The organism is Roseburia sp. AF20-18LB, from assembly GCF_003461185.1.
In the GTDB taxonomy this organism is placed as follows: domain Bacteria; phylum Bacillota; class Clostridia; order Lachnospirales; family Lachnospiraceae; genus Roseburia_C; species Roseburia_C amylophila.
This window is the reverse complement of sequence record NZ_QTWP01000001.1, coordinates 805085-920427: the sequence shown is the minus strand read 5'-3', so window position 1 is coordinate 920427 and position 115343 is coordinate 805085. Positions and strand designations below refer to the sequence as shown.

Genomic DNA, 115343 nt, shown 5'->3' with positions numbered 1-115343 from the left:
AATACACTGCGTTCCCAGAAATGTAATTTTCTGGATATTCCAACGGATTGTCCGCAGCGTGATGAACGAATGGGCTGGACAGGTGATGCGGGAATTTTTGCATCCACAGCATGTTTTCATATGGATAGCGGAAGTTTCTTTCATCACTATATGAAAAATATGCAGGCTGAGCAGGAAAAATGTAATGGAGCTATTCCGTTCTTTGTTCCAAGACCAAAGGTAAAAAAAGAAGAACATACGAATCCTTTCTATCTGGATTCCGGAGCGGCAGTATGGGGAGATGCAGCAACGCTGATTCCATGGAGACTCTATCAGTTTTATGGAGATAAGGCAATGTTAGAGGAACAGTATCCTGTTATGAAAGCCTGGGTGGATTACGAATATGAGAGAACAAAAGAGAATGAGATTCCGTATCTGTGGCAGAATGACAGGCAGCTGGGAGACTGGCTGGCATTAGACAATGGAAATATCAATAATCCGATTGGAAAGACAGACAGTGGCTTTATCGCATCCGTTTACCATTATTGGTCAACCAAAATGGTGAAAGAAGCGGCAGAAAGTCTAGGATTAGAGGAAAGTAAAGTATATGCAGAGAGAGAAAAAGAGATTCGGAATGCAATTTTAAATTATTACTTTCCAGATAAAAAGTTTTGCTTGGAATACACACAAACCGCTTGTGCACTTTTGCTTTATTTAAAACTTTATCCAGAGGGAGAAAGAGAAGTTATAACGGCAAAACTGGCAGAGTTACTTAAGAAAAATAATGGACATTTAAATACAGGTTTTGTTGGAACACCAATTCTGTGCATGGCTTTGTCAGAGAATGGACAAAATCAGCTTGCTTATGACCTGCTTTTAAACGAGGACTATCCAGGATGGCTGCATGAGGTGAACCTTGGTGCAACAACGGTATGGGAACGATGGAATTCATTGGAAGAGGATGGAAGTATCAGCGGAACCGGTATGAACAGCTTAAACCATTATGCATATGGAAGCATTGCAGAATGGATATACAGATACATGTGTGGTCTGAATCCGTCTATAGGAGAGGCGGTAAAGATGACCATATATCCGATGCCAGATCAAAGATTAAAAAAAGCAGAGGGAAGCTGGAGAAGTGTATTTGGTAAATATGTCTGTGCATGGAACTGGAAGAGTGAGCAGGAAGTAGTCTGTAACATAGAAGTTCCATTTAATGCAAATGCGAGATTTATTTTGCCGGATGGAACGGAAGAGATATTAGACTGCGGAAAATATGAAAAAATTTTAAACATACGTCCTTAGAGAAGGTGTAAATATGAAGAAAACAATAAAAAAAGAATTTCTATTTATGGCAATTGGTTTATTTCTGGTAATGGTAATTGGAATTACGGTAATTATCGGAGAGGTAACAAAAATTGAACAGGCAGAGCAGCTTGTTACGGATGGCTATATTTCCATGGAGAAATATTATGGAAGAGTGGAAAAGAAAATTGAAACCTGTCAGAAATATGCCAATATTTTAACCGCACTCAGTGATGAAGACATGCTGATTGCCGGGGATATCAGTGGAAATATGGAAACAGAGGAAGAAGCCATTGCCCAGTATCTCACGGAAATGGAAAAGCTGACCAAAGATATTTCAGAGCAGAGTTTAACCGACAGTTTTATGACTTACAGCAGTGTAAATAAAGAACTGATGGAGCAATTGAAAGAATGCAGACAGGCAAGAGATGATGGAGATATTGCAAAAGCAAAATCCATCATTGGAGGCAGTGCATTAGAAAAAATACAGGCGCGGGAGTCGGCATGCAATGATTTTCAGGAAAAGTTAGATGAGAATGTAAAACGCAGTTCACAGAATATGAAAGCCCGGACCCAAAAAACTTATCTTATCAGTGTAACAATCGGCATATGTTTTCTGATTATCTGCTTAGTTACATACATACTGGTGAATAAGGCGATTATTCAGCCACTCAAAAAAGCAAGTTTACAGTTAAACCAGATGGTAGAGGATATCCAGAATGGAAATGGAGATTTAAGCATCCGGATTCCGGTAAAAAGGATGGATGAGATAGGACAACTGGTTACAGGAGTAAATCTTTTTGTAGAAAAATTACAAAATATCATGAAGCAGTTAAAAGATGGTTCATCCGATATGGACGAAGTTGCAGATAAAATGAACAGGCAGGCTGGAAATATCGGAGAAGAGACCATGAATATGTCAGCTGTAATTGAAGAGTTATCTGCAGGAATCATGGAAATTAATGACCGTTCCGGACAGGTTAGTGAACGGGTTGGAAAAATAGTAGAAAATGTCAGAGATATATCAGAGGAAACCGGAAATGGAGTTCAATTCGTAGATGAAATGCGTGAACGGGCAGATTATATCGAGAAAAAAACAGCAGAAAGCAAAAAAGAAACCAATGATATGATTGGCAGTTTAGGACATAGCATTGCGGACAGCTTAAAAGGAAGCAAAAAAATCTATGAAATAGGAAATCTGACAGAACAGATTCTTGGAATTGCAGAACAGACTAATCTTTTGGCTTTGAATGCTGCAATAGAGGCTGCAAGAGTAGGAGAGGCGGGAAAAGGATTTGCAGTAGTAGCATCTGAAATCAGGGAACTGGCAGATAATAGCCGGGAGACGATGGGTGAGATACAGACAATTAATATGTCTGTGACCACAGCAGTCAGCACACTGATTGAACAGGTGGAAAAAATGATGGAGTTCTTAAATCAGAACATATTGCAGGATTATAACGGTTTTGAAATGATGGCTTCCCGCTACCGCCAGGATGCAGACTATATGGGAGATTTTTGCGGAACAATCAATCATAATGTGCAGGATATGTATCAGGCAATGGATGAAATGAAAGAAAACATGGATACCATAGCAACGTCTATCGATGAAAGCTCGGAAGGGTTACAGGTCTTCGCAGGAAGTGTCGAGGATTTGGCAAAAGCAGTAGAAGATATCAAAGAGCAGTCATATGTAAATCAGACCGTATCAAATGGACTTAAAGGAGAGACAGAAAGGTTTATTAATATATAGTGTTTATTAAAGAAGATATTTAATGGAGAGGGAAAATGCTTTTTTGTGGGAGAAAAAGGAAACATAAATTTCATATAGTACAGGCATTATTAGCGGTAACACTATTACTTCTGCTGTCTTTTGCACAGAATGCGAATGCAAAAGAGCAGGAAAATGGTGAAGAAATTTATGAAACAGAGATAGGTGAGTTAGAGCAGAGTACAGAAGAAACAGAGGACACAGAAGATGTAGATAATACAGAAGAAAACAAGATAGCCTTTTTTTCACAGACTTATGGAAGTGGCACGATTTCACTGGGCAGTTATAACGGTGGAGGAACAATTTCTTTGACAGAGGATGTGACAGCTTCAGGCATTTGTCAGTTAAATGGTGTTTTGAATATTGATTTGAATGGCCATAAGATGACGATGCAGAATAACGCAAGTTTTATGTTATGCAGCGATAATGCAGTACTCAATATCCGGGATTCTGCCGGTGGAGGTGTCATTTACGCATCCTGTCAGTTAATCTGGATCTATAGTGGCGGAACAGTAAATTTATATGGTGGAACATTGGAGGGGGAGAATATGACAAAGCTTCCACAGAGTGGTGGCTGCGTGAACTTATCCAGAAACAATATGGGAACACCGGTATTCCACATGTATGGTGGAGTTATACGTAATTTCCAGGCATCACAGTATGGCGGTGCAGTATATGTGGCAAGCACTTTCTCCGGGAAGAAACCGTCTTTTTATATGTATGGAGGTACAATTGAAAATTGTAATGCATCAGAAGGAGCTGCTGTTTATGTAGATGATTCCGGAGATGGACCAGGCTATTTCTATATGAAAGGTGGAACGAAGACAGAAGAGGGCGGTGAAAGCAAGGCTGTGATACATTGCGCAGCTTATAATGGAAATAAGACTAAGAATGCCATATATAATTATGGATATTTTGGAATAGAGGGTGTTATAGATATAGAAGGAATTGTATATCTGCACCAGAATAACTGGGCAAGCACGACGAAGCATTTTATTAAGGTTACAGACAGGCTTGTTGTAGTGGGAGATGGATATATAGATATTGATTCAGCATATCCCAACAGTAATGCAGTCTGTACCGGACATACAGTTATTGAAAATGCGACACAGACCGAAGGAATTTCGCAAAATCCAATCTCACAGGAAGAATTTTATACTTATTCCAGTTATTTTATTAATTCTACAAAAGGATTGATGATTTCGGCGGGATTTGACCCGGCGAAGAATGAAATGGCTGGAAAGGAATATCCGTCCAACTGGCCGTCTTATCAGGCAGATTTGTACAGCAGGAAGTATACCTATAAAGATGTAAAGGGACAGACCATGCTGATTCAGGCTTCTGATTCACCAGGAGACAAAAGACAGATGCAGAATTATAATTATCTGATTTATACAGAACGGGATAAATTAGAGGAAGATTATGCTGTGTACTATAGTATCAAAATATCAAAACGGGATATTGGAACGGATGACAGATTAAATGGGGCTGTATTTTCACTTAAGAAAAAGAATATAGCGGAAGACGGAACAGTGCGTTATGAAGATATCGGAATAAGTGGAACAACCGGTATGGAAGAAGATGGCGTGGCGGCCGGTGAAACTTATATTTATCTGGATGCTGAGAAAATGGGAAAGTTAATGGTAGATGATGGAACTTATGTTTTGACAGAGGATACTGCGCCGGATGGGTATGTGGCAAGAGGTGAATTAGCTGTTATTGAAATTAAACATAAGCTGGATGAAAGTACCGGAAAGACAGTATCAGTTGTAGAAGTGGTTGCCAATAACAAAGTGCTTGGAACGTCAGAACAGGTAGTGAATTCTACATATGGCGACAAAGGAATGCTGGTGAATAAAGAAATTGTGTTTACTTTGAAGAATTCTACGGAACTGTTAGAAGAAAATATAGATTATACCATTCAGGTGGATAAGTACCGTGACACAGAATACCAGCAGAGACTCTCAGGAGCGCATTTTGAATTATATACAGCAGAAGAACCGGTTACACTGGTGGCAAACGGAACAACAGATACAAATGGTACGGTAAAACTGCTGGATTTAAATGGCTCAGAATTTACCTGTTCAAAAGGAGCCCATTATAAATTAAAAGAAGCAGAAGCACCGGAAAACTTTTATCTGATGTCAGATGAGATAGATATCAGGATAAAAGAAGAAAATCAGGTATTTATCAATGACGTTTTATTGGAAGATGGAAATACACTTTCCGGGGCAGATGCAGGTGGCACAACAGAATATGGGGACTGGCGTGTGACAAGGCAGGAAGATGCCATAGTATTTTCTGTTTATGATGAGGAAAAACCACCGACATGGACTTTACAGGCAAGAAAATATGGAACAAAAGTAATTGATGCATTGGCTCTGTCTGGTGCAGAATTTACGTTATATCAGGTGGAATCATCCGGCGAAACGGAAATTATATCGCTTACAAGTTCGGATGGAACAGATGGACATGAAATCGGAGAATTAGAATTTACAGATACAAATGGAGAACCACTGCAGCTTGCATGTAATACAACCTATATTCTGCGGGAAACACATGCACCTGTGGGATATGAAATAATGGAAGATATTATCTTAAGTATAAATGAGGATGCTTCACAAATAGAAGTAACGCAGGGTGGGGCAGGTTATGGAGAGGCATCATATGATGCGGTAAATAAGGTATTAACACTTTCAATTATAGATAAAGCAGTATATCGTATGCCAGAAACAAAAAGTGGAGGGCTCTATCCGCTTGCGGTTATCGGTACACTTTTCATGAGTTTTTTTGCCGTACTAATGCTGGTGATTTCCCAACGCCAGCAAAAAGTATAGGTTCTTCACCAATCAGTAGTATAACTTAGTTTTTTTTAAATTCCCTAAAAATGTAAGAATGATTGACAGTGTTGATATAAACTGGACGATTGCAAGGCGGCCTGGAGCACCGCTTTGATAATTGTCTGAACAAGTAAAGGAGAGAGAATATGAAACAGAGAGTAAGAAGATGGAAGGCAATGATGATGGCAGTAATGCTGGTACTTAGTATAATTCTGCCGGCGAAAACGGTTAGGGCGGCAGATCTTGCCACTACGATTCAGGTAACCGGAATCGAGGAAGGATGTAATGTTTATGCATATGCAGTTGCAATTGATGCAGTAGATGCAAATGGAAATCATTACTGGAAATACAATCCGGAGGGAAATGTTGAGTCGAGAGTAAAAGATGGCAAAGTGGATACAGATGATCTGGTTTATTTTTATATGAATCTGAATTCAACAATGGGAGCTGATGACTGGGATTTACATGATGGAGAAGGAGATGCTGTTGTAGATAAGACTGTATTACACATGCAGTATAATGCTGCAGATGCTTCCTATAGTGTATCAAATGTAAAACCTGGTTTATATGTAATCGCTGCAAATAAACAGGTCAAAGAATATTCTTATAGTGGTAATGTGGTTGCGGTAAATTATCAGTACAGTGGTACTGGAATAGCATCTATTGCAGATGAAAACGGAGTGATTCATGTAGCAGCGAAGAAATCCAGCGATCCAACCATGAAGAAGGAAGTAATTGAAAATGGAAATGCATATAAATATGGGGATGCGAATATTGGAGACACAGTAGAATTTAAGATTACGATGACAATTCCGGATTATCAGGGATCCTGGTTATCTGATAAGTTACATTATAATATTAAGGATTCACTCACAGATGGACTGACTCTGGATGTAAGTTCTATTAAATTAGAAGGAACATCCATCAATGATTTATTTGTAACAAACAAGAAATGTACTTCAACCAATATTACAACCTCCACAAGTGGTTTTACATTAGATTTATATGGTGAGGATGTTTATCAGTATGCAGGAAATACGATTGCAATTACTTATCAGGCAAAAGTAAATGAGAAAGCAAAAGTAAACTTTGATTCAGATGAGAATAAAGCAACTTTAAAGTATTCTACGGTAGCATCCGGTACTGATATGAGTGATCCGATGCAGGATATCACACATCATTATACATTTGGATTTGATACTCTGGTAAATGGAACTGGTTCTGAGAAAACTACAGAGATTACCAAATATGGTGTAAAGACAACGACAGAACTTGATAATAAAGTAGCACTGGACGGTGCACAGTTCCAGTTATTTGATGCAAATGGAAAGCAGTTATATTTTACCAGTGATGGTGAATATACTACCGAGACAAGTGGAACATATGATTATATTGTATCAAAAAACAATGGTCAGCTGACAGCAACCGGTCTGGATGCAGGTACATATACTTTAAAAGAGTCCAAGGCACCATTGGGATATGCATTGGATAAGACTACTTATACGATTGTAATCACACCGACTTATAATGAACTGACAGGAGAATTAAAGAATTATACGGTAAGAGTAAATGGCGCAACTGGAAATTCTATTACTTTTACACATGAAAAGCTGGATAATGGAACAATAAATACAACAGACAATGCTGCAAATGCAGATACGTTTGGAATTAATAATACACCACTTATTACCTTACCGGAGACAGGTGGAGCAGGAATGATTGCACTGACTGTTGCAGCAGTTGTCTTAATGGCAGGATTTGGAACAATGTTTGTTTCATTGAGAAAAAGAAAACAGGTAAAATAATTAAGAGAGGGCAAAGTAGAATGAAAGAATCTGTACGTAAAACATTAATGTTTCTCATGGCAGTTGGCTTTTTGACAGGCTTTGCCCTGCTGCTTTATCCAATGTTTTCTAATATGTGGAACGAGTATAATAGCAAATTAAAGTTTGAAGAATATCAGTATGAAAATGCAGAAAAAGCGGAGGATACCAGTTTAGAAGAGGAGTGGGAGAAAGCAGCGGCATATAACGAGCGGTTGCAGCCAATTGTAATTCCTGATAGTTTCATTCAGGCAGAACAGGAGGAAGTAACACAGCAGGATAGTGAATATATGTCCTGCCTGAATCAGAATGGGGATGGTATGATGGGTTATCTGTCTATTCCGAAGATTGGCGAAATTATACCTGTATATCATACTTCCAGAGAAGAGGTATTACAAAAAGGAGCAGGACATATCCAGGGTTCATCGCTGCCAATCGGTGGAACTTCAACACATGCATCCATAGCAGCGCATCGGGGAATTCCAGGAATGTCCCTGTTTACAGACCTTGATTTACTGGAAGAAGGAGACCAGTTCTACTTATATATATTAGATGATATTCTGGCATACGAAGTAGATCAGATAGAAACTGTGATGCCGGAAGATACAGAGATTTTAAATGTAGAAGAAGGGAAGGATTATGTAACGCTGGTTACCTGTACGCCATATGGTGTAAATACGCAGCGTTTATTGGTGCGTGGACACAGAGTGCCTTATGTAGAGGAACAGGAGAAGGAGCAGGAAAGACAGGCAAAGAAAAGCATTCATACGAATTATCTGGCATGGATTTTTATTGGAATAATAGCTGCTATAGGCTCCATTGTAATATGCAGAAGTATCATCTGGATGATAAAGAAAAAAAGCAGCCATGGAACAAAAGGGAGAAAGCACAGGAATAAAATAGTTTGTAAAATACTATTCATAATGATATGTTTTGCTGGTCTGCAGCCAGAGAGTGTACGGGCAGAGGAGGATATTCCGGTATCGGAACCATGTTCTATTACTTTTGAAATTCCCAATGCATACCGTGCAACTTTAAAAGAGCAGAAGCTGGAGCTTAGGCTATATCGCATTGCAGATATTACAGAGACAGGGGAATACCGTGATTTAGAAAAATATTCCGGGTTAAATATACAGGAGTTATCCGTGGAATCATCCGCCCGTGAATATAAGAAAAAAGCAGAAGATGTGGCGGCATCTCTTGGGGTTACCGAATGGGATGAGAGTGCAAAGACAGAACCGGATGCAGAGATTGAACTGACAGATAATACAGGAAGCAAGGATGGAATGGAAGCCGGAGTATATTTAGTTTGCATGAAACCGCTTTATTTATCCGATGAAGTCTATCAGGCAGATCCGTATCTGATTACACTGCCTGGTTTTATGGAGAATATCGAAAAAACAGGTGATGAAAAGTATGTCTGGATGAAGGATGCGGTAGTGGATTTAAAGCTGGCAAGGAAGGCAGTTTCAAGACCTCAGGAACCGCAGGAAGAAAGGGAGGAACCTGTGACTCCACTGGAAACAGAGGAGATTAAGACAGGCGATGAGACGGAATGGCAGCAGACTTTCGTATTACTGGCAGCTTCTGGAAGCATATTGGCTGTATTGTTGTTTTTAGGAAAAGTTTCATTGAGGAGAAAACGGGATGAGAAAAGAACTTCTGGACGAATTGATGATAATATCGGAGGAAGAAAAGAAGTATAAATCAGGACAAAGTACGGTGGAACAAAGTCTGTATGCAAAAGATAACCTGACAGAGATTGACAGAAAAAGATTACTGCAGCGAGGAAAGCTGATTACGGTACGTCCACACAGCCGGTTTGTGGATTTCCCGGAGCATAGGCACAATTATGTGGAAATGATGTATGTGGTACAGGGCAGTATTACACATTATATAGAAGGAAAAGAACTGGTATTGCGTAAAGGAGATGTGCTGATGCTGAACCAGCATGTGTCACATGCAATAAAAAGGGCTGAGTATGAAGATATTGGAATTAATTTTATTGCATTACCGGAATTTTTTGAAGTTCCACTTACGATGCTGCATGAGAAAAATGTACTGGCTGATTTTGTAATTGGTGCAATGCGGCAGAAGAATCCAGTTTCCCATTATCTGCTATTTCGTTTAAAAGAAGATTTACAGGTGGAGAATCTGATGGAAAATATGATAGAATCCATGCTGCATACACATTGTAATGAAGATATTGCCAATCAGTATACCATGGGGCTTGTATTTTTATATCTGTTGAATCATCTGGAAAATTTGAGCCATAACTCATCCCTTGATTATAAGGAAACTGTTGTACAGGCGGTGATGGAATATATTAACAGTGATTGCCAGAATGCAAATCTGACTAAGATTGCGGAAGATACCCATCAGTCGATGACAGTATTGAGTAAATTGATGAAGCAGAAAACAGGATATACATTTCAGGAACTATTGCAGAGAAAACGGTTTCAAAAGGCAGTATATCTGTTAGTAGAGACTGAACTTACGGTGGAGGACATTGCACTGGAAGTTGGTTATGAAAACCAGAGTTATTTCTATCGGCAGTTTCAGAAACGCTATGGAATGACACCAAAAAAATATCGTGATTTACATAAGAAAGACGTGCATATAAGAATTTAAAACAAGGAAAATAAGGACAGTTTTTTGGTCTAATGAGAGGCTAACAAACTGTCCTTATTTTTGTTAGATTTAGATTAACGAACAGGAAGAAGGAGTGTGAAAATGAATACAAAATATTATCTTGCAGTGGACATTGGCGCATCCAGTGGCAGACACATGCTGGCACACTTAGAGGATGGAAAAATAGTTTTAGAAGAAATCTACCGCTTTTCCAATGAAATGATTGATCGGAAAGGTTATAAAGCGTGGAATGTCAGAAGACTGTTTCAGGAAATTCTTTCAGGAATGAAAAAGTGTGCGGAACTTGGAAAAATTCCATATAGCATGGGAATTGATACCTGGGCAGTGGATTATGTGCTTTTAGATGAAAATGACAGAAGAATTGGTGAAACAGTTGCTTACCGGGATAAGCGGACCTATGGAATGGATGAAGAGGTATACAAATTAATAACGGAAGAACAGTTATATTTGAGAACAGGAATCCAAAAACAGATTTTTAATACAATTTACCAGCTGATGGCATTAAAAAAGACAGAACCAGGCCAGTTAGAACGTGCAGAAACTTTTTTGATGGTTCCGGATTATTTTAATTTCCTGTTAACAGGCAGGAAAGTGCAGGAGTATACGAATGCAACTACAACACAGCTGGTAAATCCGGCAACAAAAGACTGGGATGATGAACTGCTTGAAAAGCTTGGAATAAAGCGGAATATCTTTCAAGAGATAAAAATGGCAGGCTGTGAAGTCGGAGAACTTGAACAGGAGATTCAAAAACAGGTGGGATTTAACTGCAAGGTGATTCTGCCACCGACACATGATACAGCATCAGCAGTTGTAGCAGTGCCGTCCCGGAAAGAAGAGACCTTATATATCAGTTCTGGTACATGGTCTTTGATGGGAACAGAACGGCTGCAGGCAGATTGCAGCAAAGAAAGTATGCTTCACAATTTTACCAACGAAGGCGGTTATGGATATCGTTATCGTTTCTTAAAAAATATCATGGGATTGTGGATGATACAGTCGGTTCGAAAAGAACTTGTTCCGGATATGAGTTTTGCGGAAATCTGTGAACTGGCAGAGAAAGAAAAAATAACCTCGCTGGTAGATGTAAATGATGAAAGATTTTTAGCACCGGAAAGTATGGTAGAGGAAGTAAGAAGTGCTTGCTGGGAGACGCTGCAGCAGGTTCCAAAGACAATCGGAGAAATAGCGGCTGTTATTTATAACAGTCTGGCAAACTGTTATGCCATGGCAGCAAAAGAGATAGAAATAATTACTGAACAGAAATATCAGGAACTCCATATTGTTGGAGGTGGTGCAAATGCAGATTTTCTGAACAAACTGACAGCAAAATATACCGGAAAAACAGTTCTGGCTGGACCGACAGAGGCAACGGCATTGGGAAATATTTCCGTACAGATGATTACAGCAGGAGAATTCGCTGATTTGAAAGAAGCGAGGGAGTGTATTTATCATTCCTTTGAAATTAAAATATATAAAGCATAGAGAAGGAGATTAGAAAGTATGACAAGTTACGAAATGGCAAAAGATAAATATGCCGCATGGGGAGTAGATACGGAAAAGGCAATGGAGCAGTTAAAAAAGGTTCCGGTTTCCCTCCACTGCTGGCAGCTCGATGATGTAATGGGATTTGATAATGATGGTGCATTGACCGGTGGAATCCAGACAACAGGGAATTATCTGGGAAGAGCGAAGACACCAGAACAGCTTATGGCAGATATGGAAGAAGCAATGAAACTTATGCCGGGTACAGCAAAATTAAATATTCATGCGTCTTATGCTATTTTTGAAGAAGGCGAATTTGCAGACAGAGATGCTTTAGAGCCGAAGCATTTTGCAAAATGGGTTGCTTTTGCAAAAAAACATCATATGGGAATTGACTTTAATCCTACATTTTTCTCACATGAAAAAGTAAAGAATGGATTGACACTTTCCAGTCCCGATGAGGAAATCAGAAAATTCTGGATTGAACATGGAAAGGCATGTATCCGCATTTCGGAGTATTTCGCAAGAGAAACGGGAATGCCTTGCGTTATGAATATATGGACCGGAGATGGTTTTAAGGATGTGCCGGCAGACCGAATGGGACCACGCATGAGATATAAGGATTCCATAGAGCAGATATTATCAGAACCATATGACAAAAATCTCGTAAAACCATGCGTGGAATCGAAAGTCTTTGGCATCGGAGTAGAATCTTATACGGTAGGTTCTGCAGAATTTACGTTAAGCTTTGCTGCAATGCATGAGGGCTGTATGCCGCTTATGGATAATGGACATTATCATCCACAGGAATATGTTTCAGATAAAATACCTGCAATGTTGTGCTTTTATCCAGAATTTGCATTACATATTACAAGAGGAGTGCGCTGGGATTCCGACCATGTTCTTTTGCTGGATGATGAAACAAAGGAAATGGCAAAAGAGATTGTAAGAAATCAGGCGCTGGACAGGGTGTATATGGCATTGGATTATTTTGATGCAAGCATTAATCGTGTTTCTGCACTTGCAACAGGATTCCGAAGCTGGCAGAAGGCTCTGCTTATGGCTTTATGTACTCCGAATGAACAGTTGAAGGAATTACAGGATACCAATCAGCTGGGCAGATTAATGGTAATGCAGGAGACAGTAAAGATGCTTCCAATTGGAGAAGTCTGGGAAGAATATTGCAGACGGGAAGGTGTTACAGATGATGCACATTTCTATGATGCAATCGAAAAATATGAAAAAGAAGTATTGGTAAACCGTAACTAGAGAACATACAAACAATAATAGTTGAGAAAGAAAAATATCAGAAAGATATAATAAGAGGAAAAGAGAGAATGAAGTTTTTAGATGCAGAATTTGTACAGGGATTCATCCGTATGGCAAATGATGGCTGGGAACAGGGATGGCATGAAAGAAATGGCGGTAATTTATCGTATCGTGTAAAACCGGAAGAAGTAGAAATGGTAAAAGAAAATTTTAATAGTAAAGAATGGCAGCCAATCGGAACATCTGTGCCATATCTTGCAGGAGAATATTTTCTGGTAACTGGAAGCGGCAAGTATTTTCGAAATGTGATTTTGAAACCGGAAGATTCCATCTGCATGATAGAACTGGATGAAAAAGGAGAAAATTACCGTATTGTCTGGGGACTGGTAAATGGTGGAAGACCAACTTCTGAATTACCGAGTCATTTGATGAATCTGGAAGTAAAAAAGAAGAAAAATCCAAATTACAGAGTTGTATATCATGCACATACCACCAATATTATTGCCCTGACCTTTGTTCTTCCACTGGATGATAAAGTATTTACAAGGGAACTTTGGGAAATGGCAACAGAATGTCCGGTTGTATTCCCGGATGGAATTGGTGTTGTTCCGTGGATGGTGCCAGGCGGCAGAGAAATAGCTGTTGCTACCAGCAAATTGATGGAAAAATATGACTTGGCAATCTGGGCGCATCATGGTACGTTTGCGGCAGGAGAAGATTTTGATCTGACATTTGGACTTATGCACACAGCTGAAAAATCAGCAGAGATACTGGTGAAGATGTTATCTATGCAGAGTAAGAAACGTCAGACCATCCAGCCGGATGAATTCCGGCAGCTGGCAAAAGATTTTAACGTAACATTGCCGGAAGAGTTTTTATATGAAAAATAAATAGTAATCGTTTTCGCTGGAAAAGTATTTAAAAGACAACTCCGTTATGGCTTGCACATCAGAACCTGAGATGATAAAATAAGTAAGACATTAGAGAAGTAGTGTTGGGGCGATAAAGAGTAGATAGGGGAAAGAATGGAAAACAAATTCTGTTACCTGAAAGGGCTTGTGGACTGCAGTTCGGGACAGATTCAGGACTGCAATGTAAAGCATGTGTCCAGGTGTCCGCGGGAAGAAGACACGGCTAAGAAGGAGAGCCGGCAGGCGTTCTGCTACTTAAAAGGACTGGTAGACTGTGCTCCGTGTGATGTGCAGGACTGCAATATTAAGAGAGTACGTAGATGCCCGAGGGAAAACTAAGAATTGCTGCTGAAAACGGAAAATCTGTTTTCAGCAGTTTTTTACGAAAGAAGAGAACCTATTTGTATGCGAAAACAGGGGGCTATCATGAAACAGACCGAAAGACCAATTGCAGTATTTGATTCGGGTGTAGGTGGAATAAGCGTATTGCGTGAGCTGGTACACCTGATGCCAGGTGAAAATTATATATTTTTTGGAGATTCTAAAAATGCACCTTATGGTGGAAAAAGCTTAGAAGAGGTGCGGGAACTTACGGAATGCCATGTAAGACATCTTCTGTCGGAAGGAGCAAAAGCAGTAGTGATTGCCTGTAATACAGCAACCAGTGCAGATGTCTCGATTTTGAGAAAAGAATATCCTGATGTACCGGTGGTTGGAATTGAACCTGCATTAAAGCCTGCAGTACAGTTTATGGAGCATCCGCGGGTACTTGTTATGGCAACGCCAATGACAATCCGGGAAGAAAAATTTCAACGGCTTATGGCGCGGTATGAAAAGGAAGCGGAGATTTATCCGCTGGCATGTCCCGGAATTGTGGAATTTGTTGAGCGTGGAGAATTAAATAGTGCAGACTTGAAGGCATTTTTATACAGACTGTTGAAACCATATTGTGAGGGAACAGTGGATGCAATCGTTTTGGGATGTACCCATTATCCTTTTGTAAAGGATGCAATAGCAGAAGTGATGGGGAATACAGTGGAATTTTTTGATGGAGGAGCTGGCGTGGCACGGGAGACCAGACGGCGGCTTATGGAAAAGGAATTATTGTATACCGGAGACAGAAAAGGCAGGGTAATATTTGAAAACAGCGCGGCAACACTGGAAAAGCTGCGATTGTGCGAAACATTACTTAATTCTAAATAAAATATAAATTAAATGGGAATATTTTTTTAGATTTTTTTAGAATCCTTTTCGAAAACTGACACACTTTAGACACATTTCATGGATATAATGAATCTATCAAATGAAGGAACGCAAAAATAAAAAAACAGATTTCCTTTCGTTTGAGAAAAAAGTGGCAATAATTTCCTTTTAATAGATGAAACATTTTCATAACTAAACTCCTCGAAAAAACAGTCCGGAAGGGCTGTTTTTTCATGCTAAAAAGAAGGACTGATTTCTAATTGTGAAAAAGTAACAAAAAAATCTGGAAAATATATAAATATTAAGTAACAAAAAAAGAAAAAATATATTGCTATTACCAACAAAAAGAGTTAACATAGTTCCGGGTTTAGGAGAATGTAAAAAGAAAAAACAAGAGAAGAAAGGAAAGAGGTCATATTATGGAATCTTATGAATTTCTGCTTTTTTTAGCAATTATTTTAATTTCAACAAAAGTATTAGGACTTTTCTCACGAAAAGTGCATATGCCGGCAGTAGTAGGAGCACTGGCAGCCGGTATTATTTTAGGACCATCTGTATTAAAACTTATCACACTGGATGGAACCAACGGAGTATACCTTGAAATTACAGCTGAAATCGGAGTTATTTTCCTGATGTTCTCCGCAGGACTGGAGACTGATCTGAAAGAAATCAAGGCAAATGCATTGGCATCCTTTATCGTTGCTTTAATCGGAGTTATTGTTCCTCTGATTGGTGGATTTTTAGGGTATGCATTGTATTTCCATACAGATTTTGCAGATTATCAGGAGGTATTGAAATCTGTCTTTATCGGAGTTGTGCTGACAGCAACATCTGTGAGTATTACAGTAGAAACATTGCGTGAACTGGGACGTTTAAAGGGAAGAGTCGGAACAACCATTCTTGGCGCAGCTGTTATTGACGATATTCTTGGAATTATTGTACTTACCATTGTAACAAGCTTAAAGGATACCAGCGTAAATCCGGTTACTGTTATGGTTAAGATAGTCCTTTACTTTATTGTAATCGGAATTTTATTCTTCCTGGTATCAAAATGCAAACCATTAATTGAAAGCGAAGGTCAGAAAAGACGTGTTACTGTATTTGCACTGGCATTCTGCTTCCTGTTATCCTATGTATCGGAAAAATTCTTCGGCATTGCAGATATTACAGGGGCATATTTTGCAGGACTGATGCTTTGCAGCATGAAGAATGGTGAATATGTAAAAGACAGAATCAACTTCCCGTCTTACTTATTCTTCTCACCGGTATTCTTCGCAAGTATCGGTATTAAGACATCCTTAGACGGAATGACAGGTTCTATGATAGGATTTACCATTATCCTTTTAGTTATTGCTTTACTGACCAAGGTGGTTGGATGCGGACTGGGCGCAAAGTTCTGCCGCTATACAAATAAAGAAGCATTACAGATTGGTGTCGGAATGATTTCCCGTGGTGAGGTTGCGTTAATTGTTGCCCAGAAGGGATATCAGTGCGGCATGTTAGATGATAGATTCTTCGCACCAATCGTACTGGTAGTAATCGTGACAACATTGATTACCCCGATTCTGCTGAAGCTGGTAATGAATGATAAACAGTCTGAACAGCCGGTAGCATAAAAGTCAGATAGCGCAGTAAAATAAAATCCTGCAGACCAAAAATAAATGTAAGTTTGTTACATTTGCGTCCGCAGGATTTTCTTGTAATTGCGCATAGCTATTGATTTTATTATTATTTGCAGCTTGCTATTTAGATAAACGTTTGTGTAGTCTGCCAAAGCAGGGATGCTTATCGGGGCTGTTAGTAGTATCTGGAATTTGTTCTTTATCTGGCAACGCTGGTACAGGGATGTACCAGCGAGGTGCATAGGAACAGGGATGTGACTTTGCACCGGTTGCCGGAACAGAGACAACGAAAAAACAAATTCCAGATACTACTTACACCCTGATACCGCATCCCGTCTTGGCAGACTACACAGACGCCATTCAAAAAGATAAATTATAAAATGTAAAGAACTATCGAAAGAAAAGAAAGAGGACAAAACGTGGAACAAAAGAAAACTCTTGGACAATTGTTTGTACCAATCTGCCTGGAAACATTATGTTATATGCTTTCCGGCATGGTGGATACACTGATGCTTTCATCTGTGGGAGATGCAGCAGTCGGTGCTGTTGGAACAGCCAATACCTATATAGGTATTTTTATCATTATGTTTTCTGTTATTTCAGCCGGAATGATTGCGGTTATGACGCAGTATATCGGTGCCGGAAGAGAGGGGATTGCATATCAGGCAAGACAGCTTGGCATGTTATTTAACGCCATTGTAGGAGCAATTCTTGCGGTATTTTTGTTCTTCCAGTCAGGAATGATATTATCAGCGGTTGGTGTGGCAGATTCTCTGATGGAGTATGCAAAAACATATCTTAGGATTGTGGGAGGCGGATGCATTTTAAACGCACTGATTCCGATTTTCTCCAGCTACTTAAGAGCGTTTGGATATACCAGACAGCCTCTTGTGGCAACGGTATCTGCCAACATTTTAAATCTTATCTTAAATGCAGTATTCCTTTTTGGGTTCCACTATGGAGTAGCAGGAGTTGCTGCAGCAACAGTAATTTCAAGGGTATTGAATCTTGGCCTGGTAATCTGCTTCGGACATTATTATATTCATGCGAAGGAGAAGAAGGAGAGGCTTAAGAACCGTGTGGTATTCGGACAGATTGTCAAGGTCGGACTGCCTTCTGCCTTGGAAACAGCACTATATAATGTGGCAATGACTTTGATTATCCGTTTCTTAAATCAGATGGATGCCAATGGAATGAACGTAACAGCCCGTTCCTATGCCATGCAGATTACAAATTTTTCTTACTGCGTAGGTGCAGCGTTAGCCCAGGCAAATGCAATTATGGTCGGCTGGCGGATAGGTGCACAGGATTATGAAGCCTGTGATAAAGGAACCAGAAAAGCAGCAGTTGTAGGCGTAATTGTTGCGACGATACTGGAGAGCATTTTTGCTTTATCGTCCCATTGGCTGATACGGATGTTTACGGATGATCCACAGATGGTATCTCTGGTTGGAAAGCTTCTGACAATTGATATTGTCCTTGAAATTGGACGGGTGACTAATCTGGTATACGGAAATGCTTTAAAGACCAGCGGTGATGCGGTATTTACTACAGTGATTGCTGCGATATTCATGTACCTGTGTGCGGTGGGGGGAACTTATTTCTTCGGAATTCATCTAGGATTGCTGGTTTGTGGAGCATATATCGGTATGGCAATGGATGAATGTGTCCGGGCAGTGGGAATGATTTTACGGTGGCGGAGCGGAAAATGGAAACAGAAGGTATTGATAAAAGAAAACGCCTAGTATAAAATAAGAGAAAAATTGAAAGTAAGGAGCGGAAGCATGGCAGATACTGAGATTAATCTGGCACAATTAAAAGAATATAAGACTGGGGAATACCAGTTAATCGATATCAGAAATGAGGATGCCTTCCGCTATGGAAGTATCAGGGGAGCAGTCAATCTGCCGGAGCAGGAGATTCTTTTGAGAAAAGAGGAACTATCGGCAGACAAGCGTCTGATACTATTTTGTGCCAAAGGAATCAACAGTATCGGAGTAGCGGAAAGACTAAGGGAAGAAGGTTTTGATGCAGTCAGCTTAGAGGGCGGCTATGGCGCATATCTGCTGGACAGTTTCCAGAAGAAAACATCAGAGAAAGAGGAACGCTGTCAGGAAATTGAGAAGAGCATCCGCAAGAAATTTCATAAAGCAATCTTTAGTAAATTCGCAAAAGCAATCAATGAATACGAACTGTTGCAGCCGGGAGACAAAGTGGCAGTATGTATTTCCGGTGGTAAAGACTCCATGCTGATGGCAAAGCTCTTTCAGGAATTGCAGCGGCATAATAAATTCCAATTTGAACTGGTATTCTTAGTGATGGATCCGGGATACAGTGAGATGAACCGTAAAGTGATTGAACGGAATGCAGAGCTGATGCAGATTCCGATTACGGTATTTGAAACACAGATTTTTGATGCGGTATATGAGATTGAAAATTCTCCGTGCTATCTGTGTGCGAGAATGCGCCGCGGTTATTTATATAGTAAGGCAAAGGAATTAGGCTGTAATAAGATTGCACTGGGACATCATTATGATGATGTCATTGAGACTATTTTAATGGGAATGCTCTATGGTGCACAGGTACAGACCATGATGCCGAAGCTTCACAGCACGAATTTTGAAGGAATGGAACTGATTCGTCCAATGTATTTGATCAGGGAGGATGACATTAAGCACTGGAGAGATTATAACGATTTGCATTTTATCCAGTGTGCCTGCCATTTTACCGATACCTGTACCACCTGTGACCCGGATGGACGTACCGTATCAAAACGGATGGAAATCAAACAGCTGATTGCCAGATTAAAAGAAGTGAATCCATATGTGGAAAATAATATCTTCCGCAGTGTGGAAAATGTAAATTTAAGTACCATTATCGCTTATAAGAAAGATGGGGTAAAACATTCTTTTTTAGAAACCTATGTGAATGGAGCGGATGAGTAACATGCAAAAAGTTTCCGATACGGAAGCTGTAGTTGTTAAAACAGAGACTTTCAAAAAGGTAAAGAACCCAAAAGGAGCATAAAACCATGGGGAAAGAAGTAAAGACTAATGCCATGCGGATTTTAGACCGGCATAAAGTGGCATATGAAATCTTAAATTATGAATGTGATGAATTTATTGACGGACTGCATACGGCAGAGCTTACCGGAGCACCGGTGGAGCAGACTTATAAGACACTGGTCATGCAGGGAAAAAGCAAGGCATATTATGTCTTTGTGGTACAGATTGCAGAAGAGGTGGATTTAAAGGCGGCAGCAAGGGCGGCCGGTGAGAAATCCGTAGAAATGATTCATGTAAAAGATATTACAAAGATTACCGGTTATGTAAGAGGCGGCTGCAGCCCCCTTGGAATGAAGAAACAGTTCCCGACCATTTTGGATAAAAGCATGGAACAGTTTGATAAAATCTATATCAGTGGCGGAAGAATCGGCACATCCATGGCATTATCTCCGGCAGACTTAGCAGCAGTAACCGGAGCAGCCTATGCAGATATTACTGCAAAATAAATGAAAGAAATGAAATAAAAAAAGTAAGTGGAAGGAGCGTATTTATTATGAGGGAAACATTAAAGAGAATCAAAGCAGATGTTATATTATCCGCCATTCTTTGTGTGGCACTGGGAGTTATTCTTATGATATGGCCTGCACAGGTAACAAAGGTACTTTGCTATATTTTAGCAGCTATTTTATGCGTGATGGGAATCGGACATATTATTTCTTATATGAGAAATAAACTCGAAAGCAGGCTGGGACTGGCAACCGGAATTGCACTGGTTATTTTGGGGGTATGGATTCTGGTACAGCCATTGAACTTTGCAAAGATATTCCCGGTAGTAATCGGAGTCGTATTGCTGATGCATGGTCTGGAAGACTTACGGATGACCATTGAAGCAAAGCAGAATGGTGACACAGCATGGGGAATCCTGCTTCTGATTACAATTCTTAATTTTGCATTCGGCGTATTGTTAATCTGGAAAGCCATCGAGATGGTACAGATTGCTATGGTAATTGTGGGAATTGCACTGATTTATGACGGACTGAGTGATTTGTTTGTAGTATATCGTGTGGCGGGTGCTGTCAAAGCGGCAAAACAGGCGGCAGAAGCCATTGATGTAGAAGCAGTAGAAGAAGATTCAGAAGAAAATGAATAATTTAGAAGCATAATCAGGAGGCGTATTATCAATGCGGCAGATGGAGTTTAAAATGGAGAGAACCGGGTTACTGGAAGTAGGAGACGTGTTACCGGTGACAGAGAGTAAGCTGCCGACTTCCTATTACTATACACTTGGAAATGCATTTGCAATGTCAGCAAATTATACCTTCCGGGAACGCCTGAAGTCTACCGAAGGGACGGTGGTGGATGTAAAGGAAACACCGAAGGGCTTTTTCGTGACGGTAGAATTTGATGAGTAAAAAAGTTGTAATCGCAGATAAAATGTTATAGAATAGGCGTGTGGGGTAACAAAAGACAAAGAGGAGCAATTTAGATGCGTTATCTACCAATAAAAAGGGTGGAAGCCGGAATGGCACTGGCTCAGGACATATTAGACGGTCAGGGAGTCATGCTTTTAGGCAGACATCAGATTTTGAATCAGGAACAGATAGAGAATCTGGATAAGATGGGTTATCCGGGTCTTTATATTGATGATAAGTTTTCCGAAGAAATAGAGATTGCCGAAGTAATTAAGCCGTCTATTCACTCAAAGAGCCTGGAAATAGTACATCATCTGTTTGTTGACCGCATGGAAGAGGAAGATGTCAGTGAACAGGAATGGCAGATCCGGGAAGCTGTCATGCAGGTGGTGGACAGTCTTCTGGAAAATGAAGAAGTAATGTATAACATGATGAGCCTTAAGAATTATGATGATTATACTTATTTTCATTCTGTAAATGTGGGAATTTTATCCGCAGTAATCGGAGCACATTATGGAATGGATGAGTATGAGCTCCGCATTCTTACTACCGCTGCGTTACTTCATGATATTGGAAAGAAATTCTTAGAGATAGATATATTAAATGCACGTCGTGCACTGACCGAGGAAGAAAGAAGAATCGTATTACAGCATCCGAAGTTAGGATATGAGTTCCTGAGGGATAATTTTGATTTTGCACCGGAAGTATATCTTGGCGTATTAGAACATCATGAATGCTATAATGGCGAAGGTTATCCGATGCGAAAATCCGGTGATGAAATTAGTATTTATGGAAGAATTATCAAACTGGCAGATGTGTATGATGCCATGATTTCAAAACGGCCATACCGTGATCCGATGCCGCCGGCAGATGTCATTGAATATATAATGGCAATGAACGGTTCGGAGTTTGATCCGAAGCTGGTGGAAGTATTTTTACGCTGGGTGGCTGTCTATCCGGCAGGCTGTGAAGTGGAACTTTCTGATGGCAGAATGGCAGTAGTAAAGCATAATTATCAGGGATTTGTGCTTCGCCCCATTGTAAAAGTCTGTGATACAGGAGAAATCATAGACCTTAAGAATGATAAGGAAGCAAGAAGTATCACCATAGTGCGACTGGTCGTTTAGACGGCTGTTTGATAGGAAGATGAGAGGAAGTTATGACGAATCAGGGAAGGAACGCAATCGATACACTGCTTGCGGAGAGCCTAAAAGAGCTGACAATCAAGCAACCTATAGAAAAGATTACAATCAAGGAGATAACTGATAAAGCGGGAGTTATCCGTCCGACTTTTTATAATCATTTTCAGGATAAGTATGAACTGTTAGAGTGGATTATCCGGACTGAATTATTAGAGCCGGTAAAGCCGTTGATTCAGAATGGAATGATTGATCAGGCGTTAATTATTATATTTGCTGGTATTGAAAAAGAAAAAGATTTCTATACCAAAGCAAGCCGCTTAGAGGGACAGAATTCTTTTGAAGATATTGTAAAGGAATGTATTACGGGAACATTGATAGAAGTATTGGAAGAGAAGAATCTGGATAAGAAGATTCCGTCGCCATGGCTTACAAAAGAGCGGATTGCCCGGTATCATGCCCAGTCCTTATGTTTTCTGGTAATTACCTGGATAAAAAGTGGAATGTCTATGCCTGCAAAAGAGATGTCGGATATTTATAATTATATGATTCGCAATTCTATCGCAGATATTATAGGCGATAATTAATATACAAATTGGCAGATATGTATAGCAACTGTTACAGATTCTACAATTTGTATATTGGATTGATACAGCCAAAAAAGATTGCATATGTTCGGATGCAGTCTTTTTTTTTATACTCTTACCTAGAAAAACATGAAAAAGAAAGAGATGGTAAAGAGATGATTAAATTTGGAAAGGGCGTCGTAAAGCACAGAGTCCTGATACTCATTATCAGTTTTGCTTTACTGATTCCAGCAGCATTTGGTTACTTTAACACAAGGGTTAACTATGATATCCTTTCCTATCTGCCAGATGAATTAGAGTCCATGAAAGGACAGGATATTCTGGTAGATGAGTTCGGTACAGGAGCATTTTCCCTATGTGTCATTGAAGGTATGGAAGATAAAGATATCTCCACCCTTCGGGAACAGATTGCAGATGTAGACCATGTAAAATCTGTTATCTGGTATGATTCACTGGCAGACTTATCCGTACCAATGGATGTTTTGCCGGATGAGATTTATGACATATTCAACAATGATGAATCGGACAGTACGCTGATGGCGGTTTTGTTTGATACTTCCATGTCAGCAGATGAGACAATGGATGCCATTGAAGAGATTCGTGGAATCACAACAAAACAGTGTTACTTAAGTGGTATGTCAGCAGTTGTAACAGACATTAAGGATCTGACCAACAAAGAGGTTCCGTTTTATGTATTGATTGCAGTATTGTTATCTGTTCTGGTACTTTCCCTGACAATGGATTCCGCAATCATTCCGTTGTTCTTCTTATTAAGTATCGGAATGGCAATCGTATATAATCTGGGAAGTAACGTAATAAAAGGAGAAATTTCCTATGTAACGCAGGCATTGGCGGCAGTCTTACAGCTTGGTGTTACCATGGACTACTCCATTTTCCTGTGGCACAGTTATCAGGAGAATCAGGAACGATTCCCGGGAGATAAGAATCGTGCCATGGCACATGCAATTTCAAATACCATTACTTCTGTAGTCGGAAGTTCCATTACTACAGTAGCCGGATTTATTGCATTATGCTTCATGAGCTTTACCCTGGGACTTGACCTTGGTGTGGTAATGGCTAAGGGTGTTATCTTTGGTGTAATTGCCTGCGTAACCATCCTTCCATCCCTGATTCTGGTATTTGATAAGGCAATTGAGAAAACCAAACACCGTGTTATTCTGCCGGACCTTGGAAATATTGCAAACTGGATTACCAGCCATTATTACATATTCATTATTTTATTCCTGGTAATCTTAGGGCCTGCAATCTGGGGTTATAACAATACGAACGTATATTATGATCTGGCTGGTACATTGCCGGATTCACTGGAAAGTATTGCAGCAAATAACAAGCTGGAAGAAAATTTTGATATGGGTGCTACCCACATTGTTTTAGTAGACAGCAGCTTAGAGCCAAAGACCATATCGAAGATGATTGATGAAATCGATGATGTGGATGGTGTAAAGGCAACACTTGGTCTGGATGCAATCGTCGGACCGGCAATTCCAAGAGATGTCATCCCGGATTCTATCCGTGGCGAGCTGGAAAATGAAAATTATGAACTGCTGCTGATTACTTCCGAGTATAAAGTAGCATCAGATGAAGTAAATGCACAGTGTGATGCCATCAGCGGCATTATTAAGAACTATGATGAAAATGGCATGTTAATTGGTGAAGCACCATGTACGCAGGATCTGATTACCACGACAGACCATGACTTCAAAGTCGTAAGTGCAGTATCTATCGGAGCAATTTTCGTAATCATCGCAGTTGTATTTAAATCTATATCACTGCCGATTATCCTGGTAGCTGCAATTTACTTTGCAATCTTTATCAACATGGGTATTCCGGCATACACCGGTACACAGCTTCCGTTTATCGCATCCATCGTAATCGGAACCATTCAGCTGGGTGCAACGGTTGACTATGCAATCCTGATGACCAATAAATATAAAAAAGCAAGATATAAGGGAGCCGGGAAGAAGGAAGCAATTACAAGTGCCTTGCAGAGCTCCATCCAGTCCATTATCGTATCCGCATTAAGTTTCTTCGCAGCAACCTTTGGTGTAGGACTTTATTCTGATATCGATATGATTAGTTCCTTATGTACATTGATGGCAAGAGGTGCACTGATTAGTATGTTGGTTGTAATCTTTGTACTACCTTCATTGTTTATGATATTTGATAAAGTAATCTGCGTAACCAGTGCTGGTTTCCGCAACAAGAACAAAACGGTATAGATTAAGAAGGAGGACATAACAATGAAATTTTCAGAATTAAAGAATAAATTCAAAAATAAATATGCGATTCGTGTAATCGCAGGTGTGCTGATGGTGGCAATGCTTGGAACCAGTTATGGCGTATGGCAGGTAAATGCAGCAAAGCCATCTACCGAAAGCGTATCAGAGGAGACTACTGAGAAAGAAGCTTCTACGGAGGATACAGATGCAGAAAATGCAGACGCAGAAGAAACCAAATCGGAATTAAAAGACCAGCTGGGAAATCTTCTGAATTCCGATAAGGAAACAGAAGAAACCGGAAAAGATGAAACAGTATATATGATTGCAGATGCAGATGGTACCGTAAATAAAACCATCGTAAGCGACTGGTTAAAGAATAAAGAGAATGCAGATACTTTGGAGGACGCATCTGATTTAAAGGATATCAAGAATGTAAAAGGCGATGAGACCTTCAAACAGGATGGAGATAAAGTAACCTGGGATGCACAGGGAAATGATATCTTCTATCAGGGTACTACGGATAAAGAAGCTCCGATTACCCAGAAAATTACTTACTATCTGGATGGAAAAGAAATTGCTCCAAAGGATTTAGCCGGAAAGAGCGGAAAAGTTACCATGCGTTTTGAATTTACCAATAATGAGAAGACAACAAAGACTATCGATGGCAAATCCACAGATGTCTATGTTCCGTTCTCTGTTGTAACCGGAATGGTATTAAATGATAACTTCACGAATGTAGAAGTTACCAATGGAAAAGTAATTTCTGATGGAAAAAACAATATTGTGGTAGGAATCACAATGCCAGGTTTAAAAGAAAGCCTTGGTATTGATGATGCTGACCTTGGTGATGATGTCCAGTTCCCGGATTATGTAGAAGTAACTGCAGATGTAGAAGATTTCTCACTGGACATGACAGTATCCATGGCATCCAGCAACCTTCTTTCTGAAATGAATGTAAATGGAGATATTGACTTATCTGTATTATCCGATACAATAGATGAGATGACTGATGCATCTGACCAGTTGGTAGATGGCAGCAGCGAGTTATCCGACGGACTGAAAACATTACAGAGCAGTCTTGGAGAATTTAAAGCTGGTGTTGGAACAGCACAGTCTGGTGTGAAAGATTATACTTCTGGTGCATCTGCAGTAGCAGATGGTGCAAATACCTTAAACTCCGGCATTGCAAAGCTTGCAGAAAGTGCTCCGGCACTGACAAGTGGTGTATCTGCATTAAAGACTGGTGTGCAGCAGGCAGGAGCCGGTGCAACACAGATTAATGGTGGAGTTGCCCAGCTGGTAGATGGAATCGGAACCTTGAAATCTACTGTAAATGGCAGTCTTGCAGGAATGGATGCTTATGCATCTTCAGCAGATGCACAGGCAGCATTTACTTCCGCATTGACTGATTATACCAGTGCAGCAGTAAATTATCTTGCAGTATTACAGCAGTTACAGACCCCGGGAAGTACATTAAACGGTGCCTATTCACAGGTAGTAGCAGCAACCGGTGGCGGATTACAGGCGGTTAATGCAGATGCTAATATTTATATGCTGGATGATACAACCAATGCAACACTTTTAGCAGTAACTACCCAGGCAGGCAGTGCGGTTGATTTCAATAGCTTAAGCACAGCTTATGCAGCCCAGTTACAGAATATTTCAGCAGTTGCAACCAAGCTTGGAACTACAGGTGGTGCACAGGCACTGGCTCAGGTACAGGCAGGACTTGCACAGTTTGATGATACACAGCTTGCAACCTTAAAGACTGGAGCAGCATCCTTAGATGCAGGCCTGAATGGTGACGATGGAATTGTAGCAGGTGTTAATACATTAGACAGCTCTGTAAATGGCGCACTTTCACAGGGAATTACAGATTTGACCAATGGTGCAAAACAGCTGGCAGACGGAGCAAATACCTTAGTTGCAAATAATGACAAACTGAATGCAGGAATGACTTCTTTGAAGAGTGCAACAGACCTTCTGATAAATGGTGTAGACCAGTTAGAGGATGGCTCTGAGACACTGGCAGATGGAATGGCACAGTTTGATGAGCAGGCAATTGAGAAACTTGCGGATGCTTACAACGGAGATTTGAAAGAGCTCTTGGATAAAGTAGATGCAGTGCTGGATGCCGGAAATGAATATAACACATTTACCAGAACAGCAGATGGTGTCAAAGGAAATGTAAAATTTATTTGGGAAACTGCTTCCATTAAGGCAGAGGATTAAGTATAATAATTTTAAGAGAAAGGAGGACGGAAGATGAACTGGATAGAAACATTAATAATTGTATGCGGACTTTCCATGGATGTATTTGCTTCAGTAGAATGTCAGGGAGCAATGTTAGCTAAGATTCGTACCAAACAGCTTGTGCTGGTGACATTACTGGTATCCGTATGGCAGGTAATTGTTTTATATCTTGGAAATCTTGGAGCCGACCTCCTGTGTAAATATGATATTAAAGAATCACAGGTTATATTAGGTGAAGTGATTTCAGTGGCAGTATTCCTGTGTCTGGGAATCCGGCTTTTGATTAAAGCCTGGAAGAATGACCGGATTGATGAACGCCGGGAAGAGAACCTTGGCGTACATAAATTCGTACGGATTTGTGCTGTAACATCATTTTATACATTCCTGACCGGAGCAGCATTTGGCTTTCTGGGAACAAGCCTACTGTCATTAATACTGGTTGGAATCATACTTACTGTTGTCTGTGTAGTCGGTGGTGCTTATGTTGGATATCATTTCGGCTATGAACAGAAGACAAAGGTATATCTGATTGGAGGAATTCTTCTTCTGGTTGGCGGAGTAGATGTAATAATAAGGTTTATATTATAAATATAAGGGCGTGAAAATACCGCCGGCAGCTGCGTTGGGAGCACAGCTGCCGGCGGTATTTGTATTTTCCCCTTGTTAAGTAGCAAGGGCGGGGGGTATAATAGCCACAAGGAAAGGAGGCAGTGACCACAATGCTGAAACTTCGAATTGGACAACTACATCAGGACATTATTATGCAGCCGAGAGAAAGCATCGCACAGGCACTGCTTCGGAAAGATTATAAGGTTCCTATGGCATGTGGTGGAAACGGCACCTGTGGGAAATGTAAAGTAGAGATAGACGGTGCATGGGTGAATTCCTGTAAACTCTATCCGAAACCGGAAGAAGATATTATAATTTCCGCCTTTGGCTGGGGAGAGGGAAGAGAAGAATTAACCCAGATTGCAGGAGTAGAAAAAATAAATATAACAGAAGGCAGAGCACGGGAGGCAAAAGGACAAACGAGAAAAACTTTCCTTGCAGTAGATATCGGGACTACCACCATAGCTGCAGCGCTGGTAGAGAAGGAAACAGGAGCAGTGCTTGCTACAGCAGGCTGCGGCAACAGCCAGCGTATATTTGGACAGGATGTATTAAGCAGAATTAAGGCATCTGTAGCGGGAACGGGTGAAAAATTAAAGACATTAATCCGGCAGGATATTTTAAACCTGTCAGAAGAGATACAGAAGAAACAGAAAGACATTGTAATTGAGCATATTTATATTGCAGGAAATACCACCATGGAACATCTTTATATGGGAGATTCCTGTGAGGGACTTGGTAAGGCACCATTTACTCCGGTCAGTCTTGCAGAACGAAAGGACAGCCTTTCGAACATACCGGTGACGTTACTGCCTGGAATTTCAGCATTTGTGGGCGCAGATATTGCAGCTGGCATGCTGGCGTGCGGGATGGATGAAGAAGAAAGACCTTCCCTGCTTCTGGATTTGGGAACCAATGGAGAAATGGTGCTGGCATTAGGGGATAAGATGATTGCCACTTCTGCACCGGCAGGACCGGCATTAGAAGGTGGAAATATTTCATGCGGTGTTGCCAGTGTGACTGGAGCAATCAGCAAGGTGCGTGTCATTGGAGAGCGGACAATTATTGGAACGATTGGAAACACACCAGCAACGGGAATCTGTGGAACCGGCGTGTTAGAGCTGGTAGCAGGACTTTATGAAAATCATATCATAGATGCATCCGGCCAGATGAAGGAAAAATACAGGGAAGAAGGCTTTCCTCTGGCACGGATGAAGGATGGAAAACAGATTACTTTTACCCAGCAGGATATCAGAGAGGTGCAGCTTGCTAAAGCGGCAATTCACAGCGGAATCGAATTACTGTTAGAGCATGCCGGCATTTCCATGGGAGAGATAAAAAAAGTATATTTGGCAGGAGGCTTTGGAGTATATTTGGATGTGCATATAGCAGCAGGCATTGGACTGCTTCCGGCGGAATTAGAGAAGTGTACAAAAGCAGTCGGAAATACATCTCTGCAGGGCTGTATCGCCTATGGAAGCTCGGAAGAAAACAGGAGCCGCACGGAAGAAATGATAAAAAAATGTGAATCAATCAATCTTGCAGAACAGGCGGACTTTGAGGAACGATATGTTGCCAATATGAATTTCCCAGAATAGAAATAAAAGAGGAAGAAATCATGAAGAAAATATTACTCACGGCAGTAAATGCAAAGTATATTCATTCGAATCTTGCGGTTTACAGCCTGCGGGCATATGCCAGAGAATTAAAAGAAAATATAGTACTGGCAGAATACACCATTAATAACCGGACAGAATATATTTTAAGGGAGATTTATCTGAAAAAGCCAGATGTAATCTGCTTTTCCTGCTATATCTGGAACATTTCCATTATTTTAGAAGTGGCAGAGGAATTTCATAAACTTTGTCCCAAGGTTCCAATCTGGGTAGGAGGCCCGGAGGTTTCCTATGAAGTGGAGGCGTTCTTAAAAGAGCATCCGTTTATTACCGGTGTCATAATCGGCGAAGGGGAGAAAACTTTCTCGGAGCTTTGCAGGTATTATGTGAAGGGAGAAGGCAGTTTGGAGGAGATGAAGGGCATAGCCCTTTTTGATGGAGCTGGAAATGTGCAGATTCATGAGTCGCAGGAAATTCTTGATATGAATACGATTCCCTTCTGCTATGATTTGTCGGAGAATTTTTCCCACCGGATTATCTATTATGAATCCAGCAGGGGCTGTCCGTTCCGTTGCAGCTATTGCCTGTCCTCGGTAGAGAAGATACTCCGGTTCCGGGATGTGGAAATCGTAAAAAGAGAGTTACAGTTTTTCTTAGACCAGAAGGTAAAACAGGTTAAATTTGTTGACCGTACTTTTAATTGTGACAAAAAGCATGCCATGGCAATCTGGCAGTATATTTTAGAACATGATAATGGAATCACGAATTTTCATTTTGAAATTGCAGCGGATTTGCTGACGGATGAGGAAGCAGACTTAATTGCAAAGATGCGTCCGGGCCTGATACAGTTGGAAATCGGGGTACAGTCCACCCATGATGAAACAATCCGGGAAATCCACCGCCATATGGATTTAAAAGATGTGCACCAGATGATGAAAAAAGTCCAGAAGGCAGGAAACATTCATCAGCATCTGGATTTAATCGCAGGACTGCCTTTTGAAGATTATGAAACATTTACCCATTCCTTTGATGATATTTATGAATGGAAACCGGAGCAGCTGCAGCTTGGTTTCTTAAAGGTTTTAAAAGGCTCTTATATGTATGAACATGCAAAAGAGTATGAGGCAGTATACCGGGCAAAACCACCTTATGAGGTGCTTCGGACGAAGTGGCTTTCCTATGAAGATATCTGTAACATAAAGCTGGCGGAAGAAATGCTTGAGGTATATTATAACAGCACACAGTTTCCGGTGAGCATCCGGCTGCTAGAGACGATACACGAAAGTGCTTATCATATGTTTGAAAATCTGGGACATTTCTATGAGGAACATGGCTACCTTGCCATGAGCCATACCAGAATGCGGCGAAGCGAGATTCTCTTAGAATATGTAGAAAGCCTTGGGGTGGCTGATATGGAAGTGTTCTATCAGGCGGCAACTTATGATATTTACAGCAGGGAAAATGCCAAGAGCCGTCCAAAATGGGCAAAGGATTATGCGCAGTGGAAAGATGTGACAAGGGCATATTGCCCGAAGGGAAGCCTTGCACATATCGAGTGCTTTGACTATAGCTTCGAAGAAGATGCATTTGGCAGAAAATGCGAACCATACTATCTGAAATTTGATTATGAAAACAGAAATCCTCTGACGAATCAGGCGGAAGTTACGATAATTCAGTGGGAGGGAGAGACAAAGTGACAAAAAGGACGGCAGAAATATTAAAAAGATTAGATGAAACCTATGGTACCGAATACATCTGTTATCTGAATCACGAGACACCTTGGCAGCTTCTGATAGCAGTAATCTTAAGTGCGCAGTGTACCGATGCCAGGGTAAATATTGTGACAGAAACATTGTTTAAAAAATATGACACCTTAGAGAAATTTGCCAATGCAGATCTGGCGGAATTAGAGGAGGACATCCGTTCCACCGGATTTTATCACAATAAGGCGAAGAATATCATATCCTGTGCGAGGACGCTGGTTCAGGAATATCATGGAGAAGTTCCGTCTACATTGGAAGAACTTACTTCCCTTGCAGGAGTTGGACGAAAGACTGCAAATGTCATCCGGGGAAATATTTACCATGACCCAAGTATCGTAGTAGATACCCATGTAAAACGTATTTCCAAACGCCTTGGATTTACAAAAGAGGATGATCCGGTAAAAGTAGAATATGATCTGATGAAAGTATTACCGAAGGATCACTGGATTTTATATAACATCCAGATTATAACATTCGGAAGAAATATCTGTTTTGCAAGAGGACCAAAGTGCAGCGAATGTTTCTTACAGGATTTGTGTAAAGCAGAGGATAAGCGGAAATGATACCACAGGATTATACAGTAATTGACCTTGAAATGACGGGGCTTCATCCGAAAAATGATGCCATCCTTGAGGTGGGAGCAGCAAAAATAAGAAATGGCGAAGTGACGGATACCATGGACATTTTGGTGAATCCCGGCAGGAAAATTACGCAGGAAATAACAGAACTTACCGGAATTACCGATGAGATGGTAAAGGAAGGCTTAAGTCCGGCAGCAGCATTTCATAAGACAGCAGAATTTATCGGAGATGATATTCTGGTGGGACACAATATCATATTTGACTACAGCTTCTTAAAGCAGCAGGCAGTCAATGAGAAAGTGCCGTTTGAAAAAAAAGCAGTAGATACGTTGAAAGCAGCACGCAAATGTATGCTGCGTCCGGAAAAAAAGTCTTTGGAATGTCTCTGCGATTACCTTGATATTGAGCGGGAGCGGGAGCACCGGGCAATCTATGATGCACTGGCAACCCATGAACTTTATCAGTATTTACAAAAGACATATGGAGAAACAAATCCGGAAGTATTTGAACCGAAAGATTTGATTTATAAAACAAAACGCCAGACTCCTGCAACGAAAATTCAAAAAATTCACTTGAAGGAACTGGCGGATTATCATAAAATAGAACTTGACATTGTCTGGGAACAACTGACCAGAAGCGAAGCATCGCGTCTTATGGATAAGTTGATTTCACAGTATGGAAGATGCACGAAAGATTAGGAAAGTTTTTCTTTGATACGTTTTCTGGAGCCTTCCGGCAGTGTGGCAAGCTTCTGATATACTTCGGTCAGTGAACTGCAGTCGTTTGTTTCTTTTAAAAGAGGAACTAACAACGTATAATTATCTGTAATATCGCTTCCGCAGCGGATGCCAAAGAGCAGAATATCGATGGCGGCTTTTGCTTCAGACTGGTCGCAGAGCAGTTTGCCAAGTTTTGCAATGGTACAGATTAAAGTATTATAATTTTCATCAAACTCGGTCAGAGCTGCAAGGCTGGCAGCACCGTAAGCTAATTTTAAATCGGTATTGGTTTTGCCATTCAGATTAACGATTTTTTTAGCAGACAGCTGACGAAGTGTTTCATAAAGGGTGAGGACATCTTCAGATGCCTGTGCCGGGGGAGTCAGCAGTTCTTCCGGAATAGTAATATAAGGAAGGTTATCAAGACTGCGGCGGCGGGTGGCGTTGGCTTTATTTTCACGGGCCCAGAACTGCTCGGTAATTTCCTGTTCCTGTTTGGTAATCTGACGCTTTCTGGAGTTTAGAAAAACAACAAAAATGATAAAGCATATGAGTATGATAGGAAACATAGTTTGCTCCTTTCGAAAGTATAGTAGTATAAAAATAAATATGAGGTGAATGAAATGATTAATTTTAAAAATTCAAAAGGGAAAAAATATTTCGCAGGATTTATCGCAATTATTCTCGTTGCAGCAATGGTATTATCCCTTTGCATCACTATTTTTTCCTAGAATTTTTTATGCATTCATCATGTCATAATATACAGAAATCGCGTATTTCTGTCAAATATATTAGTAGTTATGACGCTTGAAAATGCAAAGTTATATGATAAAATGAGTGTTAGCAAAACTTTCACAGTGTAATCTGGTGAATAAAAAGCTTTAAAATGTCTTGAGGGTTTAAGAGATTGAGAGGAAGAATATGAAAAAAATAAAATTAGTGCTTCCGATTCTGGGACTGGTACTCGCAGTAACAGCGGGTGTATCAGCAACCGCAATTGTGAAAGCGGATGAAAATGCAGAAGTGATTCCACAGAACGTATATATCGGGGATGTGTCTGTAGGCGGAATGAGTGAATCAGATGCAGAGGCAGCTGTAGAAGCAGCAGTATCTGCTTATGAGGATGCAACCTTTGAATTGTCCGCTGCAGAAAACAGTGTAAAGGCAAGCCCTTCTGATCTGGGATTGAGCTGGAGCAATAAGGATATCGTAAAAGAAGCAATGAATTATACCCGTACGGGAAATCTTCTGGAGCGTTACAAAGCGAAGAAAGATCTGGAAAAGGAAAATAAAGTATTTGATATTATATATACCGTAGATACAGACACCACAAAAAGTTTTCTGGAAAATCACGCCAAAGAGCTGAACCAGGAAGCGGTCAACAATGGCCTTACACGTGAGGATGGTGAATTTAAAATCATCGATGGCCAGGAAGGTATCGAAGTAGATGAGGATGCTTCTGTAGAAAGTTTACAGAAATATTTTACCGAAGAATGGAAGGGCGGAGATGCAACCATCAGTCTGGTAGCAAATGTGGTAGAGCCGGAAGGAACTGCAGAAGAACTTTCCAAGGTAAAGGATTTACTGGGCTCTTTCTCTACCGACTTCAGTGATTCTTCTGCCGGTCGTGTGGCAAATGTAAAAAATGCGGTAAGTAAAATCGATGGAACCGTACTTTACCCAGGAGAGGAATTTTCTGTGTATGAAGCTATTGCACCACTGGACGCTTCCGGTGGATATGAACTGGCAGGTGCATATGAGAATGGTACAACCGTAGAATCTTATGGTGGTGGGGTATGTCAGGTTTCCACAACGCTTTATAATGCGGTTATCCGTGCAGAACTGGATATTACCGAGCGTTATGCACATTCCATGCTGGTAACATATGTACAGCCATCTATGGATGCAGCGATTGCCAGCAATTTAAAGGATTTGAAATTTAAGAATAATCAGGAGGCTCCGATTTATATTGAAGGATACTGCAGCGGCGGTATTGTATATTTCAACGTATTTGGTCAGGAGACAAGACCGGCTGACCGTCAGGTAAACTTTGTCAGTGAAACGGTCAGTGAAGAAGAGCCGACTATTCAGGTGCAGACTACCGAAGACCCGATTGGAACTGTAACCGTTCAGAAAGCACACATCGGTAAATCGGCAAAACTCTGGAAGATTGTTACCGTAGATGGCGTAGAAGAAAGCAGAGAGGTATTTAATACCAGTAAATATAAAGCAACACCTAGAATTATTTCTGTTGGTATGGGCTCTGATAATGAAGAGGCAATTGGAGCAATGAATGCAGCGATTGCAACGCAGGATGAAGCAATTATCCGTTCTGCAGCAGCAACCTGGTGCTCAGATGCGGTAGCGGCAAGAGCGGCAGAAGCTGCAGCGCAGCAGCAGCAACAGGCGGCTTCCGGTGGAGTAGAGCCACCGGCTGATGCACCTGCCGCACCAACAACACCGACGACACCGACTACACCAACAACACCAACAACACCAACAACACCGACGACACCGGATACAGGAACCGGAGATGGAACTGCAGCCGCCCAGTAAAACGGTGAAAGATGATGCAGGCATGCGATTTTTATCGCCACCCGCGTAAATAAGAAGCAAGAAAGGCTGCCTCGGCTATGAGACAGCCTTATGCTGTAAAAATGGGAAGAAGAATCTATGAAGATAGGAAAAGTGCCGGAAAGCGTATTAAAACGCTCCGTAATCAGACAATTGCATACGAAGAGAAAGGAAGTTGTGTTAGGTGCAGGCGTGGGAGAAGACTGTGCTGCCCTTACCCTTGCCCCGGATGAGATGTTTGTAATGTCTACGGATCCGATTACAGGAACAATCCATGAAATCGGAAAGCTGGCAATTCTCATTACTACTAATGACCTGGCAAGTGCCGGAGCAGAACCAATTGGAGTTATGTTAACCATATTGCTGCCGGAGCACACGGAAGAAAGCCTTTTGAAACAACTGATGCAGGAGCTGGAAGAGGCTGCCGCGGCGGTGTCCGTTCAGATTATGGGCGGACATACCGAGATTACCAGGGTGGTAAATCAGCCACTGGTTACTGTATGCGGTGTAGGGAAGGTAAAGAAGAACGGACTCATTTCTACCGGAGGAGCAAAACCGGGCATGGACATCATTGCCACTAAGTGGATTGGCTTAGAGGGAACAGCTATTATTGCCCATGAAAAGGAAGAAGAACTCTGTACTCATTTTTCCAGGCATTTTGTAGAACAGGCACAGGCTCTTGACCGGTATTTATCTGTAATGCCGGAGGCCGCCACCGCCGTGAAGTCTGGCGTGGGAGCAATGCATGATGTAACAGAGGGCGGTATATTCGGAGCACTCTGGGAGATGGCAGAAGCATCCGGCGTCGGACTGGAAATCGACTTAAAGAAGATTCCGCTTCGGCAGGAGACAGTAGAAGTCTGTGAGTTTTTCCATATCAATCCCTATGAACTGATATCCAGCGGCTGTATGCTGATGGCAGCAGCTGATGGAAATGAGCTGATCAGAAGATTAAAGGAAAATGGTATTGAGGCAACGGTAATCGGAAAAGCAACTGCGGGAAATGACCGCGTGCTTATGAATGAGGACGAATGCAGATTTTTAGAACCACCGAAGACGGATGAATTATATAAAGTAATTCAGTAGTAAATCAGAAATCAATTGGAGGAATTGAAGCATGAGAGAGAAGATTTTAACCTTTATAGAGAAGAACAGCAGAATCGATTTAAAAGAGCTGGCTGTTATATTAGGCGTAGAAGAAGCAGCCGTTATGAATGAATTAGAAGCAATGGAAAAAGAAAATATCATCTGTGGCTATCATACCTTGATTAACTGGGATAAAGCCGGCGTAGAAAAAGTATCCGCATTAATTGAAGTACGGGTTACTCCGCAGCGTGGTATGGGATTTGATAAAGTAGCAGAGCGTATTTATAATTATCCGGAAGTAAATTCTGTATATCTGATTTCAGGAAGCTTTGACCTTTTGGTGACCATCGAGGGAAAGAGCCTGCGTGAAGTATCCCAGTTCGTATCTGAGAAACTTTCTGCATTAGACTCCGTATTAAGTACACAGACCAACTTTATTTTGAAAAAATACAAAGACCACGGAACCATTATGGCAGCAAAATCAAAAGATGAAAGGATACAGATGATACCATGAGAAATCCATTATCAAAAACAATCGTAACGATACAGCCATCTGGAATCCGGAAATTTTTTGATATTGTAAATGAGATGGAAGATGCTATTTCCTTAGGAGTAGGCGAGCCGGATTTTGATACTCCATGGCATATCCGGGATGAGGGAATTTATTCCTTAGAGAAGGGACGTACCTTCTATACTTCCAATGCCGGATTAAAAGAATTAAAAATAGAAATTGCAAAATACTTATTCCGTAATTATGACTTGCAGTATGATTATCAGCATGAAATCGTAGTAACCGTGGGCGGAAGCGAGGCAATTGATATTGCCATGCGTGCCATGCTTGACCCGGGCGATGAAGTGTTAATCCCGATGCCAAGTTATGTATCATATCTGCCATGTGCCGTGCTTGCCAATGGTGTGCCGGTGCCGATTAATCTTAAGGCAGAAAACGATTTCCGTCTGACTGCAGAAGAATTAGAAGCGGCAATTACACCAAAAACCAAGCTTCTTGTTATGCCTTTCCCGAATAATCCGACCGGAGCAATCATGGAGAAAAAGGATTTAGAAGCAGTGGCAGAGGTAGTAAAGAAGCATGACCTCTTTGTCATCAGTGACGAGATTTATTCTGCACTGACTTATACCGAGAAACATATTTCTATCGCATCCCTTCCTGACATGAAGGAGCGTACCATTGTTATCAATGGATTTTCCAAATCCCATGCGATGACCGGATGGCGTTTGGGCTATGCCTGTGGACCGAGAATCATCTTAGACCAGATGTTAAAGATTCATCAGTATGCAATTATGTGTGCACCGACTACCTCACAGTATGCAGCAGTGGATGCACTTCGGGCAGGGGATGAAGATGTCCAGAGAATGCGGGAAGAATATAATGGCAGAAGAAGATATCTGATGCACCGTTTTGAAGAAATGGGCTTGGAGTGTTTTGAACCATATGGAGCCTTTTACTGTTTTCCATGTATCAAAGAATTTGGAATGACTTCTGAAGAATTTGCCACCAATCTCTTAAAGACAGAGAAGGTAGCGGTTGTTCCGGGAACTGCATTTGGTGACTGCGGAGAAGGATTTATCCGTATTTCCTATGCTTATTCCCTAGATAATCTGAAAGAGGCATTAGACCGTATGGAGCGTTACATAACAGGATTGCGAGGCGGGAACAATGGCGAAGCTTAATATCGTACTTTATGAGCCGGAGATTCCTTATAATACCGGAAATATCGGAAGAACCTGTGTAGCAACCGGAACCAGACTGCATCTGATTGAGCCGCTGGGCTTCCATCTGACAGAGAAAGCAATCAAGCGGGCAGGAATGGATTACTGGGACCAGCTGGATGTGACAAGATATGTCAATTATGAGGATTTCTTAGAGAAGAATCCGGGTGCAAAGATTTATATGGCAACCACCAAGGGGCGCCATGTTTATACAGAAGTAAATTATGAGCCGGACTGTTATATTATGTTTGGAAAGGAAAGTGCGGGTATTCCGGAAGAAATTCTGATACAGCATCCGGATGAGTGTATCCGGATTCCTATGATCGGAGATACCCGTTCCTTAAACTTATCCAATTCAGCAGCAATCGTATTATATGAAGCACTGCGCCAGAACAATTTTGACCATATGCGGCTGGCGGGTGAACTGCACAGATTACATTGGTAGAAAGGTAAATTATGGGCATCATCAAAGCAAAAGATTTGGTACATGAATATATAAGACGTGATGAAGAAGGCAATGTGGAGTCTATCCAGACTGCACTTGATAAAGTAAGCCTGGATGTGAAAAAAGGCGATTTTATTGCAGTGCTGGGACATAATGGCTCCGGAAAATCAACACTTGCCAAACATATCAATGCAATTCTGGAGCCGACCGAAGGAAGTCTCTGGGTAGATGGATTTGATACCACAGAAGAGAAGAACATCTGGGATATCAGACAGCGTGCCGGAATGGTATTCCAGAATCCGGACAACCAGATTATTGCAAGCGTGGTTGAAGAGGATGTCGGATTTGGCCCGGAAAATATAGGTGTGCCGACAGATGAAATCTGGCAGCGCGTGGAAGAAAGTTTAAAAGCGGTTGGCATGTTAAAATACAGAGAGCATTCCCCAAATAAATTATCCGGCGGACAGAAGCAGCGTGTGGCAATTGCCGGAGTTATGGCAATGCAGCCGGAGTGTATTGTTCTGGACGAGCCGACAGCTATGTTAGACCCGGTTGGAAGAAAAGAAGTATTAGAGGCTGTCCATGAACTGAACCGGAAAAAAGGTGTTACCATCATTCTGATTACACATTATATGGAAGAAGTAGTTGATGCTGACCATGTTTATGTTATGGATGCAGGAAAAGTTGTGATGCAGGGAACACCGCGCAGCATCTTTTCCCAGGTGGAACGGTTGAAGGAATATCGTCTGGATGTACCGCAGATTACGCTTTTGGCATATGAACTTAAGAAAGCGGGACTGGATATACCGGATGGAATCCTGACCAGAGAAGAACTGACGGAGGCGTTGAAAAAGCTATGTCAATCCTAATAAATGAATTAAATTATGTTTACAGCTCAGGCACTGCCTATGAGATACATGCCTTAAAGGATGTTAATCTGAAAATAGAAGATGGAGAATTTATCGGTATCATCGGACATACCGGTTCCGGTAAATCCACCCTAATTCAACACTTGAACGGACTGGTAAAAGCTACCAGCGGCGGCATTTATTATAATGGACAGGATATTTACGAAGAGGACTTTGATATGAAAGCCCTGCGTAGTAAAGTGGGACTTGTCTTTCAGTATCCGGAGCATCAGCTTTTTGAAACTACTATTTTTGATGATGTATCCTTTGGACCAAAGAACCAGGGACTGACCAAGGAAGAGGCAGGACTTCGGGCATTTGAAGCATTACGGAGCGTAGGACTTCCGGAAGAATTATATTATCAGTCACCATTTGATTTATCCGGTGGACAGAAACGCCGGGTGGCAATCGCAGGGGTGCTTGCCATGCGGCCGGAGGTGCTGATTTTAGATGAACCGACAGCGGGACTTGACCCGAAGGGTCGTGATGAAATCTTAGATTTGCTTGCAGCAATGCATAAGGAACGAAAGATAACGATTATCCTTGTTTCCCATAGCATGGAAGATGTAGCAAAATATGTAAGCAGGATTATCGTAATGAATCAGGGACAGGTTATGTTCGATGATGTCCCGAAGGAAGTATTCCGTCATTATAAAGAATTAGAAGCAATCGGACTTGCTGCACCTCAGGTAACTTATCTGATGCATGAGTTAAAAGAGGAAGGCTTTCCGGTGAGTACAGATGCAACTACAGTAGATGAGGCACGGGATGAAATCCTGCGTGTGATAACAAAGAGACAGGATGGAACAGTATGTTAAGAGATATTACATTAGGACAATATTATCCGGCAGATTCAGTCATTCACAAGCTGGATCCGAGGGTAAAATTATTTGGAACGCTGATTTATATTATTTCCCTGTTTGTATTTAAGGGACTACCGGCATTTATACTGGCAGCAATCTTTCTGGTAGTATTAATCAAGCTGTCAAAGGTGCCATTTTCCTATATGGTTAAAGGATTGAAAACCATTGTACTGATTATGTTATTTGCAGCGGTATTTAATTTGTTTTTGACACCGGGAACAAAGCTGGTTTCCTTCTGGATTTTTACCATTACTTATGAGGGATTGAAAAATGCTGTTGTCATGATGGTTCGTCTGATTTTCTTAATTATCGGAACCTCGCTGATGACACTTACCACAACACCAAATGAGTTGACAGATGGTCTGGAAAAAGCGTTATCTCCATTAAAATATATTAAAGTCCCGGTACATGAAATTGCAATGATGATGTCTATTGCATTACGTTTTATCCCTATCTTAATCGAAGAGACAGATAAGATTATGAAGGCGCAGATGGCAAGAGGAGCAGATTTTGAACATGGAAATCTGATTCAGAAAGCGAAGAATATGGTGCCGCTTCTGGTGCCGTTATTTGTATCTGCATTCCGCCGTGCCAATGACCTTGCGATGGCAATGGAAGCCCGCTGTTATCGTGGAGGAGAAGGCAGAACCAAGATGAAACCGCTTCATTATCAGAAACGTGACCGCATGGCATATCTGACTTTACTGGTATATCTTGCAGCGGTTATCGGACTTCGTATCCTCTGGACTAACGTATTGTCCGGTATGGCAGCCGGCATACTTCCGGGAGCATTCCCATTATGAGTATAGAGATAAATCCAGCTGTGAACATAGAGAAAACAGAAGAACAGAAAGCACCATCTGCCCCAAACCGATTGAAACGGGTGAAGCTAATTGTAGCCTATGATGGCACAAATTATCACGGCTGGCAGGTGCAGCCCAACGGAGAGACGATAGAGGGCGTATTAAACCGCACTTTAAGCAGTCTCTTAGGGGAAAAGATTGTTGTGACCGGAGCATCCCGGACGGACGCGGGTGTACATTCCATGGGAAATGTAGCAGTATTTGATACGAAGAGCCGCATTCCGGCAGAAAAGATTTCTTATGCCCTGAACCAGCGGCTTCCGGAGGACATCGTAGTGCAGAAATCAGAGGAAGTACCAGCTGATTTTCATCCGAGACACTGTGACAGCCGGAAAACCTATGAATACCGGATTTTAAACCGGGAGTTTCCGCTTCCGATGTATCGGAATAACACATATTTCTGTTACCGCAAGCTGGATTTAGAGAAGATGCAGCAGGCGGCAGAATATTTAAGGGGAGAACATGATTTTAAAAGCTTCTGTGCTACAGCGGCAGTGGTTGAAACAACGGTTCGTACCATTTATGAGCTGACGGTAAGCAGGCAGGAGGATATCATTACAATCCGTGTTACTGGAAATGGATTCCTTTATAATATGGTCCGGATTATTGCAGGAACCCTGCTTCAGGCAGGCATGGGAATGATAGAGCCGGAAGAGATAAAAACAATTCTTGCGGCAAAGGAAAGAAGTGCTGCAGGACCAACGGCACCGGCACAGGGATTAACGATGATTGGAATCGAATATTTATGATAATAAGATAGATGGTATATGGCGAATGTTGTGGAAAATATTTGTAGAGAATTTACTTGACACACGAGGGGTCGTGTACTATAATATCTAAGTCTGACATAGTACAAGAATGTCAATCCAAAGCCCCGGAGCGACATTTCAACTATAGAAACAATAGTGTGGAACGCAAAGCGGACTGCGTCCGGACATTACGCAGAATGTATATGTTCCTTATAATTTCAAGGAGGTAAACCAATGAAAACTTTTATGGCTAGTCCAGCAACCATTGAGAGAAAATGGTATGTAGTAGACGCTGATGGAAAGACATTAGGACGTTTAGCATCAGAAGTTGCTAAAGTATTAAGAGGAAAGAATAAACCAACATTTACACCACATATCGATACAGGTGATTATGTAATCGTTGTAAATGCAGAGAAGATTAAAGTAACAGGTAAGAAATTAGACCAGAAGATTTATTACCATCATTCCGATTATGTAGGCGGTATGAAAGAGACTACATTAAAGGAAATGTTAGCAAAGCATCCAGAAAGAGTTATTGAGTTCGCTGTTAAGGGAATGCTTCCAAAGGGACCTTTAGGAAGAGAAATGTATACTAAATTATTTGTATACGCAGGACCAGACCACAAGCATGAAGCTCAGAAACCAGAAGCTTTAACATTTTAATAGGAGGTAAAAAACATTGGCTAATACAAAGTATTACGGAACAGGAAGAAGAAAATCCTCTGTTGCCAGAGTATATTTAGTACCAGGAACAGGTAAGATTACAGTAAATAAAAGAGATATCGATGAATATTTCGGATTAGAGACTTTAAAAGTTATCGTTCGTCAGCCATTAACAGTTACTGAGACAGCCGACAAGTTCGACGTATTGGTAAACGTAAAAGGTGGCGGATATACAGGACAGGCTGGAGCAATCCGTCATGGTATTGCAAGAGCATTACTTACCGTTGATGCAGATTACAGACCAGTTCTGAAATCTAACGGATTCTTAACAAGAGACCCACGTATGAAAGAAAGAAAGAAATACGGTCTCAAAGCTGCACGTCGTGCTCCACAGTTCAGCAAACGTTAGTCGTTTCCGAATTATATTCAAAACATTCAAACAATATTCCCGGAAGCTTTGGGCTTCCGGGATTTTTATCTAAGTACCAGGTCGGGTACACATTTTCCAATATATAGAAATAGTCTTATAAATAGCATTATTTTAACAGAAATCAAGATTATATAATTTCAGATTACCGTTACAATTTAATGATAAGCATTATCATAATCAGAATATGATTACATTTACAAGCTGCTACTGGCGACTATTGCAGCACAAAATGAGCGATTCGAGAAAAGTGCTGTAGAAAAGAAGGCATAGTTACAGCACAGGATGAGAGATTTAGGGAAAGAGCTGTAGAGGAGAAGACATAGTTACAGCACAGGATGAGAGATTCAGGGAAAAAGCTGTAGACGGGAAGATATAGTTACAGCCGAAAATGAGAGATTCGAGAAAAAAGCTGTAGAGGAGAAGGCATAGTTACAGCCGAAAATGAGAGATTCGAGAAAAAAGCTGTAGAAAAGATGGCACAGTTACAGCACAGGATGAGAGATTCGAGAAAAAGGCTGTAGAAAAGATGGCACAGTTACAGCACACAATGAGAGATTCGTGAAAAAAGCTGTAGAAAAGATGGCACAGTTACAGCACAAAATGAACATTTCGGGAAAAAGGATGTAGAAAGGGGCGAAAAGTTGCAGCTGAAAATGAGAGGGGAGAAAAAACAACTGTAATAGAATGGAAAAGTAGAGTTATTTATTGCAATTAATAAGAAGTGGAGGAAATGCATGAAGGGGTTAAGAAAATTATTGATAGAGGAATACTTGAGATTGGAGAAGATTGCTGGAAAGCTGAGAAAAGAATTGGCAGATATGCCAGAGGGAACGCTCAGGGTATCAAAATCTCATAATTATACTCAGTTTTATCATGTGAAAAAAGAGAATGATATGAAATGCCAAAAATTTCTTCAAAAATCCGAGATGGATTTAGTGAGAAAATTAGCTCAAAAATCATATGATGAAAAAGTATTGAGAATAGCAGAAAAACGGCTGCAACAAATGAAATCGCTGGTTGGGACATATCATGATAATGAAATTGAAGAAGTATATAAGAAGGAGCATCCTGCCCGAAAAGCATTCGTGATTCCGGTGGAACCAACAGAGGAGCAATTGGAAATGGAATGGTATAGGAGAGAATACAAGGGAAAAGAATTTCAGGAGGGAGTGCCGGTTATTATTACGGAAAAAGGGGAACGTGTGAGATCAAAAACAGAAAAAATGCTGGCAGACTTCTTTTATAGAAAAGAAATCTTATATAGATATGAAAAACCATTATATTTAAAAGGATATGGGATTGTTTATCCGGATTTTACATTCTTTTCCAGAAAAAAGCGAAAGGAAATTTATTGGGAACATGAGGGCATGATGGATAACCCTGAATATGCAAGAGCAGCAATAAGAAAGATTGAATCTTATGAAAAGAACGGAATATATCCGGGTGAAAATTTGATACTTACATTTGAAACTCAACAGAATGTGCTGGATTTTAAAATTATAGAAGAGATGATAGACAGATATTTACAATAGATATATAAACAAGCAGGGCGCTTTTAAAGCTCCCTGCCAGCCAATAGAGCGTGCATGTAGACAAATAGCTTAGAGCTTAGCCGATAGCCCGAGCATTCAGGTAATAGAGCGTGCATTCAGCCATTAGACAATTTCTCTGGAAAATACCCGAAATATCTTCCGGTTATTTCAGAAAGAACCGGATAAGCCTGTCATGAAGAGAAGTATATGGCTGGTATCTCATAGGCAGATCAATCCAGGTTTTTTTATCAACGATGCTTTTGTAATGGGAAAAGGTATCAAATCCGGTTTTACCATGATAAGAACCCATGCCACTTTCACCGAAGCCGCCAAAGCCCATTTCTGTTGTGGCAAGATGAATGATGGTATCGTTGATACAGCCACCACCGAAACCAGTATGGGAAATGACTTCGTCTGCAGTCTTTTTGCTTGAAGTAAAGATATAGAGTGCAAGAGGATGAGCCATGGAATTAATTTTGCCGGTAGCTTCACTCATATGTGAAAAAGTTAATACAGGCATAACCGGACCGAAGATTTCTTCTGACATGACGGCATCTTCAAAAGTCACATGATCCATGACGGTTGGCTCAATCTGCAGCGTTTCTTCGTTGGAATTACCGCCATAAATTACTTTTGAAGAATCAATCAGCCCATTGATGCGATGAAAATGCTTTTCGTTGATGATTTTGCCATAATCGGAATTCTCAAGAGGAGATTCCCCATATTGCCGGATGATTTCTTTTTTTATTTCTAAGAGCAAAGCATCTTTGATCTGCTCATCGCAATATACATAATCCGGTGCCACACAGGTCTGGCCGCAGTTGAGATATTTCCCGAATACGATTCGTCTGGCAGCTAATTTCAGGTTGGCATCTGCTGCAACGATGCAGGGACTTTTTCCACCAAGCTCAAGTGTTACCGGAGTAAGGTGGGAAGCTGCATGCTCTAAGACAGTTTTGCCGACCGCCTGACTTCCGGTAAAGAATATATAGTCAAAGTGTGACTGCAAAAGAGCCGTATTTTCTGCCCGGCCACCGGTTACAACTGCTACATATTTCTCTTCAAAACATTCTTTTATCAGAGATGTGATGATGGCACTTGTGTTAGGTGAGTAGGCGCTTGGCTTTAAAATGACAGTATTTCCCGCGGCAATTGCATCGATTAATGGGTCAATGGTTAACAGAAAAGGATAATTCCAGGGGCTCATAATCAGTACAACACCATATGGAGACGGTTTTTTGTAGCTTCTGGAATGAAATTGTGCAAGGGGCGTATGAACGTTTTTTTCTCTGGCAAATTTTCTGGTGTGCTTTATCATATAGGTAAGTTCACTTAAAGCCAGTCCGGCTTCGCACATATAGCTTTCGTGGGCTGATTTTCCAAGGTCAGCCTTAAGCGCTGCTAAAATTTCATTTTCATGGCTTAAAATAGTATTTTTCAGCTTTTTTAAAGCGGCAATCCGGTAAGCAACAGATAATGTTTCACCGGTTTTAAAATAATTGCGCTGCGTAGAAACAAGTTCTGTTATTTCAGCTTCAGTCATTATTTTTCCTCCTCTGGCATAAGCATATAATAGTATTTTTCGAGCTCTTTTGCATTCATCAGAACTGGAACCGGATAAAGCGGGTTCGCTTCTTTATCGGCATATCTGGAAAGTTCCGGAATATCTTCTTTTTGAATCTCGGAAAAAGTATCACCAATCTGGAAATATTCTTTCATGTCTTTGATGGCAGAGATAAATTTATCAGCAGCTACTGCATGATCATCGGATTCGTCAGCAATACCTGCATAAACAGCAAGTTGGTAAAGCTTTTTGTAAATGGTAGAACCATAATCTTCTAATACCATCGGAAGTATTGTCGCATTGGCAAGCCCGTGTGGAATATTATATTTACCGCCAAGGGAGTGGGCTACGGCATGGACATAGCCGACATAGGATTTGGTAAAAGCACATCCGGCAAAGAAAGAGGCTTTCAACATTTCTTTTCTTGCTTCTATATTCTGACCGTCGTCATATGCTTTGTAGATATTGTCAAAAATTAATTTAGTTGCTTTTTTAGCATATTTTCTGGTATGCCTTGTAGTAGAACCGCCAATATAAGCTTCTACGGCGTGGGTTAAGGCATCCATACCGGTGGTGGCGGTAAGAGATGGCGGAAGGCTTATGGTTACTTTCGGGTCTAATACAGCATATGCAGGAATTAAAGGAAAATCATTGATGGCATATTTATGTCTTGTCTGGGCATCTGTGATAACAGCAGCGAGAGTGGTTTCGCTTCCGGTTCCTGCAGTTGTCGGAATCGCAACCAATAAAGGCAGTTTTTTATGCACTTTTAAGATACCTTTCATTTTGGATAAAGACTGCTTAGGCTTTGCAATTCTTGCACCGACGGCCTTGGCACAGTCGATACTGGAGCCACCACCAAAACCAATGATAGCATCACAATGTTTTTCAAGATAAAGCACTCTTGCTTCTTCTACATTTGTTGTAGTTGGATTAGCGACTGTCTTATCATAGATAAAATAATGGATGTTATGGTGGTCAAAATGCATAAGCATCCGGTCTAAAAGACCAAATTTGCGGATACCGGCATCTGTAATGATTAATATAGTATCAATGCCTTTTTCTTCAAAAAGCCCGGTCAGTTTGGAAGTGCTGTAAAAAACTTCCGGATGTCTGTAAGGCAAAAAAGGGATTGCAATTTTAAAACATTTCTGAAAAATTCTGCAATATGCAGCTTTACATTTATTCATGATCATCATTCCTTTCTAATTCATCACAATATTGTTCTAAGTTTGCGGAAATTGTTTTTAATGCAGAATAAAAAACAGCCCGGGTTTCATCGGAAAGATCTGAGCCGCCAAAAGATACCGCATTGTTGATTGCAGCATTTACTTTTTGGGCATAAGCAATCCCTTTGGGTGTCAGGATGACCTTGGCGCGGTATTTCCGCTTGTCGGATGTATCTTCTGCATTGACATATTCTACCAGCCCCTGTTCTAGGAGGTCGGCAAGCGCCCTGGAAATACCAGCCTTGTTTTCTTTGGCGAGAACACAGATTTCAGCGGCAGTAAGACCTTCCGGAGAATTGTTTAGAAAATTCATGCATGTAACATGAGTGCCCTTAAGACCAATTTTGTTCATCTCATATTTCTTTATTTTTACAATGTTTTTGTAAATCGATGCAATATTGGTGGTAAAGGTTTCAAATCGTTCAATCATAGCTGCCTCCATAAAGCTACGGAAAAGTGTATTATTTTCCGTTATTTACATAAAAAAATGTTGCATACTCAACATATAAAAGCATAACAGTTAAAAGTTGAATAGTCAACATCTTTGCACGTATATAGAATAAAAAAGTATTGGAAGCGAACTAATTCAATATAGAAAGAATAAATCTCCAGTTTCAGTTGGAGTTTACAGAAACCACACATCCGGATTGGTAGAAGAAATGCAGACAGCTCCGGCATATACAGGATACAACCTTAGGCATCAGTACCGGCAGGATTTCGATGTAATCCGGTTTAACAGAGCGGAGTTGTTTTTCAATGCTGCTGTAAGCCATGGAATCGATGACAAAGAAACGCAGAGTCGTGGAAAGTTCTAATTCCCTGGCTCGTTTAATAAGGGCTGGTTTGGTAGTGATAATACCGTCAGCCCGGGTAAATTTCTGAATGAAATCCACGGCAATCTCTTTCCCGGAAAGACCATTAATTAAATCAATGTGTACCATAGCGGTTTTTCCGGCAGATTTCACTTTGTCTACAATATCTGAAATATTGCAGATATCTCCAAACAGAATAAAAATAACCTGGCTGTCACAGGTCAGACATTTTTCTAATCCTGTCATATCTTTAATCGCCGCAATAATCGGTGAATTATCCATAGCGTCTCTACAGTTGGAAAGCATAATATAACCGCCTTTCTGAATCTTTGTAACTATTATACCTGTATTTGAAAAAAATGATAAAGAGAAATGAAAAGAAATATGTTATAATTTAAAGACAGATACATCGCAAAGAGAAAGAGGAAACAAATGGATTTTAATGCAGTTTATCATCAGGCGAGTGACAATTATTGTTATCCGTTGAATGAAGATGAGTTAATTATTAATATTAAGACGGGATATGATGTGCAATCGGTATCCATCATATCAGGAGACCCATTTGCTGCTGGTATCTTAGGTGGCGGAGAGCATTGGGATGGAACGGAAGAGGCAATCATTTATAAGAAGCGTCTGAAAAATCAGATTTGGTGGACAACAACCGTCCGACCGGAGTATAAACGTCTGAAATATTATTTTAAGTTACAGACAGAAAATGAAAGCTGGTTCTATTTTGAGGATGGATTTGTCAGTGATGAGCAGATGCATCTGGAAGGCAGAAGCCGCCAGTGTTTTGTATTTCCGTGGATGAATCCGTGCGATGTGCCGCGTACACCTGCATGGGTAAACGATACCGTGTGGTATCAGATTTTCCCGGACCGTTTCTGTAACGGCGACCATTCCATTGACCCGGAGGATGTAGTGCCGTGGCGTGAGCATGGCAGAGTGAAAAATGAGGAATGCTTTGGCGGAGATCTGGCTGGAATCACAAGTAAGCTGGATTACCTGCAGAATCTTGGAATCAATGGATTATACCTGACACCAATCAATGAGTCACCATCCAACCATAAGTATGATACGACGGATTATACAAAGATAGACCCACGGTTCGGAGATGAAGAGACATTGATTCATCTGGTGGAAGAAGCACATAAACGTGGCATCCGTGTAATGTTAGATGGCGTGTTTAATCATTGCGGATATTATTTTGCACCGTGGCAGGATGTTCTTGAAAAAGGACCGGAATCAGAATATTATGACTGGTTTATGATAAATGAATGGCCTTTTGACCGGAATGGAAAGGCTGCAAAGAAAAAACAGATTTATACCTTTGCCTTTTATGATGGAATGCCGAAAATCAATACCAATAACCCAGAAGTCAGAAAATATTTTGTAGACATCTGTGCAAACTGGGTGGAGCATTATGGTATTGACGGAATCCGTCTGGATGTGGCAAATGAGGTATCTCATCGATTCTGTAAGGAGCTGCATGCCAGAGTGAAGGAAATTAACCCGGACATTTATATCCTCGGAGAAATCTGGCACAATGCACTTCCGTGGCTTCGCGGGGATGAATTTGATGCCGTTATGAATTATCCACTGGGACAAAGTATTAAGGATTTCTGGATTGATAAGAGTCTGACCAATGAGGATTTTGAGTATACGATTAACCGCTGCTATACAAGCTATATGCAGCAGACCAATGATGTGCTTTTCAATCTTCTGGATTCTCATGATACAAAGCGGCTCCGCTCGGATGTGAAAAATCTGGATGAGTATTTTGCGCAGATTGCAGTATTATTTGCAATGCCGGGCAGTCCTTGCATTTATTACGGAACGGAAATTGCAATGGAGGGAAGCTATGATCCGGATTGCAGACGTTGTATGCCTTGGAAGGATATTGAGGCTGGAAAATATGCTGAGCGCAGCAAAATTATTGCAACATTGATTCATCTGCGCAGACAGGAACCTCTTTTAAAAAGCCGCAATTTCCATTTCCCAAATGATTATGCCAAGTACAAGCGTGTTATCCAGTTCCGGAAAGTGGATTTTCCGGATTGTTATGTGGAGGTAATCATCAACTGCTGTGAAGAAGATGTTGAAGTGGAACAGCAGGGAGAAATCCTGCTTGCCCGCCACTACATTGATTCCACACTTTTGTCAAATGGCGTGTTGATAAGAAGAATAAGAAAGTAGATTTAAAAAGAAGAATATTTTGAAGAAAGAAGTAATTATGATGAAATGCATTATTTCTTTGCAATGCGGTCGGCCTCTGTAATCGGACGGAGAACACGGCATGGATTACCGGCGGCAACGACATTGGAAGGAATGTCCTTTGTGACGACGCTTCCGGCACCGATAATGGTATTTCCACCAATGGTGACACCTGGAAGAATGGTGACATTACCGCCCATCCAGACGTTATCGCCAATAGTAATCGGAAGCGCCTTTTCCAGCCCAAGATTGCGTTCTTCGGCGATGGTAGCATGAACGGCTGTATACATGCCGCAGTTTGGACCGATAAAACAGTGGCTGCCAAGAGTGATTGGAGCACAGTCCATCAGATAGGCATTGTGATTGATAAAGCAATCAGAGCCAATGTTACAGTTATAACCATAATCGGTATAAAATGGGGAGAGAATGGTAACACGTTCACCCATTTTTGGAAGCAGTTTTTTAAGAATATCTTCCCGCAGTTCCTTTTCCTTTGGTGCAGTATGGTTGAAAGTGAAATATAAATCTTCGGCTTTCTCACGTTCTTCTGATAATTCCTGGTCATAATTGGCATCATACCAAAGTCCCAGCTTCATTTTTTCTGATTCTGTCATAGGAACCCTCCTGATTCGTTACAAATAGAAATTGTATAAAATTAATTGAAAATCATATTACAAAAACCACACATCCGGATTCGTAGATGAGATGCAGACTGCTCCGGCATTCAGCATGGAAACTACATCTTCTTTATCGGAAATGAGTCCGCCGGTAATAACCGGAACTTTTGAAAGCCGGCATATGCGGGATACAACCTTAGGCATTAGTGCCGGCAGGATTTCAATGTAATCCGGTTTTACAGAACGAAGCTGCTTTTCAATGCTGTCATAAGCCATGGAATCAATGACGAAGAATCGCAGAATCGTGGAAAGCTCTAATTCCCTGGCTCGTTTGATAAGGACTGGTTTTGTAGTGATAATTCCATCGGCGTGGGTGTATTTGCGGATGAAATCCACAGCAATCTCTTTTCCGGACAGGCCATTGATTAAATCAATATGTACCATAGCCGTTTTCCCTGCAGCTTTGACCTTATCTACAATATCTGCAATATTGCAGATGTCTCCAAACAGGATAAAAATAACCTGACTATCGCAGGTGAGACATTTTTTCAATCCTGCCATATCCTTGATGGCTGCAATAATCGGAGAATTATCTATAGCATCTTTACAATTTGAAAGCATAGTAAAACCGCCTTTCTACGCATCGTATTTTCGTATTTATAAATATTATACCGTCATTTCCGGAAATGATAAAGGAAAACTATAAAATCATAAAGAAAAACAAACAGATACGCCAGCATCCGACCCCTCAATCAGATACTGGCGCACCAAAACAGTTATTCCCCTTGGAATAAATATTTATCAGAATGATGTGAATCATTTGATAACAATGAGATTATAATTTTGCAGGAACATTTTTTGTGGCAACAATATCCACGCCGGTGCCTGCAACGTCCTGAACCAGAATATCTCCGATAGAGACCGGTGCAGGAACAGTGATGCCCCGGAGAGCATTGATAATTGCAAAAATCTTTTCTTTTGGGATATCCTCTTTGGTTTTGCAGGACACCATCGGAATCGTGCCACCGGATACCCGGACGGTAGAAGTTACGATTCTGGTTGGATGGGTAACTTCCTTACGGGCATAAGCATCGCCGCGTTTGCAGGTGTTGCCGGTAACATCAAGAATTTCTGCATTTTCCATGGTTACGGTAATAGAGCAGCCTAAAGGGCAGCCGATACAGGTTAATTCACGTTTTTCCATCCTCTTACGCCTCCTCTATACAAATGGTAATCTGCTCTAAATCAGGGCAGTTGGTAAGCTGTTCTTTGGTAAGGACAACGGATTCCATCTCGCCCGGAGCCATAACCGGACGTTTCCGGAAGCTGATACGTTCTTTGCCGAAGTAAGTGGCAATTCCGCAGTTTTTATAAATTTGTCCCACGCGGAACCGGACAGTAACTTTGTCTGCCATAGCCTCCGGTCGGATGTATTTTGGAACGGTATAGCGGACGCCACCGGTTGGAATAATTTCGACAGATGGCTGGCTGCTGGTATTACATGCATCAGCAGTATTGCCGGATAAAATATAATGTGCAGCATTCGCTCCGGCGATACCGGCTTCTTCAGAAACATAATCCACCAGGTCATGGACATGCAGGACATTTCCACAGGCAAAAACACCGGAAATACTGGTTTCTAAGCTGTCATTTACAACAGGACCGGAGGTGACCGGATTTAAAGTGACACCGGCACTGCGGCTTAATTCATTTTCTGGAATCAGACCACAGGATAAGAGGAGCGTATCGCAGGAATAATATTCTTCTGTACCGGCAATTGGCCTTCCATCGGAGCCGACTTCTGCAATGGTAACACCGGTGACACGTTCTTTTCCTTCAATATCAATAACGGTATGGCTTAATTTCAACGGAATATCAAAGTCATTCAGACATTGAACAATATTACGCTTGAGACCACCGGAATAAGGCATCAGTTCTGCTACAACTTTTACTTTGGCACCCTCTAAGGTCATGCGGCGTGCCATAATCAGACCGATATCACCGGAGCCTAAGATAACGACTTCTCTGCCCGGCATATAGCCTTCCATATTGACAAGACGCTGTGCCGTTCCGGCGGAGTAGATACCTGCCGGACGATAGCCCGGAATATTAAGGGCACCACGGCTTCGCTCCCTGCAGCCCATGGCAAGGATAATTGCTTTTGCCTGAATCTCGAACATGCCATCTTTCCGGTTCATGGCAGTTATTTTTTTCTTATGGGAGATATCCATTACCATAGTGTTTAATTTGTAAGAGATGCCAAGAGAGAGTACTTTTTCAATAAAGCGGGAAGCATATTCCGGTCCGGTCAGCTCTTCCTTAAAGGTATGAAGTCCAAAACCGTTGTGGATGCACTGGTTTAAAATGCCGCCAAGCTCTTTGCCACGTTCAATAATGAGAATATCATTTATTCCATTTTCTTTTGCGGATACAGCGGCTGCAAGTCCTGCAGGACCGCCGCCAACGATTACTAAATCATATGATTTCATGGCATTTCCTCCTGAATCTCTTTGTTATAACCATAGACAAACTGCGATGAGCCACCACATTTGCTGATGTCCGTCATTTCCATAGGAACTTCTCTGGAAAGAATTTCCATGGTACGCGGGGAACAAAAGCCTGCCTGACAGCGTCCCATGCCTGCTCTGGTACGACGCTTGATGGCATCTAAAGAGCGGGCACCCAGCGGGCGGTGAATAGCATCGAGAATTTCTCCTTCTGAAATCATTTCACAGCGGCAGATAATGTTTCCATAGGCAGGCTGCTTTTTAATCAGTTCATTTCTTTCATCTAAGGAAAGCTCTTCTGGTCGTAAAATTCCTTTGCGGGTGGCAATGAAATTTTCTTTTTCGGTTAAATGCATCTTATCCTGCACCAGTCTGGCCATCATGACGCCAATGGCTGGTGCAGAGGAAAGTCCTGGAGATTCGATACCAGCGGCATCAAAAAAGCCGGGAGCATCAGCTGCTTCGCCGATGATAAAGTCGCCATTATCTTCATGGGCACGTAGTCCTGCAAAAGAAGTAATGACCTGACGCATCGGAAGATTCTTAACGCTGTGGGAGGCTTTTTCGGAAAGAGAAGCAAGTCCTTCTCTGGTGGTATTGCTGCCTTCTTTGTTATCGGTATCCTCTGCGGTCGGACCAACGAGAAGATTGCCGTGAACCGTAGGAGTAACCAGGACACCTTTTCCCATTTTACCCGGTAGCTGGAAAATCGTATGGGATACATGAGTTCCGGCAGATTTATCAAGAAGCTGGTATTCACCTTTCCGGGCGGTAATGTGAAGTTTTTTGCTGCTTACCATATTGTGAAAAACATCTGCATATACACCGGCAGCATTGATAACAGTTTTTGCGGTGATATCCTGCTTATCAGTGGAAATCAGGTATCCATCTTCTAGGCTGGTGATAGAAGTTACAGCAGTATTTAAAAAGAATTCAACGCCATTTGCAACGGCATTTTCCGCGAAGGCAATTGTCATATGAAACGGACAGACGATACCACCTGTGGGTGCGTAGAGAGCACTTGTGACATGGTCGTCTAAATTTGGCTCCATGGTGTGTAAGGCTTCGCGGTCAAGAATGCGTAAGTCTTTGACCCCGTTTTCTTTCCCCTGTTCCAAAAGACGTTCCAATTCGCTGGCATCCTGTTCATCGGTGCAGACCACCAGAGAACCGTTTCGTACAAAAGGAATGTCCAGATCCTTAGAGAGAGTATCCATCATGGCATTTCCTTCTACATTAAGCTTTGCTTTCAGTGTGCCCGGTTTTGCGTCAAATCCGGCGTGGATAATGGCACTGTTGGCTTTGGAGGTTCCGCAGCAGACATCCTCTTCCCGTTCAATGACACAGATGCCTGCCTGATAGCGGGATAACTCTCTGGCAATGGCACAGCCGGTGACTCCGGCACCAATAACTGCAATATCGTACATATAAAACTCCTTTCTGCTGGCAACAAAAAAAGCAAGATAAATAAAAGCGATGCTCTCGCTCTTCTTTACCTTGCTCTCGTCTCTTGGTAATTCAATCTTTATTTATGCATATTATAACATGAATTGGAATGGGTGACAATTCCTTTTTTACAGTAAAATGAAAAACATAATTTAGGCGAGTGACGAGAAAATGTCAGAAAATTTGAAAAACAGGTATCACAAAGTTTTGCCCTATGCTATACTAGAACTATGGGAAAAACGGAGCATCAGAAACTGAAAATATTATATATATTAGAACTGCTGTATGAACAGACGGATGAGAAGCATGCTGTCAGGATGAGGGATATTATAGCATATCTGAATCAGAAAGGTATTTCGGCAGAACGTAAAAGTATTTATCGGGATTTGGAGATGCTGCAGGACTTTGGCGTGGATATTTTAAGGGAACAGGAGTACCGAGGCGGATATTATATCGGAAGCCGTGATTTTGAACTGGCAGAATTGAAACTTTTGGTGGATGCGGTGCAGTCATCGAAGTTCATTACACAGAAGAAATCAAGAGAGCTGATACATAAGTTGGAGAAGCTGGTCAGCGTCTATGAGGCAAAACAGCTTCAGCGTCAGGTAGTGGTAACCAACCGGAATAAGACCATTAATGAGAATATTTATTATAACATTGATATGATTTACAACGGAATTTCCGGAGATGTAAAAATCCGTTTCCAGTATTTTTCGTGGAATATCGAAAAAGAAATGGAGCTTCGACGGGACGGAGCATTTTACGAGGTGAGTCCGCTGGTGCTTTCCTGGGATGATGAGAATTATTATCTCATAGCATATGATGAGGAAGATAGGATTATCAAGCATTTCCGCGTGGATAAGATGCTTAAGATTTCACTGACCAGAAAGAAACGGGAAGGTCTTAAGCAGTTTGAAACCTTTGATATTGCATCTTATTCAAAGAAAACTTTTGGTATGTTTGCCGGTGAGGAAGAAACGGTGACACTGCTTTGTGAAAATGATATGATTGGCGTGGTGATCGACCGGTTTGGGCAGGAAGTAAATGTCAGAAAAGCAGATGATATGCATTTTAGAGCAAGACTTCATGTGGCAGTCAGCGGACAGTTTTATGGCTGGCTTTGTGGTCTTGGAGAAAAGGTTGAGATTATTGAGCCGGCAGAGATGAGAGAAAACTATGTGACATATCTTCAGAGGATACAGAATAAATACAGTTAGCAGGTGATGGGAAGAATGGAGACAGAAGTTAAGTATTGTAAGATGTGCAGAAAGGCATTGCCGCCTTTGTCAGACAGGGAATACTGTTATGCCTGTGAGGAACTGCTTCTTTTTGATAAAGTGCGGGAATTTGTACGAAATAATGATGTAAATGAATATCAGGTGGCAGAGTATTTTGATATTCCGGTACGGATGGTAAAGCAGTGGATTAAAGAGGGAAGAATTGAATATAAAGAAAAGGATAAAGCAGGTATTATGTCGAATTATTGTTCCCGGTGCGGACAGCCGGTTTCCTTTGGAACACTTTGCCCACAGTGTCTGCGTCTTTTAAATGGAGAAAAGGCCAGAATGATTGGTTTCTCAAAACCGGAAGAAGGGGAAGAGGGCGAGATGCGTTTCTTAGACGGAGAAAGAAAGTAAGCAGTACTGCTTTGATTTTTGGTTATATTTGTAAAACAGAAACAGCCTGTGATTTTCATGATGTATCATGAAAATCACAGGCTGTTTTTAAAATAAAGTCTATTTCTGCTTTCTGATTTCAGTTGCTGCTTTAATAAAGCCTTTGAATAAAGGATGTGGACGGTTTGGTCTGGATTTTAATTCCGGATGGGCCTGGGTTGCAACGAACCAAGGGTGTCCAGGAATTTCTACCATTTCTACGATACGTCCATCTGGAGAAAGACCACACAGCTTCATACCGTTTTCGGTAAGAATGTTACGGTAATCATTGTTCACTTCGTATCTGTGACGATGTCTTTCGTGGATGGTTTCTTCTCCGTAAACCTGATAAGCAAGGGAATCAGTATCCAGAACACATGGGTAAGAACCGAGACGTAAGGTTCCACCGATGTCTTCAATGCCATCCTGATCCGGCATCAGTGCAATAACAGGATGTGTGGTATTCGGGTCTAATTCAATACTGTGGGCATCATTGAGCTTGCAGACGTGTCTTGCATATTCAATGATAGCAACCTGCATACCAAGACAAAGTCCTAAGTATGGAATTTTATGTTCTCTTGCATATTTTGCAGCAGTAATCATTCCTTCTACACCACGGTCACCGAAACCACCCGGTACAATAATTCCGTCAGAATTACCAAGAATTTCTTCTGCATTTTCATCATTTAATAATTCGGAATCTACCCAGTTTAAATTAACGGTTGCACGCTCGGCAATTCCACCATGTTTTAATGCTTCTACAACAGAGATATAAGCATCATGAAGCTGTGTATATTTTCCTACTAAGGAGATATTTACTTCCTGAATCGGATTGCGTAATGCTTCAACCATATCGGTCCAGTCTTTTAAATCCGGCTCCGGACATGGAAGATGAAGAGAATCGCAGGCAACCTTTGCCAGATTTTCTTTTTCCATGGCAAGTGGCGCTTCGTAGAGATATTCTACGTCCAGATTCTGCAGCACATGGTCATTTGGCACATTACAGAATAAAGCAATTTTATCTTTTAAGCCCTGGTCTAAAGGATGCTCGGAACGGCATACGATAATATCCGGCTGGATACCCATTCCCTGTAATTCCTTTACACTGGACTGTGTCGGTTTGGTCTTTAATTCACCGGATGCCTTGATATAAGGAATCAGTGTTACATGAATCAGAATTGCATTTTCATGTCCGACTTCATGCTGGAACTGTCTGATGGACTCTAAGAAAGGCTGGCTTTCAATATCTCCAACAGTACCACCTACTTCAATGATGGCAATATGGGTATCATTGGAAGTAAAGTTACGGTAGAATCGGCTCTTGATTTCATTGGTAATATGTGGAATTACCTGAACAGTACCTCCACCAAAGTCTCCACGGCGTTCTTTCTGAAGTACAGACCAGTAAACCTTTCCGGTAGTAACGTTAGAATTCTTGGTAAGACTTTCGTCAATGAAACGTTCATAATGGCCTAAATCCAGGTCGGTTTCTGCTCCATCATCGGTAACGAAAACTTCACCGTGCTGGATTGGGTTCATGGTACCCGGGTCAATATTGATATACGGGTCAAATTTCTGCATAGTAACCTTGTAGCCTCTGGCTTTTAACAGACGGCCAAGTGATGCAGCAGTAATGCCTTTTCCGAGACCGGAAACAACTCCACCGGTGACAAAGACGTATTTTACAGGCATGGTAGTTCCTCCTTAAATGTGTGTATATGGTTAAAACTTAGATAGACCGACAGTGAATGCGCCGTCGGTCTCATTTTTTCTCAAACTTAGTCTATTATACAACGACAGTAAAAATAAATCCACAAAAATTTATAAAATATTTAGAAAAGAAAGGAAAACTTAACAGAGTTATTATTGATTTATCCGGGCAGATTACATATAATAAGAACTATATTTTGGGAGAGTTTCGAGAATCATATACGGAGGATACAATGGATAACCTGTTTAATAATGGAAATAATAATCAGAATGGTGGAAATAATAACCAGAATAATGGGAATAATAATCAGAACGGCGATAAAAAGGGCGGTAATGGCCAGATGATACTGGCATTTGTTATCATTACTCTTGTGACGCTGTTCTTTATGAGTCTTTTAAACCGTTGCAGTGCAGATATGACTTCCCAGCGGATTACCTATACGGAATTTGTCCAGATGGTAAAGGATGACAAGGTAGAAAAGGTCGAAGTAGGTGCAAACCAGTATAATATCACACCAAAGTCAGATGATAAGACGTTGGTAAAGATGACCTATTATACCGGATTTATTAAAGATGAAAATTTATTAAATCTCTTAAATAAACACAAGGTAGAAATTGACGGATATATTCCGAATAATACATCGACATGGGTGTTTAATATTTTAAGTATTGTATTGCCTTTGATTATTATCTGGATTATTTTTGGCGCAGTCATGAAGAAGGCCGGCGGCGGAATGATGGGAGTCGGCAAGAGCAATGCCAAAGTATATGTAGAAAAGACAACCGGTGTAACCTTTAAGGATGTTGCCGGACAGGATGAAGCAAAAGAATCTTTACAGGAAGTGGTAGATTTCCTGCATAATCCGAAAAAATACCGTGAAATCGGAGCAAAACTTCCGAAGGGAGCATTGCTTGTAGGACCACCTGGAACCGGTAAAACGCTGCTTGCCAAGGCAGTTGCCGGAGAAGCAAATGTTCCGTTCTTCTCACTGGCCGGTTCTGACTTTGTAGAGATGTTTGTAGGTGTCGGTGCATCCCGGGTAAGAGATTTGTTTAAGGATGCCCAGAAACAGGCGCCATGTATCATATTTATTGATGAGATTGATGCCATCGGCAAGAGCCGTGACAGCAGATTCGGCGGTGGAAATGACGAGCGTGAGCAGACCTTAAACCAGCTGCTGGCAGAGATGGATGGATTTGATACTTCAAAGGGACTTTTGGTTCTGGCAGCAACAAACCGTCCGGAAGTACTGGATAAAGCGTTACTTCGCCCAGGCCGGTTTGACCGTAGAATTATTGTAGACAAACCGGATTTGAAGGGTCGTCTTGAGACGCTGAAGGTACACTCCAAAGATGTGCATATGGATGAATCCGTAGATTTGGAAGCAATTGCTCTGGCAAGTGCAGGACTGGTTGGATCCGATCTTGCAAATATGATTAATGAAGCTGCTATTAATGCAGTAAAACATAACCGTAAATTTGTAAATCAGAGTGATTTGTTTGAAGCCTTTGAAATCGTGGCAGTTGGTGGAAAAGAGAAGAAAGACCGTGCCATGAGTAATCATGAGAAGAAGATTGTTTCTTATCATGAAGTAGGTCATGCAATGGTTACTGCATTACAGAAGAATACAGAACCGGTACAGAAAATTACTATCGTACCAAGAACCATGGGGGCATTGGGATACACCTTGCAGACACCGGAAGAAGAGAAATTTCTTGAGACCAAGGATGAATTAATTGCCAAGATAACGACTTATATGGCAGGCCGTGCAGCAGAAGAACTGGTATTCCATTCTGCAACCAGTGGAGCAGCAAATGATATTGAAAATGCGACCAAGATTGCAAGGGCAATGATTACACAGTTTGGTATGTCAGATAAATTTGGCATGATGAGTTTGGCTTCTGTAGATAATGCATATCTGGATGGTGCAGCACATTTGAATTGCGGCGATGAGACAGCGGCACAGATTGATGAAGAAGTCCGTACCATGATTCATAACTGCTATCAGGAGGCATATCAGCTCTTAGAAGAGAATCGCGAGGTATTAGACCATATTGCGGATTATTTATATGAACATGAAACCATTACGGGTAAAGAATTTATGAAGATATTCCGTGAGTTAAAAGGGCTGCCGGATCCGGATGAGGAAAAGAAGGAAGAAGAGGACCAAAAAGAAGAGAACGGGAATGACGTTTAATATTAAAGAAGAATTAAAGAAGCTTCCGAATCAGCCGGGGGTCTATATCATGCATGATGCCAGTGATGCCATTATCTATGTAGGTAAGGCAGTAAGCCTTCGAAACCGGGTACGTCAGTATTTTCAGGCGTGTCATGACGAAGGAATCAAGAAAGACCAGATGGTAAAGAAGATTACCCGGTTTGAATATATTATCACTGATTCGGAATTAGAAGCACTGGTATTGGAATGCAATTTAATAAAAGAGTACAGACCGAAGTATAATACCATGCTCCGGGATGATAAGACTTATCCCTATATAAAGGTGACTCTGGGGGAAGAATTCCCCAGGGTTCTCTTTTGCCGTCAGCTGAAAAAAGACAAATCCAGATATTTTGGTCCATATACCAGTGCCGGTGCGGTGAAAGATACGATAGATTTGTTGAAAAAAATTTATCATTTAAGAACCTGCAACCGGGTATTGCCAAGAGATATTGGAAAAGAACGTCCGTGCCTTAATTACCATATTCATCAGTGTCAGGCACCCTGTCAGGGTTATATTTCCAAAGAGGAGTACCGGGAGAAAATCAATCAGGCAGTAGATTTCTTAAATGGCAATTATCAGCCGGTTTTAAAAGAATTAGAAGAGCGGATGATGCAGGCATCGGAAAATATGGATTTTGAGAGGGCAATTGAGTACCGGGAACTTTTAAACAGTGTAAAACAGGTGGCACAGAAGCAGAAAATCACCAGTTCCGACGGAGAGGATAAAGATATAATAGCTCTTGCAGCCGATGACCGGGATGCGGTAGTTCAGGTATTCTTTATCCGGAGTGGCAGGCTTATAGGAAGAGAACACTTTTATGTAACTATTGCCAATGAAGACAGTAAGGAACAGATACTGACGACATTTTTAAAGCAGTTCTATTCCGGAACACCATATATCCCGAAGGAAATCATGCTGCAATATGCAGTGGAGGATGCAGCAGTTATTGAAGACTGGCTGACTAAGAAGCGTGGTCAGAAGGTAGTACTCCGGGTACCGCAGAAAGGAATGAAGGAAAAACTGGTGGAGCTGGCAGAGAAAAATGCCGCACTGGTATTGTCCCAGGACAGGGAAAAGCTAAAACGTGAAGAAGGCAGGACAATCGGTGCAATGAAAGAAATTGCATCCTGGCTGGATTTAGAAAAGTTAGAACGCGTGGAAGCCTATGATATTTCCAATATCAATGGATTTGAAACGGTAGGTTCCATGGTGGTTTATGAAAAGGGAAAACCACAGCGTAGTGATTACCGGAAATTTAAGTTAAGAACTATCACGGGACCGGATGATTATGCATCCATGCACGAGGTTCTGACCCGCAGATTTACCCATGGACAGGAAGAAAGGAAAATTTTACAAAAAAAAGGGCTGGATGACCAATATGGGGGATTTACAAAGTTCCCGGATTTGATTATGATGGATGGTGGAAGAGGTCAGGTAAATATTGCTCTTCAGGTGCTGGATGAACTGCATCTTTCCATACCGGTCTGTGGAATGGTAAAAGATGATCATCACAGGACGAGAGGATTATATTATCAGAATATAGAGATACCGATAGACACTTCCGGTGAAGGATTTCATTTGATTACAAGAATACAGGATGAAGCACATCGGTTTGCTATAGAATATCATCGTTCTTTACGAAGTAAGGAACAGGTGCATTCTGTGCTGGATGATATCCCGGGAATCGGGCCGGCACGAAGAAAGGCGCTGATGAGAAGGTTCCAGTCCTTAGACGCAATTCGCAGTGCATCCATAGAAGAATTGTCTGGGACAGAAGCGATGAACGAAAAAGCAGCGGAAGAAGTATTCCGCTTTTTCCACAGGGGAGAGGAAAAATAAAAAGAAAAAGGAGAATCACTATGACCAAAGAAGAAAAATTCAAAAACAAAAGTATCAAGAAAAAAGTTAATGATGCATTTAACATGATATTCAGGCTGTATTTTGCAACAGTAGCACTAGCCAGTCTGGGATTGATTCTGCTGGCAGTGGTGCCGGATGCGTTCCGTATTCCGGTTCTGGTTATCTGCATTGTGATTATGCTGACAATTGTAGTAGTAAGTGTTACTTTAACCGGCCGGGAATCCAAGTGGTTAATTTATTATATTGTAAAACCAATCCGGGAATTAGAAGATGTAGCAGAGCATCTTTCCCATGGAGAATTGCATGAGAAAGTAACTTATCAGTCTGAAGATGAAATCGGAGAACTGGCAAACCGGTTCCGTAATATGGAAGATACTTTACAGAAAATTGTTGGCGATTTACAGAATATTTTAAAAGAATTTGCACAGGGTAATTATACCGTACGTTCTTCATGCAAAGAAGCATATGTGGGAGAATTTGAAACGGTGATGGAAGAACTGGTAAGCACCATCCAGAACGTAAGCAGTACATTATGCCTGATTAAGGAATCTTCTAATCAGGTAGCCGCCGGTTCTGAACAGCTTGCAATCAGCTCCCAGGATCTGGCAAAGGGTGCAACAGACCAGTCTATTGCAGTAGATAATCTGGTGGAGAATGTTTCAAAGGTTACAGAACAGGTTGTTGCAAACAGCAAGTCAACAGATATTGTACATGACCGTGCAAAGAGCGTAGGAATGGAAGCAAATGTCAGCCAGAACAAGATGCGGGAACTTATGGAGGCAATGGAACGTATCTCGACAACATCCAAAGAGCTGGAAAGAGTTATTACTGAAATTGATGGTATTGCAAGCCAGACCAACCTTCTTTCCCTGAATGCATCCATTGAGGCTGCAAGAGCCGGAGAAGCAGGAAAGGGATTTGCAGTTGTTGCGGAGCAGATTCGTATGCTGGCTGAAAGCAGTGCAGAATCTGCAGAGACATCCAAGCATTTACTGGAGACAAACCAGGTAGAAGTAGAACATGGAAACGAAGTAACACAGCAGACATCGGAATCATTAAATAAGGTTATTACAGAACTGGATGCTATTATTACAGAAGTTGCTAATATCAGAATTGCATCTGACCGCCAGGCAGTGTCAGTAAAAGAAATTGAAGATGGTGTAAAACAGATTGATGATGTTATTCAGACCAATTCTGCAGCATCCCAGGAGGCATCAGCAACCAGTGAAGAATTGTCTGCAGAGGCAACTTCTTTAGATGAACTGGTAGAGCGTTTCAAATTATTAGAACAGTAAAGAATTATAAAAATACAGGGGCGAAGATAAGGAAGGAGTCATGCCGTGGAAGGTGTAGGAATTGAGAAAATCGTAAAAAAACTGCAGTTAAAGAAATATATTGAGGATATGGAATTAAAGGGACACCGCATCAGACTTGCGGATGTAAATCGTCCGGCGTTACAGCTGAGCGGATATTTTGAACATTTCGAGCAGTCCCGTGTACAGATTATCGGTATGGTAGAATATACATACCTGCAGCATTTGAATGATTCAGAAAAGGACAGCATTTACAGCCGGTTCTTAAAATATGATATACCATGTGTTATTTTCTGCAGGGATTTACAGCCGGATGACCTGTTCTTACAGAGGGCAAAGGAAAATAATGTTCCGGTATTCGGAACAGGCAGAAGCACATCAGAATTCATGGCGGAGCTGATTTATCTTTTGAGTGAAGAGCTTGCTCCGTGTATTACCATCCATGGTGTGCTGGTAGACGTTTACGGTGAGGGACTTCTGATTACCGGTGAAAGCGGAATCGGTAAGAGTGAAGCAGCACTGGAACTGATTAAGCGAGGACATCGTCTGGTAACAGATGATGTGGTAGAAATCCGTAAAATTAATGAGCATACCTTAACCGGCACATCACCGGATATCACCAGATACTTCATTGAGTTAAGAGGTATCGGAATCATTGATGTAAAGACTTTGTTCGGTGTTGAGTGTGTAAAAGAGAAACAGAATATCGACCTTGTAATTAAACTGGAAGACTGGAAGAAGGATAATGAGTATGACCGCCTTGGTCTTGAGGAAGAATATACAGAGTTACTTGGAAATAAAGTAGTATGTCATTCCCTTCCAATCCGTCCAGGCCGAAATCTGGCAGTTATCTGCGAGGCTGCAGCCGTTAACCACAGACAGAAGAAGATGGGTTACAATGCAGCTCAGGAATTGTATCGTCGTGTACAGGCAAATCTGAACAAGAAGGACGACGAGGAAGAAGAGTAAAAGGAGATTCATTCATATGGAACGAGAAGTAGCATGGAATCATTACAGTGAAGAAGAGAAGAAGAAAGTTTTTGAATTTGCAGAAGAGTATCGTAAATTTATATCAGCATGTAAGACAGAAAGAGAATGTGTACGCACTTTTGTAGAGCGGGCAGAGGCAGCAGGATATCTTGATATAAAGAAAGTGATTGCAGAAGGAATAAAACTGGAATCCGGTGCAAGAGTGTATGCAGATAATAATGGAAAAGCACTTGCTATGTTCATTGTAGGAAAGAAACCAATGGAAGAGGGCATGCGGATTCTCGGCGCACATGTGGATTCTCCGAGAATGGATTTAAAACAGAATCCATTCTATGAAGATACCGGGCTTGCTATGTTAGATACCCATTATTATGGTGGTGTGAAGAAATACCAGTGGGTAACACTTCCGCTGGCATTGCATGGTGTAGTGGCAAAGAAAGACGGAAGTGTAGTAGAGGTAAATATTGGAGATAAGCCGGGAGATCCGGTATTTGGTGTCAGTGATTTACTGATTCATCTTGCCGGTGAGCAGATGGAAAAGAAAGCAGCAAAGGTTATTGAAGGAGAAAACTTAGACCTTCTGATTGGAAGTATTCCGCTTGCAGGTGAAGAAAAAGAAAATGCCAAGGATACGGTAAAAGAAAATATCCTTGGAATCTTAAAAGAGGAATATGGAATTGAGGAAGAAGATTTCCTGTCCGCAGAGATTGAAGTAGTACCAGCCGGAGAAGCAAGAGATTATGGACTTGACCGGAGCATGATTATGGGGTACGGACATGATGACAGAGTCTGTGCGTATCCATCCTTTGAGGCAATGCTGGCAAAAAATGAAACACCGGAATATACCAGTGTATGTCTCCTGGTAGATAAAGAAGAAATCGGCAGCGTGGGAGCAACCGGGATGCAGTCGAGATTTTTTGAAAATATGACAGCAGAAGTGATGGCAGCAGCAGGACAGTATACAGAACTTGCACTGCGTCGTGCATTGCAGAATTCCCATGTATTATCCTCTGATGTCAGTGCGGCATTTGACCCCAATTATCCGTCCGTTATGGATAAGAAAAATGCAGCATATTTTGGAAAAGGAATGGTATTTAATAAATATACCGGTTCCAGAGGAAAGTCAGGTTCTAATGATGCCAGTGCAGAATATGTTGGAAAATTGCGTGCAGTGATGGACGATGGTAATGTATTTTATCAGACTGCAGAATTAGGTAAAGTAGACCAGGGTGGCGGCGGAACCATCGCGTATATTCTGGCAAATTATGGAATGCAGGTAATTGACAGTGGTGTGGCAGTTTTAAATATGCATGCACCATGGGAGATTATCAGTAAAGCAGATTTATATGAAGCATATAAAGGATATGTAGTATTTTTGGCTTCATAGAGAAATAAAAAATGGGAGAAGCAAATTGTGAGAGAAGACTGGATAGAAGCCATTAAGACAATTGTAGATGAAAGCAGAATACGCTTGCAGGAGCCGATGAGCCGTCATACCACATTCCGGATTGGGGGCATGGCAGAGATTTTTCTGATGCCGACCATCAAAGAGGCAGTGGATGTCATCACATTGTGCAGAGCAAAGAAGATTCCGTATACGATTATTGGAAACGGAAGCAATCTTCTGGTGGGCGATAAGGGAATTCCCGGAGTGGTCATTGAATTTGGCGCAAATGCATCTTCCATTGAAGTAAAGGAAAATATGATTCATGCCGAAGCGGGAGCATTGCTGTCGAAGGTTGCACACAAGGCACTGGAAGCATCCTTAGGCGGCATGGAATTTGCAGCAGGAATTCCGGGAAGCATCGGAGGTGCAGTTGTGATGAACGCCGGTGCTTATGGCGGAGAGATGAAGGATATTTTAGTATCTGCGGATCTTTTGACCAAAGATGGTGAAGTGGTAGAAGTTCCGGTAGAAGAGATTTCCTTAAGTTACAGACACAGCCGTGTTATGGAGACCGGGGAAGTAGTGCTGGGTGTAACGTTAAAATTAGTATCCGGAGAAAAAGAGAAAATTGAAGCTGTCATGCAGGAACTCCGCCAGAAACGGCAGGAGAAGCAGCCGTTGGAATTCCCAAGTGCAGGAAGTACCTTTAAGCGGCCGGAAGGCTATTTTGCCGGAAAGCTGATTATGGATGCCGGGTTAAGAGGCTATCGTGTGGGAGATGCCCAGGTATCTGAGAAACATTGCGGCTTTGTTATAAACCGTGGGCAGGCAACTGCAGCAGAAGTGGAAGAGCTGATGCGCAGGGTGCAGGAGAAAGTAGAACAGGAGTTTCAGGTAAGACTGGAGCCGGAAGTAAGAAGGTTAGGAGAATTTTCATGAAACTGGTAATTCTGACAGGAATGTCCGGGGCGGGAAAGAGTACAGCACTTAAGATGATGGAGGATATCGGATTTTATTGTGTCGATAATCTGCCGATTCCGCTGATTGAAAAGTTTATAGAGTTGGCAGATTTAAGAAATACCGAGCTTCAGAAGGTTGCTGTGGGTGTGGATATCCGAAGCGGACAGGCATTGGAAGATTTGCAGGATATTCTTGACCACCTGAGAGGTGAAGGAAAAGAATTTGATGTACTGTTTTTGGATGCAGAGGATGGTGTGCTGGTAAAACGTTATAAAGAAACCAGAAGAAGTCATCCACTGGCAGGAAGCGATCGTGTCGATAAAGGCATCGAAGAAGAAAGAAGAAGATTGGAATTCTTAAAGAAACAGGCAAATTACATTATAGATACCAGTCATCTTCTGACCAGAGAATTAAAAACAGAATTAAATAAAATATTTGTAGAGAATCAGGAGTTTAAGAATTTATTTATCACAATTTTATCCTTTGGATTCAAGTATGGAATTCCGGCAGATGCAGATCTGGTGTTTGATGTACGTTTTCTGCCAAATCCGTATTATGTGGAAGGATTACGCCAAAAGAATGGCAATGATAAAGAAATTCAGGATTTTGTGATGCAATATAAGGAAGCCCACGTATTTCTGGATAAATTAGAAGATATGATAAAATTTCTGATACCGAATTACATAACAGAGGGGAAGAGCCAGCTGGTAATTGCCATTGGCTGTACCGGAGGCAAGCATCGTTCCGTAACCCTTGCCAATGAATTGTTTAAACGGTTGGAGAAACAGAAACAGTTTGGAATTAAGATAGAGCATCGTGACATTGAAAAGGATACGATGCGGCACTAGATGGAGATATGAGATGTCTTTTTCGGGAGAAGTAAAGGCGGAACTGGAGAAGCATATAAGTAAAAGCAGACACTGCCAGTTAGCAGAACTTGCAGCAATTATAAGTTTTTCCGGAAGAATGATATTGACGGGAGCAGATCCCAGATTGGAAATTGCAACAGAACATGCCGGATTGGCAAAAAAGTGCTATACGCTTTTGAAGCGGGCATTTGACATCAGTGCAGAGTTATCTGAACAGAATCCGGGTGTGTTATATATAGAAGAACAGGATGCCATGCGCAGGGTATTAATGGCACTTAAATTTTTGGAAGAGGACGGTTCACTGCATCCGTTCCGACAGGCAGTAAATGGAATGTTGCTGCAGAAGTCCTGCTGTAGAAGGACGTTTGTAAGAGGAGCATTTCTGGCTTCGGGTTCCATGAGTGACCCGCATAAATCCTATCATTTTGAAATTGTATGTGCAACGCCACAACAGGCAGAACAGCTCAGGACGGTAATCAGTGACTTTGGCATGGATGCGAAAGTGGTGGAACGTAAGAAGCACCATGTGGTATACTTAAAAGAAGGTGCACAGATTGTGGATATGTTAAATATCATGGAAGCACATGTGGCACTGATGAACCTTGAAAATGTACGCATTTTGAAAGAGATGCGTAACAGTGTAAACCGGCAGGTAAATTGTGAAACTGCCAATATTAATAAGACAGTGAATGCTGCAGTAAAGCAGATTGAAGATATTAAGTTTATCCAGGAAAAGGGACGACTGCAGGAATTGCCGGATAATCTTTACGAGATGGCACAGGTACGTTTGGAGCACCCGGAAGCGCCTCTTAAGGAACTGGGGGCATACTTAAATCCACCGGTGGGAAAATCCGGTGTGAATCACAGGTTAAGAAAGATAAGTGAAATTGCTGAAAACATGAGAGTATGAAAAGAATGAGGAGGAATACATATGATGAAAAAAGAGGTGACCATTAAATTTGTCAATGGTGTCGAAGCAAGTCCCATTGCATTGCTTGTTCAGACTGCAAATCGTTTTTCCAGCAGTATTTATATTGAATCCGGAGATAAAAAAGTAAATGTGAAGAGCATTATGGGTATGATGTCACTGGCAATGAATTATGAGGATATGGTAACAGTTGTTACTGAGGGTAAGGACGAGAAGGAAGCCTTGGATACATTGGAACAGTTCCTGTCTGAGGGCTAGAAGGAAAAGAGAGGTTATGTAAAAAATGAAAAAGAAATTACTTTTTATATTTAATCCACATTCCGGCAAGGGACTGATTAAGAATAAACTGTTAGAAATTGTAGACATTATGGTAAAGGCAGATTATGAAGTAACCATATATCCGACACAGAGCAAAGGGGATGCGCAGAACCATGTCAGAGAAGAAGCGAAGAATTATGATCTGATTGTCTGTAGTGGTGGAGACGGTACTTTGGATGAAGCAGTCAGCGGAATGATGGAAAGTGAAGAAAAGACACTGCTTGGCTATATTCCGGCAGGAAGTACCAACGACTTTGCCAATTCTTTAAGAATACCTAAAAGCATGCTAAAGGCAGCAAATGTAGCGGTAAAGGGAAGACGGTTTCCGGTAGATATAGGATATTTTAATGGAGATTCATTCGTATATGTGGCAGCATTTGGACTGTTTACTGCAGTATCTTATCAGACCAGCCAGCAGTTAAAGAATGTTTTAGGACACGCAGCTTATATTTTAGAAGGAATGAAACAGCTTTTAGACATTCCGGTCTATAAGATGCGGGTAGAATATGATGATGAGGTATTAGAGGACAAATTTATCTATGGTATGATTACCAATTCTATTTCTGTGGGGGGATTTAAGAACCTGACAGGTAAAAATGTACTCCTGGATGACGGTGTTTTTGAGGTGACACTGATTAAAGCACCGAAGAATCCACTGGAGTTAAATGAGATTATTGCAGCATTAACCAGCCGCAAGGATGATACCGACCTGGTATACTCATTTAAGAGCAGCAATATTAAGTTTTATCCGGAAGAAATTATTCCATGGACTTTAGATGGTGAGTTTGGGGGAGACCATAAGGAAGTGGAAATAAGAAATATGCACCAGGCTTTGGAGATTATGGTCAAGAATAAAGAAACATCTGTAAAATGATTGTTATATTTTTAACTTTATTTTTGGGAAAAGCCATGGTACAATGAAAAAAAACAATGGAGGAATCAAAATGTTAGTATCAGCAACAGAAATGTTAAAAAAAGCAAAAGCTGGTCATTATGCAGTAGGCCAGTTCAATATCAACAACCTTGAGTGGACAAAATCAATACTGTTAACTGCAGAAGAATTAAAATCCCCTGTAATTCTTGGTGTATCTGAAGGTGCAGGAAAATATATGACAGGTTTTAAGACCGTTGCAGCTATGGTAAAAGCTATGGATGAAGAACTTGGAATCACAGTTCCTGTAGCACTTCACTTAGATCATGGAACATACAAAGGATGTTATAAATGTATCAAAGCTGGATTTACATCTATCATGTTTGATGGTTCTCATTATCCATTTGAAGAGAACCTTGCTAAGTCTACAGAGCTTGTAAATGTAGCTCATCAGCTTGGACTTTCTATCGAGTGTGAGGTTGGTTCCATCGGTGGAGAAGAAGACGGAGTAGTTGGAATGGGCGAGTGCGCAGATCCTAACGAGTGTAAGACAATCGCTGATCTTGGTGTAGATATGCTTGCAGCAGGTATCGGTAATATCCACGGAAAATATCCGGCAAACTGGAAAGGACTTTCTTTCGAAACTCTGGATGCTATCCAGCAGAAGACAGGAACTATGCCATTAGTACTTCACGGTGGTACAGGAATTCCTGCAGATATGATTAAGAAAGCTATCTCTCTTGGCGTATCTAAGATTAATGTAAATACAGAGTGTCAGTTATCTTTCGCAGATGCTACACGTAAATATATTGAAGCTGGTAAGGACTTAGAGGGCAAAGGATTTGACCCACGTAAATTATTAGCTCCGGGTGCAGAAGCAATCAAAGCTACTGTAAAAGAAAAAATGGAATTATTTGGTTCTGTTGGAAAAGCAGAATAAGAATGATTTTTATAAGGGCCGCCCATTAGAGGGTGCAAGTAAGGGATTTTTATCCTTTGAAAAATTGGCATAGTTTCGGAGAAATCCGGCTATGCCATTTTTTTCTTTTGCTTGCAGGAAGATTAACTGCACCAATGCAGTTGTAGATAATTTGGATTTCCTGCTGTCTGCGACCATTCATTTTCTCTGCTTTGAATACAATAATCTTGTCATCGAATTCTCGTATAATCTCAGCATTTAATTCTGTAAATTCAGCATATTTCTTTACTAATGATAAGAAGTACTGTGCATTGAGGTTTTCTTCCTTAGCCTTTGATAAGAATAATTTCAGTTCAGAGACTCTTTATATTCTTTCTTGCCTGAAATGCTGGAAACCACGGAATGTGTACATTAAAAAGTACAGAAGAGGGCACGGAAAAAGTAGTTGCAGATGAGAATGGGTATGCAGTACCGCCTGGCAGCAACTGATTTCGAAACCGGCGATTGATAAAATCGACAAAAAATGTATATTATTTTGCACAAATTTGTAGAATGTATCAAAAATAAAAAAAATATAAACTTTGACTTGATTTTTTAGAAAGTTTCATGTATTTTAGATATAGCAGATGAAATGTGCGTGACGAACAAGGGTGTTCCAAAGGAATTGGAATGCCCTTTTTTCTATATCTGGGGAATTACCGGAGGAGAGAAGTCATACATTGATTGCAGAAAATAAAAATCATATTTCTCAGGGGATTTATGGTGAGAGGCAGAAAGGATGTATAGTATGAGTGAGACAGAATATTTCAATGTAGCAGATATTTTCGGCGAGAACGTATTCAATGATGCAGTAATGCAGGAACGTCTTCCGAAAAAGACCTACAAAAAGTTAAGAGAAGTAATCGAAGAGGGAAAAGAATTAGACCTTGAGACAGCAGACGTAGTGGCACATGAGATGAAAGAGTGGGCAATCGAAAAAGGAGCTACCCATTATACACACTGGTTCCAGCCATTAACAGGGGTAACTGCTGAGAAACATGATTCCTTTATTACAGCACCAATGCCAAACGGTAAAGTTTTGATGAGCTTTTCAGGTAAGGAATTAATCAAAGGTGAGCCGGATGCATCTTCTTTTCCATCCGGTGGATTAAGAGCAACCTTTGAGGCAAGAGGATATACAGCATGGGATTGTACTTCGCCGGCATTCGTAAGACAGGATGCAGCAGGAGCAACTCTTTGCATTCCTACCGCTTTCTGCTCCTACACAGGAGAAGCATTGGACCAGAAGACACCGTTACTTCGTTCCATGGAAGCAATTAATACCCAGTCTCTCCGGCTTTTAAGATTATTTGGAAATACAACATCTAAGAAAGTAACTCCTTCCGTTGGACCGGAGCAGGAATATTTCATCGTAGACAGAGAAAAATATTTAAAGAGAAAAGATTTAATCTTTACCGGACGTACCTTATTTGGAGCAATGCCTCCAAAAGGACAGGAAATGGATGACCATTACTTCGGAATCATCCGTGAGAGAATTGCAGCATACATGAGAGATGTAAATAAAGAATTATGGAAACTTGGTGTATCTGCAAAGACACAGCATAACGAAGTTGCTCCTGCACAGCATGAGTTAGCTCCAATCTACTCCGAAGCAAACGTAGCAGTAGACCACAACCAGTTAGTAATGGAAACCTTAAAGAAGGTTGCCGGTCGTCATGGCTTACAGTGTCTGCTTCATGAGAAGCCATTTGCAGGTGTCAATGGTTCTGGAAAACATAACAACTGGTCTATCACAACAGATGATGGAATTAACTTATTAGAGCCGGGCAAAACACCTCATGAGAACGTACAGTTCTTATTAGTGCTTACCTGTATCTTAAAAGCAGTAGATAAACATGCAGATCTGCTTCGTGAATCTGCAGCGGACGTTGGAAACGACCACAGATTAGGAGCAAACGAGGCACCGCCAGCAATCGTTTCTATCTATCTTGGAGAACAGTTACAGGATGTATTATCACAGCTTATCTGCACCGGAGAAGCTACACACAGTTTAGCTGGTTCTAAATTAGAGACTGGTGTTAAGACATTGCCTGACTTCATGAAAGATGCAACAGACCGTAACAGAACTTCACCGTTTGCATTTACCGGAAACAAATTCGAGTTCCGTATGGTTGGTTCCCAGGATTCCATCGCACAGCCAAACGTTGTATTGAATACAATTGTAGCAGAAGCATTTTCTGAGGCGTGTGATGAACTGGAAAAAGCAGACGATTTCGATATGGCAGTACATGATCTGATTAAGAAATATGCAACTGAGCATCAGAGAATCGTATTCAACGGAAACGGATACTCTGATGAATGGGTAGAGGAAGCAGAGCGTCGTGGACTTCCAAACATCAAGTCTATGGTAGATGCAATCCCGGCACTGAATACAGAAAAAGCAGTTTCTTTATTCGAGCGTTTTGGTGTATTTACCAAAGCGGAGCTGGATTCCCGTGTAGAAATCGAATATGAGACTTACGCAAAAGAGATTAACATCGAAGCAAAAGCTATGATTGATATTGCAGGAAAACAGATTATCCCGGCAGTTATCAAATATACAACAGAGCTTGCAACTTCTGCAGCAGCTGTAAAATCTGTATGTGATGCAGACATCAGTGTTCAGACAGAGTTACTGGCAGAAGTATCTGACCTCTTATCTGAGACCAAGGTTGCTTTGGCAAAACTGGAAGAAGTAACAGAAAAAGGTGGAACAATGGAAGAGGGAAGAGATCAGGCTGTATATTACAGAGATGTTGTAAAAACAACAATGGATGCATTAAGAGCTCCGGTTGACAAGTTAGAGATGCTTGTTGACAAAGATATATGGCCAATGCCATCTTATGGAGATTTAATCTTCGAAGTATAAAAAAGAACTTTAATTGCAGGGCATTCTCCTTAGAACAGACGGAAAAAGAGGCATAAAAGGGAGGATGCCAGGCAACTTAAGTTACCTGGCAGATTATGAAAAAGAATATTTAAAGTTATGTTTTTCTTTTGCTTATGACTATACTATATCAGCCTAATTTGAAAAAAGCGTGTTGATAAAGTGAATCATCTTTGAATGCCAGGTGAATAAATTGTGAACAATAATAAGAAGGAGGACGAGATGATATGAAAAAGCTGGAAATTATTATTAAACCGGAAAAGCTTGAAGACTTGAAAGCAGTCTTAGAAAGCAGTGAAGTCAATGGTTTAAACATTGTAAATAGCATGGGATATGGTAATCAGAAGGGTATTATCAAGAATTACCGTGGAGCATCTTATAATGTAACATTACTTCCGAAAATCAAAGTAGAGACCGTTGTCTCAGATGAAGTTGCACCAGGATTAATTGATAAGGTAGTAGATGAGATTAATACCGGTAACTTTGGTGATGGTAAAATCTTTGTGTATGATGTAGAAGATGCCGTTCGTATCCGTACCGGTGAACATGGTGACAAAGCATTATAAAAGATGCAAAGAGGAGTAAGGCGCAGATAGGAAACTGTCTTGTGGATATTGAAAAATGAATATCGCAAATAAATATTATCGAAGGAGATAAGCAGACAAGGAGAGAGCCTTGTTTGATATCTCTATTTTTTTTACTTTAATATTTATTTTGGTAAAGGAGGAAATGATTATGGATATGAGTGTTTGGTTCCTGATGGGAGCAGCGTTAGTATTTTTTATGCAATGTGGATTTGCAATGGTAGAGGCTGGTTTTACCAGATCCAAAAATACAGGTAATATTACAATGAAGAACCTGATGGACTTCTGTATTGGTACCGTTGCATTTTATTTATTAGGATATAATATTCTTTGTGGTGATGGAAAATTTGTAGGATGGGGTTTAAATCCATTGAAGAATTTTGGAACAACAGACTGGTCCAATTTCGTATTTAACCTGGTATTCTGTGCAACAGCTGCAACAATTGTATCTGGAGCAATGGCAGAGCGTACCAAATTCATTACATATTGTATTTACAGTTTTGTAATCAGCCTGATTGTATATCCGGTAGAAGCACACTGGGTATGGGGCGGAACTCCATGGCTTACAGACCTTGGATTTACAGATTTCGCAGGTTCTGCATGTATTCATATGGTAGGTGGAATTACCGCATTTATTGGAGCCGCTTTATTAGGACCTCGTATTGGTAAATATGACAAAGATGGCAAATCAAGACCTATTATGGGTCACAACATTTTAATTGGTGCGTTAGGAGTATTTATTCTCTGGTTTGGCTGGTATGGATTTAATGGTGCAGCAGCAACTGATACCTTACAGCTTTCGCAGATTTTTGCAACAACAACCATTGCACCGGCAGCAGCAACTGTTACAGCAATGATTTATACCTGGATTAAGAATGGTAAACCGGATGTGTCCATGTCCTTAAATGGTTCCCTGGCAGGTCTGGTAGCAATTACAGCAGGATGTGCAAATGTTGATGCAGTAGGAGCATTCATTATCGGTGGTTTAGCTGGTATCCTTTGTACCATGTCAGTATACTTTGTAGAAGACAAATTAAAAGTAGATGATCCGGTTGGTGCTGTATCCGTACACGGTGTCTGTGGTCTTTTTGGAACATTGATGGTAGGTCTTTTCGATTATACAGATGGTCTTTTCTATGGTGGAGGAATTCATCATCTGGCTATTCAGGCACTTGGTGTCGTATGTATCGCAGGCTGGGTAATTGTAACCATGAGCATTATATTTATCGTATTAAAGAAGACAATTGGTCTTAGAGTATCAAAAGAAGAAGAGTTAGAAGGTCTGGATTCTACTGAGCATGGCTTAGAGTCAGCTTACCCGGATTTTGTAACAAGAGAACTTCACTAATCATGTACTAATCTAATTGTGATTAGGTTAGTAATTATCTAATCCCCTTAGTAGTATATACATCAACAACGAAAGTCCTGGCGTATGTCAGGGCTTTTGTTGTTGTCTGTGCCCGGCATCAGATAGAAAAAATAGAAGCTGCCTTTGGCAGCTTCTATAGGTGTCTGATTATAGAATAATGATTTGGTTAATTCGTAGTGTTTCCATCAGAGCCGGTACCGGAACTTCCACCGCCGGTTCCTGTACCACCACCGGTTCCTGTACTGCCGCCGGTTCCTGTACCACCACCGGTTCCTGTACCACCACCGGTTCCTGTATTGCCGCCGGTTCCTGTACCACCATTGGTTCCGGTATCACCACCGGTATTTGTACTGGTTCCGGTATTACCATGATCTGGTGTAGTATTATCCCCACCACCGGTAAGACTTCCACTGGTTGGATTAGAGGTATCTGTTGTATTAGTAGATGGGGTGGAAGGCTGTGTAACGGAACTTGAAGTGTGTACGTTACAGGTGCTGTTGGATAATTCATCTGTCATAAGATATGGAGAATCATCCGTACCTTCAGAACCGCCAACGATATAGATACCAGTCTGTCTTGTTTCTTCCGGACAATATTCATTTGCAAGCATTCCGGAGGAAGTACAGATTGTTGCACTGACATGATGGTCACATACTTCTGTTGGAACTGTGCCGGTTGCAAAATATTCTGTTTCAACCATGCTGCCACGCGGATCACAGTCACATAAACCTTCTACGGCAAGTTTCCCGGATTTCTTACATACGACAGCAGAAGTAATTCCGCTTGGCATAGTAAAGTCTTTATATTCCAGATTTTCATGAACACGGGACATAACTGCTTTCCAGATTAACTTTGGATATCTGGTGCTGGAAAGTTCGCTGTTATCATCATATCCGCCCCATACACCACAGGTATAATATGGTGTGTATCCTACGAAAAGAGCATCGCGGTCAGAGGTTGTAGTACCTGTTTTACCGGCAATCGGCATAGAACCGAAGTTAACGATTGTACCGGTACCGGAGGTAACAACATCTTCCATGGCATTGGTTAAGAGCCATGCAGTGGTGTCCTTTAATACAGTATGGGTCTGCGGAGTATTGTCAATTAAAACATTTCCGTCATGGTCTAAAATCTTGGTATAGAATCTTGGTTTGGTATAAGTACCGCCATTTGCAACGGTCGCATAGGCGGCAGTTAATTCTAAGTTGGTAACACCTTTATAGATACCTCCAAGGCAGAGAGCCTGATTATTATCGTGTTCAGCATCTAAGGTGGTAAATCCGAAGCTCTGTAAGTAACTGTAACCTAAATCGGTACTGATATCAGTGAGGGTCTTAACGGTTACAATATTGATGGAGTGGCAGATTGCTTCTCTTAAAGTAGTAAATCCACGATACTGGTCATCGTAGTTACGAAGAGAACGTCCATTGGTATAAGAATAAGGAGCATCATCTTCTACAGAGGCTAAGGTCATTCCACCACTGTCAAGAGCAGGTGCATAAGCAGCTAAAATCTTGAAGGTGGAACCCGGCTGTCTGGTGGTATCAGAAGCCCGGTTTAAGGTTTTGTTTGCGGTTTTATCACCACGGCCACCAACTAATGCTTTCACTTCACCGGTAGCCTGATCCATCAGCGTAAGGGAAGCCTGTGGCTGAATCGTAAAGGTAACGGATTCGCCGCTGCCCGGGATGGTATCTCCCTCTTCCATAATATCTGCTTTATACTGGTCAATGGCAGCCTGGGCATCTTCTTTGGAACTGAAGTTGATGTTGTAGCTGTTATTACCGGTTTTTTCACGATAGTAGGTGAGCATGGTCTGTTCACTGTAATTCTGCAGTGTACCATCGGCTTTCTGGATGGAAAGACGATAGGAGAAAGAATATTCCACCTGACCGTTGTAGTTATCTAAGTTATTGACTTCCTCATCACAAATCTGCTGGAGATTAGCATTCTGGGTGGAGTAAATGGTAAGACCACCACCATAGAGTGCATTGAAAGCCTGTGTCTCGGTATAACCTAATTCATTGATTAAGTCATCCATTACCTGGTCGGTAAGGGTATCCACAAAGTAGGAGTTGACATTTGCAGTAGAAGAAGTGCTGTTATCTACAATCTGAATACGGTCGTAGACATTATCTGCTAATGCTTCGTCGTGTTCTTCCTGCGAAATATAACCCTGGTCTAACATATTGTCTAAGACATCTTTACGACGGGATGCGTTGTTGTCCGGGTTAGTAATCGGATTATACTTTGTCGGACTCTTGGTAATCGCTGCAATTACTGCACACTCAGAAAGTGTTAAGTCAGATACATCTTTGTTAAAATATCGTTTGGATGCAGCCTGGACACCAAGGGTATTCTGACCAAGGTTAATGGTGTTTAAGTAATTTTCCAGAATCCAGTTCTTGGATTCTCTTTTTTCAAGCTGTACAGCCAGATACTGTTCCTGTATTTTACGCTCAAACTTGTCAGCCATACTGTCTTCGCTTGTCCAGTCAGTGAAAACGTTGTTTTTCAGAAGCTGCTGTGTAATTGTGCTGGCTCCCTGATTAAAATGAAAACCGGATGCAATGCCTTTGAAGCCGGCACGGATGATTCCTTTGATATCAATTCCGTTGTGATCGTAAAAACGTTCATCTTCGATGGCTACGAATGCATGTTGAAGATTAATCGGCATCTTATCAATGGTTACCGGGTCACGATTTGTACCGGAAGTAACCAGAGTGGCAATTTCATTACCCTCATCGTCAAGAACGGTAGAGAGCTGTCCGGTAGGACTTGCATCAATATCATCTATATCTGGTGCAGAATCAATGATTCCTTTGAAGATTCCGATTCCTGCACAAATACCGACGACAGCTACTAAGAAAAAGCAGATCAGTAGAGTCTTGCAGAAAATTACGGAAAACTTCTTACGGACCATAGTACCTTTGGAAGTGAGCTCTTTTTCCTTCCTGGCGGTACTCTTCTTTCCATAATTCATAATGTGCCTCCTTTGGATTAATAACATTATTTTCTTATTATAGCAAAAAGATACCATATAATAAAGAAAAAAGTAAAAACGCAAGGTTTTGATAAGAAATTCTTAAGGTTTCCTTGCAGGAAAAATGGAAATCATGCTACAATAAGGAAACGAAAAAAGAGGCAGGAGCAATGCAATATGTCAGAAGTTTCAAACGGAAAAGTAATATATGAAGGCGGCAGTGGTGAGCTTGAAGAGAAAAAATCGCGGTTTATTGCAAATATTGCACCAGTTACCACAGAAGAGGAAGCGGTAGCATATATCAATACTATGAAGAAAAAATACTGGGATGCAAGACATAACTGCTCCGCATTTATAATAGGAAGAAATCAGGAGCTGACCCGCTGCTCGGATGACGGAGAACCTTCCGGCACAGCAGGCCGTCCGATGTTAGACGTACTTTTACGGGAGGGCATCCGGGATGTAGTGGTAGTAGTAACCCGGTATTTTGGTGGAACACTTCTGGGAACCGGTGGACTGGTGCGTGCTTATCAGGGTGCTGTACAGGAGGGTTTAAAGAATTGTACCATCATTGAAAAGAGACCGGGAAAGCGTCTTAAGATAAGTACGGATTATACAGGACTTGGCAAGATACAGTATCTTCTGGCAGAACAGGGCGTTACGATTATGGATACCGAATATGCAGAAGGTGTGGAACTGGATGCAGCAGTACCGTTAGAACAGTGTCTGGAATTAGAAAAGAAACTTACGGATTCCACCAGTGGAAAGGCAAAGCTGATGTGGGAAGAGACCATTGAATTTGCAGATTTGAACGGTACAATCAAGGTTTTTTGATGACCTGTAAAAACTTTTTGCAAAAAATCGAAAAAAAATCGAAAAAGTGCTTGACGAATGGAATGTTTTCATGTAGAATACCCATTGTTGACACAACAAAGGGCTATCGCCAAACGGTAAGGCAACGGACTCTGACTCCGTCATTTCAAGGTTCGAATCCTTGTAGCCCTGCTCATGAAAACACCACAGCAGCGTGGTGTTTTTTTACTTTACAGGAAATTGCTTTCCTGCAAAGTAAAAACGATCCGCGGGGATGCGCACTGCGGCGTATAAGGTAGATGTCGCAAGCGGCCGCCGCAGGCGCGAGAATGTGCCCAGGCACATTCTTTTTAATAGCCAGGCATTTACAAGGAGGACACATCTATGTATTCCATGAAAAGCAGAGTAAGATATAGTGAAACAGACAGCGGACAGAAGATGACATTTCAGGCATTGACTAATTATCTGCAGGATTGTTGTATATTCCAGTCAGAGGATCTTGGAATTGGCGTGGACTATTTGAAGGAGCATGCACAGGCATGGTTTTTGGCATCCTGGCAGATTGTGGTAGAACGGCTGCCGGTTCTTGGAGAAAAAATAACAGTAAAGACCTGGCCATATAACTTTAAAGGTTTTTATGGTTATCGTAATTTTACCATAGAGGATGCTGAGGGAAAAATCTATGCTTATGCGGATTCCCAGTGGATTTTTATGGATTTAAAGAGGGAAAGACCGGCACGGATTTCTGATAAGATGTTAGAAGAATATCAGATGGAAGAGCCTTTCAAAATGGACTATGCGGACAGAAAGATAAAACTTCCGGAGAAAATGCAGGAAAAGGAAAGCTTTCAGATTCGCCCGGAGCAGATTGATACCAATCATCATGTAAATAATGAACAGTATATTGCCATGGCAAAGAATTATCTGCCTGAGAATTTTAATATCCATAAAATGCGGGCAGAATACCGGAAAGCAGCAGTATTAGGAGACAAGGTATTCCCATTTGTATATGCAGATGATAAAATGTATCTGGTATCACTGGCGGATGAAGAGCAGAAACCATATGCCATTGTAGAATTTGAACAATAGAAAGCAGGAAAATATGAATCTTGGAGAAAAACAGGAACTGACAGCAGTAAAGAAAGTTGAATTTGGAATGTATCTGGCAGAAAATCCGGAGGATGAGACCAGAGTGCTTTTGCCGGCAAAACAGGTGCCGGAGGGACTTTGCATTGGAGATAAAGTAGAAATCTTTTTATACCGGGATTCCAAAGACCGTCTGATTGCAACCACCCATGAACCGAAATTGGTACTGGGAAAGCTTGCAGTGCTTCCGGTATTGGAAGTTGGTAAAATAGGAGCATTTTTAGACTGGGGACTGGAAAAGGATTTATTCCTTCCCTATAAGGAGATGACCCGCAGGGTAAATGCCGGGGATGAAGTCATGGTAACTTTATATATTGATAAGAGCCGCAGACTCTGCGCCAGCATGAAGAATCTTTATGACCTTTTAAGCAAAGATTCTCCATATAAAGCCGGGGATGAAGTAGAAGCAAGAATCTATGAATTCAGTGATAATTTTGGAACCTTTGCAGCGGTGGATGATAAATATTCTGCAATGATTTCCAAGCATGAGGACAGCAGCCATCTTCGGATAGGGGATGTAATTGCTGCCAGAGTAGTCAATGTAAAACCGGATGGCAAGCTGGATATTACCCTTCGGGAAAAAGCTTACCTTCAGATGGACAGCGATGCACAGAAGGTAATGGAAGTGATAGATTCCTATGCCGGCGTACTGCCATTTACAGAAAAGGCATCACCGGAAGTAATCATGAGGGAAACCGGACTCAGCAAGGCAGCATTCAAGCGTGCTGTAGGCAGACTCTATAAGGAGAGAAAGATAACTCTCAGCGAGCATGCAATCCGTAAAAACAGTTAATTTACGCGAGCAGCCAGAAAAACTGCATGTTTGCATGCAGATTTGGCGAGCACCGCGAATAGTTATTATTTAAATAAAGAAAGAAGGAACGAGACATGAAGAAAGTAATCGCAACAGAAAAAGCACCGGCAGCAATCGGACCATATTCACAGGCAATTGAAGTAAATGGAATGGTATATACTTCTGGTATTATTCCCGTTGTACCGGCAACCGGCGAGATTCCGGAAGGCTCTGTAGCACAGGCAAAACAGGCACTGACCAATCTTTCCAATCTTTTAGAAGCAGCAGGCACAAATATGGACAAAGTGGTTAAGACGACGGTGTTCATCAAAGAGATGAATGATTTCGCAGCAATTAATGAGGTTTATAAGACATTCTTTACCACCGATTTCCCGGCAAGAAGCTGCGTAGAAGTAGCACGTCTGCCAAAAGACGTTATGCTTGAAATCGAAGCAATCGCAATCAAATAGCAGGATGTGAATTTCACTATCTGCGTAAAAAAGAGACTGGAAAGTTGTAATCAGGAAGAATCCAGCCTGCAATTTCCAATCTCTTTTTCTGTGATGGCACCTGTAATCTTAGCATGCTGCCCTAATTATACGGAAACATCAAAGTTACCGCCAACGGCAGGATTCACAGATAATTCCATGGCGCGGATCAGACTGTCACTCATACTCTGACTGACATCCAGCTGGTTACTCAGCATTGCAACTCCAATCGCTTCGCTGGTTGGAGTAGAGGCACTGCTGAGTGCGCTTAAAGCAGTATTGTTTAATGCTGCAATATCCATATCAGTCACATCCTTTCTGCTTTGATATGTACTTTCATTATGGCATGGCAGATTAGAAAAAGCAAGGAAACATTCATATATTTTGGAAAAGGTGGTATACTTATCCTACTGAAGAAATGGAGGAGCCACAACATGTATGATGTGATTATAATAGGAAGCGGCCCTGCAGGGCTGTCGGCGGCAATTTATGCAGGAAGAGCAAAATTTGATACACTTATAATAGAAGAAAAGCCAATGAGCGGAGGTCAGATTGTCAATACCAGTGAAGTGGACAACTATCCGGGACTGCCAGGAGTGGGTGGATTTGAACTGGCACAGAAGATGCGGGAGCATGCCCAAAAGAGCGGCGTGACTTTTGTAAAAGAACAGGTCGTATCGGTAGAGGATAAGCAGGAAAAGAAGCTAGTAACAACCAATCAGAACAAGTACGAAGCAAAAGCAGTAATCATTGCATCAGGAGCATCTTACCGGAAGCTTGGGGTACCGGGGGAGGAAAGACTTACCGGTATGGGAGTTTCATATTGTGCTACCTGCGATGGAGCATTTTTCCGGAATCGGACTGTTGCGGTGGCAGGCGGTGGTGATGTCGCGTTAGAGGATGCACTCTTTTTGGCAAGAGGTTGTGAAAAAGTATACCTCATTCACCGGAGAGACAGTTTCCGTGGCGCAAAAGTGTTAGCGGAGCAGGTGCAGACAAATGAAAAAATTGAAATTTTATATGATACCGTAGTAGAGGAAATCTGCGGTGAAGGAATGGTAGAGAAAATCAAAATATTAAATAAGAAGACACAGGAAGAAAAAATGCTTCCGGTAAATGGCATTTTTGTTGCTGTGGGAATGGTGCCGAATACCGTAAAAGTAATACCGCATCTGGCATTGGATGATACAGGATATATCAAAGCCGGAGAGGATGGAAGGAGCAGTGTGCCTGGCATATATGCAGTGGGGGATGTCAGAACCAAACAGCTGCGCCAGGTCGTAACGGCAGTAGCAGATGGCGCCAATGCCATTGCTTCTATGGAAAGTGATGGAATGATTTCGTAAAAGAAAGGAAAGAATGTTGTAAAAAAAAGCGGGAATTTTAGGTTGACATGACAGGTTAGCTGCGCTATAATGACTCTGTAATAAATGTAATAAATTTGTAACAAATCGTTAGGCTTGGAGGTTTTTATGTATAAGAAAGCGTTAAGATTAACAGCCTGCGGACTCGCAAGCGCATTATTAATCACTGGAAGCAATGCAACAACATATGCAGCACCAGTCGCAGGTGTTACTTCAGCAATGGAAGTGGGGGCTTCCAATGACACATTAGTAGCAGGTTTTTCTTTGACATTCAGCAATTATATGGCAAGCAGTGAGCTTGTAGCAAAGGCGAATGTGGCAACTGCACAGAATAATGATACACCTGTTGTTACAGAAGGGGATGCAGCACAGCAGGATACAGCAGAAGAGGCACAGCCGGCAGAAGAAGATCCGTTCGCAAATGTGGCAATTGCACAGGTTGATAACTATGTAAATATCAGAAGCGAAGCATCAGAAGACAGTGAGGTGCTTGGTAAGCTTTATAATAATTCAGCAGCAACCGTCCAGCAGACCGTAGATGGATGGTATCAGATTACTTCTGGCACCGTTACCGGTTATGTTAAGAGTGAATATGTAGTAGTCGGCAATGAAGAGCTGGCCCGTTCCGTCGGACGTCGTGTAGCAACTGTAAATGAAGATGCAGTTACTTTATTTGTGAGAACAGAGCCTTCTACCGATTCTAAGAAACTTGGAATGGTTGCAGGACTGGATGATTTGACAGTTACAGATGAGTCTGTAGATGGATGGGTAAAAGTTTCCATCGAAGAGGGCGAGGGATATGTATCCGCTGATTATGTAACATTATCTACTGAATTCGTTCAGGCAGAATCCAAAGAAGAAGAAGCCGCAAGACTTGCAAAAGAAGAGGCTGAAAGAAAAGCAGCAGAAGAAGCAGCAAAGAAAGCAGCAGAAAAATCTTCTAAGAGCAGCAGCTCATCCTCCAGTACATCTGGTGGTACATCTACATACAATGCACCATCCGGATCTGATGGAGCAGCAGTTGCAAACTTCGCAAGCCAGTTCGTTGGTAATCCATATGTAGCAGGTGGAACAAGCTTAACAAACGGAGCAGACTGTTCCGGATTTGTAATGAGTGTGTATGCACAGTTTGGAGTATCATTACCACATTCTTCAGGAGCAATGAGAGGCTGCGGATATGAAGTTGGTACAGACCAGATGCAGCCGGGCGATATCGTATGCTACAGTGGACATGTTGCAATTTATGTTGGTAACAACACAATCGTACATGCCAGCACACCGTCATCAGGAATCAAATTTACATCACCGATTGACTATAAGCCAGTTCTTTCTGTAAGACGTATTTTCTAGGATGTCCGGATTTGATTTACGCGAGTAGCGAGAAAAATCGCATGCTTGCATGCAGATTTGGCGAGCGCCGCGATAACTCGAGAAACTCGCAAAGCGTGTTTCTTGTAGTTTATGGTAAAATTAAGGATGAAATAATATTGAAAAGGATAAACAGGGACTGTTGCGGTTGCAACAGTCCTTTTTTTGCTTTACAGGAAATTGCTTTCCTGTAAAGTAAAAAACGTTCCGCGAGGATGTACACTGCAGGTAGACATTTGGAAAAAAGCAGATATAAAAATTTGATACGTTATTAAAAGATATTCTATTTTTATCTGGAAAAACTGCAATTATAATAAAATCAGCCAATAAAGTGGCGGAGGCGCATTATTATAGAATGAAAGGAAAGGCAGGTTACCACAGATGGAATATACAGCATCAGAACAAAGATATGAAACCATGAAATACAGAAGAGTAGGAAAGAGCGGATTGTTGTTTCCTGTGTTGTCCCTTGGTTTCTGGCATAATTTTGGAACCAATGATAATTATGAGAACATGAAGGCGATGTGTTTTACGGCATTTGACCATGGAGTCACACAGTTTGACCTGGCAAATAATTATGGCCCGGAATATGGCAGTGCAGAGAGTAATCTTGGCAGAATCATGCGGGAAGAATTGCGTGCCTACCGCGATGAATTATTGATTACAACGAAAGCAGGTTATGATATGTGGCCGGGACCTTATGGGGACCATGGCAGCAGGAAGTATCTGATTGCGAGCTTAGACCAGAGCTTAAAACGTATGGGACTTGAATACGTGGACATTTTTTATCATCACAGAATGGATCCGGATACGCCATTGGAAGAAACCATGCTGGCATTAGACCAGATTGTAAGAAGCGGAAAAGCATTATATGTAGGAATATCCAATTATGATGGCGTGCATATGAAACAGGCAGCTGAAATCTTGGAAGATTTAAAGTGTCCGTTTGTGATAAACCAGAACCGCTATAATATCTTTGACCGTACGGTAGAGAATAATGGCTTGCTAGAAGCTGCAAAAGAGAAGGGGAAAGGTGTGATCGCATTTTCTCCACTTGCACAGGGAATGCTGACAGATAAGTATATCGATGGAATTCCGGAGGACAGCCGGATTAAAAGAGATGGCAGATTCCTTCATGCATCCGACCTTACGGAAACAAGAATGCAGCAGATTAAGAGCCTGAATGAAATTGCAAAGCGCCGTGGACAGACACTGGCACAGATGGCATTAAGCTGGATATTAAAGGATGAGACGGTAGCAAGTGTTCTGATTGGCGCATCCCGTCCGCAGCAGATATTAGATAATTTAAAGATTGTAGATGCACCGGCACTTACCACGGAAGAGTTAGAAGAAATCGAAGCTGTCTGCAGAGCCTGAAGCCTGGACGCAGATGCAGTTTTGGAAAAAAGAATAGAAGGAATTGTTCATACAATTTTCTAATCAAAATAGTTATGTGAACGAATATGATATTATGTAAATATACATATGGGGAAGAGGTACTATTTTGAAAAGTGGAAAAGAAATTCATTTGACGGAAAAGAAGTGTAAATTGCAATCAGACAATTTTGCACTTCTTTTTTGAAAATATACAATATGCACAAAAAAGAAAAGAACGTCGAAAAAAAGTGCTGGAAATCATAAAAAAGTCCCAAAAGTTATCCACATCGAAAAATGTGGAAATATCGAAAAAAAGGAGTTATACACCAAGTTATACACATTATCCACAGAAAAAAGGAGAAAAATATAGGTTTACATAGCAAAAAATAAGAACGGATGTTTTGTGAACAAATGATAAAGTTGATAACTTTTCAAAAAAATACACAAAATCTATTGACATTGCAATATTGAAAAAATCATATAAAATTGTCTGAAAATGTCAGTTTATTTACAAAGGTGTAAAAAGGCAATCTGAGAAAATTATTACAGAAAATTTGCACAATGGTTGAAAAAAACTGGAGCTTTTGCTATACTACTTGCATAAAAGCGCATGGAAATGCACAGAATAAGACAGGTGTAAGATGTTAAAGAAAATCGATATACTGGGAATAGAAGTAGATAATTATACAGTCCGTGAAGCAATGATGCAGGTGGAAAATTATCTGGATAACACGGTAATGAATACCATAGAGACCATAGATATGAAGATGTTAGAACTGGCAGGACAGGATGAAACGGTGCGGGCGTGCATTGAACAGCTGGATCTTGCGGTAATCGGAGAGAAGGAGATTCTGATTGCGGCAGATGTTCATTCCAGCCAGCGGCTCAGTGAGACCATTAATCATGATTTCTTCCGGGAATTCATCAAGCGGATTATCCGTAACCATAAGAGAGTATTTTTGTTGGCAGAAACCATTGCTCAGGAAGAACAGCTGGAGCATTTCCTTGTAGGAAAATACGAACAGATTGAGGTGGCAGGTCATTGTGCGATAGAGGAAAAGTCCAATGACTTTGAAAGTGTGGTAAATGAGATTAACAGTGCCAGTGCAGATGTTATTTTTTCCATTCTGCCGTCTCCGTTACAGGAACAGTTTTTGACAGAAAATAAAAGCAAACTGGATGCTAAAATATGGTATGGGTTGAGCAGTGATTATGCACCGCGTTCCCGTATCAGCAGAATATCCCAGATAGCGGGCAGATTGATTCATAAGAAGAAACTGCAGAGCAAATTACACAAATATAATAAAGATTAAAGGAAACGGATGGTTATGGGTCTGGGATATAAAAGACCGGCCATAGTGGATTATTTGTGTATGACAGCAGGAACCTGCCTTATGGGTATAGCAATTCAGTCCATCTATGACCCGGTAGGAATGGTTGTTGGTGGATTTAGCGGAGTTGCAATTCTCATCAGACAACTGACAGTAAAATGGATTCCCGGAGGAATTCCGTTATGGTTTACGAACCTGGCGTTGAATCTTCCGGTTTTTTTATGCGCATGGAGAAGAAAGGGAAAGAAATTTTTGTGGCGGGCATTATATGGAATGGTAATGCTGTCTTTCTGGCTTCTGGTACTGCCTCACTGGAATATAGCCCAGGATGATTATATGCTGGCAGCTATTTATGGCGGATGCATCTCCGGAGCGGGAATCGGTCTGGTTCTGGTGACGAAGTCCTCTACTGGAGGGACAGATATGGTAGCCACTTTATTACAGCGTTTTCTTAAACAATATACCATTGCACAGATTATGCTGGTGTTAGATGGTATTATTGTGTTAAGCGGAATGTTTTTCTTTGGAGTAAAGCCGGCGTTATATGCTGTGGTGGCAATTTTTATAACAACGGAAGTATCGGATGCAATTATGGAAGGTATCAAATATTCCAAGGCGGCGTATATCATTACGGAAGATGCCGCTGAAGTGGCAGATGCACTGATGCACCGGATGAACCGCGGTGTTACGGCGATTCATGCAAAGGGAATGTATTCCGGAAATGAGAAGGACATACTCTTTTGTGCAGTGCCGAAAAAGGAAATTGTAGAGTTAAAAGAGATAGTAATGGAACTTGACGCGAAAGCTTTTGTAATTGTGACGGATGCCCGGGAAGTGCTGGGAGAAGGTTTTTTGGAATATTAGCATAAAAATATTCACATTTCCTCTTTATTTTTTTGACGTTTTGCATTAAAATAAGATTCAAAGAGTTTTATCTTTCACAAAAGGATGCGGATTTTTTGTGAAAGTTGTCCAGTAACTGGGGCGATATTGATAAGAGAAGGAGAAAAAAGTATGATTTCAAATCAGATACTTCAAAACACAATTGACGGTTTGAAAGGGATTACAAGAGTGGATATGTGCATTATCGATACTGAGGGGAAAGTATTGGCAACCACATTTCCCGATGCAGATAATTATATCAATCCTGCATTGGCATTTGTAGAATCTCCGGCAGACAGTCAGGTGATTCAGGGATGCCAGTTCTTTAAAGTTTTTGATGATCATCAGATAGAATATGTTTTACTGGCAAATGGTGACAGTGATGATGTGTATATGGTGGGAAAAATTGCCGGTTTCCAGATTCAGAATCTTCTGGTAGCATATAAGGAACGGTTTGATAAGGACAACTTTATTAAGAATCTTTTATTGGATAATCTTCTTTTAGTAGATATTTATAACCGTGCGAAGAAGCTTCATATTGAGACGGAAGTACGCCGCGTGGTATATGTTGTAGAAACCAACCGGGAAAAGGACGGAAATGAACTGGAAAAAGTACGCAGTATCTTTGGCGGCAAGTCCAAGGATTTTGTGACAGCGGTAGATGAGAAAAATATCATTGTGGTAAAAGAACTTGCAGAAAATGAGACCTATGAGGATTTGGAGAAAACGGCAGAAGTTATCTTAAATCTGTTCAAGGCAGATGAAGACTGCGAGGCTTATATCGCATATGGTACCGTAGTAAATGAGATTAAGGAAGTATCCCGTTCTTATAAAGAAGCCCGAATGGCATTGGATGTAGGAAAGATATTCTTTGAAGAGAAGAATATTATTGCGTATTCTGCACTGGGAATTGGACGTCTGATTTATCAGCTCCCGATTCCGCTTTGCAAAATGTTTATCAAAGAGATTTTCGATGGAAAATCTCCGGATGATTTTGATGAAGAAACACTTACTACCATCAATAAATTCTTTGAAAACAGCCTGAACGTTTCAGAAACATCCAGACAGTTATACATACACAGAAATACACTGGTATACCGTCTGGATAAACTGCAGAAAAGCACAGGCTTAGACCTTCGGGTATTTGAAGATGCCATTACATTTAAAATTGCGTTAATGGTAGTAAAATACATGAAATATATGGAGACATTGGATTACTAAGCAGTAGTTTTAGGAGGAACACATGATTAAGCTTGAACATGTAAGCAAGTCATATTCGGCAGGAATACCGGCATTAAATGATATCAGTCTTAATATAGAAGAAGGGGAATTTGTCTTTATCGTTGGAAACAGCGGCTCCGGAAAGTCAACACTGATTAAATTATTGTTAAAAGAATTAGAGCCGACCAAAGGGGTTATTACGATTAACAACCGTAATTTAAATGCAATCCGGAGAAAGCAGATACCGAAATATCGTCGTAATGTAGGTGTTGTGTTCCAGGATTTCCGCCTGTTGAAAGACAGAAATGTATATGAGAATGTAGCATTTGCCCAGAAGGTAATAGGTACTCCGGCAAGGCTCATAAGAAGCAGTGTACCGACCATGTTATCTATGGTAGGGCTGGCAGCAAAATATAAATCTTATCCAAAACAGTTGTCCGGTGGAGAACAGCAGCGGGTTGCCATTGCAAGAGCACTGGTAAATCAGCCGAAGATTCTTCTGGCAGATGAGCCGACCGGTAATCTCGATAACCATAATGCATGGGAAATCATGAAGCTCTTAGAGGAGATTAACCAGAAGGGAACGACAGTAGTCGTTGTTACACATAATCTTGAGATTGTCAAGGCAATGAAGAAACGTGTAATCACAATGAAGAAAGGCGTCATTATCAGTGACGAGAAAGGTGATTGCAGCGATGAGGATTAGTTCGTTTTTCTATTCAATAAAACAGGGTATCAAGAATATCTGGCGTAACAAAATGTTTTCAATAGCATCTATTGCGACTATGTGTGCCTGTATCTTTTTGTTTGGTCTTTTTTATTCAATTGTAGAAAACTTTCAGTCAATGGTAAAAGAGGCAGAGGAAGGCGTTGCAGTATCTGTTTTCTTTAATGAAGGAATCTCACAGGAACAGATAGATGAGATTGGCAATAAAATTAGTAAGCGTGTGGAAGTTGCCAGCTATGAATTTATTTCCGCAGATGAAGCGTGGGAAAGATGTAAAGAGACATATTTTGGTGGTTCAGAAGAAGCAGCAGAGGGATTTGCGGAGAATCCACTTGCTAATTCTGCCAGTTATGAAATTTATATGAAAGATGTTTCTATGCAGGATGCGCTGGTTACATATTTAGAGTCCTTAGATGGCGTAAGGGAAGTGCATCATTCTGCAGTGGTGGCAAATACATTGTCTGATTTTAATAAACTGATTGCGTATGTTTCCGGAGGCATTATCTTAATTCTGCTTGCGGTTGCTATCTTCTTGATCAGTAATACCGTTACAGTTGGCATCTCGGTACGAAGAGAAGAGATTGCGATTATGAAGCTGATTGGAGCTACGGATTCTTTTGTGCGGGCACCATTCGTAGTAGAAGGTGTGCTGATTGGACTTCTGGGTTCTGCATTGCCACTGATTCTGCTTTACTTCATGTATGGCAAGATTATAGTCTATGTAGCGGACAAATTCAGCTTTTTGGATAATATTATGAATTTTATTCCGGTTGCAGAACTGTTTCACAGTCTGGTTCCGATTTCACTGCTGTTGGGAGTGGGAATTGGATTTGTTGGCAGCCGGCTGACTATTAAGAAGCATTTGAAAGTATAAGGACAAAGGGTATCGCCTGTGTACTGGGGCAGTCACGGGGATACCCTGTTTTGAATATATAAAAGGTGATGAGAATAAGATGAAGATACGAAGAAAAGTAACAACCGCAATACTGACAGCTGTGATGTTACTTTCTCCGGTGATGGAGATATCTGCCAGCAGCCTGTCTGATGCACAGAAGGAAAAAGAAAATTTAGAGAAGCAGTTAGAGGAGGCCCAAAGTGTCATTGATGGGCTGAAAGATTCCAAGGCTGATATTCAGACGAAGGTAAAGGAATTAGATCAGCAGCTTACAAGCATTTCTCTTGAAATTACCAATACACAGGCACAGTTAGAGGAAAAGAGTGCCGAGATTACAGACACCCAGAGCGAATTAGAGGATGCCCAGGCGGATGTGGCAAGCCAGGCAGAAGCTATGAGCAAAAGGATTCAGTTCATGTATGAAAATAGTGGAAAAATGTCATATCTGGAAGCATTTTTTCAATCCGGCAGTATGGCAGAATTTTTGAATCAGGCAGAATATATCCGGCAGATTTCAGAATATGATAGAGATATGCTGCAGCAGTACAATGACAGTGTACAGACCGTGGCAGATGCCAAGGAACAGTTAGAACAGGAATATACAGAGCTGGAAGAATTAAAGGCACAGGTAGAATCCCAGCAGCAGACTGTGCAGGCTCTGATGGATGCCAAGGAAGACGAACTGGATAAGGTAAAGAGTGACATTACGGTGGCACAGTCGGATGCAGATGCAGTACAGGCAGAGATTGATGCACAGAATGAAATCATTGCGCAGATTCAGGCAGAGGAAGCCAGAAAAAAAGCGGAAGAAGAGAAACGAAGACAGGAAGCAGAGGAAAATGGAACTACTCCGGATACAACTCCCGGAGATGTATACAGTGGCGGGGCTTTTGTATGGCCGTGTCCGAGCAGTACCAGGGTAACCAGTGATTACGGAACGCGATTATCTCCGACCCAGGGAGCATCCTCTAATCATAAGGGACTGGATATTGGGGCAAGCTATGGTGCAAGTATTGTGGCAGCGGCGGATGGAACGGTTTCCTATGCAGGCTATAATAATGGAATGGGCAACTATGTGATGATTAGTCATGGCAGCGGGTTGTATACAGTATATGGGCATGCTTCGGCACTTTTGGTATCCACCGGTGATAAAGTTACAGCGGGACAGACGATAGCCCAGGTAGGAAGTACCGGTATATCTACTGGAAATCATTTACATTTTGGCGTATCCTTAAATGGAAGCTATGTAAGCCCATGGAATTATCTGAGTAAATAGTAAAAGAGGAAGAAAGATGGACGGAATAAGGGAAGAGACAAATTCAGCAGAAGCAATCAGGCAGGAAATAAAGGAAAAGAAAAGAACTTACTGGCGTGGTGCGATTACCGGTGCTGCTTCGGTCATGGCGGTATTGCTGATTGTATTATTGATTGGTATTTACAGTGGTACTGTGGTAATTGGTGGAAAAGGCGTAACAGGAGGCAGCCAGACGGTAGCAGCATCAGATGGTGATCTGCTTTCAAAGGATGTCATCAATAAGCTTGATAATCTGGCAGACCAGATTAATGCAGATTATTATGAAGATGTGGATCAGGAAGACTTGATTAACGGAATGTATAAAGGCTTGTTTGAGGGGATCGGAGACCCATATAGTGAGTATTATACCCCGGAAGAATATGAAGATATTATGATATCTACCCATGCAAATTATTATGGAATCGGAGCAGGACTTACCCAGGATAAGAATACCATGGAAGTATCCGTTACCCATATTTATGATAATTCTCCGGCACAGGAAGCAGGATTAAAAGAAGGCGATAAGATAGTCAAGGTAGATGATATTGAAGCCACTTCTATGGAATTGTCGGAATTGGTAACCAACATCCGTGGCGAAGAGGGAACCACCGTTCATCTGGTAATTGAAAGAGAAGGGGAATCAGAAAATCTGGAATTTGATGTGTCCCGTGCCAAAGTAGATATTCCAACAGTAGCTTATAAAATGTTAGAAAACAATATCGGATATATACAGGTATCTGAATTTGCAGAGAATACACCAACCCAGTTTTCGGATGCAATTACAGATTTACAGGGTCAGGGTATGGAGAAGCTGGTTATTGATTTACGTGATAATGGCGGCGGAATGGTAGTATCCTGTCAGCAGATGTTGGATATGATTCTTCCGGAAGGAACTGTTGTTTATACGGAAGATAAATATGGCAACCGTCAGGATTATACTTCTGATGCAGAGCATTATCTTGATATGCCGATTGCAGTATTAGTCAATGGCAATTCCGCCAGTGCATCCGAGATATTTGCAGGAGCCATCCGGGATTTTGATTATGGAACACTGATTGGAACCACAACCTTTGGAAAAGGCATTGTGCAGAATATCATGCAGTTAAAGGACGGCAGTGCCATTAAGCTTACGGTAGCAAAATATTATACACCAAACGGTGATAACATCCATGGAACTGGAATTACACCGGATGTTGAAATTGAATATGAGTACACCGGAGATACCGAGGGTACTTATGATGAGATGCAGGATAATCAGATATTAAAAGCCATTGAAGTATTGAACGGAGAAGAATAATGAAGATGAATAACGAAGAGAAGAAAAAACTTATCATTCGCTATGTGGTGGCAGTAATTCTTTTGGTAGTTACCATTCTCGTACTTAAGGGGATGTATCAGGATGCGGAAGAGCATGACAATGCACAGAATACAGAAATTACAACAGAGATAAATCATGAGTGAATTAAATGAAAAGATTCGCCAGCAGTTAATGGAATGGGCAGAACCGGATTTTGGCACCTTTTCCGCCGGATTGATTCCGGGGGAAAAACATGTGCTTGGAGTAAGGTTGTCCTTACTTCGTTCTTATGCAAAAGAATTAGCAAAAGGAGACTGGCAGACTTACCTTTCACAGGCCTCGGATGATTCCATGGAAGAGACCATGTTACAGGGCATGACCTTAGGCTATGTGAAAAGTGATTTCACAGGAATCCGTCCGTATCTTGATGCCTTTCTTCCAAAGATTAAGAACTGGTCGGTATGTGACAGCACCTGTGTAAGTTTAAAAATTGCCAGAAAAGAGCCGGAGGCAGTTTTAGAATATTTACTGCCTTATCTTCGCAGTGACGAAGAATTTTTCATCCGGTTTGGCGTTGTGATGTTATTAGATCATTTTATTATGGAAGACTATATTGACCTTGTCTTAGAAGAGATGGATAAGATTCATCAGGATGCCTATTATGTGAAAATGGCAGTAGCGTGGAATTTGTCCGTGTGTTTTGTGAAGTTCCGGGATAAAACACTTTCCTATCTCAGGACAGATCATCTGGATGACTGGACTTACAATAAGACGATACAGAAAATCAGGGAATCCTATCGCGTGACCAAAGAGGATAAGGAAATGCTCTTAAAAATGAAACGGAAAGCAGAAAAATAGACTTTGCAACCAATATTAAGGAAAATATAATTGATTCGAAGCCGGGAAACCACTATAATGTTTATAGTGGTTTTTCTTACTTTACAGGAAATTGCTTTCCTGCAAAGAAAAAACGCTCCGCGGGGATGCGCACTGCGGCGTATAAGGTAGATGTCGCAAGCGACCGCGCAGGCGCGAGAATGTGCCAAGGCACATTCTTTGTTATACAGAAAATCATAAGAATATAAGAAAGTTGGTGATACTGTGGTTGAATTGGACGCATACCGATACAAATTAGGAACCTATAAGGCTCCACTACAGGAAGTGAGGGATTCACTTTGACTTAGCAGATAAGTCAAAAAAAATCGAAGAATTGGAACGGGAGATGGAAGCACCAGATTTCTGGAATGATGCAGAAGTGTCCCAGCAGAAGATGAAGGAGTTAAAAAGCTATAAGGATGACGTGGCAGTCTGTGCACAGCTGGAAGAGAAACTTTCCGACATTGAAACACTGATTGCGATGGGAGATGAAGAGAATGATGTTTCCCTGATTCCGGAAATCGAAGAAGAGATAAAGGAATACGAAGAAGCGTTTGAAAAGATTCGGATCAAAACCCTGTTATCCGGAGAATATGATAAAGACAATGCAATTGTATCCTTACATGCAGGAGCAGGCGGAACAGAATCCTGTGACTGGGCATCCATGCTATACCGTATGTATACAAGATGGGCATCCGATAAAGGATTTGCCATTGAAGTACTGGATTCCTTAGATGGAGATGAAGCAGGAATCAAATCCATTACCTTTCAGGTAAACGGAGAAAATGCTTACGGTTATCTGAAATCAGAAAAAGGCGTACACCGTCTGGTGCGGATTTCACCGTTTAATGCGGCAGGAAAGCGTCAGACCTCCTTTGTATCATGTGATGTGATGCCGGATATTGAAGAAGACATTGATATTGAAGTAAAGGATGAAGATATAAGGATTGATACCTACCGTTCCAGCGGAGCCGGTGGACAGCATATCAATAAGACATCTTCAGCAATCCGGATTACCCATTTTCCGACGGGAATTGTAGTAACCTGCCAGAATGAGCGTTCCCAGCACATGAATAAAGACAAGGCAATGCAGATGTTAAAATCCAAGCTGTATTTATTGAAACAGCAGGAAAATGCAGATAAAGCAGCAGATATCCGTGGCGAAGTCACAGAAATTGGCTGGGGAAATCAGATACGCTCCTACGTATTGCAGCCGTATACTATGGTAAAGGATACCAGAACCGGCGTAGAGACGGGAAATACAGATGCAGTATTAGATGGAGATATTGATATTTTCATTAATGGATATTTAAAGTGGCTGTCACTGGGCTGTCCGGAGAAGATGGGAGAGTAAGATGGAAAAAGTAATCATACCACTGGTCATTATTCTTGTCATTGTGGGAGTGATAGTAGGCGTGGTTTTCTATGTGAAAAATAAAGTAAGAAAATTCTCACAGGATCTCTTTGGAACAGATTCTTTAGTGGAAGGCTGGAAGAAACAGGAAGAGGAACTGTCTGTCACACCATGTTCCGTATCCGGAATGACAAGATTATTAGAACCACAGATACAGCGGGATTTCCCGGAATTTAACTGGGTGCAGTTTAAAAATAAGGCAGAAGATGCATTGAAATTGTCATTGATGGCAATTTCCGCACATAGTATAGGAAGGGCAGAGAGCCTGTCGGAAGCACTTAAAGAAGAAGTGGCAGCAAGAATTGAGCAGAATCAGACAGCAGGTGTAAATGAGGTATATGAACGTATCCGTGTTCATCAGACTGAGATTGCCAGATATGAAAAACAAAAGGGAAAATGCATTATTACACTACAGAGTGCAGTGGAGCATATTCACTATAAAGAAAAAGACGGAAAACTGATTTCCGGTAAAAAAGATTTGTTAGAACAGACCAAGTACAACATGGAACTGATGTATATCCAGGATGAGAGCAAAGTCAGTGCTGATAAAGGGGTAGGACTTACCTGCCCGCACTGCGGTGCTCCGGTTACATCCCTTGGAGCGAAATACTGTGAGTTCTGTGGCAGTGAAGTAATACCAATCAATATGCAGGTTTGGTCTCTGCAGCATTTTTACGAAGTTACATACCAAAAGGTGTAATGAAAATATATAACATAAGAAAACAGGAGGTTTGTTATGGGTTTAATTAAAGCAGTAGCACAGGCAGTTGGAGGAAGTTTTGCAGATCAGTGGTTAGAGGTAATCGAGCCGGATGATATGGGAGATCAGACCGTCTTTACCAGAGGTGTGTTGATTCGCCGTGGACAGAATACAAAGGGAACGGATGATACCGTATCTAATGGTTCCATCATCCATGTATATGATAATCAGTTTATGATGTTAGTAGATGGTGGAAAAATCGTAGACTATACTGCAGAACCGGGATATTACAAAGTAGATAATTCTTCTTTGCCATCCCTGTTTAACGGACAGTTAAAGGATACTTTAAAAGATTCCTTCGCACGTATCAAATTTGGTGGTCAGACACCGGATAAACAGAAGGTATTCTTTATAAATCTTCAGGAAATCAAGGGAATCAAATTCGGAACAAGAAATCCGATTAACTATTTTGATAATTTCTACAATGCAGAATTGTTCCTGCGTGCACACGGAACTTATTCCATTAAGATTGTAGACCCGATTCGTTTCTATGCAGAAGCAATTCCAAGAAACAAAGACAGGGTAGAAATCACAGATATCAATGAACAGTATATCTCTGAATTCTTAGAAGCATTACAGACATCCATCAATCAGTTATCTGCAGATGGTGTCCGCATTTCCTATGTATCATCCAAGGGACGCGAGCTGAGTAAATACATGTCAGAAACTCTTGATGAGGAATGGAACCAGATGCGTGGTATGGAGATTCAGGCAGTAGGTATTGCAAGCATCTCTTACGACGAGGAATCCACTAACCTTATCAATCTGCGCAACAAAGGTGCAATGATGGGTAGTGACCCGAATGTAATGCGTGGTATTGCTGTTGGAAATATTACGGAAGGTATCCGTGATGCAGGTTCTAATGCAGCAGGTGCAATGACCGGATTTATGGGTGTTGGAATGGGAATGAATGCATTCAACAGCAGCATGGACAGCTTAAATCAGATGACTGCAGGCATGCAGCAGAATCAGCAGATGAATAATGGAGCACAGATGGCAGGCGGAGTAGCAGGCGTGCAGCAGGCAGCACCGGCTCAACAGGCAGCTCCGGCACAGCAGGCAGCAGCACCGGCAGGCAATGAGTGGACCTGTGAATGCGGAACAACAAATACCGGAAAATTCTGCTGTAACTGTGGAAAACCGGCTCCTGCACCGGCAGTAAAGTCAGACTGGACCTGTGAGTGCGGAGCAGTAAATACTGGAAAATTCTGTACTAACTGCGGAAAACCGGCTCCGGCAGCAGACTGGACCTGCGAATGTGGAACAGTAAATACCGGAAAATTCTGCAGCAATTGTGGAAAACAGAGACCATAATGGGGGAAGGAGCACTGCATGTCAGTAATTAGTTTTAAGTGCCCGAATTGTGATGGCGAACTGATTTTTGACCCTGCTTCCGGCGCATATAAATGCGAATATTGTGGTTCGAAATTTACACAGGAAGAACTGGATGCCATGAAGCCGGCGGAGGAACAGGAAAAGCCTGCCGGCAGCATGGATGGAAGTCAGGCTTCTGAGAATACAGATGGAACACAGGAAGAGAAGAAGACAGAGGAAGAAGCAGTCATTTATACCTGCCCAAGCTGTGGCGCACAGATTGTAACAGATGCAACCACAGCGGCAACCTTCTGCTATTATTGCCACAATCCGGTAGTGCTTTCCGGAAGATTATCCGGAAATTATATGCCGAATAAGGTAATTCCGTTTGCAATTGACCGTAAAGAAGCAGAAAAACGTTTTATGGAATATGTAGGCAGGAAAAAGTTTGTTCCAAAGGCATTTTTCAATAAGAAACAAATTGATAAATTATCTGGTGTATACTTCCCATTCTGGATTTATGATACCAGGATGAATGGTAATCTTTCGGCAGAGGCAACCCGTGTCCGGGTATGGCGTTCCGGAGATGAAGAATATACCGAGACAAAATTCTATGAAGTAGAACGTGGCGGAGATGTATCTCTTTCCAATCTGGAATTGAATGCATTACAGAAAGCCAACAAAGAGCTGGTAGAGGGTGTACTGCCATATCAGTTTGACAAGATGAAGGATTTCTCCATGGGGTATCTTTCCGGCTTCCAGGCAGAGAAGCGTGATATTGAAAAAGAAGGCGTAGCAGAGGAAGCTAGACGAGAGACAAAGGATTATGCAACCAGGCTCTTGCGGGAAAGCGTATCCGGCTACGACGGTGTGAAGGTACATAACTGCGGATTTTCTAATGGCAGTGAGAACTGGAATTATGTGCTTCTTCCAATCTGGACCATCACCTATCGTGCCAATAATGGCAAGATGTATTACTATTCCATGAATGGACAGACCGGAAAAGTATGTGGAGAACTTCCGGTAGATTATAAGAAGCTGACTCTGGTTAGTGGAATCATATCAGCAGCAGTGCTGGTACTTGGATTGTTAGGAGGGCTGCTGATATGGTAAAGAAAAAGATAATCGTACCATTACTGCTTTTATGCAGTATGTTATTTGCTGTTCCTGTTATGGCATCAGAGCCAAAAGCAGACTTCGTCTATGATGACGCAGAGCTTTTTACCCAGAGTGAAGCAGATTCCATCAGTGAAAAAATCAGCGATTTTTCCAGTGAGACCGGCTGGGAAATCTATGCATTTACCACAGAGGATGCGCAGGGGTATACTTCCCAGGAGTATGGAGAGAATACCTTTGACCAGTATGCCACCGGCATGGATGGCGTTGCTTTTGTCATTGACATGGATAACCGTGAAATCGCAGTGGTTCATTTTGGAGAAGCAAACCGCTATTATACGGATGAAAGAGTAGAAAGTATTCTGGATGAAGGCTTCAATTATATGGGAGATGCAGAGTATGCAGATGCCATGGAGGCAATGATTGATGAGGCAGAATATTATTACGGACAGGGCGTGCCAATCGGTCAGTATAATTACGATGAAGAAACCGGGGAGTATGATTACTACGAGAAAAATACGCTGACCTGGTTTGAAATCCTGATTACCTTACTGGTGGCATTAGGCATCGGTGGTGCATTCTGTGGAATCACCATTGGAAAATATCGCCTGCATTTTGATAAGTACAAATATGATTACCACAAGAACAGCCATGTAAATCTTACAAACCGTACTGACCGCTTTGTAAATCAGGTAGTAACCCATCGTCATATCCAGAGGGAATCTTCTGGTGGAGGCGGAAGCAGTTCCGGCAGAACAACAGTACATACCGGAGCAGGAGGACGAAGCACCGGAGGCGGAAGCCGTAAATTCTAAGAGCTTTCGGATAAGGAAAGCAAATATAAAAATTCGTCAATTTACCCATATGGAATCCGAAAAAGGTTCCATATGGGTACTTTTGTATAAAAAAGAGAAATTTACTTGTAATGGCTGTATATATGTGCTATCATCTTTCTGGTGAGAACAGTTGTGTTTGTACCACAAACAGTCGGAGGGGAATATGGCAGAGAATACGAAGTATTTTGTGTTGAAAGAGAAGGCTGTACCGGAGGTATTGCTGAAAGTAGTGGAAGCGAAACGTCTTTTAGAATCCGGACGTGTAACATCTGTACAGGAAGCAGCCGAGCAGGTAGATATCAGCCGGAGTTCATTTTATAAGTATAAGGATGATATTTTTCCATTTCACGACAATGCGAAGGGGAGAACAATTACGATGGTAATCCAGCTGGATGATACGCCGGGATTATTATCAACCGTTTTGAATATCGTGGCAGAATTTCATGCCAACATATTAACTATCCACCAGTCCATACCGGTAAACGGGATTGCATCCCTGACACTGAGTATTGATATTCTGCCGGAGACAGGAGATTTGTCACAGATGGTAGATAAGATTGAAGGACAGGCTGGAATACATTATCTGAAAATATTAGCCAGGGAGTGAAACAACAATGAAAGCAGCAGTAATGGGATATGGAACAATTGGTTCCGGAGTAGTAGAAGTATTAAACATTAATCATGACAGCATTGCAAAACGTGCAGGCGAAGCAATCGAAGTAAAATATGTTTTGGATTTACGGGATTTCCCGGGAGACCCGATTCAGGATAAAATCGTGCATGATTACAAAGTAATTGCAGAAGACCCTGAAATTGGCATGGTAGTTGAGACAATGGGCGGTGTAGAACCGGCATATACTTTTGTCCGTGCCATGTTAGAGGCAGGAAAGCATGTAACAACTTCAAATAAGGCATTAGTAGCAGAGAAAGGTGCAGAACTGATTGCACTTGCCAAAGAGAAAAATGTGAATTTCCTGTTTGAAGCCAGCGTAGGAGGCGGTATCCCGATTATCCGCCCGTTAAATTCCTGCCTGACTGCAGATGTAATCGAAGAGATTACCGGTATCTTAAATGGAACGACCAACTATATGCTTACCAAGATGAGTGTAGAGGGTTCTGAATTTGCAGATGTATTAAAGGATGCACAGGATAAAGGATATGCAGAGAAAGATCCGACTGCCGATGTAGAAGGCTTTGATGCATGCCGTAAGATTGCAATCTTAACTTCTTTAGTATGCGGACAACAGGTAGACTTCAATGACATTCATACGGAAGGAATTACCAAAATCAGTGCAACAGATATCAAATATGCAAAAGCAATGGGTAAAGCCATTAAATTACTGGCAACCAGCCGTAAAGTAGGAGACAGCTATTGTGCAATGGTATCTCCATGTATGCTTCCACAGGAGCATCCATTGTATCCGGTAAATGATGTATTTAATGCAATTTTTGTACATGGTAATGTATTAGGAGATGCAATGTTCTACGGAAGTGGAGCAGGAAAACTTCCAACCGCCAGTGCTGTTGTGGCTGATATGGTTGAAATTGCAAAATTCAAAGACACCAACCTTCCAATGGAATGGAGACCGGAGAAATTAGAGCTTGCAGATTATAAGATGGTAACCAACCGTTTCTTTGTCCGTACCAAAGCAGACGAAGCAGCAGTAAAGAATGCATTCGGAGCAGTTGAGTTCGTTGCAGCAGAAGGTGTAAACGGAGAACTTGGATTTGTAACAGAAGAAATGACAGAAGCAGCATATGAAGAGAAAGCAGCAAAACTTGCTGATATTCTTCAGATGATTCGTGTAAAATAGTTGCGAAAAACCCTTCTGGAAATTATAATTGTACTAAGGGTATAAATATAATTTCAGGAGGGTATTTTTATGTCAAAATTTATTATGGCGTTAGACGCCGGAACCACCAGCAACCGGTGTATTCTCTTTAATGAAGCCGGTGAAATCTGCAGTATGGCACAAAAAGAATTCCGTCAGATGTTTCCGAATCCAGGATGGGTAGAACATGATGCCAATGAGATATGGTCGACGCAGCTTGGGGTAGCAGTAGAGGCAATGTCTAAGATTGGTGCTACGGCAGCAGATATTGCAGCCATTGGAATCACCAACCAGAGAGAGACGGCAATTGTATGGAACAAAGAGACCGGAGAGCCAGTTTATAATGCGATAGTCTGGCAGTGCCGCCGGACCGCTGATATTGCAGATGCGTTAAAGAAAAAGGGGTTGGAAGATTCCTATCGTAAGAAAACAGGATTGATTATTGATGCCTATTTTTCGGCAACGAAAATCAAGTGGATTTTAGATAATGTGAAGGGTGCAAGAAAATTAGCGGAAGAAGGAAAGCTGCTCTTTGGAACGGTAGAGACCTGGCTGATCTGGAAACTGACGAAAGGGGAAGCACATGTAACCGATTATTCCAATGCGTCAAGAACCATGCTTTTTAATATAAACACATTAACCTGGGATAAAGATATTCTGGCAGAGCTTGATATTCCGGAGAGCATGCTGCCAAAGCCGATGCCGTCAAGCTGTGTATATGGTTATACAGACCCGGCATATTTTGGAAGTGCGATACCGATTGCCGGTGCAGCAGGAGACCAGCAGGCAGCTTTATTCGGACAGACCTGCTTTTCCGAAGGAGAAGCGAAGAATACATATGGTACAGGCTGTTTCCTGTTGATGAATACAGGAGAACGTCCGGTATTTTCAGAAAACGGACTGGTCACCACCATTGCCTGGGGGCTGGATGGCAAAGTAAATTATGCACTGGAAGGCTCTATCTTTGTGGCAGGTGCGGCAATCCAGTGGCTGCGTGATGGTATGCGTCTCATTGACTCCGCATCGGATTCAGAGTATATGGCGACCAAAGTAAAAGGAACACATGGCTGTTATGTGGTTCCGGCATTTACCGGACTGGGTGCTCCGTACTGGGATCAGTATGCAAGAGGAACAATTGTAGGAATTACCAGAGGAACCAACAAGAATCATATCATCCGGGCAACTCTGGAATCTATTGCTTATCAGGTGGAAGGAGTTATCTCTGCCATGGAAGCGGATGCTGGAATTGAAATCCGTTCCTTAAATGTAGATGGCGGAGCCAGTGCCAATAATTTCCTGATGCAGTTCCAGTCAGACATGATACAGGCGCCGGTCAATCGTCCGGCATGTGTAGAGACAACAGCAAAAGGTGCGGCGTATCTGGCAGGACTTGCAGTAGGCTACTGGAAGACCAAAGAAGATGTGATAAAGAACCAGCAGATAGAGAGGGTATTCCATCCACAGATGGAAGAAGAAGAGAGACAGAAAAAATTAAAAGGCTGGAAGAAAGCAGTAAAATATGCCTTCGGATGGGCAAAAGATACAGAAGAAGAGGAAGAGGCGTAAGCCGCTTCCTCTTCTTCACTTTACAGGAAATTGCTTTCCTGTAAAGTAAAAAACGCTCCGCGAGGATGCGCACTGCGGCGTATAAGGTAGATGTCGCAAGCGACCGGTGGCAGCTCCTTATAGGTTTCGATATATGATATATTATGATATATGCGTCAGCGGCATAAAATCAATCTGAAAGAATAGAAGAGCTGCATTTTTCACAATGAAATTTATAATAATAATAGCCAGTGCAATCCAAAGAAATGCTTCCCGGAAATGCATGCCAATACGAAGCCTTCCCTTAGAGAGCCGTTCAATGGTCTGGGAAATCATAAACCAGGTGCAGAGCACAAAGGCATATGGCACAAAGGGATGATAAACCAGTGAGTGCAGGAAATCCCCATGCAGTAAAAAAGCTACGGCTCTGGTGCCACCGCAGCCAGGACAGTAAAGTCCGGTCAGGCTGTGAAGCACACAGGGGAAAAGATATTTTGAAAGCTGGATATTTGTTGCTTTTATAAAAAGCACCAGCAGAAGAAGTGTGCCTATGATGCACCAGCCGGTGATATATAATCCGTTGTCCATAGCAGTGGACGTTTTTTTCTTTTCCATATAAACCCTCGCAAATCAGTATTCAAACAAAATATAGAATCTGTTGGTAGTATACAATTGTCATAAGGGAAAGTCAAAGTTATTGTGTTTCACCCAAGATATGTGTATAATAAAAAGAGGCACTTTTTTCAGACTTTGGAAGGAGGAGTGGTTTATGCAGATTGATGGATGGAATCCGAAAGATATAGGATATGATACCGGGTACAATCATACATATGGGGTCGGAACTGACGCAGATGCGAAGAGTACCGGGGTGGCAGAGGGCAGCAAAGGCGAATGCCAGACTTGTAAGGACCGGAAATATCAGGATGGTTCCAACGAGAATGTTTCTTTTAAATCAGCTTCCCACATCTCTCCGGAGGCGGCGGGAATCCGTGTGGCAGCCCATGAGGCAGAACATGTTTCCAATGCTTATACCAAAGCAGCAGAAGGAAATGGTCAGGTGGTATCTGCAAGCGTAACACTTCGTACCGGCGTATGCCCGGAGTGCGGAAGAGTATATGTGGCAGGTGGAGAGACCAATACCACCATTAAGTATCCGAACGAAGCGAACCCATATCAGCAGGAGCGGAAGAGCCAGGATGCGGCAGATCTGACCGGAGCCAGAATCGACACAAGAAAATAAAACAGGAGCATGAGATAGATGAAAAGAAAATCAGCAGAAATAAAACGTATTGCAAGAGAAAATCTTACCGGACATTATGGATTGCCAATGGGAGCCATGGTAGTATCGCAGTTAATCGTAACTTTGCCGACCATGTTCTTTTCCTGGAATTTGACACCGTATTCCGGAAAAATGGAGTGGGCAATTTATTATGTGGCAGCATTTGTACTGGCATTGCTGGGGGTTGTTTTAAATATAGGAATTCTCCAGATTGCCCTGCGAATGGGAAGAAAGCAGCCATATAAGTTTACCGATATGTTCTATGGATTCAATCATCATCCGGATAAATACATTCTGGCATACCTTTTATTTATGGTTGTGGTATTAATTCCGATGCTTCCGGCAATCGCAGTCTCTGTTGGAATGTATGTAACTGCCATTTCCGGCAGCATGAAAATCACAGAGGGGATTTTTATTGGCTATGTAGTAGCTATGTGTGTACTTGGAATTGGAGGAGAAGTGATCGCATTTATTCTTTCCTTAAAATATTCCATGCTGTTTTTGATATTGCTTGAGGATAATACCAAGGGAATCCGGCAGGCAATGGGGGAAAGTAAAGCACTGATGCAGGGCAACAAGGGAAGATACTTCTATATCATGTTAAGCTTCCTTGGCTGGTCTTTCCTTGGCCTCCTTTCATTTGGAATCGGCTTCCTGTGGATTGGACCATACTATACGCAGACACAGGTGACATTCTATCGTGACATTACAGGAGAATTAGACCGGACAGAAAACCGGACAGACCCATACGGAACAAAACAGCAGAATCCGCAGTACAGTACGTGGAGTGCTTCGGTATAAAAATAAGAAAAGAAAAATGCCGGGAAATCAGAATTGGTTTCCTGGCATTTTTCTTTTGCATATATTTACTGGTACATCTGATTCATTTCATTAAACTGCCGCATCAGTTCGTTATAATCAGCGGTATTTCCATTGGACATCTGGTTGATGAAATCGGCGTTGGTAAACATCATGACAATGACGAAAGTATAAAGTGCAATAGTAAGTACAAGACCGATAATTCCAAGGACGATACCGATTTTGCCGGTGGTGGAAAAAGTCATCTCGCCGCCACGGGAAAGAAGTCCTAAAATAATGGCAAGTGCCCCACAAGGCAGTGCTGCATACAGGCAGCAGAAAGTTACAATGGAGACAATGCCAAGAGCAATGGATGCTGTGGCAAGTCCGGTGGAACGTTTGTCCATGTAATTACGTTGTGGTGCCTGGTTCATATTATATGAATAATTGGGATTTGGTTGATAGCCGTTTGGCTGCTGTTGAAAATCCATAAAAAACCTCCTCAAATCGTGAATAAATCTAGTATACCATTTTCTGCCGGAAAAAACAATAAAACCCAAAATCTTCCCTTTTGTAGAAATGCCTGATGTGCTATAATGAGCGCAAACGCATCAACAGGAAAGGAAATACAAGATGGACATAACAGCAAAAATTGCCGAAGAACTTGGAATCAGAAAAAATCAGGCACATGCAGCAATTCAGTTAATTGATGAAGGAAATACCATTCCTTTTATTGCCCGGTATCGAAAAGAAGCAACCGGCGCATTAAATGATGAAATATTACGTAACTTATTTGACCGGCTGACTTATCTTAGAAACTTAGAAGAGAAGAAAGAACAGGTCATTGCCAGCATTGAAGAACAGGGCAAGCTGACGGACGAACTGCGGAAACAGATAGAAGAAGCACAGACACTGGTAGTCGTAGATGATTTGTACCGTCCATACCGACCGAAGCGCAGAACCAGAGCAACCATCGCCAAAGAGAAGGGCTTAGAGCCGCTGGCAAATGTAATCAGTCTTCAGATGCTTAAGACTCCAATCTTAGAAGAAGCAGCAAAATATATCAACGAAGAAAAAGAAGTTCATACTGCAGAGGAAGCCTTAGAAGGTGCTAAGGATATTATTGCAGAGCATATTTCCGATGAAGCAGATTATCGTATCCGCATCCGTGACCTTACCGTAAAACATGGTCGGATTGTATCTGCTGCCAAAGATCCGGAAACAGAATCTGTTTATGAAATGTATTATGATTTTGATGAGCCGATTGCAAAAATGGCAGGACATCGTACGCTGGCATTGAATCGTGGAGAGGCAGAGAAAATACTGACAGTAAAAGTAGAAGTGCCGGAAGAACAGATTATTCCGTATTTACAGAAAAAGGTAATAACCAAAGATAATGCCATAACCAGACCTGTTTTGGAAGAAGTAATCGAAGACAGCTATAAGCGTCTGATTGCACCGGCAATCGAGCGTGAGATTCGAAGTGACCTTACGGAAAAGGCAGAAGACGGAGCAATCAAAGTTTTCGGAAAAAACTTAGAGCAGCTTCTGATGCAGCCGCCAATTGCAGGACAGGTTGTGCTTGGCTGGGATCCGGCATTCCGTACCGGATGTAAGCTTGCAGTGGTAGATCCGACCGGAAAAGTATTGGATACGACAGTCATTTACCCGACAGCACCACAGAATAAGGTAGAGGAAGCAAAAGTAGTATTAAAGAAACTGATTTCCAAGTATCATATTACACTGATTTCTCTTGGAAATGGAACAGCATCCCGTGAGTCGGAGCAGATTATTGTGGATTTATTAAAAGAGATTCCGGTAAAAGTACAGTATATTATCGTAAATGAAGCAGGGGCTTCCGTATATTCTGCAAGTAAACTTGCTACAGAGGAATTCCCAAACTTTGATGTGGGACAAAGAAGTGCCACTTCCATGGCAAGACGGTTGCAGGATCCACTGGCAGAGCTGGTTAAAATTGATCCGAAATCCATCGGAGTCGGTCAGTATCAGCATGACATGAACCAGAAAAAATTAAGTGAAGCCTTAGGCGGCGTGGTAGAAGACTGCGTAAACAAAGTTGGTGTAGATTTAAATACCGCATCCGTATCCCTGCTGGAATACATTTCCGGTATCAGCAAAGTAATTGCGAAAAATATCGTGGCATACCGGGAAGAAAATGGAAAATTTGCATCCAGAAGCCAGCTTTTAAAAGTAGCGAAATTAGGACCGAAGGCATATGAACAGTGTGCTGGTTTTCTTCGTATTACCGGTGGAAAGAATCCGTTGGATGCAACCGGCGTGCATCCGGAAAGTTATGAAGCAACCAGAAAGCTTTTGGAAAAATTAGGATATTCAGAAGAAGAGATAACCGGTGGCGGATTAACCGGGATTTCAAAGAAGATTTCAGATTATAAGAAAATGGCAGCAGAATTGGAAGTAGGAGAACTTACTTTACGGGATATTGTAAAGGAACTGGAAAAGCCGGCAAGAGATCCGAGGGAAGATATGCCAAAGCCGATTCTGCGGAGTGACGTACTGGAAATGAAGGATTTGACCCCGGGAATGGTATTAAAAGGAACCGTTCGTAATGTCATTGATTTCGGTGCCTTTGTGGACATCGGAGTACATCAGGATGGACTGGTACACATTTCCCAGATGAGCGAACGCTATATCAAACATCCGCTGGAAGTGGTCAGCGTGGGAGATATTGTAGAAGTAAAAGTAATGAGCGTAGACCTTAAGAAACAGAGAATCCAGCTTACCATGAAACTGTAAATAAAAGGTAACAGATAAAATTGGGTATTGACAAGGAAAAAGCGAAGTTCTACAATAAACCCATAGTAATTGAATAGGAAGTCTTCGGGGCAGGGTGATATGCGAAGCATAGATTCCCGACCGACGGTGATTGTGCATGACACATTAGTCCGTGAACTGCAGTATTGCAGTTGATTTGGTGAAAATCCAAAACCGACAGTATAGTCTGGATGGGAGAAGATAAGTGACCATTAAGGTGATTATTTTGCGTGCCCCGGATAGTTTTATCCGGGGCTTTTATGGTACACCAATACTCCGGACATCCCTTGCAAGAGCTAAAAGTAAAGAAAAAAGGAGTAAAAGAAATGAGTACAAACAGTGTAACAACAAACAGCAACGTAAAAACAGGTGTAAATGCAAGATATCTGACGATGACAGCAATGCTTTCAGCCATTGCGTTCATCCTGATGTTCCTTGATTTTGCAGTTCCGTTTATGCCAAACTTCATCAAACTGGATATTTCAGAACTTCCGGCATTGATTGGAGCATTTTCCATGGGACCGGTCAGCGGAATTGTAATCTGCCTGATTAAAAATCTGATTCATCTGACTATTACAACCACAAGTGGTGTTGGAGAATTGTCCAATTTCATTCTTGGAGTAGCGTTTGTGCTTCCGGCAGGACTGATTTACAAATTTAAGAAGAACCGCAAAGGTGCATTAATCGGTTCTTTGGCAGGAGCACTTTTCATGGCAGTATTCAGTGTGGTATCAAACTATTTCCTGGTATATCCGTTCTATACAGCATTTATGCCGGAAGATGCCATTATTGGTGCTTACAATGCAATCGCTTCTGCAGTAGGCGGACATATGGATAATTTATTGGAGTGTCTGGTAGTATTTAATATGCCATTCACCTTCTTAAAAGGTATGATTAGTGTTGGAATTACATTTTTGATTTATAAACATATTTCACCAATCATCAAAGGAACCAACAGCCGTAAGAATTAGACGTCCCTTTTTTGCCCGACACAAAATTGATAAAGAGTTTGTCTATTCCCGAAAATAATGCTATACTTCAATCAGAAAAGTAAGCAGGAGGAAAGACAATGCCAATTGAATTTGATGTAAAAATAACAGCGAACGATATGTACCGGTTTAATATGTATCATATATATACCAGTTTTACCGGAATCTTTTCCATCTTGGCAGCGGTGCTTGGATTTGTAGCCGCAGTGGGAACCTATGGAAAGGTAGATACCATGTATACGGTGCTTTACATCATATTTGGCATTGTCTTTCTTTTTTATTTTCCATTAACCTTGAAAATGCGGGCGGCAAGACAGATTTCCATGTCAGAGGCACTGAAAAGTACGCTGCATTATATGTTGGATGATGAAGGTGTCCATGTATCTCTGGGAGAAGAAAATGCCCTGCTGGAGTGGAAACAGATTTATAAAATGGTGTCAACAAAGCATAATGTTCTGATTTACAGCAGCCGCGTAAATGCATATATCCTGCCGATGGAAATTGTAGGCGGACAGTATGCAGCGTTGAAGGAACTGGCAGATAAGAATTTGAAGAAGCACCAGAATTGTATGAAGAAGAGATAGGAAGAAAAGTATATGGTATATGAAACATTTTCGGCAGAAGAAACAGAAAAGTTAGGCGAACAGATTGGACGGGAAGCAAAGCCGGGAGAAGTGTATACATTAATCGGAGATTTGGGAGTAGGAAAAACCGTTTTTACCCAGGGAATAGCCAAGGGTTTGGAGATAACAGAACCTATCTGCAGTCCGACTTTTACTATTGTGCAGGAGTATGAAGAAGGAAGAATGCCATTTTATCATTTTGATGTATACCGGATTGCGGATATTGAGGAAATGGATGAAATCGGCTATGAGGACTATTTTTATGGAAATGGTCTGACCATGATAGAATGGGCAAATCTGATTGAAGAAATTTTACCGGATCATTACCGGCAGATAACAATAGAGAAAGATTTGGAAAAAGGATTTGATTATCGCAGGATAACAATAGAAGAGGTGGAACGATGAAAATATTGGGATTGGACAGCTCCGGACTGGTAGCCAGCGTAGCAGTAGTAGAAGATGATGTGCTGTTGGGAGAATTTACTGTAAATTATAAGAAAACACATTCACAGACCTTGCTGCCAATGTTAGATGAACTTGCGAAAATGATAGAACTGGATTTGGATACATTAGATGCCATTGCAATTGCAGCGGGCCCGGGCTCATTTACCGGACTTCGGATTGGCTCTGCAACAGCAAAAGGATTGGGACTTGCACTGGATAAGCCGTTGATATCCGTACCGACCGTGGATGCACTGGCATACAACCTCTATGGGCATAGAGATATTATCTGTCCATTAATGGATGCCAGAAGAAACCAGACCTATACCGGTTTATATCAGTTTGAAGACGAAAAAATGCAGGTATTGTGCCCACAGTGCGTTGTGGGAATTGATGAGATTGTAGCAAAGATAAATGAAAACAATGCTCCGGTTGTATTTTTGGGAGATGGTGTCCCGGTATTTACCACTTATATAGAAGAAAACTGTAAAGTGCCATATTCCTTTGCACCGGCACATGTGAATAAGCAGCGTGCAGCAGCTGTTGCAGCTTTAGGAGAAGAATATTACAAAGCAGGTAAATTAGAATCTGCAGAAGAACACAAACCGGAATATCTGCGCCTTTCCCAGGCAGAACGCGAGAGGATGGAACAGCATGGAAATTCGTAGAATGTCAGAGGCAGATGTTTTTGATGTAGCAGCCATAGAGGCAAAAGTCTTTTCGCAGCCATGGAGCGGGCAGGGATTTCGCGATGCTCTTGCCATGAACCATGTGATTTTTCTGGTGGCAGAAGAAGCGGGTTCCATCTTAGGATATTGTGGAATGTATATGGCATTAGATGAAGGCGAGATTACCAATGTGGCAGTAAGTGAGGCCTGCAGAAACAGAGGTTATGGGGAACAACTGGTAACAGAACTAATGCAGCAGGGTAGAAAACATGGTATTAGCCGGTATGTTTTAGAGGTAAGGGTATCCAATGAGCCTGCCATTCGCCTGTATCAGAAACTTGGATTCTCTGTACTTGGAACTCGAAAGAATTTTTATGAAAAGCCCTCAGAGGATGCATATATCATGAGCAGGGTCCAGTAATTTCCACTGCAAATTTATTGGAATGGTTCTATAATGAAAGAGAACCACAAGATAAGAGACGGAGGATGCGAAATGGTTTGCAATTGTTGTGGAAAAGAAATCGAAGAACGAAAACAGGATTATATTTATATAGAAAAAGAATGGAATTATTTTTCTACTAAGGATGGTGTGAAAAGCAAACTGCGTGTATGCGAGTCCTGCTTTGATGAATGGACAAAACAGTTTGTGATACCGCCTTTAATGGAAGAAGTAACAGAAATTGTATAGAGAGCTGAGGAAATAGAATGTTAGATGTCTGTTTATTAGGAACCGGTGGAATGATGCCATTGCCATATCGCTGGCTGACTTCACTGATGACAAGATATAATGGCAGCAGTCTGATGGTTGACTGTGGCGAAGGCACCCAGATTGCAGTAAAAGAAAAAGGCTGGAGCTTCAAGCCGGTGGATATTATGTGCTTTACACATTACCATGCGGACCATATCAGCGGACTGCCTGGAATTCTTCTTACCATGGGAAATGCGGAACGAACGGAGCCGCTGACGATGATTGGACCAAAGGGGCTGGAACGTGTGGTAAATGCACTGCGTGTGATTGCACCGGAACTGCCTTTTGAGATTAAATTTATAGAACTGACGGAACCGGAAGAGACTATAGAATTAAAGGGATATACGATCCATGCTTTCCGGGTGAACCATAATGTTACCTGCTACGGCTATACCTTGGAGATTTCAAGGGCTGGAAGATTTTCAGTGGAACATGCATTAGAACGGCAGATACCGCAGAAATACTGGAGCCGCCTGCAAAAAGGTGAAATTATTGAAGAAGAGGACAAGACCTATCTGCCGGAAATGGTATTAGGCCCGCCAAGAAAAGGCATCAAGCTGACATATTGTACTGATACCCGCCCGACGGAGAGCATTGCAAAAAATGCCAAAGATTCCGATTTATTTATCTGTGAAGGTATGTATGCAGAAAAAGAGAAACTTGCAAAAGCGAAACAATATAAACATATGACTTTTTATGAAGCAGCACATCTTGCCAAGGATGCCGGGGTGAAAGAAATGTGGCTTACCCACTTCAGCCCGTCCCTTGTAAGGGGCGAAGACTATATGGATGCTGTAAGGAAGATATATCCGAATGCATATTTAGGCAAAGATGGAAAGAGTGTTACACTGGATTTTGAGGAGGCGTAAACATGAAGAAACGTACAGCAGGCATAATTAAGACAGTTATTATAGGTGTGATTTGCATTGGAATTGTGGTCGGATTTTATTATTATCTGACAAACCGCTCACCAAGAAGTGTGGAAACAACAGGAGAAACAGATGAGATAACCTCTGTTTTAAGTAAAAATTTAGAGAAGGATTATCCGGCGTCACCTCGTGCTGTAATCAAATATTATAATAGGATTCTGCTCTGCCTTTATAATGAAACTTATGATGATGAGCAGTACCAGAAGCTGTTGGAGAAGATGCGTGCACTGATGGATGAAGAGTTATTGGAAAACAATCCGCAGGATACATTTTCAACCCAGATGCAGAATGACATTGCGGCTTATAAAGCAGAAAGTAAGATTATAGCAACAGCATCTGTCTGCGATACAGATGAAGTGGCTTATAAGAAAGTAGATGGAAGTGATTGTGCCTATGTGACGGCATCTTATTTCCTGCGCTCTACCAAGGCATATAACCGGGCTAACCAGGAATATGTGCTGCGTAAGGATGAGAATGGGGACTGGAAAATATTAGGATTTGTGGCACTGGAAGGAGACAATGGTGATGCAGAAAAATAAAGGAGATATTGCAATTCTTGCAATAGAAAGTTCCTGCGATGAGACTGCGGCAGCAGTTGTAGTAAATGGAAGGGATGTGAGATCGAATATCATTTCATCCCAGATTGCATTACATACCTTATATGGAGGTGTGGTTCCGGAAATTGCATCCCGTAAACATATTGAGAAAATTAATCAGGTAATAACAGAAGCAATGCAGGAAGCGCAGGCAGACTGGGCAGATATAGACGCAATCGGTGTAACTTATGGACCGGGATTAGTGGGTGCCCTCCTGGTTGGTGTGGCAGAAGCAAAAGCAATCAGTTATGCAAGAAATATTCCGCTGGTAGGTGTGCATCATATTGAGGGACACATCAGCGCAAATTATATTGAAAATAAAGAGTTAGAGCCACCATTTTTATGTCTTGTGGTATCCGGCGGTCATACACATCTGGTAAAAGTACTGGATTATGGAAAATATGAGATACTTGGAAGAACCAGGGATGATGCAGCAGGTGAAGCCTTTGATAAAGTGGCGAGAGCAATCGGATTAGGCTATCCGGGTGGACCAAAGATTGAAAAAGTAGCACATGAAGGAAATCCTCATGCTGTGGAATTCCCAAGACCGAAGATTGCAGATGGGGAGTATGACTTCAGCTTCAGTGGTTTAAAGTCTGCTGTTTTAAACCATCTGAACAGCTGTAAAATGAAAGGTATTGAGATTGTGCAGGCAGATATTGCAGCATCTTTCCAGAAAGCGGTTATTGATGTGCTGGTGGGAAATGCCATGCATGCCATTGAAAAATATCAGATTGATAAATTTGCTATTGCGGGAGGAGTGGCTTCTAATGGAACCTTAAGAGGAGCAATGGAAGAAGAGTGCCGGAAGAGAAATGTGGCATTTTATCATCCGTCGCCGATTCTCTGTACCGATAATGCAGCAATGATAGGTGCAGCAGCATATTATGATTACCGGGCGGGAATCCGTTCCGGACTTGATTTGAATGCAGTACCAAACTTAAAATTAGGAGAACGTTAATGGCAAAGTATACAGCAATCGTGCTTTCTGCGGGAAAAGGAAGCCGCATGGGAAGCTCTGTCCATAAGCAGTATCTGCTTCTTTGTGGGAGGCCGGTGATTTATTATACCCTTAAGGCATTTGAAGAAAGCCCGGTAGATGAAATCGTACTGGTAACCGGTGAAGGAGAAGAGGAATACTGCCGGAAAGAAATTGTAGAAAAATATAAATTGCATAAAGTAACGAAGATAGTAAAGGGTGGTAAGGAACGTTACCACTCTGTTTTTCAGGGCTTAAGTGCGTGTGAATATACGGATTATGTATTGATTCATGATGGGGCACGCCCGTTTATTGAACAGAAAGTCATCCGCCGCACGATGGATGAAGTACGGGAAAAGCGGGCGTGTATTGCAGCTGTGCCGGTAAAGGATACCATAAAAAAGGTAGATGAAAATGGAAAAGTGGAGGATACCCCACCAAGAAAAAGCCTTTATACGGTACAGACACCGCAGGCATTTTCTTATTCCCTGATTTATGATTCTTATCAGAAGATGATAGCGGATGGAAGAGAAGATGTTACAGATGATGCAATGGTAGTGGAGGCGTATGGAAAAGTTCCGGTATATGTAATAGATGGGAGCTATCGCAATTTTAAGATTACAACACCGGAAGATTTGGAAATGGCGGAGTTTATGCTGAATGCAGGAAATCCTGGTAAGGGTGTATGTTCATAGAAAATGAACCATCCGGCACCAATGGGAAATCAAATGAATATGTTTTGAAATTTTGAAAAATGATTTTGAAAAAATGAAAATAATTGTTGACATGCTATCTATTTGATGATAGAATCATTTTTGCGCTGATTTGAAGCGTATCAATATGGAGAGATATCGAAGTGGTCATAACGAGGCGGTCTTGAAAACCGTTTGTCCGCAAGGGCGCGTGGGTTCGAATCCCACTCTCTCCGC

The 115343-nt window shown here is 41.5% G+C and carries 108 protein-coding genes, 2 tRNA genes and 1 riboswitch (1 of these 111 cut by a window edge); of the genes, 94 read left to right on the top strand and 16 right to left on the bottom strand.

Translation table 11 applies throughout. The features are described 5' to 3' along the window. The 26 genes from DWX65_RS04390 to DWX65_RS04265 form a co-directional block, all read left to right on the top strand. Positions 1-1284, top strand: partial view of an alpha-L-rhamnosidase gene (locus DWX65_RS04390; protein WP_118057072.1) — the 3' portion only. It extends 1257 nt beyond the left edge of the window; the window shows 1284 of its 2541 coding nt (coding positions 1258-2541); the start codon falls outside the window, past its left edge; the stop codon is at positions 1282-1284. Between the two features lie 13 nt (positions 1285-1297). Further along, entirely contained in the window at positions 1298-3037 is a 1740-nt protein-coding gene (locus DWX65_RS04385; protein WP_022242963.1) for a methyl-accepting chemotaxis protein, read from the top strand. A gap of 35 nt (positions 3038-3072) precedes the next feature. Continuing rightward, positions 3073-5892: a prealbumin-like fold domain-containing protein gene (locus tag DWX65_RS04380; RefSeq protein WP_118057073.1), complete on the top strand. Its 2820-nt coding sequence runs from the start codon at positions 3073-3075 to the stop codon at positions 5890-5892. Positions 5893-6041: 149 nt separating this feature from the next. After that, positions 6042-7700, top strand: coding sequence for an isopeptide-forming domain-containing fimbrial protein (locus DWX65_RS04375; RefSeq protein WP_118057074.1), 1659 nt, complete (start codon positions 6042-6044; stop codon positions 7698-7700). Positions 7701-7720: 20 nt separating this feature from the next. Beyond that, positions 7721-9424, top strand: coding sequence for a class C sortase (locus DWX65_RS04370; protein WP_118172876.1), 1704 nt, complete (start codon positions 7721-7723; stop codon positions 9422-9424). After that, complete coding sequence (locus tag DWX65_RS04365) at positions 9366-10349, top strand: AraC family transcriptional regulator (RefSeq protein ID WP_117841630.1); 984 nt, start codon at positions 9366-9368, stop codon at positions 10347-10349. The genes DWX65_RS04370 and DWX65_RS04365 overlap by 59 nt, the downstream gene beginning before the upstream one ends. A 102-nt stretch (positions 10350-10451) precedes the next feature. Next, a complete protein-coding gene (gene rhaB / locus DWX65_RS04360) occupies positions 10452-11855 on the top strand; it encodes a rhamnulokinase (RefSeq protein ID WP_118172875.1) in 1404 nt (467 codons plus the stop codon). An 18-nt stretch (positions 11856-11873) separates the two neighbouring features. Next, complete coding sequence (locus tag DWX65_RS04355) at positions 11874-13124, top strand: L-rhamnose isomerase (protein WP_118172874.1); 1251 nt, start codon at positions 11874-11876, stop codon at positions 13122-13124. 68 nt (positions 13125-13192) lie between these two features. Beyond that, positions 13193-14014: a rhamnulose-1-phosphate aldolase gene (rhaD, locus tag DWX65_RS04350; protein WP_118172873.1), complete on the top strand. Its 822-nt coding sequence runs from the start codon at positions 13193-13195 to the stop codon at positions 14012-14014. Positions 14015-14149: 135 nt separating this feature from the next. Next, positions 14150-14374, top strand: coding sequence for a hypothetical protein (locus tag DWX65_RS04345; protein WP_118172872.1), 225 nt, complete (start codon positions 14150-14152; stop codon positions 14372-14374). 87 nt (positions 14375-14461) lie between these two features. Next, a complete protein-coding gene (murI, locus tag DWX65_RS04340) occupies positions 14462-15238 on the top strand; it encodes a glutamate racemase (protein ID WP_118172871.1) in 777 nt (258 codons plus the stop codon). A gap of 419 nt (positions 15239-15657) precedes the next feature. Further along, entirely contained in the window at positions 15658-16854 is a 1197-nt protein-coding gene (locus DWX65_RS04335; RefSeq protein WP_117696568.1) for a cation:proton antiporter, read from the top strand. A 425-nt stretch (positions 16855-17279) separates the two neighbouring features. Further along, positions 17280-18605, top strand: coding sequence for an MATE family efflux transporter (locus DWX65_RS04330; protein WP_118172870.1), 1326 nt, complete (start codon positions 17280-17282; stop codon positions 18603-18605). Positions 18606-18644: 39 nt separating this feature from the next. Then, the gene (locus DWX65_RS04325) at positions 18645-19805 is read left to right on the top strand and encodes an ATP-binding protein (protein WP_118172869.1); all 1161 of its coding nucleotides are present in this window, start codon (positions 18645-18647) and stop codon (positions 19803-19805) included. Between the two features lie 86 nt (positions 19806-19891). Next, positions 19892-20371, top strand: a complete 480-nt coding sequence (ybaK, locus tag DWX65_RS04320; RefSeq protein ID WP_022242976.1) for a Cys-tRNA(Pro) deacylase — start codon at positions 19892-19894, stop codon at positions 20369-20371. Positions 20372-20418: 47 nt separating this feature from the next. Next, a complete protein-coding gene (locus DWX65_RS04315) occupies positions 20419-21015 on the top strand; it encodes an HdeD family acid-resistance protein (protein ID WP_118172868.1) in 597 nt (198 codons plus the stop codon). 31 nt (positions 21016-21046) lie between these two features. Next, positions 21047-21277, top strand: a complete 231-nt coding sequence (locus DWX65_RS04310) for a hypothetical protein (RefSeq protein WP_022242978.1) — start codon at positions 21047-21049, stop codon at positions 21275-21277. Positions 21278-21351: 74 nt separating this feature from the next. Next, a complete protein-coding gene (locus DWX65_RS04305) occupies positions 21352-22404 on the top strand; it encodes an HD-GYP domain-containing protein (protein ID WP_117841640.1) in 1053 nt (350 codons plus the stop codon). 32 nt (positions 22405-22436) lie between these two features. After that, positions 22437-23003 carry a TetR/AcrR family transcriptional regulator C-terminal domain-containing protein gene (locus DWX65_RS04300; RefSeq protein WP_022242980.1) on the top strand — a complete coding sequence of 189 codons (567 nt, stop codon included), beginning with the start codon at positions 22437-22439 and terminating at the stop codon, positions 23001-23003. A gap of 155 nt (positions 23004-23158) precedes the next feature. Then, positions 23159-25243, top strand: a complete 2085-nt coding sequence (locus DWX65_RS04295; protein ID WP_117696583.1) for an efflux RND transporter permease subunit — start codon at positions 23159-23161, stop codon at positions 25241-25243. A gap of 21 nt (positions 25244-25264) precedes the next feature. After that, positions 25265-27475 carry a hypothetical protein gene (locus tag DWX65_RS04290; protein ID WP_118057085.1) on the top strand — a complete coding sequence of 737 codons (2211 nt, stop codon included), beginning with the start codon at positions 25265-25267 and terminating at the stop codon, positions 27473-27475. Positions 27476-27508: 33 nt separating this feature from the next. Then, entirely contained in the window at positions 27509-28084 is a 576-nt protein-coding gene (locus DWX65_RS04285) for a manganese efflux pump MntP (protein ID WP_117947120.1), read from the top strand. A gap of 131 nt (positions 28085-28215) precedes the next feature. Continuing rightward, entirely contained in the window at positions 28216-29703 is a 1488-nt protein-coding gene (locus DWX65_RS04280) for an ASKHA domain-containing protein (RefSeq protein WP_118172867.1), read from the top strand. Between the two features lie 20 nt (positions 29704-29723). Then, the gene (locus DWX65_RS04275; protein WP_118172866.1) at positions 29724-31418 is read left to right on the top strand and encodes a B12-binding domain-containing radical SAM protein; all 1695 of its coding nucleotides are present in this window, start codon (positions 29724-29726) and stop codon (positions 31416-31418) included. Beyond that, complete coding sequence (nth, locus tag DWX65_RS04270) at positions 31415-32047, top strand: endonuclease III (RefSeq protein WP_117696597.1); 633 nt, start codon at positions 31415-31417, stop codon at positions 32045-32047. The genes DWX65_RS04275 and nth overlap by 4 nt, the downstream gene beginning before the upstream one ends. Next, positions 32044-32763, top strand: coding sequence for a 3'-5' exonuclease (locus tag DWX65_RS04265; protein WP_118172865.1), 720 nt, complete (start codon positions 32044-32046; stop codon positions 32761-32763). The genes nth and DWX65_RS04265 overlap by 4 nt, the downstream gene beginning before the upstream one ends. Here DWX65_RS04265 and DWX65_RS04260 read toward each other — a convergent pair. Continuing rightward, positions 32760-33353, bottom strand: a complete 594-nt coding sequence (locus tag DWX65_RS04260) for a hypothetical protein (RefSeq protein ID WP_117841646.1) — start codon at positions 33351-33353, stop codon at positions 32760-32762. The genes DWX65_RS04265 and DWX65_RS04260 overlap by 4 nt on opposite strands. Positions 33354-33705: 352 nt before the next feature. Here DWX65_RS04260 and DWX65_RS04255 point away from each other — a divergent pair, with 352 nt between their 5' ends. The 12 genes from DWX65_RS04255 to DWX65_RS04200 all read left to right on the top strand — a co-directional run bounded on the left by DWX65_RS04255 (position 33706) and on the right by DWX65_RS04200 (position 44628). Then, on the top strand, positions 33706-35340 hold the full coding sequence (locus tag DWX65_RS04255; RefSeq protein WP_118172864.1) for a VanW family protein: 1635 nt from the start codon (positions 33706-33708) through the stop codon (positions 35338-35340). Between the two features lie 117 nt (positions 35341-35457). Beyond that, positions 35458-36444, top strand: a complete 987-nt coding sequence (locus DWX65_RS04250; protein ID WP_118172863.1) for an AIR synthase family protein — start codon at positions 35458-35460, stop codon at positions 36442-36444. 31 nt (positions 36445-36475) lie between these two features. Beyond that, positions 36476-36958: an Lrp/AsnC family transcriptional regulator gene (locus DWX65_RS04245; protein WP_117841648.1), complete on the top strand. Its 483-nt coding sequence runs from the start codon at positions 36476-36478 to the stop codon at positions 36956-36958. Beyond that, entirely contained in the window at positions 36955-38136 is a 1182-nt protein-coding gene (locus DWX65_RS04240; RefSeq protein ID WP_118087814.1) for an aminotransferase class I/II-fold pyridoxal phosphate-dependent enzyme, read from the top strand. The genes DWX65_RS04245 and DWX65_RS04240 overlap by 4 nt, the downstream gene beginning before the upstream one ends. Beyond that, complete coding sequence (locus DWX65_RS04235; protein WP_022242739.1) at positions 38123-38620, top strand: tRNA (cytidine(34)-2'-O)-methyltransferase; 498 nt, start codon at positions 38123-38125, stop codon at positions 38618-38620. The genes DWX65_RS04240 and DWX65_RS04235 overlap by 14 nt, the downstream gene beginning before the upstream one ends. Positions 38621-38631: 11 nt before the next feature. After that, a complete protein-coding gene (locus DWX65_RS04230) occupies positions 38632-39489 on the top strand; it encodes an energy-coupling factor transporter ATPase (RefSeq protein ID WP_117841650.1) in 858 nt (285 codons plus the stop codon). Continuing rightward, the gene (locus DWX65_RS04225) at positions 39477-40346 is read left to right on the top strand and encodes an energy-coupling factor transporter ATPase (RefSeq protein ID WP_118172862.1); all 870 of its coding nucleotides are present in this window, start codon (positions 39477-39479) and stop codon (positions 40344-40346) included. The genes DWX65_RS04230 and DWX65_RS04225 overlap by 13 nt, the downstream gene beginning before the upstream one ends. Further along, positions 40340-41194, top strand: coding sequence for an energy-coupling factor transporter transmembrane component T family protein (locus DWX65_RS04220; protein WP_118172861.1), 855 nt, complete (start codon positions 40340-40342; stop codon positions 41192-41194). The genes DWX65_RS04225 and DWX65_RS04220 overlap by 7 nt, the downstream gene beginning before the upstream one ends. A gap of 71 nt (positions 41195-41265) precedes the next feature. Continuing rightward, complete coding sequence (truA, locus tag DWX65_RS04215) at positions 41266-42003, top strand: tRNA pseudouridine(38-40) synthase TruA (protein WP_118172917.1); 738 nt, start codon at positions 41266-41268, stop codon at positions 42001-42003. A gap of 234 nt (positions 42004-42237) precedes the next feature. Beyond that, positions 42238-42666 carry a 50S ribosomal protein L13 gene (rplM, locus tag DWX65_RS04210; protein ID WP_022242744.1) on the top strand — a complete coding sequence of 143 codons (429 nt, stop codon included), beginning with the start codon at positions 42238-42240 and terminating at the stop codon, positions 42664-42666. A gap of 16 nt (positions 42667-42682) precedes the next feature. Further along, positions 42683-43075, top strand: a complete 393-nt coding sequence (gene rpsI / locus DWX65_RS04205; RefSeq protein ID WP_022242745.1) for a 30S ribosomal protein S9 — start codon at positions 42683-42685, stop codon at positions 43073-43075. A 755-nt stretch (positions 43076-43830) separates the two neighbouring features. Continuing rightward, entirely contained in the window at positions 43831-44628 is a 798-nt protein-coding gene (locus tag DWX65_RS04200; protein ID WP_022243602.1) for a hypothetical protein, read from the top strand. Positions 44629-44791: 163 nt separating this feature from the next. On the opposite strand, the gene DWX65_RS04195 is transcribed toward DWX65_RS04200, so the two are convergent. The 4 genes from DWX65_RS04195 to DWX65_RS04180 form a co-directional block, all read right to left on the bottom strand. Continuing rightward, positions 44792-46171: an aldehyde dehydrogenase gene (locus DWX65_RS04195; RefSeq protein WP_118172860.1), complete on the bottom strand. Its 1380-nt coding sequence runs from the start codon at positions 46169-46171 to the stop codon at positions 44792-44794. Further along, the gene (locus tag DWX65_RS04190) at positions 46171-47382 is read right to left on the bottom strand and encodes an iron-containing alcohol dehydrogenase (protein ID WP_118172859.1); all 1212 of its coding nucleotides are present in this window, start codon (positions 47380-47382) and stop codon (positions 46171-46173) included. The genes DWX65_RS04195 and DWX65_RS04190 overlap by 1 nt, the downstream gene beginning before the upstream one ends. After that, the gene (locus DWX65_RS04185) at positions 47375-47851 is read right to left on the bottom strand and encodes a MarR family winged helix-turn-helix transcriptional regulator (RefSeq protein ID WP_158564694.1); all 477 of its coding nucleotides are present in this window, start codon (positions 47849-47851) and stop codon (positions 47375-47377) included. The genes DWX65_RS04190 and DWX65_RS04185 overlap by 8 nt, the downstream gene beginning before the upstream one ends. Before the next feature lie 184 nt (positions 47852-48035). Continuing rightward, positions 48036-48539 carry a glycerol-3-phosphate responsive antiterminator gene (locus DWX65_RS04180; protein ID WP_330414742.1) on the bottom strand — a complete coding sequence of 168 codons (504 nt, stop codon included), beginning with the start codon at positions 48537-48539 and terminating at the stop codon, positions 48036-48038. Between the two features lie 126 nt (positions 48540-48665). Between DWX65_RS04180 and DWX65_RS04175 the strand changes: the two genes are divergently transcribed. After that, positions 48666-50429 (top strand): glycoside hydrolase family 13 protein, encoded by a 1764-nt coding sequence (locus DWX65_RS04175; RefSeq protein WP_117947738.1) that lies wholly within the window; start codon positions 48666-48668, stop codon positions 50427-50429. Positions 50430-50479: 50 nt separating this feature from the next. Here DWX65_RS04175 and DWX65_RS04170 read toward each other — a convergent pair whose 3' ends face one another. From DWX65_RS04170 to DWX65_RS04150, 5 genes are all read right to left on the bottom strand, one after another. Next, a complete protein-coding gene (locus DWX65_RS04170; RefSeq protein WP_118172857.1) occupies positions 50480-51061 on the bottom strand; it encodes a sugar O-acetyltransferase in 582 nt (193 codons plus the stop codon). Between the two features lie 57 nt (positions 51062-51118). Continuing rightward, complete coding sequence (locus DWX65_RS04165) at positions 51119-51685, bottom strand: glycerol-3-phosphate responsive antiterminator (RefSeq protein WP_117841659.1); 567 nt, start codon at positions 51683-51685, stop codon at positions 51119-51121. A gap of 214 nt (positions 51686-51899) precedes the next feature. Continuing rightward, entirely contained in the window at positions 51900-52268 is a 369-nt protein-coding gene (locus DWX65_RS04160; protein WP_118172856.1) for a DUF1667 domain-containing protein, read from the bottom strand. Positions 52269-52272: 4 nt separating this feature from the next. Beyond that, complete coding sequence (locus tag DWX65_RS04155) at positions 52273-53553, bottom strand: NAD(P)/FAD-dependent oxidoreductase (protein WP_118172855.1); 1281 nt, start codon at positions 53551-53553, stop codon at positions 52273-52275. Beyond that, the gene (locus DWX65_RS04150; RefSeq protein ID WP_118172854.1) at positions 53550-54998 is read right to left on the bottom strand and encodes an NAD(P)/FAD-dependent oxidoreductase; all 1449 of its coding nucleotides are present in this window, start codon (positions 54996-54998) and stop codon (positions 53550-53552) included. The genes DWX65_RS04155 and DWX65_RS04150 overlap by 4 nt, the downstream gene beginning before the upstream one ends. 249 nt (positions 54999-55247) lie before the next feature. On the opposite strand from DWX65_RS04150, the gene DWX65_RS04145 reads away from it, so the two are divergent. Together DWX65_RS04145 and DWX65_RS04140 are read left to right on the top strand one after the other, a co-directional pair. Beyond that, on the top strand, positions 55248-56234 hold the full coding sequence (locus DWX65_RS04145) for a helix-turn-helix transcriptional regulator (protein WP_117947732.1): 987 nt from the start codon (positions 55248-55250) through the stop codon (positions 56232-56234). A gap of 15 nt (positions 56235-56249) precedes the next feature. Then, positions 56250-56654 carry a hypothetical protein gene (locus DWX65_RS04140; RefSeq protein ID WP_022243589.1) on the top strand — a complete coding sequence of 135 codons (405 nt, stop codon included), beginning with the start codon at positions 56250-56252 and terminating at the stop codon, positions 56652-56654. 99 nt (positions 56655-56753) lie between these two features. Here DWX65_RS04140 and DWX65_RS04135 read toward each other — a convergent pair whose 3' ends face one another. After that, complete coding sequence (locus DWX65_RS04135) at positions 56754-58364, bottom strand: CTP synthase (protein WP_118172853.1); 1611 nt, start codon at positions 58362-58364, stop codon at positions 56754-56756. Positions 58365-58615: 251 nt separating this feature from the next. On the opposite strand from DWX65_RS04135, the gene ftsH reads away from it, so the two are divergent. The 11 genes from ftsH to fba all read left to right on the top strand — a co-directional run bounded on the left by ftsH (position 58616) and on the right by fba (position 71041). Then, complete coding sequence (ftsH, locus tag DWX65_RS04130) at positions 58616-60580, top strand: ATP-dependent zinc metalloprotease FtsH (protein ID WP_118172852.1); 1965 nt, start codon at positions 58616-58618, stop codon at positions 60578-60580. After that, positions 60570-62444, top strand: a complete 1875-nt coding sequence (uvrC, locus tag DWX65_RS04125; protein WP_242997795.1) for an excinuclease ABC subunit UvrC — start codon at positions 60570-60572, stop codon at positions 62442-62444. The genes ftsH and uvrC overlap by 11 nt, the downstream gene beginning before the upstream one ends. A 20-nt stretch (positions 62445-62464) precedes the next feature. Next, entirely contained in the window at positions 62465-63760 is a 1296-nt protein-coding gene (locus tag DWX65_RS04120; RefSeq protein ID WP_117696659.1) for a methyl-accepting chemotaxis protein, read from the top strand. A 45-nt stretch (positions 63761-63805) separates the two neighbouring features. After that, the gene (gene hprK / locus DWX65_RS04115) at positions 63806-64747 is read left to right on the top strand and encodes an HPr(Ser) kinase/phosphatase (RefSeq protein WP_022243584.1); all 942 of its coding nucleotides are present in this window, start codon (positions 63806-63808) and stop codon (positions 64745-64747) included. A gap of 16 nt (positions 64748-64763) precedes the next feature. Beyond that, positions 64764-66155, top strand: coding sequence for an aminopeptidase (locus DWX65_RS04110; protein WP_118172850.1), 1392 nt, complete (start codon positions 64764-64766; stop codon positions 66153-66155). A 27-nt stretch (positions 66156-66182) separates the two neighbouring features. Continuing rightward, positions 66183-67094: a UDP-N-acetylmuramate dehydrogenase gene (gene murB / locus DWX65_RS04105; protein ID WP_118172849.1), complete on the top strand. Its 912-nt coding sequence runs from the start codon at positions 66183-66185 to the stop codon at positions 67092-67094. Beyond that, positions 67091-67963: an RNase adapter RapZ gene (gene rapZ, locus DWX65_RS04100; RefSeq protein ID WP_118057105.1), complete on the top strand. Its 873-nt coding sequence runs from the start codon at positions 67091-67093 to the stop codon at positions 67961-67963. The genes murB and rapZ overlap by 4 nt, the downstream gene beginning before the upstream one ends. 13 nt (positions 67964-67976) lie before the next feature. Further along, positions 67977-68894, top strand: coding sequence for a DNA-binding protein WhiA (gene whiA, locus DWX65_RS04095; RefSeq protein WP_022243580.1), 918 nt, complete (start codon positions 67977-67979; stop codon positions 68892-68894). A 21-nt stretch (positions 68895-68915) separates the two neighbouring features. Continuing rightward, positions 68916-69170, top strand: a complete 255-nt coding sequence (locus DWX65_RS04090; protein WP_118172848.1) for an HPr family phosphocarrier protein — start codon at positions 68916-68918, stop codon at positions 69168-69170. Positions 69171-69195: 25 nt separating this feature from the next. Beyond that, positions 69196-70104: a diacylglycerol/lipid kinase family protein gene (locus DWX65_RS04085; protein ID WP_118172847.1), complete on the top strand. Its 909-nt coding sequence runs from the start codon at positions 69196-69198 to the stop codon at positions 70102-70104. Between the two features lie 70 nt (positions 70105-70174). After that, positions 70175-71041 carry a class II fructose-1,6-bisphosphate aldolase gene (fba, locus tag DWX65_RS04080; RefSeq protein WP_118172846.1) on the top strand — a complete coding sequence of 289 codons (867 nt, stop codon included), beginning with the start codon at positions 70175-70177 and terminating at the stop codon, positions 71039-71041. 49 nt (positions 71042-71090) lie between these two features. On the opposite strand, the gene DWX65_RS15740 is transcribed toward fba, so the two are convergent. Beyond that, a complete protein-coding gene (locus DWX65_RS15740; protein WP_242997805.1) occupies positions 71091-71372 on the bottom strand; it encodes a DUF4368 domain-containing protein in 282 nt (93 codons plus the stop codon). Between the two features lie 435 nt (positions 71373-71807). Here DWX65_RS15740 and DWX65_RS04070 point away from each other — a divergent pair, with 435 nt between their 5' ends. From DWX65_RS04070 to DWX65_RS04060, 3 genes are all read left to right on the top strand, one after another. Next, positions 71808-73928, top strand: a complete 2121-nt coding sequence (locus DWX65_RS04070; protein WP_117842224.1) for a glutamine synthetase III family protein — start codon at positions 71808-71810, stop codon at positions 73926-73928. Positions 73929-74173: 245 nt separating this feature from the next. Further along, a complete protein-coding gene (locus DWX65_RS04065) occupies positions 74174-74512 on the top strand; it encodes a P-II family nitrogen regulator (protein ID WP_022243575.1) in 339 nt (112 codons plus the stop codon). Between the two features lie 169 nt (positions 74513-74681). Beyond that, positions 74682-75878, top strand: a complete 1197-nt coding sequence (locus DWX65_RS04060) for an ammonium transporter (protein ID WP_117842248.1) — start codon at positions 74682-74684, stop codon at positions 75876-75878. Positions 75879-76065: 187 nt separating this feature from the next. Here DWX65_RS04060 and DWX65_RS04055 read toward each other — a convergent pair whose 3' ends face one another. Further along, entirely contained in the window at positions 76066-78882 is a 2817-nt protein-coding gene (locus tag DWX65_RS04055; RefSeq protein ID WP_117842225.1) for a transglycosylase domain-containing protein, read from the bottom strand. Between the two features lie 177 nt (positions 78883-79059). Between DWX65_RS04055 and DWX65_RS04050 the strand changes: the two genes are divergently transcribed. The 5 genes from DWX65_RS04050 (at position 79060) to DWX65_RS04030 (ending at position 82104) form a co-directional block, all read left to right on the top strand. Beyond that, positions 79060-79716, top strand: a complete 657-nt coding sequence (locus DWX65_RS04050) for a YigZ family protein (RefSeq protein ID WP_117696681.1) — start codon at positions 79060-79062, stop codon at positions 79714-79716. Between the two features lie 99 nt (positions 79717-79815). Beyond that, positions 79816-79887: transfer RNA gene (locus DWX65_RS04045), tRNA-Gln, on the top strand. 192 nt (positions 79888-80079) lie between these two features. After that, a complete protein-coding gene (locus tag DWX65_RS04040) occupies positions 80080-80784 on the top strand; it encodes an acyl-[acyl-carrier-protein] thioesterase (RefSeq protein ID WP_118172845.1) in 705 nt (234 codons plus the stop codon). 13 nt (positions 80785-80797) lie between these two features. Beyond that, on the top strand, positions 80798-81634 hold the full coding sequence (locus DWX65_RS04035) for a CvfB family protein (RefSeq protein WP_118057108.1): 837 nt from the start codon (positions 80798-80800) through the stop codon (positions 81632-81634). Positions 81635-81729: 95 nt separating this feature from the next. Beyond that, positions 81730-82104 (top strand): RidA family protein, encoded by a 375-nt coding sequence (locus tag DWX65_RS04030; protein ID WP_117842229.1) that lies wholly within the window; start codon positions 81730-81732, stop codon positions 82102-82104. A 125-nt stretch (positions 82105-82229) separates the two neighbouring features. On the opposite strand, the gene DWX65_RS04025 is transcribed toward DWX65_RS04030, so the two are convergent. Further along, positions 82230-82424 (bottom strand): YjfB family protein, encoded by a 195-nt coding sequence (locus DWX65_RS04025; RefSeq protein WP_117842230.1) that lies wholly within the window; start codon positions 82422-82424, stop codon positions 82230-82232. A gap of 39 nt (positions 82425-82463) precedes the next feature. On the opposite strand from DWX65_RS04025, the gene trxB reads away from it, so the two are divergent. The 20 genes from trxB to glpK all read left to right on the top strand — a co-directional run bounded on the left by trxB (position 82464) and on the right by glpK (position 103592). Then, positions 82464-83468, top strand: a complete 1005-nt coding sequence (gene trxB / locus DWX65_RS04020; protein ID WP_118172844.1) for a thioredoxin-disulfide reductase — start codon at positions 82464-82466, stop codon at positions 83466-83468. 126 nt (positions 83469-83594) lie between these two features. Further along, the gene (locus DWX65_RS04015; RefSeq protein ID WP_117696693.1) at positions 83595-84836 is read left to right on the top strand and encodes a C40 family peptidase; all 1242 of its coding nucleotides are present in this window, start codon (positions 83595-83597) and stop codon (positions 84834-84836) included. Between the two features lie 399 nt (positions 84837-85235). Then, entirely contained in the window at positions 85236-86231 is a 996-nt protein-coding gene (locus tag DWX65_RS04010; protein ID WP_118172843.1) for an aldo/keto reductase, read from the top strand. A gap of 641 nt (positions 86232-86872) precedes the next feature. After that, positions 86873-87544: a WecB/TagA/CpsF family glycosyltransferase gene (locus tag DWX65_RS04005; RefSeq protein WP_118172842.1), complete on the top strand. Its 672-nt coding sequence runs from the start codon at positions 86873-86875 to the stop codon at positions 87542-87544. 9 nt (positions 87545-87553) lie between these two features. Further along, complete coding sequence (locus DWX65_RS04000) at positions 87554-88426, top strand: YitT family protein (protein WP_330414739.1); 873 nt, start codon at positions 87554-87556, stop codon at positions 88424-88426. Between the two features lie 150 nt (positions 88427-88576). Then, positions 88577-89665, top strand: a complete 1089-nt coding sequence (locus DWX65_RS03995; protein WP_117696702.1) for a PucR family transcriptional regulator — start codon at positions 88577-88579, stop codon at positions 89663-89665. Positions 89666-89687: 22 nt separating this feature from the next. Next, positions 89688-90371 (top strand): cell division ATP-binding protein FtsE, encoded by a 684-nt coding sequence (gene ftsE / locus DWX65_RS03990; RefSeq protein WP_022243561.1) that lies wholly within the window; start codon positions 89688-89690, stop codon positions 90369-90371. Beyond that, positions 90361-91266, top strand: a complete 906-nt coding sequence (gene ftsX / locus DWX65_RS03985) for a permease-like cell division protein FtsX (protein WP_117696706.1) — start codon at positions 90361-90363, stop codon at positions 91264-91266. The genes ftsE and ftsX overlap by 11 nt, the downstream gene beginning before the upstream one ends. A 79-nt stretch (positions 91267-91345) precedes the next feature. Further along, entirely contained in the window at positions 91346-92563 is a 1218-nt protein-coding gene (locus DWX65_RS03980) for a murein hydrolase activator EnvC family protein (protein ID WP_117842236.1), read from the top strand. A 16-nt stretch (positions 92564-92579) separates the two neighbouring features. Next, positions 92580-93878 carry a S41 family peptidase gene (locus tag DWX65_RS03975; RefSeq protein ID WP_118172840.1) on the top strand — a complete coding sequence of 433 codons (1299 nt, stop codon included), beginning with the start codon at positions 92580-92582 and terminating at the stop codon, positions 93876-93878. After that, positions 93878-94042 (top strand): hypothetical protein, encoded by a 165-nt coding sequence (locus tag DWX65_RS14940; protein WP_022243557.1) that lies wholly within the window; start codon positions 93878-93880, stop codon positions 94040-94042. Before DWX65_RS03975 ends, DWX65_RS14940 begins: the two co-directional genes overlap by 1 nt. Next, entirely contained in the window at positions 94035-94736 is a 702-nt protein-coding gene (locus DWX65_RS03970; protein ID WP_118172839.1) for a DNA alkylation repair protein, read from the top strand. Before DWX65_RS14940 ends, DWX65_RS03970 begins: the two co-directional genes overlap by 8 nt. Before the next feature lie 243 nt (positions 94737-94979). After that, positions 94980-96108, top strand: a protein-coding gene (prfB, locus tag DWX65_RS03965) for a peptide chain release factor 2 (protein WP_117696719.1) whose coding sequence is annotated in 2 segments (ribosomal slippage) — positions 94980-95054 and positions 95056-96108 — 1128 coding nt in all. Because the reading frame shifts where the segments join, the coding sequence is not laid out codon by codon here. 1 nt (position 96109) lies between these two features. Next, positions 96110-96868 (top strand): TIM44-like domain-containing protein, encoded by a 759-nt coding sequence (locus DWX65_RS03960; protein ID WP_118172838.1) that lies wholly within the window; start codon positions 96110-96112, stop codon positions 96866-96868. A 36-nt stretch (positions 96869-96904) separates the two neighbouring features. Beyond that, the gene (locus DWX65_RS03955) at positions 96905-98242 is read left to right on the top strand and encodes an SPFH domain-containing protein (protein ID WP_117696725.1); all 1338 of its coding nucleotides are present in this window, start codon (positions 96905-96907) and stop codon (positions 98240-98242) included. An 18-nt stretch (positions 98243-98260) separates the two neighbouring features. Then, positions 98261-99355 carry a TFIIB-type zinc ribbon-containing protein gene (locus tag DWX65_RS03950; protein WP_117947716.1) on the top strand — a complete coding sequence of 365 codons (1095 nt, stop codon included), beginning with the start codon at positions 98261-98263 and terminating at the stop codon, positions 99353-99355. Continuing rightward, positions 99349-100173, top strand: a complete 825-nt coding sequence (locus DWX65_RS03945) for a TPM domain-containing protein (protein ID WP_118172837.1) — start codon at positions 99349-99351, stop codon at positions 100171-100173. Before DWX65_RS03950 ends, DWX65_RS03945 begins: the two co-directional genes overlap by 7 nt. A gap of 184 nt (positions 100174-100357) precedes the next feature. Next, the gene (locus DWX65_RS03940; RefSeq protein WP_117947715.1) at positions 100358-100801 is read left to right on the top strand and encodes an ACT domain-containing protein; all 444 of its coding nucleotides are present in this window, start codon (positions 100358-100360) and stop codon (positions 100799-100801) included. A gap of 7 nt (positions 100802-100808) precedes the next feature. Next, a complete protein-coding gene (locus DWX65_RS03935; RefSeq protein ID WP_022243549.1) occupies positions 100809-102008 on the top strand; it encodes a homoserine dehydrogenase in 1200 nt (399 codons plus the stop codon). Between the two features lie 69 nt (positions 102009-102077). Then, positions 102078-103592, top strand: coding sequence for a glycerol kinase GlpK (glpK, locus tag DWX65_RS03930; RefSeq protein WP_118057114.1), 1515 nt, complete (start codon positions 102078-102080; stop codon positions 103590-103592). A gap of 141 nt (positions 103593-103733) precedes the next feature. Here the strand turns inward: glpK and DWX65_RS03925 are convergent, their stop codons facing one another. After that, positions 103734-104186: a DUF2752 domain-containing protein gene (locus DWX65_RS03925; RefSeq protein WP_117698934.1), complete on the bottom strand. Its 453-nt coding sequence runs from the start codon at positions 104184-104186 to the stop codon at positions 103734-103736. A 154-nt stretch (positions 104187-104340) separates the two neighbouring features. On the opposite strand from DWX65_RS03925, the gene DWX65_RS03920 reads away from it, so the two are divergent. Together DWX65_RS03920 and DWX65_RS03915 are read left to right on the top strand one after the other, a co-directional pair. Continuing rightward, the gene (locus DWX65_RS03920; protein ID WP_242997792.1) at positions 104341-104811 is read left to right on the top strand and encodes a hypothetical protein; all 471 of its coding nucleotides are present in this window, start codon (positions 104341-104343) and stop codon (positions 104809-104811) included. An 18-nt stretch (positions 104812-104829) separates the two neighbouring features. Then, positions 104830-105651, top strand: a complete 822-nt coding sequence (locus tag DWX65_RS03915) for a DUF975 family protein (protein WP_118172836.1) — start codon at positions 104830-104832, stop codon at positions 105649-105651. Between the two features lie 65 nt (positions 105652-105716). Here DWX65_RS03915 and DWX65_RS03910 read toward each other — a convergent pair whose 3' ends face one another. Next, positions 105717-106139, bottom strand: a complete 423-nt coding sequence (locus tag DWX65_RS03910; protein WP_022243544.1) for a DUF4190 domain-containing protein — start codon at positions 106137-106139, stop codon at positions 105717-105719. Between the two features lie 142 nt (positions 106140-106281). On the opposite strand from DWX65_RS03910, the gene DWX65_RS03905 reads away from it, so the two are divergent. The 12 genes from DWX65_RS03905 to DWX65_RS03850 all read left to right on the top strand — a co-directional run bounded on the left by DWX65_RS03905 (position 106282) and on the right by DWX65_RS03850 (position 115342). Further along, positions 106282-108423 carry a Tex family protein gene (locus DWX65_RS03905; protein WP_117842245.1) on the top strand — a complete coding sequence of 714 codons (2142 nt, stop codon included), beginning with the start codon at positions 106282-106284 and terminating at the stop codon, positions 108421-108423. Positions 108424-108499: 76 nt separating this feature from the next. Continuing rightward, a riboswitch (FMN riboswitch) is annotated at positions 108500-108648 on the top strand. Between the two features lie 119 nt (positions 108649-108767). Continuing rightward, entirely contained in the window at positions 108768-109412 is a 645-nt protein-coding gene (locus DWX65_RS03900) for an ECF transporter S component (RefSeq protein ID WP_022243542.1), read from the top strand. Positions 109413-109510: 98 nt separating this feature from the next. After that, positions 109511-110014 (top strand): YcxB family protein, encoded by a 504-nt coding sequence (locus tag DWX65_RS03895; RefSeq protein ID WP_117947710.1) that lies wholly within the window; start codon positions 109511-109513, stop codon positions 110012-110014. Between the two features lie 12 nt (positions 110015-110026). Next, a complete protein-coding gene (tsaE, locus tag DWX65_RS03890) occupies positions 110027-110458 on the top strand; it encodes a tRNA (adenosine(37)-N6)-threonylcarbamoyltransferase complex ATPase subunit type 1 TsaE (RefSeq protein ID WP_022243540.1) in 432 nt (143 codons plus the stop codon). Next, positions 110455-111162, top strand: a complete 708-nt coding sequence (gene tsaB, locus DWX65_RS03885) for a tRNA (adenosine(37)-N6)-threonylcarbamoyltransferase complex dimerization subunit type 1 TsaB (protein WP_022243539.1) — start codon at positions 110455-110457, stop codon at positions 111160-111162. The genes tsaE and tsaB overlap by 4 nt, the downstream gene beginning before the upstream one ends. Beyond that, positions 111149-111583 carry a ribosomal protein S18-alanine N-acetyltransferase gene (rimI, locus tag DWX65_RS03880; protein WP_117698930.1) on the top strand — a complete coding sequence of 145 codons (435 nt, stop codon included), beginning with the start codon at positions 111149-111151 and terminating at the stop codon, positions 111581-111583. The genes tsaB and rimI overlap by 14 nt, the downstream gene beginning before the upstream one ends. 72 nt (positions 111584-111655) lie before the next feature. Further along, on the top strand, positions 111656-111850 hold the full coding sequence (locus DWX65_RS03875; RefSeq protein WP_117698929.1) for a hypothetical protein: 195 nt from the start codon (positions 111656-111658) through the stop codon (positions 111848-111850). A 17-nt stretch (positions 111851-111867) separates the two neighbouring features. Further along, the gene (locus DWX65_RS03870) at positions 111868-112779 is read left to right on the top strand and encodes a ribonuclease Z (RefSeq protein ID WP_117698928.1); all 912 of its coding nucleotides are present in this window, start codon (positions 111868-111870) and stop codon (positions 112777-112779) included. A 2-nt stretch (positions 112780-112781) separates the two neighbouring features. Then, positions 112782-113378 carry a DUF6715 family protein gene (locus DWX65_RS03865; protein ID WP_117842246.1) on the top strand — a complete coding sequence of 199 codons (597 nt, stop codon included), beginning with the start codon at positions 112782-112784 and terminating at the stop codon, positions 113376-113378. After that, positions 113365-114396 carry a tRNA (adenosine(37)-N6)-threonylcarbamoyltransferase complex transferase subunit TsaD gene (gene tsaD, locus DWX65_RS03860; protein WP_022243534.1) on the top strand — a complete coding sequence of 344 codons (1032 nt, stop codon included), beginning with the start codon at positions 113365-113367 and terminating at the stop codon, positions 114394-114396. The genes DWX65_RS03865 and tsaD overlap by 14 nt, the downstream gene beginning before the upstream one ends. Beyond that, entirely contained in the window at positions 114396-115109 is a 714-nt protein-coding gene (ispD, locus tag DWX65_RS03855; RefSeq protein ID WP_117842247.1) for a 2-C-methyl-D-erythritol 4-phosphate cytidylyltransferase, read from the top strand. The genes tsaD and ispD overlap by 1 nt, the downstream gene beginning before the upstream one ends. Before the next feature lie 147 nt (positions 115110-115256). Continuing rightward, positions 115257-115342, top strand: a tRNA-Ser gene (locus DWX65_RS03850). Position 115343 lies beyond the last annotated feature (1 nt).

Coding starts and splice junctions, on each gene's coding strand:
- DWX65_RS04300 (WP_022242980.1), top strand. CDS start 22,437: ATGACGAATCAGGGAAGGAACGCAATCGATACACTGCTTGCGGAGAGC.
- DWX65_RS03940 (WP_117947715.1), top strand. CDS start 100,358: ATGGCAGAGAATACGAAGTATTTTGTGTTGAAAGAGAAGGCTGTACCG.
- DWX65_RS04040 (WP_118172845.1), top strand. CDS start 80,080: ATGTATTCCATGAAAAGCAGAGTAAGATATAGTGAAACAGACAGCGGA.
- DWX65_RS04060 (WP_117842248.1), top strand. CDS start 74,682: ATGGATATGAGTGTTTGGTTCCTGATGGGAGCAGCGTTAGTATTTTTT.
- DWX65_RS03905 (WP_117842245.1), top strand. CDS start 106,282: ATGGACATAACAGCAAAAATTGCCGAAGAACTTGGAATCAGAAAAAAT.
- DWX65_RS04295 (WP_117696583.1), top strand. CDS start 23,159: ATGATTAAATTTGGAAAGGGCGTCGTAAAGCACAGAGTCCTGATACTC.
- glpK (WP_118057114.1), top strand. CDS start 102,078: ATGTCAAAATTTATTATGGCGTTAGACGCCGGAACCACCAGCAACCGG.
- DWX65_RS04015 (WP_117696693.1), top strand. CDS start 83,595: ATGTATAAGAAAGCGTTAAGATTAACAGCCTGCGGACTCGCAAGCGCA.
- DWX65_RS04200 (WP_022243602.1), top strand. CDS start 43,831: ATGAAGGGGTTAAGAAAATTATTGATAGAGGAATACTTGAGATTGGAG.
- DWX65_RS04335 (WP_117696568.1), top strand. CDS start 15,658: ATGGAATCTTATGAATTTCTGCTTTTTTTAGCAATTATTTTAATTTCA.
- DWX65_RS03900 (WP_022243542.1), top strand. CDS start 108,768: ATGAGTACAAACAGTGTAACAACAAACAGCAACGTAAAAACAGGTGTA.
- DWX65_RS04195 (WP_118172860.1), bottom strand. CDS start 46,171: ATGACTGAAGCTGAAATAACAGAACTTGTTTCTACGCAGCGCAATTAT.
- DWX65_RS03920 (WP_242997792.1), top strand. CDS start 104,341: ATGCAGATTGATGGATGGAATCCGAAAGATATAGGATATGATACCGGG.
- DWX65_RS03865 (WP_117842246.1), top strand. CDS start 112,782: ATGAAGAAACGTACAGCAGGCATAATTAAGACAGTTATTATAGGTGTG.
- DWX65_RS04030 (WP_117842229.1), top strand. CDS start 81,730: ATGAAGAAAGTAATCGCAACAGAAAAAGCACCGGCAGCAATCGGACCA.
- whiA (WP_022243580.1), top strand. CDS start 67,977: ATGTCTTTTTCGGGAGAAGTAAAGGCGGAACTGGAGAAGCATATAAGT.
- DWX65_RS03975 (WP_118172840.1), top strand. CDS start 92,580: ATGGACGGAATAAGGGAAGAGACAAATTCAGCAGAAGCAATCAGGCAG.
- DWX65_RS04070 (WP_117842224.1), top strand. CDS start 71,808: ATGAGTGAGACAGAATATTTCAATGTAGCAGATATTTTCGGCGAGAAC.
- DWX65_RS04065 (WP_022243575.1), top strand. CDS start 74,174: ATGAAAAAGCTGGAAATTATTATTAAACCGGAAAAGCTTGAAGACTTG.
- DWX65_RS03995 (WP_117696702.1), top strand. CDS start 88,577: ATGATTTCAAATCAGATACTTCAAAACACAATTGACGGTTTGAAAGGG.
- DWX65_RS04135 (WP_118172853.1), bottom strand. CDS start 58,364: ATGCCTGTAAAATACGTCTTTGTCACCGGTGGAGTTGTTTCCGGTCTC.
- rplM (WP_022242744.1), top strand. CDS start 42,238: ATGAAAACTTTTATGGCTAGTCCAGCAACCATTGAGAGAAAATGGTAT.
- DWX65_RS04140 (WP_022243589.1), top strand. CDS start 56,250: ATGGAGACAGAAGTTAAGTATTGTAAGATGTGCAGAAAGGCATTGCCG.
- DWX65_RS04275 (WP_118172866.1), top strand. CDS start 29,724: ATGAAGAAAATATTACTCACGGCAGTAAATGCAAAGTATATTCATTCG.
- murI (WP_118172871.1), top strand. CDS start 14,462: ATGAAACAGACCGAAAGACCAATTGCAGTATTTGATTCGGGTGTAGGT.
- DWX65_RS04250 (WP_118172863.1), top strand. CDS start 35,458: ATGAAGATAGGAAAAGTGCCGGAAAGCGTATTAAAACGCTCCGTAATC.
- DWX65_RS03960 (WP_118172838.1), top strand. CDS start 96,110: ATGGAAAAAGTAATCATACCACTGGTCATTATTCTTGTCATTGTGGGA.
- DWX65_RS04025 (WP_117842230.1), bottom strand. CDS start 82,424: ATGGATATTGCAGCATTAAACAATACTGCTTTAAGCGCACTCAGCAGT.
- fba (WP_118172846.1), top strand. CDS start 70,175: ATGTTAGTATCAGCAACAGAAATGTTAAAAAAAGCAAAAGCTGGTCAT.
- DWX65_RS03925 (WP_117698934.1), bottom strand. CDS start 104,186: ATGGAAAAGAAAAAAACGTCCACTGCTATGGACAACGGATTATATATC.
- DWX65_RS04365 (WP_117841630.1), top strand. CDS start 9,366: ATGAGAAAAGAACTTCTGGACGAATTGATGATAATATCGGAGGAAGAA.
- DWX65_RS04245 (WP_117841648.1), top strand. CDS start 36,476: ATGAGAGAGAAGATTTTAACCTTTATAGAGAAGAACAGCAGAATCGAT.
- ybaK (WP_022242976.1), top strand. CDS start 19,892: ATGGGGAAAGAAGTAAAGACTAATGCCATGCGGATTTTAGACCGGCAT.
- DWX65_RS04010 (WP_118172843.1), top strand. CDS start 85,236: ATGGAATATACAGCATCAGAACAAAGATATGAAACCATGAAATACAGA.
- DWX65_RS04175 (WP_117947738.1), top strand. CDS start 48,666: ATGGATTTTAATGCAGTTTATCATCAGGCGAGTGACAATTATTGTTAT.
- DWX65_RS04355 (WP_118172874.1), top strand. CDS start 11,874: ATGACAAGTTACGAAATGGCAAAAGATAAATATGCCGCATGGGGAGTA.
- DWX65_RS04035 (WP_118057108.1), top strand. CDS start 80,798: ATGAATCTTGGAGAAAAACAGGAACTGACAGCAGTAAAGAAAGTTGAA.
- DWX65_RS03945 (WP_118172837.1), top strand. CDS start 99,349: ATGGTAAAGAAAAAGATAATCGTACCATTACTGCTTTTATGCAGTATG.
- DWX65_RS03910 (WP_022243544.1), bottom strand. CDS start 106,139: ATGGATTTTCAACAGCAGCCAAACGGCTATCAACCAAATCCCAATTAT.
- DWX65_RS04090 (WP_118172848.1), top strand. CDS start 68,916: ATGATGAAAAAAGAGGTGACCATTAAATTTGTCAATGGTGTCGAAGCA.
- DWX65_RS04165 (WP_117841659.1), bottom strand. CDS start 51,685: ATGCTTTCAAATTGTAAAGATGCTATAGATAATTCTCCGATTATTGCA.
- DWX65_RS04315 (WP_118172868.1), top strand. CDS start 20,419: ATGAGGGAAACATTAAAGAGAATCAAAGCAGATGTTATATTATCCGCC.
- DWX65_RS04325 (WP_118172869.1), top strand. CDS start 18,645: ATGGCAGATACTGAGATTAATCTGGCACAATTAAAAGAATATAAGACT.
- DWX65_RS03935 (WP_022243549.1), top strand. CDS start 100,809: ATGAAAGCAGCAGTAATGGGATATGGAACAATTGGTTCCGGAGTAGTA.
- DWX65_RS04230 (WP_117841650.1), top strand. CDS start 38,632: ATGGGCATCATCAAAGCAAAAGATTTGGTACATGAATATATAAGACGT.
- DWX65_RS03915 (WP_118172836.1), top strand. CDS start 104,830: ATGAAAAGAAAATCAGCAGAAATAAAACGTATTGCAAGAGAAAATCTT.
- uvrC (WP_242997795.1), top strand. CDS start 60,570: ATGACGTTTAATATTAAAGAAGAATTAAAGAAGCTTCCGAATCAGCCG.
- DWX65_RS03875 (WP_117698929.1), top strand. CDS start 111,656: ATGGTTTGCAATTGTTGTGGAAAAGAAATCGAAGAACGAAAACAGGAT.
- DWX65_RS04110 (WP_118172850.1), top strand. CDS start 64,764: ATGGAACGAGAAGTAGCATGGAATCATTACAGTGAAGAAGAGAAGAAG.
- DWX65_RS04160 (WP_118172856.1), bottom strand. CDS start 52,268: ATGGAAAAACGTGAATTAACCTGTATCGGCTGCCCTTTAGGCTGCTCT.
- DWX65_RS04235 (WP_022242739.1), top strand. CDS start 38,123: ATGGCGAAGCTTAATATCGTACTTTATGAGCCGGAGATTCCTTATAAT.
- DWX65_RS04170 (WP_118172857.1), bottom strand. CDS start 51,061: ATGACAGAATCAGAAAAAATGAAGCTGGGACTTTGGTATGATGCCAAT.
- trxB (WP_118172844.1), top strand. CDS start 82,464: ATGGCATGGCAGATTAGAAAAAGCAAGGAAACATTCATATATTTTGGA.
- tsaE (WP_022243540.1), top strand. CDS start 110,027: ATGGTATATGAAACATTTTCGGCAGAAGAAACAGAAAAGTTAGGCGAA.
- rhaD (WP_118172873.1), top strand. CDS start 13,193: ATGAAGTTTTTAGATGCAGAATTTGTACAGGGATTCATCCGTATGGCA.
- ftsE (WP_022243561.1), top strand. CDS start 89,688: ATGATTAAGCTTGAACATGTAAGCAAGTCATATTCGGCAGGAATACCG.
- DWX65_RS04085 (WP_118172847.1), top strand. CDS start 69,196: ATGAAAAAGAAATTACTTTTTATATTTAATCCACATTCCGGCAAGGGA.
- rapZ (WP_118057105.1), top strand. CDS start 67,091: ATGAAACTGGTAATTCTGACAGGAATGTCCGGGGCGGGAAAGAGTACA.
- tsaD (WP_022243534.1), top strand. CDS start 113,365: ATGCAGAAAAATAAAGGAGATATTGCAATTCTTGCAATAGAAAGTTCC.
- DWX65_RS04305 (WP_117841640.1), top strand. CDS start 21,352: ATGCGTTATCTACCAATAAAAAGGGTGGAAGCCGGAATGGCACTGGCT.
- DWX65_RS03980 (WP_117842236.1), top strand. CDS start 91,346: ATGAAGATACGAAGAAAAGTAACAACCGCAATACTGACAGCTGTGATG.
- DWX65_RS04380 (WP_118057073.1), top strand. CDS start 3,073: ATGCTTTTTTGTGGGAGAAAAAGGAAACATAAATTTCATATAGTACAG.
- DWX65_RS04345 (WP_118172872.1), top strand. CDS start 14,150: ATGGAAAACAAATTCTGTTACCTGAAAGGGCTTGTGGACTGCAGTTCG.
- DWX65_RS04370 (WP_118172876.1), top strand. CDS start 7,721: ATGAAAGAATCTGTACGTAAAACATTAATGTTTCTCATGGCAGTTGGC.
- DWX65_RS04155 (WP_118172855.1), bottom strand. CDS start 53,553: ATGAAATCATATGATTTAGTAATCGTTGGCGGCGGTCCTGCAGGACTT.
- DWX65_RS04005 (WP_118172842.1), top strand. CDS start 86,873: ATGTTAAAGAAAATCGATATACTGGGAATAGAAGTAGATAATTATACA.
- rimI (WP_117698930.1), top strand. CDS start 111,149: ATGGAAATTCGTAGAATGTCAGAGGCAGATGTTTTTGATGTAGCAGCC.
- DWX65_RS04285 (WP_117947120.1), top strand. CDS start 27,509: ATGAACTGGATAGAAACATTAATAATTGTATGCGGACTTTCCATGGAT.
- ftsH (WP_118172852.1), top strand. CDS start 58,616: ATGGATAACCTGTTTAATAATGGAAATAATAATCAGAATGGTGGAAAT.
- DWX65_RS04375 (WP_118057074.1), top strand. CDS start 6,042: ATGAAACAGAGAGTAAGAAGATGGAAGGCAATGATGATGGCAGTAATG.
- DWX65_RS04280 (WP_118172867.1), top strand. CDS start 28,216: ATGCTGAAACTTCGAATTGGACAACTACATCAGGACATTATTATGCAG.
- DWX65_RS04240 (WP_118087814.1), top strand. CDS start 36,955: ATGAGAAATCCATTATCAAAAACAATCGTAACGATACAGCCATCTGGA.
- DWX65_RS04225 (WP_118172862.1), top strand. CDS start 39,477: ATGTCAATCCTAATAAATGAATTAAATTATGTTTACAGCTCAGGCACT.
- DWX65_RS03950 (WP_117947716.1), top strand. CDS start 98,261: ATGTCAGTAATTAGTTTTAAGTGCCCGAATTGTGATGGCGAACTGATT.
- DWX65_RS04385 (WP_022242963.1), top strand. CDS start 1,298: ATGAAGAAAACAATAAAAAAAGAATTTCTATTTATGGCAATTGGTTTA.
- DWX65_RS04050 (WP_117696681.1), top strand. CDS start 79,060: ATGTCAGAAGTTTCAAACGGAAAAGTAATATATGAAGGCGGCAGTGGT.
- DWX65_RS04185 (WP_158564694.1), bottom strand. CDS start 47,851: ATGATTGAACGATTTGAAACCTTTACCACCAATATTGCATCGATTTAC.
- DWX65_RS04120 (WP_117696659.1), top strand. CDS start 62,465: ATGACCAAAGAAGAAAAATTCAAAAACAAAAGTATCAAGAAAAAAGTT.
- DWX65_RS14940 (WP_022243557.1), top strand. CDS start 93,878: ATGAAGATGAATAACGAAGAGAAGAAAAAACTTATCATTCGCTATGTG.
- DWX65_RS04190 (WP_118172859.1), bottom strand. CDS start 47,382: ATGAATAAATGTAAAGCTGCATATTGCAGAATTTTTCAGAAATGTTTT.
- DWX65_RS04150 (WP_118172854.1), bottom strand. CDS start 54,998: ATGTACGATATTGCAGTTATTGGTGCCGGAGTCACCGGCTGTGCCATT.
- DWX65_RS04290 (WP_118057085.1), top strand. CDS start 25,265: ATGAAATTTTCAGAATTAAAGAATAAATTCAAAAATAAATATGCGATT.
- DWX65_RS03870 (WP_117698928.1), top strand. CDS start 111,868: ATGTTAGATGTCTGTTTATTAGGAACCGGTGGAATGATGCCATTGCCA.
- DWX65_RS04255 (WP_118172864.1), top strand. CDS start 33,706: ATGAAAAAAATAAAATTAGTGCTTCCGATTCTGGGACTGGTACTCGCA.
- DWX65_RS04260 (WP_117841646.1), bottom strand. CDS start 33,353: ATGTTTCCTATCATACTCATATGCTTTATCATTTTTGTTGTTTTTCTA.
- DWX65_RS04055 (WP_117842225.1), bottom strand. CDS start 78,882: ATGAATTATGGAAAGAAGAGTACCGCCAGGAAGGAAAAAGAGCTCACT.
- DWX65_RS04180 (WP_330414742.1), bottom strand. CDS start 48,539: ATGCTTTCCAACTGTAGAGACGCTATGGATAATTCACCGATTATTGCG.
- DWX65_RS03955 (WP_117696725.1), top strand. CDS start 96,905: ATGGGTTTAATTAAAGCAGTAGCACAGGCAGTTGGAGGAAGTTTTGCA.
- DWX65_RS03970 (WP_118172839.1), top strand. CDS start 94,035: ATGAGTGAATTAAATGAAAAGATTCGCCAGCAGTTAATGGAATGGGCA.
- DWX65_RS04145 (WP_117947732.1), top strand. CDS start 55,248: ATGGGAAAAACGGAGCATCAGAAACTGAAAATATTATATATATTAGAA.
- ftsX (WP_117696706.1), top strand. CDS start 90,361: ATGAGGATTAGTTCGTTTTTCTATTCAATAAAACAGGGTATCAAGAAT.
- tsaB (WP_022243539.1), top strand. CDS start 110,455: ATGAAAATATTGGGATTGGACAGCTCCGGACTGGTAGCCAGCGTAGCA.
- DWX65_RS04310 (WP_022242978.1), top strand. CDS start 21,047: ATGCGGCAGATGGAGTTTAAAATGGAGAGAACCGGGTTACTGGAAGTA.
- DWX65_RS04000 (WP_330414739.1), top strand. CDS start 87,554: ATGGTTATGGGTCTGGGATATAAAAGACCGGCCATAGTGGATTATTTG.
- DWX65_RS04265 (WP_118172865.1), top strand. CDS start 32,044: ATGATACCACAGGATTATACAGTAATTGACCTTGAAATGACGGGGCTT.
- DWX65_RS03895 (WP_117947710.1), top strand. CDS start 109,511: ATGCCAATTGAATTTGATGTAAAAATAACAGCGAACGATATGTACCGG.
- ispD (WP_117842247.1), top strand. CDS start 114,396: ATGGCAAAGTATACAGCAATCGTGCTTTCTGCGGGAAAAGGAAGCCGC.
- DWX65_RS04220 (WP_118172861.1), top strand. CDS start 40,340: ATGTTAAGAGATATTACATTAGGACAATATTATCCGGCAGATTCAGTC.
- rhaB (WP_118172875.1), top strand. CDS start 10,452: ATGAATACAAAATATTATCTTGCAGTGGACATTGGCGCATCCAGTGGC.